At 32.6% G+C, this 115,343-nt stretch carries 105 protein-coding genes, 1 tRNA gene and 3 pseudogenes (2 of these 109 running past the window's edge); 58 read left to right on the top strand and 51 right to left on the bottom strand.

Annotated features, from left to right (window positions below):
- The 4 genes from V6624_RS02750 to V6624_RS02735 all read right to left on the bottom strand — a co-directional run.
- Nucleotides 1-891: the 5' portion of an aryl-sulfate sulfotransferase gene (locus V6624_RS02750; RefSeq protein ID WP_111286795.1), read on the bottom strand. Its footprint begins 516 nt before the window's first position; 891 of the gene's 1,407 nt are visible here — the first part of the coding sequence; it begins with the start codon at nucleotides 889-891; its stop codon lies off the left edge, out of view.
- A gap of 93 nt (nucleotides 892-984) precedes the next feature.
- On the bottom strand, nucleotides 985-2,496 hold the full coding sequence (locus tag V6624_RS02745; protein ID WP_111286794.1) for a RagB/SusD family nutrient uptake outer membrane protein: 1,512 nt from the start codon (nucleotides 2,494-2,496) through the stop codon (nucleotides 985-987).
- A gap of 36 nt (nucleotides 2,497-2,532) precedes the next feature.
- Nucleotides 2,533-5,616: a SusC/RagA family TonB-linked outer membrane protein gene (locus V6624_RS02740; protein WP_111286792.1), complete on the bottom strand. Its 3,084-nt coding sequence runs from the start codon at nucleotides 5,614-5,616 to the stop codon at nucleotides 2,533-2,535.
- An 18-nt stretch (nucleotides 5,617-5,634) separates the two neighbouring features.
- Complete coding sequence (locus V6624_RS02735; protein ID WP_338840788.1) at nucleotides 5,635-5,790, bottom strand: hypothetical protein; 156 nt, start codon at nucleotides 5,788-5,790, stop codon at nucleotides 5,635-5,637.
- A gap of 504 nt (nucleotides 5,791-6,294) precedes the next feature.
- Here V6624_RS02735 and V6624_RS02730 point away from each other — a divergent pair.
- Nucleotides 6,295-6,933 carry a sugar-binding protein gene (locus V6624_RS02730; protein ID WP_338840787.1) on the top strand — a complete coding sequence of 213 codons (639 nt, stop codon included), beginning with the start codon at nucleotides 6,295-6,297 and terminating at the stop codon, nucleotides 6,931-6,933.
- 182 nt (nucleotides 6,934-7,115) lie between these two features.
- Here the strand turns inward: V6624_RS02730 and V6624_RS02725 are convergent, their stop codons facing one another.
- Entirely contained in the window at nucleotides 7,116-8,156 is a 1,041-nt protein-coding gene (locus tag V6624_RS02725) for a LacI family DNA-binding transcriptional regulator (RefSeq protein WP_338840786.1), read from the bottom strand.
- Between the two features lie 231 nt (nucleotides 8,157-8,387).
- Between V6624_RS02725 and V6624_RS02720 the strand changes: the two genes are divergently transcribed.
- The 7 genes from V6624_RS02720 to yidC all read left to right on the top strand — a co-directional run bounded on the left by V6624_RS02720 (nucleotide 8,388) and on the right by yidC (nucleotide 18,285).
- Complete coding sequence (locus V6624_RS02720) at nucleotides 8,388-9,479, top strand: galactokinase family protein (RefSeq protein WP_338840784.1); 1,092 nt, start codon at nucleotides 8,388-8,390, stop codon at nucleotides 9,477-9,479.
- Nucleotides 9,480-9,485: 6 nt separating this feature from the next.
- A complete protein-coding gene (locus tag V6624_RS02715; protein ID WP_338840783.1) occupies nucleotides 9,486-10,367 on the top strand; it encodes a sugar phosphate nucleotidyltransferase in 882 nt (293 codons plus the stop codon).
- Nucleotides 10,368-10,532: 165 nt separating this feature from the next.
- Complete coding sequence (locus V6624_RS02710; protein ID WP_338840782.1) at nucleotides 10,533-11,912, top strand: sugar MFS transporter; 1,380 nt, start codon at nucleotides 10,533-10,535, stop codon at nucleotides 11,910-11,912.
- 24 nt (nucleotides 11,913-11,936) lie between these two features.
- On the top strand, nucleotides 11,937-13,865 hold the full coding sequence (gene nagB / locus V6624_RS02705) for a glucosamine-6-phosphate deaminase (protein ID WP_111286780.1): 1,929 nt from the start codon (nucleotides 11,937-11,939) through the stop codon (nucleotides 13,863-13,865).
- A 347-nt stretch (nucleotides 13,866-14,212) separates the two neighbouring features.
- Nucleotides 14,213-14,443: a DUF3820 family protein gene (locus V6624_RS02700; protein ID WP_111286778.1), complete on the top strand. Its 231-nt coding sequence runs from the start codon at nucleotides 14,213-14,215 to the stop codon at nucleotides 14,441-14,443.
- A 232-nt stretch (nucleotides 14,444-14,675) separates the two neighbouring features.
- Nucleotides 14,676-16,292, top strand: a complete 1,617-nt coding sequence (locus V6624_RS02695) for a CTP synthase (protein ID WP_338840781.1) — start codon at nucleotides 14,676-14,678, stop codon at nucleotides 16,290-16,292.
- Between the two features lie 79 nt (nucleotides 16,293-16,371).
- A complete protein-coding gene (gene yidC / locus V6624_RS02690; protein ID WP_338840780.1) occupies nucleotides 16,372-18,285 on the top strand; it encodes a membrane protein insertase YidC in 1,914 nt (637 codons plus the stop codon).
- Between the two features lie 72 nt (nucleotides 18,286-18,357).
- Here the strand turns inward: yidC and V6624_RS02685 are convergent, their stop codons facing one another.
- Entirely contained in the window at nucleotides 18,358-19,335 is a 978-nt protein-coding gene (locus V6624_RS02685; protein WP_338840779.1) for a fasciclin domain-containing protein, read from the bottom strand.
- Between the two features lie 296 nt (nucleotides 19,336-19,631).
- Here V6624_RS02685 and V6624_RS02680 point away from each other — a divergent pair, with 296 nt between their 5' ends.
- The gene (locus V6624_RS02680) at nucleotides 19,632-20,342 is read left to right on the top strand and encodes a hypothetical protein (RefSeq protein ID WP_338840778.1); all 711 of its coding nucleotides are present in this window, start codon (nucleotides 19,632-19,634) and stop codon (nucleotides 20,340-20,342) included.
- Between the two features lie 90 nt (nucleotides 20,343-20,432).
- Nucleotides 20,433-20,990 (top strand): DUF4956 domain-containing protein, encoded by a 558-nt coding sequence (locus tag V6624_RS02675; RefSeq protein WP_111286766.1) that lies wholly within the window; start codon nucleotides 20,433-20,435, stop codon nucleotides 20,988-20,990.
- On the opposite strand, the gene V6624_RS02670 is transcribed toward V6624_RS02675, so the two are convergent.
- A complete protein-coding gene (locus tag V6624_RS02670) occupies nucleotides 20,987-22,864 on the bottom strand; it encodes a PEP/pyruvate-binding domain-containing protein (protein ID WP_111286764.1) in 1,878 nt (625 codons plus the stop codon). The two genes, V6624_RS02675 and V6624_RS02670, sit on opposite strands and share 4 nt — an antisense overlap.
- Nucleotides 22,865-23,195: 331 nt before the next feature.
- Between V6624_RS02670 and mnmA the strand changes: the two genes are divergently transcribed.
- The 5 genes from mnmA (at nucleotide 23,196) to V6624_RS02645 (ending at nucleotide 30,070) form a co-directional block, all read left to right on the top strand.
- A complete protein-coding gene (gene mnmA, locus V6624_RS02665; protein ID WP_111286762.1) occupies nucleotides 23,196-24,383 on the top strand; it encodes a tRNA 2-thiouridine(34) synthase MnmA in 1,188 nt (395 codons plus the stop codon).
- Between the two features lie 41 nt (nucleotides 24,384-24,424).
- The gene (locus V6624_RS02660; protein ID WP_111286760.1) at nucleotides 24,425-26,032 is read left to right on the top strand and encodes a S8 family serine peptidase; all 1,608 of its coding nucleotides are present in this window, start codon (nucleotides 24,425-24,427) and stop codon (nucleotides 26,030-26,032) included.
- A 10-nt stretch (nucleotides 26,033-26,042) separates the two neighbouring features.
- Nucleotides 26,043-26,987 (top strand): NAD(P)H-dependent flavin oxidoreductase, encoded by a 945-nt coding sequence (locus tag V6624_RS02655; RefSeq protein ID WP_338840776.1) that lies wholly within the window; start codon nucleotides 26,043-26,045, stop codon nucleotides 26,985-26,987.
- A 19-nt stretch (nucleotides 26,988-27,006) separates the two neighbouring features.
- Nucleotides 27,007-27,417, top strand: a complete 411-nt coding sequence (locus V6624_RS02650) for a hypothetical protein (RefSeq protein ID WP_111286756.1) — start codon at nucleotides 27,007-27,009, stop codon at nucleotides 27,415-27,417.
- A 214-nt stretch (nucleotides 27,418-27,631) separates the two neighbouring features.
- Nucleotides 27,632-30,070: a T9SS type A sorting domain-containing protein gene (locus V6624_RS02645; protein WP_338840775.1), complete on the top strand. Its 2,439-nt coding sequence runs from the start codon at nucleotides 27,632-27,634 to the stop codon at nucleotides 30,068-30,070.
- Between the two features lie 70 nt (nucleotides 30,071-30,140).
- Here the strand turns inward: V6624_RS02645 and V6624_RS02640 are convergent, their stop codons facing one another.
- Complete coding sequence (locus V6624_RS02640) at nucleotides 30,141-30,575, bottom strand: DUF4268 domain-containing protein (protein WP_338840774.1); 435 nt, start codon at nucleotides 30,573-30,575, stop codon at nucleotides 30,141-30,143.
- 92 nt (nucleotides 30,576-30,667) lie between these two features.
- On the opposite strand from V6624_RS02640, the gene V6624_RS02635 reads away from it, so the two are divergent.
- Together V6624_RS02635 and V6624_RS02630 are read left to right on the top strand one after the other, a co-directional pair.
- Nucleotides 30,668-31,318, top strand: coding sequence for a CoA pyrophosphatase (locus V6624_RS02635; RefSeq protein ID WP_338840773.1), 651 nt, complete (start codon nucleotides 30,668-30,670; stop codon nucleotides 31,316-31,318).
- 126 nt (nucleotides 31,319-31,444) lie between these two features.
- Nucleotides 31,445-32,254 (top strand): lysophospholipid acyltransferase family protein, encoded by an 810-nt coding sequence (locus V6624_RS02630; RefSeq protein WP_338840772.1) that lies wholly within the window; start codon nucleotides 31,445-31,447, stop codon nucleotides 32,252-32,254.
- 205 nt (nucleotides 32,255-32,459) lie between these two features.
- On the opposite strand, the gene V6624_RS02625 is transcribed toward V6624_RS02630, so the two are convergent.
- Genes V6624_RS02625 through V6624_RS02615 form a run of 3 tightly spaced genes read right to left on the bottom strand, consistent with a single transcriptional unit; the run spans nucleotide 32,460 to nucleotide 34,698 of the window.
- Nucleotides 32,460-33,092, bottom strand: a complete 633-nt coding sequence (locus V6624_RS02625) for a hypothetical protein (protein ID WP_111286746.1) — start codon at nucleotides 33,090-33,092, stop codon at nucleotides 32,460-32,462.
- Between the two features lie 8 nt (nucleotides 33,093-33,100).
- Nucleotides 33,101-33,595 (bottom strand): RNA polymerase sigma factor, encoded by a 495-nt coding sequence (locus V6624_RS02620; RefSeq protein WP_008462500.1) that lies wholly within the window; start codon nucleotides 33,593-33,595, stop codon nucleotides 33,101-33,103.
- A 41-nt stretch (nucleotides 33,596-33,636) separates the two neighbouring features.
- Nucleotides 33,637-34,698 (bottom strand): DUF3810 domain-containing protein, encoded by a 1,062-nt coding sequence (locus V6624_RS02615; protein WP_338840770.1) that lies wholly within the window; start codon nucleotides 34,696-34,698, stop codon nucleotides 33,637-33,639.
- Nucleotides 34,699-34,905: 207 nt separating this feature from the next.
- Between V6624_RS02615 and V6624_RS02610 the strand changes: the two genes are divergently transcribed.
- Nucleotides 34,906-36,366, top strand: a complete 1,461-nt coding sequence (locus V6624_RS02610) for an aminoacyl-histidine dipeptidase (RefSeq protein WP_338840769.1) — start codon at nucleotides 34,906-34,908, stop codon at nucleotides 36,364-36,366.
- Between the two features lie 291 nt (nucleotides 36,367-36,657).
- On the opposite strand, the gene V6624_RS02605 is transcribed toward V6624_RS02610, so the two are convergent.
- From V6624_RS02605 to V6624_RS02595, 3 genes are all read right to left on the bottom strand, one after another.
- Nucleotides 36,658-37,440, bottom strand: a complete 783-nt coding sequence (locus V6624_RS02605) for a carboxypeptidase-like regulatory domain-containing protein (protein ID WP_111286742.1) — start codon at nucleotides 37,438-37,440, stop codon at nucleotides 36,658-36,660.
- Between the two features lie 207 nt (nucleotides 37,441-37,647).
- A complete protein-coding gene (locus V6624_RS02600; RefSeq protein WP_111286740.1) occupies nucleotides 37,648-39,573 on the bottom strand; it encodes a DEAD/DEAH box helicase in 1,926 nt (641 codons plus the stop codon).
- A gap of 203 nt (nucleotides 39,574-39,776) precedes the next feature.
- Complete coding sequence (locus V6624_RS02595) at nucleotides 39,777-40,355, bottom strand: non-canonical purine NTP diphosphatase (protein WP_338840768.1); 579 nt, start codon at nucleotides 40,353-40,355, stop codon at nucleotides 39,777-39,779.
- Nucleotides 40,356-40,431: 76 nt separating this feature from the next.
- Between V6624_RS02595 and V6624_RS02590 the strand changes: the two genes are divergently transcribed.
- Nucleotides 40,432-42,210, top strand: a complete 1,779-nt coding sequence (locus V6624_RS02590) for an ABC transporter ATP-binding protein (protein ID WP_111286736.1) — start codon at nucleotides 40,432-40,434, stop codon at nucleotides 42,208-42,210.
- On the opposite strand, the gene V6624_RS02585 is transcribed toward V6624_RS02590, so the two are convergent.
- Nucleotides 42,191-42,574: a DUF2809 domain-containing protein gene (locus V6624_RS02585; RefSeq protein ID WP_338840767.1), complete on the bottom strand. Its 384-nt coding sequence runs from the start codon at nucleotides 42,572-42,574 to the stop codon at nucleotides 42,191-42,193. The genes V6624_RS02590 and V6624_RS02585 overlap by 20 nt on opposite strands.
- Nucleotides 42,575-42,860: 286 nt before the next feature.
- On the opposite strand from V6624_RS02585, the gene V6624_RS02580 reads away from it, so the two are divergent.
- The 5 genes from V6624_RS02580 to V6624_RS02560 all read left to right on the top strand — a co-directional run bounded on the left by V6624_RS02580 (nucleotide 42,861) and on the right by V6624_RS02560 (nucleotide 46,830).
- Nucleotides 42,861-44,039 carry a glycoside hydrolase family 88 protein gene (locus V6624_RS02580; RefSeq protein ID WP_338840766.1) on the top strand — a complete coding sequence of 393 codons (1,179 nt, stop codon included), beginning with the start codon at nucleotides 42,861-42,863 and terminating at the stop codon, nucleotides 44,037-44,039.
- 88 nt (nucleotides 44,040-44,127) lie between these two features.
- Nucleotides 44,128-44,907: a hypothetical protein gene (locus V6624_RS02575; protein ID WP_338840765.1), complete on the top strand. Its 780-nt coding sequence runs from the start codon at nucleotides 44,128-44,130 to the stop codon at nucleotides 44,905-44,907.
- Nucleotides 44,907-45,629 (top strand): hypothetical protein, encoded by a 723-nt coding sequence (locus V6624_RS02570; protein ID WP_338840764.1) that lies wholly within the window; start codon nucleotides 44,907-44,909, stop codon nucleotides 45,627-45,629. Before V6624_RS02575 ends, V6624_RS02570 begins: the two co-directional genes overlap by 1 nt.
- A gap of 93 nt (nucleotides 45,630-45,722) precedes the next feature.
- The gene (locus V6624_RS02565; RefSeq protein WP_338840763.1) at nucleotides 45,723-46,130 is read left to right on the top strand and encodes a hypothetical protein; all 408 of its coding nucleotides are present in this window, start codon (nucleotides 45,723-45,725) and stop codon (nucleotides 46,128-46,130) included.
- Between the two features lie 268 nt (nucleotides 46,131-46,398).
- A complete protein-coding gene (locus tag V6624_RS02560; protein ID WP_338840762.1) occupies nucleotides 46,399-46,830 on the top strand; it encodes a hypothetical protein in 432 nt (143 codons plus the stop codon).
- A 51-nt stretch (nucleotides 46,831-46,881) separates the two neighbouring features.
- Here the strand turns inward: V6624_RS02560 and V6624_RS02555 are convergent, their stop codons facing one another.
- Nucleotides 46,882-48,396: an FMN-binding glutamate synthase family protein gene (locus tag V6624_RS02555; protein WP_338840761.1), complete on the bottom strand. Its 1,515-nt coding sequence runs from the start codon at nucleotides 48,394-48,396 to the stop codon at nucleotides 46,882-46,884.
- Nucleotides 48,397-48,431: 35 nt separating this feature from the next.
- Nucleotides 48,432-49,211 carry an NYN domain-containing protein gene (locus V6624_RS02550; protein ID WP_338840760.1) on the bottom strand — a complete coding sequence of 260 codons (780 nt, stop codon included), beginning with the start codon at nucleotides 49,209-49,211 and terminating at the stop codon, nucleotides 48,432-48,434.
- Between the two features lie 200 nt (nucleotides 49,212-49,411).
- Here V6624_RS02550 and V6624_RS02545 point away from each other — a divergent pair, with 200 nt between their 5' ends.
- The 5 genes from V6624_RS02545 (at nucleotide 49,412) to V6624_RS02525 (ending at nucleotide 55,001) form a co-directional block, all read left to right on the top strand.
- Nucleotides 49,412-49,861, top strand: a complete 450-nt coding sequence (locus V6624_RS02545; RefSeq protein WP_338840759.1) for an Rrf2 family transcriptional regulator — start codon at nucleotides 49,412-49,414, stop codon at nucleotides 49,859-49,861.
- A gap of 26 nt (nucleotides 49,862-49,887) precedes the next feature.
- Nucleotides 49,888-50,415, top strand: a complete 528-nt coding sequence (gene azu / locus V6624_RS02540) for an azurin (protein WP_338840758.1) — start codon at nucleotides 49,888-49,890, stop codon at nucleotides 50,413-50,415.
- A gap of 98 nt (nucleotides 50,416-50,513) precedes the next feature.
- Complete coding sequence (locus V6624_RS02535; protein WP_338840757.1) at nucleotides 50,514-52,748, top strand: nitric-oxide reductase large subunit; 2,235 nt, start codon at nucleotides 50,514-50,516, stop codon at nucleotides 52,746-52,748.
- Between the two features lie 27 nt (nucleotides 52,749-52,775).
- Nucleotides 52,776-53,507: an iron-sulfur cluster repair di-iron protein gene (gene ric / locus V6624_RS02530; protein ID WP_338840756.1), complete on the top strand. Its 732-nt coding sequence runs from the start codon at nucleotides 52,776-52,778 to the stop codon at nucleotides 53,505-53,507.
- A gap of 270 nt (nucleotides 53,508-53,777) precedes the next feature.
- Complete coding sequence (locus V6624_RS02525) at nucleotides 53,778-55,001, top strand: hypothetical protein (protein ID WP_338840754.1); 1,224 nt, start codon at nucleotides 53,778-53,780, stop codon at nucleotides 54,999-55,001.
- A 468-nt stretch (nucleotides 55,002-55,469) separates the two neighbouring features.
- Here V6624_RS02525 and V6624_RS02520 read toward each other — a convergent pair whose 3' ends face one another.
- Genes V6624_RS02520 through nirK form a run of 3 tightly spaced genes read right to left on the bottom strand, consistent with a single transcriptional unit; the run spans nucleotide 55,470 to nucleotide 58,327 of the window.
- Entirely contained in the window at nucleotides 55,470-56,066 is a 597-nt protein-coding gene (locus tag V6624_RS02520) for an SCO family protein (protein ID WP_111286710.1), read from the bottom strand.
- 16 nt (nucleotides 56,067-56,082) lie between these two features.
- Nucleotides 56,083-56,865 carry a formylglycine-generating enzyme family protein gene (locus tag V6624_RS02515; RefSeq protein ID WP_111286708.1) on the bottom strand — a complete coding sequence of 261 codons (783 nt, stop codon included), beginning with the start codon at nucleotides 56,863-56,865 and terminating at the stop codon, nucleotides 56,083-56,085.
- Nucleotides 56,866-56,881: 16 nt separating this feature from the next.
- Complete coding sequence (nirK, locus tag V6624_RS02510; RefSeq protein WP_111286706.1) at nucleotides 56,882-58,327, bottom strand: copper-containing nitrite reductase; 1,446 nt, start codon at nucleotides 58,325-58,327, stop codon at nucleotides 56,882-56,884.
- Nucleotides 58,328-58,559: 232 nt separating this feature from the next.
- On the opposite strand from nirK, the gene V6624_RS02505 reads away from it, so the two are divergent.
- Together V6624_RS02505 and V6624_RS02500 are read left to right on the top strand one after the other, a co-directional pair.
- Nucleotides 58,560-59,819 carry an aminotransferase class I/II-fold pyridoxal phosphate-dependent enzyme gene (locus tag V6624_RS02505; RefSeq protein WP_111286704.1) on the top strand — a complete coding sequence of 420 codons (1,260 nt, stop codon included), beginning with the start codon at nucleotides 58,560-58,562 and terminating at the stop codon, nucleotides 59,817-59,819.
- A 120-nt stretch (nucleotides 59,820-59,939) separates the two neighbouring features.
- Nucleotides 59,940-60,422, top strand: a complete 483-nt coding sequence (locus V6624_RS02500) for a hypothetical protein (protein ID WP_111286702.1) — start codon at nucleotides 59,940-59,942, stop codon at nucleotides 60,420-60,422.
- A 105-nt stretch (nucleotides 60,423-60,527) separates the two neighbouring features.
- Here the strand turns inward: V6624_RS02500 and V6624_RS02495 are convergent, their stop codons facing one another.
- On the bottom strand, nucleotides 60,528-61,646 hold the full coding sequence (locus tag V6624_RS02495) for a GTP cyclohydrolase (protein ID WP_111286700.1): 1,119 nt from the start codon (nucleotides 61,644-61,646) through the stop codon (nucleotides 60,528-60,530).
- Nucleotides 61,647-61,689: 43 nt separating this feature from the next.
- Nucleotides 61,690-62,658, bottom strand: coding sequence for a transporter (locus V6624_RS02490; RefSeq protein ID WP_111286698.1), 969 nt, complete (start codon nucleotides 62,656-62,658; stop codon nucleotides 61,690-61,692).
- 124 nt (nucleotides 62,659-62,782) lie between these two features.
- On the opposite strand from V6624_RS02490, the gene V6624_RS02485 reads away from it, so the two are divergent.
- From V6624_RS02485 to V6624_RS02465, 5 genes are all read left to right on the top strand, one after another.
- Complete coding sequence (locus tag V6624_RS02485) at nucleotides 62,783-63,076, top strand: DUF4834 family protein (protein WP_111286887.1); 294 nt, start codon at nucleotides 62,783-62,785, stop codon at nucleotides 63,074-63,076.
- Between the two features lie 49 nt (nucleotides 63,077-63,125).
- Nucleotides 63,126-65,564 (top strand): YfhO family protein, encoded by a 2,439-nt coding sequence (locus V6624_RS02480; protein WP_111286696.1) that lies wholly within the window; start codon nucleotides 63,126-63,128, stop codon nucleotides 65,562-65,564.
- A gap of 49 nt (nucleotides 65,565-65,613) precedes the next feature.
- Nucleotides 65,614-66,903, top strand: a complete 1,290-nt coding sequence (locus tag V6624_RS02475) for a glycosyltransferase family 4 protein (RefSeq protein WP_111286694.1) — start codon at nucleotides 65,614-65,616, stop codon at nucleotides 66,901-66,903.
- Between the two features lie 46 nt (nucleotides 66,904-66,949).
- Nucleotides 66,950-68,419, top strand: a complete 1,470-nt coding sequence (locus V6624_RS02470; RefSeq protein WP_111286692.1) for a polysaccharide biosynthesis C-terminal domain-containing protein — start codon at nucleotides 66,950-66,952, stop codon at nucleotides 68,417-68,419.
- Nucleotides 68,420-68,819: 400 nt separating this feature from the next.
- Nucleotides 68,820-69,119 (top strand): hypothetical protein, encoded by a 300-nt coding sequence (locus V6624_RS02465; protein ID WP_111286690.1) that lies wholly within the window; start codon nucleotides 68,820-68,822, stop codon nucleotides 69,117-69,119.
- An 85-nt stretch (nucleotides 69,120-69,204) separates the two neighbouring features.
- Here the strand turns inward: V6624_RS02465 and uvrA are convergent, their stop codons facing one another.
- A complete protein-coding gene (uvrA, locus tag V6624_RS02460; protein ID WP_111286688.1) occupies nucleotides 69,205-72,000 on the bottom strand; it encodes an excinuclease ABC subunit UvrA in 2,796 nt (931 codons plus the stop codon).
- A gap of 524 nt (nucleotides 72,001-72,524) precedes the next feature.
- Between uvrA and V6624_RS02455 the strand changes: the two genes are divergently transcribed.
- The 3 genes from V6624_RS02455 (at nucleotide 72,525) to V6624_RS02445 (ending at nucleotide 74,962) form a co-directional block, all read left to right on the top strand.
- Nucleotides 72,525-73,109: an RNA polymerase sigma factor gene (locus V6624_RS02455; RefSeq protein ID WP_111286686.1), complete on the top strand. Its 585-nt coding sequence runs from the start codon at nucleotides 72,525-72,527 to the stop codon at nucleotides 73,107-73,109.
- Between the two features lie 50 nt (nucleotides 73,110-73,159).
- Complete coding sequence (locus tag V6624_RS02450; RefSeq protein ID WP_204251680.1) at nucleotides 73,160-73,303, top strand: hypothetical protein; 144 nt, start codon at nucleotides 73,160-73,162, stop codon at nucleotides 73,301-73,303.
- A gap of 594 nt (nucleotides 73,304-73,897) precedes the next feature.
- Nucleotides 73,898-74,962 (top strand): tetratricopeptide repeat protein, encoded by a 1,065-nt coding sequence (locus tag V6624_RS02445; RefSeq protein ID WP_111286684.1) that lies wholly within the window; start codon nucleotides 73,898-73,900, stop codon nucleotides 74,960-74,962.
- A gap of 55 nt (nucleotides 74,963-75,017) precedes the next feature.
- Here the strand turns inward: V6624_RS02445 and V6624_RS02440 are convergent, their stop codons facing one another.
- A complete protein-coding gene (locus V6624_RS02440; RefSeq protein WP_111286682.1) occupies nucleotides 75,018-75,680 on the bottom strand; it encodes an endonuclease III domain-containing protein in 663 nt (220 codons plus the stop codon).
- 98 nt (nucleotides 75,681-75,778) lie between these two features.
- Here V6624_RS02440 and bcp point away from each other — a divergent pair, with 98 nt between their 5' ends.
- Nucleotides 75,779-76,231, top strand: a complete 453-nt coding sequence (gene bcp, locus V6624_RS02435; protein ID WP_111286680.1) for a thioredoxin-dependent thiol peroxidase — start codon at nucleotides 75,779-75,781, stop codon at nucleotides 76,229-76,231.
- Between the two features lie 107 nt (nucleotides 76,232-76,338).
- Here the strand turns inward: bcp and V6624_RS02430 are convergent, their stop codons facing one another.
- The gene (locus tag V6624_RS02430) at nucleotides 76,339-77,799 is read right to left on the bottom strand and encodes a TonB-dependent receptor (RefSeq protein ID WP_111286678.1); all 1,461 of its coding nucleotides are present in this window, start codon (nucleotides 77,797-77,799) and stop codon (nucleotides 76,339-76,341) included.
- Between the two features lie 90 nt (nucleotides 77,800-77,889).
- On the opposite strand from V6624_RS02430, the gene V6624_RS02425 reads away from it, so the two are divergent.
- The 3 genes from V6624_RS02425 to V6624_RS02415 are packed head-to-tail and all read left to right on the top strand — an operon-like array spanning nucleotide 77,890 to nucleotide 79,637.
- The gene (locus V6624_RS02425; RefSeq protein ID WP_338840752.1) at nucleotides 77,890-78,654 is read left to right on the top strand and encodes an MBL fold metallo-hydrolase; all 765 of its coding nucleotides are present in this window, start codon (nucleotides 77,890-77,892) and stop codon (nucleotides 78,652-78,654) included.
- 12 nt (nucleotides 78,655-78,666) lie between these two features.
- The gene (locus tag V6624_RS02420) at nucleotides 78,667-79,170 is read left to right on the top strand and encodes a hypothetical protein (RefSeq protein ID WP_111286674.1); all 504 of its coding nucleotides are present in this window, start codon (nucleotides 78,667-78,669) and stop codon (nucleotides 79,168-79,170) included.
- Nucleotides 79,171-79,214: 44 nt separating this feature from the next.
- Nucleotides 79,215-79,637 carry a hypothetical protein gene (locus V6624_RS02415; RefSeq protein ID WP_338840751.1) on the top strand — a complete coding sequence of 141 codons (423 nt, stop codon included), beginning with the start codon at nucleotides 79,215-79,217 and terminating at the stop codon, nucleotides 79,635-79,637.
- Nucleotides 79,638-79,726: 89 nt separating this feature from the next.
- Here V6624_RS02415 and V6624_RS02410 read toward each other — a convergent pair whose 3' ends face one another.
- The 6 genes from V6624_RS02410 to V6624_RS02385 all read right to left on the bottom strand — a co-directional run bounded on the left by V6624_RS02410 (nucleotide 79,727) and on the right by V6624_RS02385 (nucleotide 85,313).
- Entirely contained in the window at nucleotides 79,727-80,293 is a 567-nt protein-coding gene (locus V6624_RS02410; RefSeq protein ID WP_338840750.1) for a cysteine hydrolase family protein, read from the bottom strand.
- Between the two features lie 37 nt (nucleotides 80,294-80,330).
- Nucleotides 80,331-80,963 carry a hypothetical protein gene (locus V6624_RS02405; RefSeq protein WP_338840749.1) on the bottom strand — a complete coding sequence of 211 codons (633 nt, stop codon included), beginning with the start codon at nucleotides 80,961-80,963 and terminating at the stop codon, nucleotides 80,331-80,333.
- A 41-nt stretch (nucleotides 80,964-81,004) separates the two neighbouring features.
- Complete coding sequence (locus tag V6624_RS02400) at nucleotides 81,005-81,649, bottom strand: alpha/beta hydrolase (protein ID WP_338840748.1); 645 nt, start codon at nucleotides 81,647-81,649, stop codon at nucleotides 81,005-81,007.
- An 84-nt stretch (nucleotides 81,650-81,733) separates the two neighbouring features.
- The gene (locus V6624_RS02395) at nucleotides 81,734-82,060 is read right to left on the bottom strand and encodes a hypothetical protein (protein ID WP_111286666.1); all 327 of its coding nucleotides are present in this window, start codon (nucleotides 82,058-82,060) and stop codon (nucleotides 81,734-81,736) included.
- A 4-nt stretch (nucleotides 82,061-82,064) separates the two neighbouring features.
- A complete protein-coding gene (locus V6624_RS02390; RefSeq protein WP_338840747.1) occupies nucleotides 82,065-83,315 on the bottom strand; it encodes a dihydroorotase in 1,251 nt (416 codons plus the stop codon).
- A 69-nt stretch (nucleotides 83,316-83,384) separates the two neighbouring features.
- A complete protein-coding gene (locus V6624_RS02385) occupies nucleotides 83,385-85,313 on the bottom strand; it encodes a BatA and WFA domain-containing protein (RefSeq protein ID WP_338840746.1) in 1,929 nt (642 codons plus the stop codon).
- Nucleotides 85,314-85,583: 270 nt separating this feature from the next.
- On the opposite strand from V6624_RS02385, the gene V6624_RS02380 reads away from it, so the two are divergent.
- Complete coding sequence (locus V6624_RS02380) at nucleotides 85,584-86,696, top strand: lactonase family protein (RefSeq protein ID WP_338840745.1); 1,113 nt, start codon at nucleotides 85,584-85,586, stop codon at nucleotides 86,694-86,696.
- 139 nt (nucleotides 86,697-86,835) lie between these two features.
- On the opposite strand, the gene V6624_RS02375 is transcribed toward V6624_RS02380, so the two are convergent.
- From V6624_RS02375 to V6624_RS23685, 5 genes and pseudogenes are all read right to left on the bottom strand, one after another.
- A complete protein-coding gene (locus V6624_RS02375; protein ID WP_111286657.1) occupies nucleotides 86,836-88,182 on the bottom strand; it encodes a DEAD/DEAH box helicase in 1,347 nt (448 codons plus the stop codon).
- Between the two features lie 180 nt (nucleotides 88,183-88,362).
- Entirely contained in the window at nucleotides 88,363-89,127 is a 765-nt protein-coding gene (locus tag V6624_RS02370) for a TIGR02757 family protein (protein WP_338840743.1), read from the bottom strand.
- On the bottom strand, nucleotides 89,120-90,820 hold the full coding sequence (locus V6624_RS02365) for an LIC_10190 family membrane protein (protein ID WP_338840742.1): 1,701 nt from the start codon (nucleotides 90,818-90,820) through the stop codon (nucleotides 89,120-89,122). Before V6624_RS02365 ends, V6624_RS02370 begins: the two co-directional genes overlap by 8 nt.
- Nucleotides 90,820-91,269 (bottom strand): annotated as a pseudogene (locus V6624_RS23690) (ABC transporter ATP-binding protein); the annotation flags it as partial. The pseudogene V6624_RS23690 and the gene V6624_RS02365, both read right to left, overlap by 1 nt.
- A gap of 204 nt (nucleotides 91,270-91,473) precedes the next feature.
- A pseudogene (locus tag V6624_RS23685) lies at nucleotides 91,474-91,698 on the bottom strand (ATP-binding cassette domain-containing protein); the annotation flags it as partial.
- 368 nt (nucleotides 91,699-92,066) lie between these two features.
- On the opposite strand from V6624_RS23685, the gene V6624_RS02355 reads away from it, so the two are divergent.
- The 3 genes from V6624_RS02355 (at nucleotide 92,067) to V6624_RS02345 (ending at nucleotide 94,110) form a co-directional block, all read left to right on the top strand.
- On the top strand, nucleotides 92,067-92,630 hold the full coding sequence (locus V6624_RS02355; protein WP_111284984.1) for a Crp/Fnr family transcriptional regulator: 564 nt from the start codon (nucleotides 92,067-92,069) through the stop codon (nucleotides 92,628-92,630).
- Nucleotides 92,631-92,694: 64 nt separating this feature from the next.
- Nucleotides 92,695-93,468 carry an acyl-ACP--UDP-N-acetylglucosamine O-acyltransferase gene (lpxA, locus tag V6624_RS02350; protein ID WP_111284985.1) on the top strand — a complete coding sequence of 258 codons (774 nt, stop codon included), beginning with the start codon at nucleotides 92,695-92,697 and terminating at the stop codon, nucleotides 93,466-93,468.
- Nucleotides 93,469-93,516: 48 nt separating this feature from the next.
- The gene (locus V6624_RS02345) at nucleotides 93,517-94,110 is read left to right on the top strand and encodes a YdeI/OmpD-associated family protein (protein ID WP_111284986.1); all 594 of its coding nucleotides are present in this window, start codon (nucleotides 93,517-93,519) and stop codon (nucleotides 94,108-94,110) included.
- Nucleotides 94,111-94,170: 60 nt separating this feature from the next.
- Here the strand turns inward: V6624_RS02345 and V6624_RS02340 are convergent, their stop codons facing one another.
- A complete protein-coding gene (locus V6624_RS02340; RefSeq protein ID WP_239455601.1) occupies nucleotides 94,171-94,695 on the bottom strand; it encodes a DMT family transporter in 525 nt (174 codons plus the stop codon).
- Between the two features lie 74 nt (nucleotides 94,696-94,769).
- Nucleotides 94,770-95,060, bottom strand: coding sequence for a hypothetical protein (locus tag V6624_RS02335; protein ID WP_239455602.1), 291 nt, complete (start codon nucleotides 95,058-95,060; stop codon nucleotides 94,770-94,772).
- A 344-nt stretch (nucleotides 95,061-95,404) separates the two neighbouring features.
- Between V6624_RS02335 and V6624_RS02330 the strand changes: the two genes are divergently transcribed.
- The 3 genes from V6624_RS02330 (at nucleotide 95,405) to V6624_RS02320 (ending at nucleotide 97,563) form a co-directional block, all read left to right on the top strand.
- Nucleotides 95,405-96,499, top strand: a complete 1,095-nt coding sequence (locus V6624_RS02330; protein WP_338840738.1) for an acyltransferase — start codon at nucleotides 95,405-95,407, stop codon at nucleotides 96,497-96,499.
- Between the two features lie 161 nt (nucleotides 96,500-96,660).
- Nucleotides 96,661-97,080, top strand: coding sequence for a hypothetical protein (locus V6624_RS02325; RefSeq protein ID WP_338840737.1), 420 nt, complete (start codon nucleotides 96,661-96,663; stop codon nucleotides 97,078-97,080).
- 123 nt (nucleotides 97,081-97,203) lie between these two features.
- On the top strand, nucleotides 97,204-97,563 hold the full coding sequence (locus V6624_RS02320) for a MerR family transcriptional regulator (RefSeq protein ID WP_338840736.1): 360 nt from the start codon (nucleotides 97,204-97,206) through the stop codon (nucleotides 97,561-97,563).
- Between the two features lie 93 nt (nucleotides 97,564-97,656).
- Here V6624_RS02320 and V6624_RS02315 read toward each other — a convergent pair.
- The 5 genes and pseudogenes from V6624_RS02315 to V6624_RS02295 form a co-directional block, all read right to left on the bottom strand.
- A pseudogene (locus V6624_RS02315) lies at nucleotides 97,657-98,526 on the bottom strand (DUF4932 domain-containing protein); the annotation flags it as partial.
- Nucleotides 98,527-98,538: 12 nt separating this feature from the next.
- Entirely contained in the window at nucleotides 98,539-98,781 is a 243-nt protein-coding gene (locus tag V6624_RS02310) for a hypothetical protein (protein WP_338840734.1), read from the bottom strand.
- Nucleotides 98,782-99,124: 343 nt separating this feature from the next.
- Nucleotides 99,125-99,202, bottom strand: a tRNA-Val gene (locus tag V6624_RS02305).
- A gap of 160 nt (nucleotides 99,203-99,362) precedes the next feature.
- On the bottom strand, nucleotides 99,363-100,160 hold the full coding sequence (locus V6624_RS02300) for a hypothetical protein (RefSeq protein ID WP_338840733.1): 798 nt from the start codon (nucleotides 100,158-100,160) through the stop codon (nucleotides 99,363-99,365).
- Nucleotides 100,161-100,272: 112 nt separating this feature from the next.
- A complete protein-coding gene (locus V6624_RS02295) occupies nucleotides 100,273-101,499 on the bottom strand; it encodes a bifunctional folylpolyglutamate synthase/dihydrofolate synthase (RefSeq protein ID WP_111285170.1) in 1,227 nt (408 codons plus the stop codon).
- Nucleotides 101,500-101,629: 130 nt separating this feature from the next.
- On the opposite strand from V6624_RS02295, the gene V6624_RS02290 reads away from it, so the two are divergent.
- Together V6624_RS02290 and V6624_RS02285 are read left to right on the top strand one after the other, a co-directional pair.
- Nucleotides 101,630-102,325: a MotA/TolQ/ExbB proton channel family protein gene (locus tag V6624_RS02290; RefSeq protein WP_111284993.1), complete on the top strand. Its 696-nt coding sequence runs from the start codon at nucleotides 101,630-101,632 to the stop codon at nucleotides 102,323-102,325.
- Between the two features lie 3 nt (nucleotides 102,326-102,328).
- Nucleotides 102,329-102,724 (top strand): ExbD/TolR family protein, encoded by a 396-nt coding sequence (locus V6624_RS02285; protein WP_008464192.1) that lies wholly within the window; start codon nucleotides 102,329-102,331, stop codon nucleotides 102,722-102,724.
- 378 nt (nucleotides 102,725-103,102) lie between these two features.
- Here V6624_RS02285 and V6624_RS02280 read toward each other — a convergent pair whose 3' ends face one another.
- The 3 genes from V6624_RS02280 to V6624_RS02270 form a co-directional block, all read right to left on the bottom strand.
- Nucleotides 103,103-104,008 (bottom strand): energy transducer TonB, encoded by a 906-nt coding sequence (locus V6624_RS02280; protein ID WP_338840730.1) that lies wholly within the window; start codon nucleotides 104,006-104,008, stop codon nucleotides 103,103-103,105.
- A 527-nt stretch (nucleotides 104,009-104,535) separates the two neighbouring features.
- On the bottom strand, nucleotides 104,536-105,762 hold the full coding sequence (locus tag V6624_RS02275; RefSeq protein WP_338840729.1) for a Glu/Leu/Phe/Val dehydrogenase dimerization domain-containing protein: 1,227 nt from the start codon (nucleotides 105,760-105,762) through the stop codon (nucleotides 104,536-104,538).
- 142 nt (nucleotides 105,763-105,904) lie between these two features.
- Nucleotides 105,905-106,480 (bottom strand): chalcone isomerase family protein, encoded by a 576-nt coding sequence (locus V6624_RS02270; RefSeq protein ID WP_338840728.1) that lies wholly within the window; start codon nucleotides 106,478-106,480, stop codon nucleotides 105,905-105,907.
- Between the two features lie 495 nt (nucleotides 106,481-106,975).
- Between V6624_RS02270 and V6624_RS02265 the strand changes: the two genes are divergently transcribed.
- The 6 genes from V6624_RS02265 (at nucleotide 106,976) to V6624_RS02240 (ending at nucleotide 111,497) form a co-directional block, all read left to right on the top strand.
- The gene (locus V6624_RS02265) at nucleotides 106,976-108,118 is read left to right on the top strand and encodes an acyl-CoA dehydrogenase (protein ID WP_338840726.1); all 1,143 of its coding nucleotides are present in this window, start codon (nucleotides 106,976-106,978) and stop codon (nucleotides 108,116-108,118) included.
- A gap of 130 nt (nucleotides 108,119-108,248) precedes the next feature.
- A complete protein-coding gene (locus tag V6624_RS02260) occupies nucleotides 108,249-109,226 on the top strand; it encodes a M20/M25/M40 family metallo-hydrolase (protein ID WP_338840725.1) in 978 nt (325 codons plus the stop codon).
- A 35-nt stretch (nucleotides 109,227-109,261) separates the two neighbouring features.
- On the top strand, nucleotides 109,262-109,939 hold the full coding sequence (locus V6624_RS02255; RefSeq protein WP_338840723.1) for an SDR family NAD(P)-dependent oxidoreductase: 678 nt from the start codon (nucleotides 109,262-109,264) through the stop codon (nucleotides 109,937-109,939).
- A gap of 27 nt (nucleotides 109,940-109,966) precedes the next feature.
- Nucleotides 109,967-110,335, top strand: a complete 369-nt coding sequence (locus tag V6624_RS02250) for a four helix bundle protein (RefSeq protein WP_338840722.1) — start codon at nucleotides 109,967-109,969, stop codon at nucleotides 110,333-110,335.
- 12 nt (nucleotides 110,336-110,347) lie between these two features.
- Complete coding sequence (locus V6624_RS02245) at nucleotides 110,348-110,953, top strand: SprT-like domain-containing protein (RefSeq protein WP_338840721.1); 606 nt, start codon at nucleotides 110,348-110,350, stop codon at nucleotides 110,951-110,953.
- Between the two features lie 7 nt (nucleotides 110,954-110,960).
- The gene (locus tag V6624_RS02240) at nucleotides 110,961-111,497 is read left to right on the top strand and encodes a hypothetical protein (protein WP_338840719.1); all 537 of its coding nucleotides are present in this window, start codon (nucleotides 110,961-110,963) and stop codon (nucleotides 111,495-111,497) included.
- 64 nt (nucleotides 111,498-111,561) lie between these two features.
- Here the strand turns inward: V6624_RS02240 and V6624_RS02235 are convergent, their stop codons facing one another.
- The 5 genes from V6624_RS02235 to V6624_RS02215 form a co-directional block, all read right to left on the bottom strand.
- Nucleotides 111,562-112,326, bottom strand: coding sequence for an ABC transporter ATP-binding protein (locus tag V6624_RS02235; protein WP_177211981.1), 765 nt, complete (start codon nucleotides 112,324-112,326; stop codon nucleotides 111,562-111,564).
- On the bottom strand, nucleotides 112,326-113,072 hold the full coding sequence (locus tag V6624_RS02230; RefSeq protein ID WP_012022541.1) for an MlaE family ABC transporter permease: 747 nt from the start codon (nucleotides 113,070-113,072) through the stop codon (nucleotides 112,326-112,328). The genes V6624_RS02235 and V6624_RS02230 overlap by 1 nt, the downstream gene beginning before the upstream one ends.
- A 79-nt stretch (nucleotides 113,073-113,151) precedes the next feature.
- Nucleotides 113,152-114,000: a glycosyltransferase family 2 protein gene (locus V6624_RS02225; protein WP_338840717.1), complete on the bottom strand. Its 849-nt coding sequence runs from the start codon at nucleotides 113,998-114,000 to the stop codon at nucleotides 113,152-113,154.
- Between the two features lie 94 nt (nucleotides 114,001-114,094).
- Nucleotides 114,095-114,622, bottom strand: a complete 528-nt coding sequence (locus V6624_RS02220; RefSeq protein WP_111285004.1) for a methyltransferase — start codon at nucleotides 114,620-114,622, stop codon at nucleotides 114,095-114,097.
- Between the two features lie 131 nt (nucleotides 114,623-114,753).
- Nucleotides 114,754-115,343, bottom strand: the 3' portion of a protein-coding gene (locus V6624_RS02215; RefSeq protein ID WP_111285005.1) for a 3-oxoacyl-ACP synthase III family protein. The gene runs 469 nt beyond the window's last position; 590 of the gene's 1,059 nt are visible here — the last part of the coding sequence; the start codon falls outside the window, past its right edge; its stop codon occupies nucleotides 114,754-114,756.

The following is a 115,343-nucleotide window of genomic DNA, read 5'->3' as shown; positions in this document are numbered from 1 at the left end:
TTTCAGTAAATCTTTGTCTTTCAAAGGATCTAAGTCATCAAAAACACTCCATTTCCAAAGTTGTTTTCCTTTTTTATCTAAAATCAGAATCCCGTCTCCGTTGATTGTATCTTGTTTTTTCCCTCCAATAGAAGTCAAATCCATTATTTTTTGATCGACAGTTATGGTAACAATTTCGTTTGCCGATTTTTTTATGATTTCATGATGAATAACTTGTTTTAAATCGCCTTGCCCTTTTTTAATGTGCATTAAAGTATCGCCTTGAAGATTGATTTCTAGAATTTCACTTCCGTAGCTTGTTGGTTCGTCGTTTGTGCCTAAAATTGAAATAATAGTTTGTTCTTTTGTGAAATGAGGAACTTTAAATCCAGTTCCTTCAAGCGTATGATACCATCTTAGATTTCCTTTGTAATCCACAATATAAGCGGTTCCTGGAGTTTCTCTTTTGGCTAAAAGCATAAAACCTTTTTTGAAATTTGCGGGAAGCAATTCAGGTTTTGGGCAATTGGCTTTGAATTGTTTTTGAAGCCATTCTGGAAGTTTTCTTGATTTGAAAGTATAAATTTTACTTGGCTTTTTCTCGCCGTCCTGAACCGTAAACAATTGATAGCTATAACTAGTTTCTGGTGTAATATTGCAAAGAACCAATGAATGTTTAATTCCAGATTTTGAAATAGGAGTTGTGATTTTACTATTCGTTCCTTTTTTGTCCGACCAATATTCTGCGTATACCTGAGTTTGGTCATTCGTAGTAACATCGATTTGAATCTTCAATTCGTTGTTGCCATGAATCCCAATATTGATATTTGCGATACCTTGATTTTTAGAACAGCTTGCCATTGCTAGCAGGACTAAAATAAAACTTCCTTTTTGTATTAATTTTTTAATCATTTCAAAGGCTTCTTTTGTGAAACAGAAAGTACTTTATTCGTATTAAAACAAGAATAGACAGACATTTAACTGTCTATTCTTGATCTTGGATTTTTATTGTCTGTCGGCGTTGCTTAATTTCGGATTAAGGTTAACCTGACTCTGCGGATAAGTATAATATTTGTTTTGTGGCATTTTTACTAAAGCTGCCTCGCCAACTCTAAGATGATATGCATTTACTAAAACATCATATTTGTTCATTCTAATTAAATCTTGACGGCGTTTTCCTTCGTAGAAAAATTCCCAGCCTCTTTCCTGTAAAATAGCATCTCTCAAAGTTTCTTGAGTCTGACCTGCCAAAACCAATAATTTTGCGTGAGATCTCGCTTTTACTCTGTTAATAAGATCGATAGCTTCACTTGTTGGTCCGCTAATTTCGTTTAATGCCTCAGCTCTACTCAACAATACATCTGCATAACGAAGAATGTTTACACTATGACCATCATAATAGGTTGTTGTCTCGTCATCAGCGTATTTTTTAGTAGAAACGTCAGGCATATAAAATTCGCCTTCTGGCGGTTCAGCTCCTAATGATGGCGCTTGTTTGTGAAGTAAACCATCTGTTCCCATAAATTCTGGGAAGAAACATTGTTTTCTTTCATCTTCATCTCCAAAAGTATTATAGAAATCCCAGTTCACAGTATAATACTGCCATCTGTTTTGTACAACTGGATGATCGATTGGTCCAAAATGGTTTAATAACTCAGTTCCGTTTGTGTTAGCATCACTTAAGGAAGAAAAGATGTTTTCGTTGCACCATTTGTTGCTTTCTTTAAATAAGCCTAAATAAGAAGGATAAAGACTGTATTGGTTTAAATCCATTACTTGTTGTGTCAAAGTCACTACTTTTTGCCAGTCGTGGCTACGCATATAAAGTTTTGCCAGTAAAGTAAGAGCGGCACCTTTTGTTGCACGTCCTACATCGTTTGTGCCATAAATTTCGTTGCTTTCATAATTAACTGGCAATACATCAGCAGCTTCAGTCAATTCTTTGATAATGAAGGCATCGATTTCTTCAACAGAAGATGGCGGAGTTTGATCTAAATATCCAGGATTTCCTAAGTTCGCTTCGGTAATTAAAATAACAGGCCCCCAAGAATCGGTCAAATCCATATAAGCAGAACATCTTAAGAATTTAGCTTCAGCAATAAATTGCGCTTTTTCTGCAGCTGTAATTCCGCCCATTGGTGTAATGTTGAAAATTGCATTGTTTGCATTTGCGATCAATTTATACATTGCGTTCCAGTCTTCTGCAAGCAATCCGTTTGTAGAATTCCAAGTTCCTAAAGATAATTGTCCTGGATCTCCTCCGTATTGACAGTGTCCTAAATCGGTAGCAATATCTGTCAGAGCAAAGTGTCTTGTAGCCCAATACGAAAAGTTATCGCCTACAGATGGTCCTTTTAACCTACCATAAATAGAATTGATGGACGCAATAGCATCTGACTTTGTTTGATACCCATTGGTATTAGTCAAACTGCTATATACCGTAGGATCAAGATCTTGGTTACACGAAAATTGTGTCCCAGCGGTAAGTAAAAGTAATAAGATTGTATATTTTTTCATTTTACTAAATTTAATGTTATTAAAAAGCATTTTAGACTAGTGAATTGCTACTTTAATTCCAAGTATAAATGTTCTTGAAGCTGGGAACGAGTTAAAATCGATTCCTCCACCTAAATTGTTAGATGAATGCCCATTTACTTCAGGATCATTTCCAGAATAATTTGTAATCGTGAATAAATTTTGTCCGATAGCGTACAATCTGATACTGTCAATAAATTTTACAGTTTTTAAAGCACTTTCAGGAATAGAATATCCGATAGAAACATTTTTCAAACGTAAGTAAGAAGCTTCTTCAACAAATTTTGAATTCACATAACTGCCGTATTTGCTTTTGTAATATCCATCTCTAGGAATATCTGTGTTTTCGTTTGTTCCAGCAACCCAGCGGTTTAATGCGTCTGTACTAGTAGAAGATTCGCCAACCATTGCGGTCATATTGTAAACTGAATAATCAAAAGCGCCTTGGAAAAAGATATTCATATCAAAATTTCCATATCTAAAATCGTTATTGAAGCCAGCTAAATAATGCGGAATAGAATTTCCTAAATACGTTCTATCAGCAGCTGTAATAGTTCCATCGCCATCAACGTCTACATATTTTGGATCTCCAGGCACAGATAAAGGTTGAGGTGCATAAGTTTCTCCAGTTTTGATAACACCTGCATATTTATATCCGTATAAAACTCCCATTTCTCTTCCTGGTTCCAATCTTGTAAACTCTTGTCCAGAAACCGTTCCGCTTGGGTTAGAAGTATTTGTACTGATAATTTTTACGTTGTCTGCAAGAGAAACAACTTCTTGTTTATTGTAAGCAATGTTTAGTGAAGTTCTCCAAGAAAATTTATCAGATCTGAAATTTTCAGTACTGATTCCGAATTCAAGACCTTTATTATCAATAACTCCAGAGTTAACTCTTTGAGTGCCAAATCCCCACCATCCTCCAACAGGAACATTTAAAAGAGCATCAGAAGTTCTCTTTTTGTAAACATCAAAAGTGATAGAAAGTTTGTCATTAAATAAACCTAAATCAAAACCTAAATCAGTTTGAGCTGTTTCCTCCCATTTTAGATTTGGGTTAGATAAGTTTGCTGGCTCTGTACCTGCTACGAAATTGTCTGGAGAAATAGTAACACCCCAAGAAGTCAATCGGCTCATGTAAGAGTAGTCTCCAATTCCGTCATTTCCTGTAATACCGTAACTTGCTCTTAATTTAAGTTCAGAAATTGCTTTTACGTTTTGCATGAAAGATTCGTTAGAAATTTTCCAGGCAACAGCTCCAGAAGGGAAAATACCAAATCTGTTATTTGGACCAAAACGAGAAGAACCGTCCTTTCTTATGGTGAAAGTTGCTAAATATTTGTCATTGAAAGCATAATTTAACCTTCCAAAGTAAGATGTCAATTTAGTTTCTGTTTTTTCAGTTTCAGGTTTCAAATAAACAGAAGCACCTTGAAGATTGTAATAAGTCAATAAATCACTAGAAAAACCTGTACCAGCTGCTCTTACTCTTTCGTAAGTGTCTTTTTGGTTTGAAGTACCAATCATTGCTGTTACAGCATGTTGTTCAATATCAAATTTATAAGTCAAATATTGTTCTGTACTCCATCTGAAATATGTTTTATTTTCTTCAGAACCAGAACCTTTTAAAGCTGCTCCAGCCACTAATGTACTTGGAGTATATTTTCCTTGAATATTTTCCTGCCATTCTGCACCAGCACCAAAGTGGTAAGTTAAACCTTTAATAATTTGATAATCTAAAAACATACTACCATTTACCAAACGATTGATAGTGTGATCTGTAGGTTCAAGTAAAAGCGCTAAAGCATTATCTTTTCCTTGATATTTGTAATAAGAACCATCAGCATTGTAAATCGGAATAGTTGGAGGAGCTGTTTGAATAGAGAACATTGGAGATAAAATATTATCACCAAAATCACTGTTATTTCCTTCAGCAACAGCACCATAAACATTAGTTCCCATATTCAATCTTTCGTTGAATCTTTTTTCACCGCCCATTCTAACGCTATATCTTTCAAAATCAGTGTTTTCAATAGCACCAGTTTGTTTCAAATAGTTTCCAGAAAGGAAGAATTTAGAGTTTTGATCGCTTCCGCTAAAAGTAAGCGTTCTATTAAGAACTTCTCCCGGACGAGTTGCAGCTTCAAACCAATTTGTATTCGCAATTGGAAAACTTGAAGGGAAAACGGGCGGTCTTCCATTTTCAGCCGCAATTGCATTCTGAATATCAGCGTATTGTTGTCCAGTTACCAAAGAAGGCTCTTTAATAATGTTTTGAAAACCATCAGAAATCTCTGCTTCAACGTTCATTTTTCCAGATTTTCCTTTTTTAGTCGTGATCAAAATAACCCCATTTCCTCCGCGAGCACCATAAATTGCTGTAGAAGCGGCATCTTTCAAAATCTGAATGTTTTCAATATCATTCGGGCTAATAGAAGCTCCTGTACTTGTAATAAATCCGTCCACTACATATAATGGAGCATTCGAAGTATTAATCGAGTTTCCACCTCTAATTACCACAGACGGGTTAGTTCCTGGCGCATAACTGTTTTGTTGTACTTGAACTCCAGAAGCACGTCCTTGTAAAGCCTGGCCAACGTTTGCAACAGTTCCACCTAAGTTTAAATTGTCTTTACTAAGCGAACTCACAGAACCTGTAAGGTCTTTTTTCTTAGATTTTCCGTATCCAATTACAACTTCTTCTAATTTTTGTCCTGCTTCTTTCATGACAATTTTTAGATGAGTGCTTCCAATAGTTACTTCTTGATCTTCCATACCAATGTAAGTAATCACAAGTTTTGTAGCATTATCAGGAACTGTAATGGCAAAACTTCCATCTACATCAGTTTGTACACCTTTTGTAGAACCTTTAACCACGACATTGGCACCAGGAAGAGGTAAACCATTTTGATCTGTAACTGTACCTTTTACTGTTTTTTCAAAAAACAGCGCTGAATAGTTTTTATCTGAAATTTTTATAGAAGAAGCTGCAGAAGCTTGAAATGTGAAAACTAATAGCGAAAGAACTGTTAATCCGATTTCTTTGCGGGATAAATTGTTAATCCGAAAATCTCTTGGCTTTTTTTGGGTTAATAATTTCATACTTTAAATTGGTTTTGGTTAATGTTTAATTGTTTTTTTCTTGTTTGTAGGTTTTAGATTTCTTTTTTGATCTGGAAATTCATTTTGTCTTTTTAATTGTTTTTTGATTGAGTCGTTTTTTATACAAGATGAAGGCTTCATTTTTTGCTCTAAACACTGCTTATTTAGTTCCATTTTCTCCTTTTTTGAAGACTAAAAATCACCTAAAATTTTGCATAATTAACTTAGTTTTAAGATTAATCTCTGACGAAACTATAGATTATATTTTTATAAAACAAGAAAAAACACAAAAAATGTGCTCGAACACACAAATTTTATGTTCTCGAGCACATAAAATTGTGCGAAACGTTTTTTTAAGCTTAAAATGATGTGATATTTTTAAAATATTTTAGAAATAGAGGCGCTCTTAAAACTGAGTGTTTTTTGAATAATAAATGCTGATTTTGAAAAAACTTGTGAATTTCGCAAAGACCTGTCGAAAAACGTAAAAATTAAACAGTCTTTTCTTATGGCTTTATGAAGATGATTTTTGGTTTATTTTAAGAAATGTATCTTGTTTTTCTATTCAATTTTAAACTATCTTGGTCCTCTTAAAAAAGAACAGAAAGACAGAATCAATCTGAAGTAGTTTTGACTTTTTAAGAGAATAAAAATTAACAAAAAATTAGAACCTGAATTGTGAAAGAATATCAAGTAGTTTTAATCGACAGAAATCAAAAAAAAGAGATCGAAATTTTAGATCCATCTTTTTGGGTAAAAGCAAATTGTCTAACAGATTTCTGTTCGCCTTGGAAAAACGATTCGTTTTCAAAAATTGAATTTAGAGCACTTTGGGATTTGGATTATCTTTATTTTAATTTCCAAGTTTTTGATTCAGAGGTTTATATTGATCGAAAAGATGATTCTACAGATAGTATCTGTAATTCTGATAGAGTAGAGCTATTTTTTAGAAAAGATGAAAAACTAAGTCCGTATTATTGTTTGGAAATGGATGTGGACACACGTATTTTGGACTTTGAAGCTTATCCGAACTGGAATTTCGATTACAATTGGAAATGGCCAGAAAATCAAATGGAAATACAATCAGTAAAAGAGCCAAATTCGTTTACTGTTGCAGGAAGAATCAGTATCGCTTCATTAAAAGAATTTGATTTAATTCAAAATAACACCATTGAAACAGGTGTTTACAGAGCTAAATTTTCTCAAAATGAAAAAGGAGAATATCAGCCAACTTGGATTTCGTGGGTTAATCCCAATACTGCAGAACCGAATTTTCACATTGCTTCCTCTTTCGGGAAGTTTGTGTTGATGAAATAATTTGCCGCAAAGTCGCTAAGACGCAAAGTTTTTTTTAAGTAATTTGAATTGCCTCCTAAGTATAGAAGTTTGGCTAAAAGCTATTAAAAAGTAATGCTGCAAAAAAACTTTGCGCTTCTGCGACTTTGCGAGATTTAAACAAAAAAACTTTGCGTCTTAGTACCTTCGTGGCAAAAAAAACGCTAGCTGACATAAAAAGAAGCATTCTCTACGTTTATAATATCAATCGGCAGCAAAATAGTTTCAGGAATGTCTTTTCTAAATAAAAAGTGATCTGCTAAAGTGCTAACGCCCAAATAAGCCTGTCTTTTTTGATTTTGGTGAATTAAAAAATGAACCAATCCCTGATTTAAAAAGCTGACATTTTTTTCAATCAAATCATAACCAATAAGCGCAATCTTTTTGTCTTCAAAATTCGATAGGCTAGAAGCTATTTGATATGCTTTGGAAGTGGTAATGAAAATACCGCTCAAATCAGGATGTTCGTCGATAAATGCGGCGAACTTAGTTTCGATGTTAGAATATTTTAATTTAAGTGTGATTAAAGAGAAATCAGGAAGATTCTTTTCTTCAAAATAACTTCTGAAACCTCGCTCTTTTTCCTGCATGTGAACTGCATTTTTAAGACTTTCGTCAATATGGATAATTGCAATTTGGCCTTTTGGAAGAATTAAATTCATCAAACTTGCAGCCACACGGCCACTTTTATATAAATCCTGACCAACAAAACTTTTAATAGAAGAAGATTCAACCTGGTTATTAAAAGTATTTACCATAATTTCCAATTCGTCATATCGTTTAATGATTTCTACTGTTTCCTTATGAAAAAGCGGAGTCAGTAAAACAGCGTCAGGCGATTGAGCTATTATGGTTTCGTTGGTTTTTAAAAAAGATTTTGTGCTTTCTGGATTAAAATAATGTATTTCTATAACTACATTGTACGCTTTGAATTCTGTTATGGCATCTTGAATTCCGTTTACACAAGGAAGCCAGTAAGGATCAAATGCTGGATCTGGAAGTAAAACGCAAATGCGATAGACTTTTGTACTTTTTAAATTTCGAGCAATTAAGTTCGGTTCATAATCAATTACATTCAAAACTTCATTGATTTTTTCCAGTGCCGCAGGAGATACTTTTCCTCTATTATGCAAAACGCGATCTACAGTTCCTTTAGAAACTCCAGCCATCTGTGCTATATCCTTAATTGTGTACTTTTTATCCATATGAGCAAATATAAAAACTTTGAGCAAATAAACGTAAATTTTTTGTAAGAATTCAAAAATGTGCTCGAGAACATAAAATTAGTGTGTTCGAGCACATTTTTCTATTTTTTCTTGTTTTATAAAAATATAATCTATAGTTTCGTAAAATCAAAACCAAAAAACTAAAATAAAAAGATAACCTAATAATGTTGTAATTTATTGAATTGCAATATTTTAACACAATGTGTTTACGTGAAAAAAATTACCTCATTAGCTCCCGGCCGAACTTGTCTCTTTGGAGATCATCAGGATTATTTAGGGCTGCCCGTTATAGCCTGTGCGATAGATCGAAATATTAAATTGATAGCAAAAGAAAATCAGACCGAGACATTTGTTCTGAATATGATTGATATTAATGAAATCCGAATAATCGATATACACGACGCTTTCGAAAAATTAGAACCAAGAGATTATTTTGCATCCTCATTGCGCGTCTTGCGCAGATATGGCTGCAAGCCAACATCTGGTTATACCATTACAATTACTGGAGATATTCCGATTAATTCAGGAACGTCAAGTTCGTCGGCCTTATTGATGGCTTGGATTCGTTTCCTGATAGAAGCTTTTGGAATTGATCATGAAGTTACGCCTGAATTTATCTCCAAATTAGGTTATGAATCTGAAGTTTTAGAACATGGAGAACCAGGTGGGATGATGGATCATTTTAGTATTGGCGTTGGAAATATTGTTTACATCAATACTAAAAAACCGTTTTCTTTTAATATAGTAGGAACAGAATTAAAAGGTTTAATTACAGGGGTTTCTGGTGTTCCAAAGGAAACCATCGGGCTTCTTGGCGAATTAAAAGGAAATGCTTTGATGGCAATTGATCTAGTAAAGCAGAATCATCCGCAGTTTGATTTAAATGCGTCCGAAATTGAGGATTTGGATAAATATCGAAACTGTCTTCCAGATCGTTTGATTCCGTTTTTTGAAGCAGCAATCAGAAATTACCATTATACCAAAGAAGCATTAAAGGAATTCGAAAAACCAGTTTTAGATCTTAAAAAAATTGGCGCTTTAATGAATGGGCATCATGAAGTTTTACGCGATTTGCTAAAAATTACCGTTCCAAGAATTGATGCAATGGTAAGCGCGGCATTGAAAGCTGGTGCATACGGAGCAAAAATTGTTGGTTCTGGCGGCGGCGGAAGCATTGTTGTAATTGCAGATCCTAAAAATGAAGGCGCTGTAATTGAAGCGATTTTAAATGCTGGAGCTGAAGAAGCGTATGCTGTTAATGTAGATCCTGGAGTACGAATTATTGATAATACTGAAATTTAAAATAAAATGCACGACAATTTAGTAATTCTAGCCGGCGGAGCTTCTTCACGTATGAAAAAAGAAGCGGTTATAGATAATTTATCTCCAGAGGAAATTGCGCAGGCAAACGAAAGAAGTAAAGGTTTAATAGGTGTTGGTGCAAGCGGAAGGCCTCTTTTGGATTATCTTTTATGGAATGCCAAAAAAGCGGGTTATAAAAATATCTATATTATAATAGGAGAGCAAGGCGAACTTTTTAAAGAGTTTTATGGAAGTCAAATGAAAGATAATGATTTTCATGGACTTAATATTTCGTTTGCGATTCAATATGTTCCAGAAGGAAGAATAAAACCGTTTGGAACTGCAGATGCTTTGTTTCAGGCTGTAGAGCAATATCCAGAATTGAATACGCAGTTTTATTCGGTTTGTAATAGCGATAATTTATATTCGGCTGAAGCTTTGCGTGCATTGAGAGAAACCGAAAGCCCGAACGCATTTATAAGTTATGATCGTGATGCAATGGATTTTCCGCTAGAACGTATTTCGCGATTTGCAATTGCAAAATTAGATCAGAACAATCAGCTTTTAGATATATTAGAAAAACCTTCGTCAGCTATTTTGGAACAATATAAAGATGCAGAAGGAAAGATTCGAGTAAGTATGAATGCTTTTAAATTTAATGGCAATACCTTATATATACATCTTAAAAATTGCCCTGTGCATCCAGAGCGTGATGAAAAGGAACTTCCAACGGTACTTTTAAACTCCGTGAAGGAAAATCCGAATACTACTGTCGGAATTCCGTTTTCAGAGCACGTTCCAGACTTAACTGCCAAAGAAGATATTGCTGATGTAAAAACATATTTAGCAAAATATTACCCTGATTTAAACTGGAATAGCAAAAATTAACAAAACTTTCATATCTAAATTAGAAATTAAGGAAATTTAATGTACTACTTTTGTTTTGCAAAAAAAATGCAGATATTTGCATAAATTACGCATTGAGTAATAAAAGCGTTGATTCTAATTTAGATTTTGAAAGAATTAAATCTATAACTAATCAACCCAAAAATTATGACAAACATTCAAAGTACATTGCAATTAGAGAAAAAAAACACCGTTGTTCCAATGGTGATTTTAACTTTATTGTTTTTTATTCTAGGTTTTGTAACCTGGCTAAATGGGCCACTAATTCCGTTTTTTGAATTGGCTTGCGAATTGACTTCTTCTCAAGCGTATTTCGTGACTTTCGCATTTTATATTGCCTATTTTGTAATGGCAGTTCCTTCTTCTTATATCATTGAAAAAGTGGGTTATAAGAACGGAATTTCTTTAGGCTTACTTATTATTGCTGCAGGAGCTTTTATGTTTTATCCTGCGGCTTCAAGCAGAACGTTTCTTTTCTTTTTAGCTGCATTATTTGTAATGGGAACTGGTTTGGCGGTTTTACAAACGGCCTCAAATCCGTATGTTGTTGTAATCGGGCCAAGAGAAAGTGCAGCGGCGAGAATCAGTGTTTTAGGAATTGCAAATAAACTAGCAGGATTTGTAGCGCCAATTGTACTTACAGTTTTGGTTTTGTCTAATATGCAAGACTTTACAGCTGATAAAATTGCTTTGATGGACGAGGCTTCAAAAACAAATGCGCTAAATTCTCTTGCATTGCAATTGCAAAGACCGTATCTTTATATGGGATTGATTATTACGGTTTTAGCTTTATTAGTTAAATTTTCTCCTTTGCCAGAAATTGATTTGGATGAAGAAGGAAATGTATCGCATCTGAATATTTTCAAACAAATAAAAAACGCATTTAGATATCCGCAGCTGGTTTTAGGCGTAATCACTTTAATGCTGTATTTGTCTGCCGAAGTGCTTGCCGGAGACTCTATTGGAGGTTTCGGAAAACAGCTTGGAGTTTATGGAGATGAGGGGAATTTCTATCTAAAATTAACTTCGTTTACAATGTCTGCAATGGTTGTTGGATATATACTCGGAATCGTTTTAATCCCCAAATATGTTTCTCAAGTTGCAGCTCTAAAAGCTTCAGGATTATTAGGTTTAGTACTGGTTTTGACGATTGTTTTGATTTCGCCAAAAATTACAGTTGCATTGCCTGGAACTCCAAATATTCCTCTAGTTATATTATTAGTAGCACTTTTAGGACTGGCAAATGCATTATGCTGGCCGGCAATTTGGCCAATGGCTTTGCAGGATTTGGGCGGATATACGAAGATTGGAAGCGCTATTTTGATTATGGGGATTATCGGTGGAGCGGTTTTTCCTCTTTTCTACGGAATGATTGTAGAAAGCGTGAATTCGTCAATTGTTGCAAAAAATATGCAAGATGTTTCAAGAAGCGGTAATCAGGTAGCTTATTTGATATTATTGCCATCTTATGCGATGATTTTATTTTATGCTGTGAAAGGGCATAAATACAGGAAATGGAGTAGTTGAACAAAAATAAAAAATTAATATATCATGTTAAAAAGTAAAATCGACAAGGCAACGGGTTTCGAAAAACGATTCGAAAACATCAATACAGTTGTTTTTGAAAACTCAACTGATGCTTCAAAAGAAGTAGCGCAGGAAATTGCGGCTTTAATTCAGGAAAAACAAAAAGAAGGAAAGCCATGTATTTTAGGTTTGGCAACAGGTTCTTCTCCAAAAGGACTATATGCTGAATTAGTGCGTTTGCATAAAGAAGAAGGTTTGAGTTTTAAAAACGTAATCAGTTTTAACTTGGATGAATACTATCCAATGGAACCAAATTCAATCAATAGTTATGTTCGTTTCATGAAAGAACTTTTGTTTGATCATGTCGATATTTTACCTGAAAACGCTCACGTTCCAGACGGACTTTTAACAAAAGAACAAATTGCAGATTATTGCCATGAATATGAAGCTAAAATAGAAGCTTTGGGCGGAATCGATTTGCAGGTTCTAGGAATTGGAGGTAACGGACATATTGGTTTTAACGAATCAGGTTCGCTTCAAAACTCTAAAACTCGTTTGGTGGCATTAGACCATATTACGAGAGTTGCAGCAAGCAAAGATTTCTATGGTTTAAATAATACGCCAAGAACTGCTATTACGCTTGGTGTTAAAAAAATCATGGAAGCAAAAAGAGTAATCTTGTTAGCTTGGGGAGAAGGAAAAGCAAATATTGTAAAAAAATCTGTTGAAGATGAAGTTACAAACAGAGTTCCAGCTTCATTCTTGCAAGAGCACAACAATGCAGTTTTTATTTTAGATAAAGAAGCTTCTTCAAAATTAACGAGAATTAACAAGCCTTGGTTGGTTGAGAAAATTGTTTGGACAGACAAATTAACTCGTAAAGCAGTTTTAGGATTGGCATTAGATCTTAAAAAACCAATTTTAATGCTTACTGATGCTGATTATATCGAAAACGGTATGAGTGATTTGTTAGCAGATTCAGGTCCAGCTTACGATACTAACATTAAGATTTTTAACAAATTACAAAATACTATTACAGGTTGGCCAGGTGGAAAACCAAATTCAGATGATTCTAATCGTCCTGAAAGAGCTGAGCCAGCTAAAAAACGTGTATTGCTTTTCAGCCCGCACCCTGATGATGATATCATTAGTATGGGAGGAACTTTCATGCGTTTGCAAGAGCAAGGTCATGAAGTGCACGTTGCTTACCAAACTTCTGGAAATATTGCAGTTGCAGATGATGAAGCATTGCGTTTTGCAAGATTCGTAATTGATTACAATGAGAAATTCGGAATCAAAAGCGAAGAAGCAGATAATATCTACAAAAAAGCAGAAGCATTTTTACAGAACAAAAAGAACAGCGAAATTGATATTCCTGAAGTTCGTTACATTAAAGGTTTGATCAGAAAAGGAGAGGCGAGAGCTACAAGTTATTTTGTTGGTCTTCCAGATTCTCAGATTCACTTTATGGAATTGCCTTTCTATGAAACAGGAACAATCGAGAAAAAACCAATCGGGCCAGAAGATATTCAGTTGACGGTTGATTTAATCGAGAAAATTAAACCACACCAAATTTACGCAGCTGGAGATTTAGCAGATCCACACGGAACGCACAAAGTTTGTTTAGATGCAATTTTTGAAGCGGTAAAAGTTTTAAAACCAAAAGAATTCATGAACGACTGTTGGTTATGGTTATACCGTGGAGCTTGGCAAGAATGGGGAATTGACGAAGTTGAAATGGCAGTTCCAATGAGCCCAGACCAAGTTTTGGCAAAACGTCACGGAATCTTCAAACACCAATCTCAAAAAGATGGAGTTGTTTTTCAAGGAACAGATGCAAGAGAGTTCTGGCAGAGAGCAGAAGACAGAAACCGCGAAACAGCTGAATTGTACCACCAATTAGGTTTAGCAACTTATGCTGCAATGGAAGCTTTCGTGAGATGGCACTACTAAAGATTCTAAGTTGCTAAGGCTCTGAGATTCTAAGTTTTTTTTTAGGGTTTTAGAAAATTGGGAATAAGTCTTAAAATAATATTTTTGAAGCAGGAAGAGAGAATGAAAATATGTTCTTTTTTCTTGCTTCTTTTTTTGTTTAGGTTCTAAGTTGCTGAGTTGCTGAGATGCTAAGTTTTCCAGTCTTTACAATAGTCTTCGTTTTAAAACTGTAAACTGTGACTGAGACTGAAAACTATTTTTTAATCTGTGGCATAAGAAAAAATAAATAGTAGTTTTGCATGAAATGAAATAAGCAGAAAATCTACGAAGTCTTTCATCTTGCTTCTTTCTTCTGCAAGAAAACTATGGATCAAGATAAAAAACAACTCATAAAATTAGCGCACACCAAAATGCCTTTCGGGAAATATGAAGGGCGATATTTAATCGATCTTCCAGAATATTACGTGGTTTGGTATCATAATAAAGGTTTTCCAAAAGGAGAGCTTGGTCAGCAACTACAACTTATTTATGAATTGAAATTAAATGGTTTAGAGGAGCTGATTCGAAATATAAAGAAGCAATATCCTAAACCATAATACGTATTGTTAGATTTTTATAAAATTGGATAAAATTTTGTTTTTATTGTTTGAAAAAATGACAAAAGATAGATAAAGATTAATATAATGAGCGGTTTTCTTTTGATTTGAAAAAGTCAAAAATCTTGCAATCTAAAATTCTAAAAATCTAAGAAGTCTATTGTATAAATTGTCTAATTAAATTTGTACTTTTGCCAAGTTTTTTACACAACTACTTACAAACAACAACAGAATGAATCAAACAAAATATATTTTTGTTACAGGAGGTGTGACCTCTTCATTAGGAAAAGGAATTATCGCGGCATCTTTGGCAAAATTGTTACAAGGAAGAGGATACCGTACTACAATTCAGAAATTTGATCCATATATTAACGTAGATCCGGGGACACTAAACCCGTACGAGCACGGAGAATGTTATGTGACAGATGATGGAGCTGAAACTGACTTAGACTTAGGACACTACGAGCGTTTCTTGAACGTTCCTACTTCTCAGGCTAATAACGTTACTACAGGAAGAGTTTATCTTTCGGTTATTGAAAAAGAAAGAAGAGGAGAATTTTTAGGAAAAACGGTTCAAGTTGTTCCTCATATCACAAACGAAATCAAAGACAGAATGCAATTGCTAGGAAAATCTGGCGATTATGATATTGTAATTACTGAAATTGGTGGTACTGTTGGTGATATCGAATCTCTACCTTATATAGAATCTGTTCGTCAATTGGTTTGGGAGTTAGGTGAAAATAACGGAATCGTGATTCACTTAACGTTAGTTCCATTCTTGGCAGCTGCAGGTGAGTTGAAAACTAAGCCAACACAGCACTCTGTTAAAACTTTAATGGAGAGCGGAATTAAAGCAGATATTTTGGTTTGCAGAACGGAGCACGAATTGTCTCAGGAATTACGCCAAAAATTAGCTTTATTCTGTAATGTGAAAAAAGAAGCAGTTATTCAGTCAATTGATGCTTCTACTATATATGAAGTTCCAAATTTAATGCTTGAAGAAGGATTAGATGTTGTAGCTTTAAAGAAATTAGATTTACCTAAAAAAGCATCTCCAGATCTTAAAAACTGGAATACTTTCTTAAAAAGATTAAAAAGTCCAAAACAAACTGTAAATATTGGTTTGGTTGGGAAATATGTAGAAATGCAGGATTGTTACAAATCTATTTTAGAGGCGTTCATCCATGCGGGAGCTGCAAATGAAACTAAAGTAAACGTAATTTCTATTCACTCTGAGCATATTAATGCTGAGAATGTAGCAGAGAAATTAGGAACTCTTGACGGAGTTTTAGTTGCTCCAGGTTTTGGAGAAAGAGGTATTGAAGGAAAAATCGAAGCAGTTCGTTTTGTACGTGAAAACAATATTCCTTTCTTCGGAATTTGTTTAGGAATGCAAATGTCTGTTATCGAATATTCTAGAAATATTTTAGGTTACGCTGAAGCGAACTCTACGGAGATGAACGAGAAAACATCTCATCCAGTTGTGAGTTTAATGGAAGAGCAGAAAAACGTAACAGACAAAGGAGGGACAATGCGTTTAGGTGCTTGGAAATGTGATATTAAACCAGACACTTTAGCGTACAGAATTTACGGAGAAAAAACTATTTCGGAGCGTCACCGCCACCGTTATGAGTACAACAATAAATATGCTGATGAATTGCAAAAAGCTGGTTTAAAAGCTTCTGGAGTTAACCCTGATACAGGTTTAGTAGAAATCGTAGAGCTTGAAAACCACCCATTCTTCATTGGTGTACAATACCACCCAGAATACAAGAGTACAGTTGCAAATCCGCACCCAATCTTTGTAAACTTTGTGGCTGCTGCAGTAAATGCACATAAAAAACAGTAATTAATATTTTGAGAAACTTGTAACTTTTGAGACAAACTCATTACTAATAAGCTTCAATGAATAACTTTTTTAAATTATAATGGAAGAAAAAAAATTAGACCTCAATTCAATCATTGGTTTTGTATTGATATTCGGAATTTTGATTTGGATTATGTACCAAAATCAGCCTTCTGAAAAAGAAATCGCTGCTGAAAAAGCCAAGAAAGAATTAGTTGCTAAACAAGAAGCACAAGCAAAAGCAGATAAAACTAAAACTGCGTCATTACCAGCTGCAGCTGTAACTCCTGGAGATACAGTTCAATTGGCTCAATTGCAAAAAACTTTAGGAGGATTTGCTTATTCTGCAACACTTCCTTCTGCAAAAGAAGCTTTTACTACAATCGAAAATGAAAAATTAAGATTGAAGATTGCTAATAAAGGTGGTTATATTGTTGAAGCTACTTTAAAAGAATTCGAAAGATTAAAAAAAGGTTCTGGTCAATTAGTTGAGTTAATCAAAAACAACAACTCAAATTTAAATTTACAGCTTGTTACTACAGACAATAGAACATTAAATTCTAAAGATTTGTATTTCGAACCAACATTAGAAAAAATTGGTGCAGATCAAGTTTTATCTATGCGTTTGAAAGCTGGAGCTAACGAATTTCTAGAATATAAATATATCCTTAAGCCAAACGATTATTTAGTTGGTTTTGATATCCGTTCTCAAGGTTTGAACAGAGTTTTAAATTCTGCAAAACCAGTTGATTTGCAATGGGATTTAAAAACATACAGAAACGAAAAAAGCGTTGCGTATGAAAACCGTTATGCACAAATTGATTACAAATACGAAGAATCAAAATACAATAACGTAAGTTCACACGGACAAGGAAAAGAAGATACTCCAGCAAAAGTTAGTTATGTTGCGTTTAAACAGCATTTCTTTACTACAATTTTATCTACAGAAAAACCTTTTGAAACTTCAAAATTACAATCTGACGATTTAGTTAAAGACGAAAAAATTGATACTGTTTTCACTAAACAGTTTAGAGCTAATTTGCCTTTAGCGTTTTCAAATGGAGAGATCGATTACAAAATGAATTTGTATATGGGTCCTGCAGATTACAAAACATTAAAAGCTTACGATAAAAACTTCGAAAAGATTATTCCGCTTGGATGGGGAATCTTCGGATGGATCAACAAATGGATCTTCATTCCGTTATTCGGATTCTTAAGTTCAACAATCGGATTGTCATTAGGAATTGCGATTATCATTTTTACGATTATCATCAAATTGGCAATGTCGCCAATTACATATAAATCATTCTTGTCTCAGGCTAAAATGAAAGTTTTAAGACCTGATATTGCTGAGTTGGGAGAAAAATTCAAAAAAGACCCAATGAAAAAACAGCAGGAAACAATGAAACTGTACAACAAAGCAGGTGTAAACCCAATGGCAGGATGTATTCCAGCATTGATTCAGTTGCCATTTATGTACGCATCGTTCCAGTTTTTCCCTGCGGCATTTGAATTAAGACAAAAAAGCTTCCTTTGGGCAGACGATTTATCTTCTTTTGACTCGGTGGTAAAATTACCGTTCAATATTCCAATGTATGGAGATCATATCAGTTTATTCCCGATCTTGGCAGCAATTGCAATTTTCTTTTACATGAAAATGACTTCAGGAGATCAGCAAATGGCAGCGCCTCAGCAAGAAGGTATGCCAGATATGGCAAAAATGATGAAAATCATGATTTATGTTTCGCCATTAATGATGTTAATTTTCTTCAATAACTACGGTTCTGGTTTGAGTTTGTATAACTTTATTTCAAACTTAATTACAATCGGAATTATGTTTGTAATCAAAAATTATATTGTGGACAGTGAAAAAATTCACGCTCAAATTCAAGAGAACAAACAAAGAGAGCCTAAAAAGCCAAGTAAGTTCCAGCAACGTCTTCAAGATGTAATGGAACAACAAGAAGCGGCAAAAGCTCAGAATAAAAAGAAATAATTCTATATAAATAAAACAAAAAACCGTCTCGTTTTTTTAACGAGACGGTTTTTTATTTACAATTAGTTTTATTTAAAATTTAGGTAATAAAACCTTGTCGATAACATGGATTATACCGTTTGAACATTGAACATCTGTTGCGATAATATTACTCACTCGATTATTGGTGTCAGTAATTTTTGCGCCTCCAGTAAGGCCAATTGTGAAACTTTGACTCGCAAAAGTATTAACTACCTGTCCGTTTGTTAAAGAAGTCGATTGCACATTCGCACCAGCAACCACATGATATTTCAGGGTAGTTTCTAAAACATTAGCAGGAATCGCAGAAAGACCAGAAAATCCAGTTTCGGTTAAGAAGCTTGTAAATGCAGTATTTGTAGGTGCAAAAACTGTAAAAGGTGAACTTGCAGTTCCAGATAATATTCCAACAAAACCAGATGCAGAATTATAGCTCAATGCTGTTACAAGTGTTGTAAAATTTTTGTTAGCCACAGCATGGTTAACAATAGTAGGTAATCCTATTACACCATCAACCAAATGAATAACCCCATTTGAAGCTTCAATATCTGCAGTTGTTACTGTTGCGCCACCGTTGGCTTTTCCACCATTAATATCAACTCCTGTGTTTTTTTCAAGATACATACTTATGGTGTTTGAAGCTGAAGCATTTCCTTTTGCCATAGTTTTTACATATCCTGTAGTAATATCGCTAGATTTTACTTTTGTGTTTAAAACATGGTTGAGTAATATTTCTTTTAAAGCGGCAACGGGAACTGCGTCCAGATTAGCATAACCGTTTGCAGAAAGGAAAGCGCTAAAAGCTTTATTATTTGGCGCAAATACTGTATATGAGCCAGAAGAGTTCAATGTAGCAGCTAGATCTGCTTTTTCTAAAGCAGCAACTAAACTACTAAGATCGGGATTTGCTTTCGCGATAGATAGAATCGTTTGTGCGGTCTGTTGCGAATCATTGTCATCATTATTACACGAAATACTGACGAAAGCAATTATTGCTAAAAAAGCAATTAATTTAATTTTAAATGTTTTCATAATATAGTTTTTAGTTTGTTAGGCTAAATTATGAGTTTTTGTTTAACTTTTTTTACATAATATTAAACAAAAGTTATGTTTATTACATGTTCTGCTTATCTGTTTGTTGTTTTTATGATATTGATTTTTAGTTATTTATGATATTTTTACTCTGGTTTTATTATTTGTGGTTGTAAATTTCGTTTAACAAAATTTTAAATAGTATTTAAGACTTTAAAAATCGGTAAAAAAGTAAAATTGGTTATACTTTTGCAATAATAAAACACGCTTTTTAATGTTATAAAGAAAAACAGTTTATGAAAAAAATTTGGATTTTGTTTCTAATCAGTACAGCAGCTTTTTCTCAAGAAGCCAATAGAGTTGATGCTAGCGGTAAAAAAGACGGACTTTGGAAAGGAACTTATGCTGAATCTAAACGTCCTCGTTATGAAGGAACTTTTGATCACGGAAAAGAAACTGGTATTTTTAAATTTTTTGATGATACAAAAAAAGGGGACATTATAGCTACAAGAGATTTTAGTGCTAATGATGGAAGTTCGTACACTGTCTTTTTTGATCAAAATAAAAATAAAGTAAGCGAAGGAAAAGAGATAGGAAAAGCTCGCGAAGGAGAATGGAAATATTACCATAAAGCTTCTAAAGTTTTGATGACGGTTGAGAATTACAAAAACGGAAAATTAGAAGGTTTAAGAACTATTTATTATCCAAATGCACAAGTTGCAGAAGAGATGACTTATAAAAATGGTTTGAAAGAAGGGCCATATAAAAAAATAGGACAAGACGGAACGCTTTTAGAAGAATCATTTTTCAAAAATAACGAATACAACGGAGAGGCTGTTTTTTATGATTCAGACAAATCTGTTGCTTCCAAAGGTAAATTTGTAAATGGTAAAAAAGCAGGAATCTGGCAGTTTTATCAAAAAGGAAAATTACTAAAAGAAGTTAATATGAGTGATCCTAAAAACACTAATAAAGCTTCAGAAAAAGGTCCAGCACAGAAAAAGTAGTAGTCTAAAAAGTTCAGAATTCGTTCATTAAAAAATAAAATAGGTAAAGAATAAATTGTTTACTTTTGAGTAACCAATTTATTCTAACCAATGGATTTAAATGAACTTTTAGGACGATTTTTACTGTTGTTTTGCTCAATTTTAGTTCTGTATTTTTTTTCCAACAGAAAAGATAACGCAACCATAAATCCGTTGATGGTAATTGTTGGGCTTTGTACTTTTTCTCTTTGTTATCTTTTTACCAAAATTGAAATTGGAGTCGGAATTGGTTTTGGGCTTTTTGCTATTTTTTCAATACTTCGATTTAGAACACAGTCTTTTACGGTAAATGCGATAATCTTTCTTTTTGCGACAATTACATTGTCAATTCTCGATATTATGTATCCGTTTGAAAAGATTGAATTACTGCTGTTCTTTCAAATTATTATTATCGGATTTTATATTGTCGCTTCCATTATTGTCAACAAAAAAGCTTCAAAATACCTGAATTCTGTAGATGTAAAAATTCCGCTTGACGATAATTTCTCTTTAAATTCAGAAGCAATTCGAAAATCAATTCAAGAGAAAATTAAGATTGAAGATTTCGATTTTAGAATTGTACTAATTAATACATCAAGCAACGAAATAGATTTGTTGGTATTCTATTAATCGTTAAAAGGACGAACTTGTTTGATGTATAAATCTCTCTTTTCGCCCACAATTTTAAATTCAATATCTACAGGATGAAATTGGTTTTTACGCCAATATCGATACATTTTGGTTTCGATCTTTTTACTAACGGTATAAAGATTACTCATTTCTTTTCGGCTCAATAAAGGCTCGTTATTATTCAAATTCGAGTTGGAAGTATAATCAATATCAAAATCGGTGTCGTCTTTTCCGTCGTTGAAATGATACGCAACAAACTGTTCGCAGATTTCGCCTTTTTCAGGTTTTACAACCGAGTTTTCACCTTTTTGAACATTTACTGTAATTCCAGGAAAGTTTTCTCTAAATATATTTTTTGTAATGATAACACCATTTGCTAATTCGTCAGGAAAAGAGCGATGAACGAGAACGCCCATTGCAATATTTTGCTGATCAATTCCAAAAAGTTCTCTTTCGTTATATGAAGCTTCATTCCAGACACTTGCCCAAACTTGTTTGATTGCTTTTTCGAAAGTTTTGATACTGTCTCCTAAAATTCCAGTTTTAGAATCATACAATCCAGCGCCATTAAAATCATCCAGATCTTCTGCGTTTGTTGAGGAACGAAATCGGAAGTTTTTGAATTTTGCATTTTTAAAAGTTTCGTTGAGTTTAGCTATTAAAGTTGGATCAACATTTTCTTTTTTAATAGCGTCTCTGATTTTTTTCAATTGTTTATTAATCCAAACTGTTGAATCTTTGTGCGGATAGGCTAAAAGTTCTGCAATTAAAGGAGAGATGGAAGCTTTTTGAATATGTTGCGTATAAAAATAAAACGGAATTGCATGCGCATCTTCTGGAGTTTTAAATGGAATTTCTTTTGAAATCGCAATCAAATACGCCATATTTTGTGCTTTCGAACCAATATAATTTATGCCTTTTTTAGGAATTTCTGATAAACTGACTAATTCAGTTACTGAATTGTCAATTGTTAGTTTTTTCTTCTTTCCAACTGTTTTTACTGGGATTTTTTTAGTTGTTTCTTTAATAAAAAAAGTATCGACTTCTATTTTTAATTCTACTTTTTTAGAAAGCAGCCTTTTAATATTGTTGTCTTTTTCAATATTGGTATACGCCATAATCGGAATCTTTCTGTTTTTTCCTAAAAGAACCAAATGGCTTAAAGGAGTTTGAAGTTCATTTACAATAATTCCTCGAACATTTGGAAGAATATCCGGCGTTCCATCCAAAATAATAATTTCATCAGAATTAGGTTTTGTAGTTTCTAAATCTTTGATTTTGTATTGCTTTAAAATTCCAATATTACTGCCACGGACAACTTCTTGATATTTTAATTCACCGAAAATATAATCTGATTTTATACAAGGAATCATAAATTTCTGCTGTTGAAACCATTCCATCATTTCAGGATTATTCAAATAGAATTTTAGCTTTTCACCAATAAAAGTGGAATTTTTGACAAAATTGAAAAATCTCTCAATTAATTGAATTGGCATATGATCTGAAGCAGCCAATTCAAAAATCCATTTTTCAGTTCCTTTAATATGATTTAGATTCCCAAGAAGAAAATCTCTGTTTTTTTCTGTGTTGCTATAATTTTCATTATTAAAAACTTCAAGATCTTGGCTATAGCCTAAATAATTGGTTACAAAATCGTAATGAAGTAAAATAACACTGCTGTTGAAATAATACATTTTCTGTTTTCGAAGATCGTAAATCACTTTAACCGATTCGATATTTGAGAATTTATCAGACAAAGGTTTGCCTCGAAATGCTTTGTAAGCTTCATAATTAGGTAATGAAGCAGTAAATCGCTGCGCACTTAAAGAGGTTAAAACGAACAGGAAAAATAAGCTGTAAATGTATTTTTTCATCCTTTGAAAATTGATGATTAAATGTACTTAAAAAAAGAACTCATTGAGTGAAATTGTTTTTGTCAATTTTACCTCGTCCAATTAATTTTAAATCTTTGTAAATCTGCTTTAATCTGTATAAATCTGCGTGAAAATATCGATAAAAATAGTATTTCACGCAGATTTTAAAGAATTTTAGCAGATCAAACTTGATTTTTATTCTATTTCGCCCAACGAGTAAAAACAGAATAAGTTTTATCTACTGCGGGATTACTTAAAGTAATGAAAACCATGGTGAAATTTTCTATTATTTGGTGTACCTTTGCAACCTTAAAAAATTAAACATTTCAAAATGAAACGAGTAGTTGTTGGACTTTCAGGTGGAGTAGATTCTAGTGTTGCGGCTTATTTATTGCAGCAGCAAGGATACGAAGTTATTGGCCTTTTTATGAAGAACTGGCACGATGATTCGGTTACTATTTCGAACGAATGTCCTTGGCTGGAAGACAGTAACGATGCTTTGCTTGTTGCTGAAAAGCTTGGAATCCCGTTTCAAACTGTTGATTTAAGCGAAGAATACAAAGAAAAAATCGTTGATTATATGTTCAACGAATACGAAAAAGGAAGAACTCCAAATCCTGACGTGCTTTGTAACCGTGAAATCAAATTTGATGTGTTTATGAAAATCGCTTTAAGTCTTGGAGCAGATTATGTTGCAACAGGACATTATTGTCAAAAAAGCGAAATTGAAGTTGACGGAAAACCTGTTTATCAATTAATTGCAGGAGCAGACAACAATAAAGACCAATCTTATTTCTTATGTCAATTGTCGCAAGAACAATTGTCTAAAGCTTTGTTTCCAATTGGAGCTTTAACTAAACCAGAAGTGCGCGAAATTGCCGCTGAAATGGAATTAGTTACGGCAGAAAAGAAAGATTCTCAAGGTTTATGTTTTATTGGGAAAGTACGTCTTCCAGAATTTTTACAGCAAAAACTACAGCCTAAAGAAGGTAAAATTGTTCAAGTTGATAAAAATGATCCAATTTATACTGTAGAAAAACCAGCTGGAATTTCTTTAGAAGAAGAATTAAAATTTGAATCTAGGAAATTAGAATATCTTCCAACAATGGGAAAAGTAGTTGGAAAACATCAAGGAGCTCATTATTTTACAGTTGGACAAAGAAAAGGATTAAATGTAGGAGGAACTACAGATCCTTTATTTGTAATTGCGACTGATGTTGAAACCAATACTATCTATACAGGTTTATCGAGCCAGCATCCTGGACTGTTTAAAAAAGCGCTTTTCGTTGGAAATTCTGAAGTTCATTGGGTTAGAGAAGATATGACTTTGAAATCGGGGGAAAAAATGGAAGTAATGGCTAGAATTCGTTATCGTCAGCCTCTTCAAAAAGCAACTTTGTATCAATTTGAAGACGGAATGTATGTGGAATTTGAAGAGCCACAGTCTGCTATTACAGAAGGACAATTTGTTGCTTGGTATTTAGAAAATGAATTAGTTGGTTCGGGAGTAATTTCTTAGCTTTATACCTTATTTGGGAGAAATTCCTTAAAAGGTATAATATGAAATATAACTTTACTTTTCTTTTAATACTTCTTTCGTTTTCGGTATTTGCGCAGGAAGATGCATGGGTTTATTTTAGTGGAAAACCTAATGTACAGGCTTTTTATGATAATCCGTTAACTGAACTTTCGCAAAGAGCTTTAGATCGAAGAACAAATCAAAATATACCTTTAGAGGTTACAGATGCCCCTTTAGAAGCTTCATACGTAAGTCAAGTTACAGCAAGCACAGGAATTACAGTATTGGCGCAGTCGAAATGGCTGAATGCGCTTCATATTCAGGGAGAACAAGCTGATATTAACGCTTTAAAATTACTGTCTTTTGTTTCTAAAATAGAGTTTGCCAATAAAGCTTTAAATACTACTGCGAAAAGAGTTTCTGAAACTTCAACAAATCAAAATAAAGACAAGCTAAAAGCAGCGGTCGATTATTCTTATGGCAATTCTGCTAGCCAAATTCAGATGTTGAATGGACAAATTTTGCATCAGCAGAATTATACGGGAGAAGGAAAAATCATAGCAGTTTTAGATGCGGGATTTCCAGGAGTAAATACAGCACAGCCTTTTGAAAATCTTAGAAATAGCAACAAAATCTTAGGAGGTTACGATTTTACTACTAGAAATAGTGATTTCTACACAGGAGATGATCACGGAACCAAAGTGCTCTCAACAATGGGCGGTTACAAAGAAAATGCATTAGTAGGAACTGCACCAAATGCCTCATATTATCTTTTTATTACAGAAATTGATGCGTTTGAAACTCCAGTAGAAGAATCTCTTTGGGTGGAAGCTGCTGAGAAAGCAGATGCTTTGGGAGTGGATATTATTACAACTTCTTTAGGATATTTTGGAGAACGCGATACTCCTGAGTATAATCATACCTACAGTGATATGAACGGAACTACGACCTTTATTTCTCGTGGTGCAGAAATTGCTTTCAGCAAAGGAATATTAGTTTTAGCTTCTGCAGGAAATGAAGGAAGTCAACCTGAAAAGCACATTGGCGCTCCGGCAGATGCTGTTTCAGTTTTAGCAATAGGTTCTGTTATGGCAAATGAAGTAAAATCAAGTTTCAGCTCTATTGGTCCAAGTTATGATGGCAGAATAAAACCAGATGTTATGGCGCAAGGAACGGCTTCTGTAGTTTCTGATCCAAATGGTGTTATAGGAACTGCAAACGGAACTTCATTTTCATGTCCGATCATGGCAGGAATGGCGGCTTCATTATGGCAAGCTTTTCCGTCAAAAACAAACAAAGAAATTAGGCAGATGATTTTGGCTTCTGCAGATCGATATACAAATCCAGATAATAATTACGGATACGGAATTCCAAATTTTGGAGCTACCTTAAGTGTTGACAGTTTTATAGCTGAAGCGTCTTTTTCGGTATATCCAAATCCGACAAAAAATGAAGTTTCTTTCTCTTTTTTAACTGAAAATAATACGGCATCAGTAATTATTTATTCAGTGTTAGGGCAGAAATTAATTGAAGGGAAAATTACCAATTCAAATCCAGCTCTTTCTTTGCAATCACTTCAAAGCGGACTTTATTTTTATAGTTTTGATGCTGATAATCTGCATAAAACTGGAAAGATCATCAAACAATAATTTCTTTTTAATGAATAAAATCACAAAACTTTTCAATATAAAATATCCAATCGTTCAAGGAGGAATGATTTGGAACAGCGGTTATAAATTGGCGTCAGCAGTTAGTAATGCTGGAGGTTTAGGACTTATTGGAGCAGGATCGATGTATCCAGAAATTTTAAGAGAACACATTCAGAAATGTAAAAAAGCAACTGATAAGCCTTTTGGAGTCAACATTCCGATGTTATATCCAAACATTGAAGAAATTATGAATATTGTGGTTGAGGAAGGTGTGAAAATTGTTTTTACTTCTGCTGGAAATCCGAAAACTTGGACTTCTTTTTTGAAGGAAAAAGGAATTACAGTGGTTCACGTTGTGAGTAGCAGTGTTTTTGCTTTAAAAGCACAAGAGGCTGGGGTAGATGCAGTTGTAGCTGAAGGTTTTGAAGCAGGCGGACATAATGGTCGCGAAGAAACTACAACGTTGACTTTGATTCCGATGGTGAAAGAAAAAATCCAGATTCCGTTAATTGCGGCTGGAGGAATTGCAACAGGAAGAGGAATGCTTGCTGCGATGATTTTAGGAGCAGATGGCGTTCAGGTTGGAAGTCGTTTTGCAGCATCAATAGAATCTTCTGCACACAATAACTTTAAAGATACAATAGTTAATACTAAAGAAGGAGGCACACAATTGACTTTGAAAGAATTGGCGCCTGTTCGTTTGGTGAAAAATAAATTTTATCAAGATGTTCAGGACTTGTACAAAAAATGTCCGTCAAAAGAAGAATTGGTGCAGCTTTTAGGGAGAGCTAGAGCTAAAAAAGGAATGTTTGAAGGAGATTTGGATGAGGGAGAATTAGAGATTGGTCAGGTTTCAGGATTAATTCATGATATTTTGCCAGTTGAAGAAATTATTCAACAAATGGTTACCGAATTTGAAGTTGCGTCCAAAGAAAAGATTACATTTGAGTTTTAATTACTGCACGAAATATTTTATGAATTCTTTACGCACCTATATAATATTGCTTTTTTTAGCATTTGGACTTCAACAAGCTCAAAGTCAGTCTTATCATTTTAAGACTTCTGGTTTTAGCGTTTTAGAGAAAAATCAAAAAGGAAAATGGGGCGAATGGTCAAATCTTGATTTGGTAAATCTTTCGGTTGTTTTAGATACAGATAAACACAGGATTGTAGTTTATTCTCAGGAAATTCAGCTTTATAGTATTTTGGATTATATTGAAAGAGAAGAAAATGACACCGATATTGTGTATTCTTTTATGTGTAAAGACAATGACGGCCGAGAGTGTAAACTATCTATTATTACACGTAAAAAGCAAGATTATCGTAAACAGCTTTATATTAATTACGACGATCATATTATTGTTTATAATATCATTACGGTTTAATATCTTCCTAAAAATATCAAATCTGCACTGAATAAAATCAGGAAAAATAATTCAAATTATTCTTAATAATTTATTTTCATTCGTACGTACTAAGTATCTGGGTAATTGCTATATTTGATTCGTTAAATTAGTTCTAAGTGTTTTTTAATCAAACGCCAATAAAACGGTTTAACCTTACTAAAAATCAAAAAAAATCAATTTACCATTCTTGCTTATGAAGAAACTTTACACGTTGTTATTATTTACTTTTTTCGGACTTTTTGCCTCTTATGCGCAAACTATAGACGAAACTTTTGTTCAGCCAGTTGCTTATAAAGCAGCAAAAATTACTGTGATAAAAGAACTTTCTGATGGTAAAATCTTATTAGGAGGAAAAATAGATTTTTATAAAAATGAAAAGGTAAGCAATCTTATTAGATTGAATGCCGACTACTCACTCGATCAAACTTTTGTTTTTAATGGAGACTTAAACTCAGAAATTAAAGATGTAAAAGTTCAAAGTAACGGAAATTTAGTAGTGTTAACAACTAAGGATAATCTTGGTTTTGCTGATTTTTTTAAACTTTACCAATTAGATCCTAATGGTACAATTTTAAAAGAAGTTAGTACTATTTTTAATGCTACTTCAATAGCTCTTCAAGCAGATGATAAGATTTTGGTTACTGGAGGAGCAATAGGATACTATGATTTTACAAGCTGTTATTTGAATCGTTTTAATAGTGATTTTACTCTTGACGAAACATTTAATAATGACTTAGCATTTAATGGATCAACAAATACTGTTGCAGTTTCTGGTAATGATATTTATGTTGGAGGTTCGTTTAGTGACATTGGTGGAGTTTCGAAGAACAGTCTTGTAAAGTTGGACTCAAGTGGAAATATTGACAATACATTTGATGTTAGTGATAATATAAATGGAAGAGTATTTTCTTTAACGCTTCAAGATGATGGTAAATTACTAATTGGAGGAAATTTTTACAGAATACTGGGCGGTGAGCCTAGCTATAATATGTGTAGGTTAAATACTGACGGAACAGTTGATAATACTTTTACTAGCACTTATTCTAACTTTTATGTATCTACAGTTGCAGTAAAAGACTCAGATATATATTTATCATGGTATGAACCTGCACAGTCTACGAGTTTTTTAGTGAAACTTAATTCGGACGGATCAGCTAATCAGGATTTTGCGCCTGTTAAATTGAATGAATTTGGATACCAGTCCTTTGCAATGGGAATTGTAGATAATAAAATAATTTATAGCAACTCAGGAAATGTTGGTAATAAATTTGGATTATCAGTAAGCGATTTAAATGGTGGCCCACTTGATTCTTCAGAATTAAAAGCAAGCCAATACGGAAGTTTTGAAAAGGGCGAGTACTTTAATGGAAAATTAGTTGTTAAAGGTGATTTTGTCAAAATTAATGATGTTGAAACTTTTGGAATTGGATTATTGAATGAAAATGGTTCAGTTGATGAGTCTTTTGTATTTCCAAACTATCTTGGAGATATCAAGCAATTTCAGGTTATTGATAACGAAACCATCTTTGTGAGCACAAAAAGCAAATTGCTAAAATTAAATAATCAAGGAGTAATTTTAAAAGATTTTGTATATAAAGACGTTACTGCATTGCTTGGAGTTGAAAAATTTAAAGTTCTAGATAATGGCAAAATTCTAATTACTGATCAATGGAGTTTAGTTCTTTTAAGTGCAGAAGGTGTTCAAGAAAGGAATTATGCTTTGCAATCTGAAAATTATTACTGGTTTACAGGACTTACTTTTGAACTACAGGCTGATAAAATTATTGTTGGCGCAATGTATAATGATTTTAGTGCGACACCATATTCGTATAAAATTTTAAGATTTGATATGGATGGTTCACTTGATGAAACATTTACTTTGAATGGTTCAGGTCCAGATACTTCAGTTGGAAAAATAAAAGTATTGGATACAGGGGAAATTATTCTTGCAGGAGTTTTTTTAAATTTTAATGGAATATCAGTTCCTAATCAAATTGTCAAGCTGTCAAAAGATGGCGAAATGGATCTTCAATTTAATGAAAATCAAAAAGAATCACTAATAGGAAATTCTAGTTATCATGATTACAAAAAAATAGAAGTAGTAGATTCTGTAATTTACATTACCGAGGGCAATGCTAATGTAACAGCGATTAATCTTGACGGAACTTTTGTAAAAGAGTTTGAAATGCCAGTTCAAATGGATCAAATAAGTGATATTGTTGCTCTAGAAGATGCTGCGCCTTCTAATACAGGAAAATTTAAAGCAAATGAAGATCACTATATTTTTGCGATAGGTTCATCAAAAAATACTGCCAATGGTGCATCATCATTTGTTGTAAAAGTAAATGTTGGTAAGTCAACACTATCTACTAAGCCAACACCAGATGTATTGAAATCAAATGTTCAAATTTATCCTGTGCCTGTAAGGAATACAGCCTATTTATCTTTTTCGAACACTGTTTCTCCAAACAAAGTAGTAATTTATGCAATGAATGGTTCGGAAATATATTCTGCTAAAATAGAAAACGCCGAAAGTGCCGAAATTAATTTGTCAAATTATAAATCAGGAACTTATATTGTAAAACTGTTTTCTGATACGGGAGTTGTAACCAAAAAGATTGTCAAAAACTAACTCAAAATAAATTTAATGAAAAGGCCCGAAAATTAGTTGTTTTCGGGCCTTTTTTACTTTTTGAAATAAATTATTCGATGTCTTTAATAAACTCGTCATATTCTAAGTAGAACATTTCTAGAGCATGCATATTTTCGTTGAAAAAATCAAAAATGGCATCCCAATTATTTCTATTGCTAAAACCAACGCCAAGTTTTTCAACCCAAATTCTACTGATGGTTTTGCCGCTTTCGAGAGTGTAATTTTTTTCAAAAACTAAATCTTTGATAAATTCTTCTTCAAGAATACTTTTCAAAGCTTCCAGTTTTTCGAAATAAGCATTACGTTTTTCATCGCTTCTTTGTTCGATATCAATTAAAACCTGTGCTTTTTTATTATCTACATAAAATTTAAAAGAGAAATCTTTGATTTTTGTGTCGTAAAGCACCCATTTTCGAGGATATTTTTCGGCAAAAGCGACCCAAAATTCCCTTTTAATTCTTTGTGATTCTTCCCTGCTGTACATTTTTTTAGGCTTTAATTTTAGAAAACTTGCGGTACTGCGTTTTCTGGAGTATATTTATGTTTTATTTGAAAGTACAAAAATAAGCTTTGATTATGAATTTTCAAGACTTTTTGAAATATGTTCCCAATATAATTCCAGTTGAATTACCCGCGGTAAACGCACACTTAAAAATGGCTCCAAAAGAGCGCATAGAGGGATTAAAAAATCTTGATATTGAATCATTAAATGCTAGAATGGCAGGAGTAATGATGCTTTTTTATCCTAAACAGGAAAAAACGCATCTGGTTTTGATTGTTAGAAATGCTTATGATGGTGTTCATTCAGCTCAAATTGCATTTCCGGGCGGAAAGTTTGAAAAAGAAGATTTAAATTTTGAAACAACAGCACTTAGAGAAACACAAGAAGAAGTTGGAATTACAAGTGATAAGATTGAAGTAATCAAGCATTTTTCACCTATGTATATTCCGCCAAGCAACTTTTTGGTTCATCCATTTTTAGGAATTGCCAAAGAAGAATTAGCATTTTATCCCGATATTAGGGAGGTTGCGGCAATTATTGAGTTGCCATTGTCCGTTTTTTTAAATGACGAAATAATTATCGAAGCCAGATTATCAACTTCTTACGGAGCAAATATTTTGGTTCCGGCCTTTAATATTCAGAATCATGTAGTCTGGGGAGCCACAGCAATGATTTTGAGCGAATTGAGAGATGTGTTGAAAGCAACTTTCTCAAAAGAACTTTAAAAAACTATATTTAACAATTTGATATTCATTTTCATAGAGTATAATTGGAGAAATTGTTTTATAGTGTTGCTAAAAGAATAAATTTTGTATGTTTGCGACCTAACAAAAAAATAAGATAAAATAGTTATGGGATTGTTTAAACGAAATCCTTTTGGGCATATATTATTCATCAAGAAATGGTTGATCCGAGTTCTGGGTGCCATGACTCATAGAAGATATAGAGGTTTTAATGAATTACAGATTGAAGGATCTGAAATTATTAAAACGCTTCCTGATAATAATGTTTTATTTATATCCAATCACCAAACTTATTTTGCAGACGTTGTAGCGATGTTTCATGTCTTTAACGCAAGTTTATCAGGACGTCAAGATACTATTAAGAACATTGGCTATTTATGGCAGCCGAAAATGAATATTTATTATGTTGCTGCAAAAGAAACAATGCAAGCAGGATTATTACCAAGAATTCTGGCCTACGTTGGAGCAATTACGGTTGAGAGAACTTGGCGTGCAAAAGGTGTCGATGTTACAGAAAAACGTGAAGTAAACCCAAATGATACAGAAAATATCAGAATAGCACTTGAAGATGGTTGGGTTATTACATTTCCGCAAGGGACAACAAAATCATTTAAGCCCGTTCGTAAAGGAACTGCACATATTATTAAACAGCACAAACCAATTGTAATTCCAATTGTAATTGATGGTTTCCGTCGTTCGTTTGATAAAAAAGGACTTCGAATGAAGAAAAAAGGAATTTTACAATCTTTCATCATCAAAGAACCTCTTGATATTGATTATGAAAACGACACGATCGAAGAAATCGTAGAAAAAGTAGAATACGCTATCGAACAACATCCATCATTCTTAAAAGTTATTCCTGCCGAAGAAATAAAAGCACAAGAAGAACTTAATAGATTGAGACAGTGGGAATACTAGAAATTTTAGATTTCAGATTTTAGATTTTAGATTTTTTTGATTCAACTTGTCAGGCTGAGCGAAGTCGAAGCCTAACTTTGCGCCCTTCTCCCGAAGCCTCGGGATCGCTCAGGGTGACAGATTGACTTTGTATCAATTTTTTTGTTTCAAGTTTCTGGTTTAAAAAAACTTAGAACCTTAGCATCTCAGAACCTTAGCAACTTTTTCAGAAATCTATCTTCTTCAATTCTTTATAATTTGCATATAATCTGCGTAAAAGTGTTCCATAAATAATTCTGTAGAAACACCAGAACAATCCGAAGAAGCCTAGAATTACAAGAAACAATATCCCGATTGTAACGAACATTGCTTTTCCGTTCATGGCTAATTTTTCTCTAAGAAATTCCATGTCTGGATTGTAAACAAAAGCAATAAAAAAGCTTAAAATAGCTGTTATTACAATCATTCCTAGATTATACCAAACATAATATTGAACTGTTTTACGAGTCTTTAAAATAGCACTCATCAATGATTTTGTGGCTATTGTGGTCGAAATTGTTTTGTAGTTTTTATAGAAAATGTAAACAAAAATCAGTACTACAACATAATTGAAATAAGTTAGGAATTCTAATGCCATTACAATTTCAGGATGATTTATTTTGCGCAAAACATCATCCGTATTGATAAATAAGTTTGAAAAAGTCCAAAACGAAATTTCCAAAATACTGATAATCAAAATCCATTTTACAATTGAAGATGATTTTTTATGAATCATCTTATAGATTTCAGTTTCAGAAATTTGTTGAAAAGAACCTGCGTTCTTTTGCCAGTCTTTTTTTAGTAAATCCAGTTCTTTCATAATAATTTTTAAGGATTTAGTATTTTTTTAAGTTTCCCCTTAATTCTGTTCATTTTCACGCGCGCATTCACTTCGCTGATTCCTAAGGTTTCAGCTATTTCTTGATAATCTTTGTCTTCTAAATACATAAAAACTAATGCCTTTTCGATGTCATTGAGCTGGTAAACTGCTTTATACATCAATTTAATCTGTTCTTCCTCTTCGTAATTGTAGTCAACATCTTTTACAAAATGCTGATGATTTTCATAATCTACGGTCGAAATAGTTCTTTTGGTTTTTCGGTATAAGGTAATTGCCGTGTTTAAGGCCACACGATAGGTCCAAGTCGAAAATTTACTGTCACCTCTAAATTTTGGATAAGCTTTCCAGAGCTGAATGGTGATTTCCTGAAACAGATCTTTATGAGCATCTTCGCCAGCAGTATATAATCTACAAATCTTGTGGATTATATTCTGATTTGCCTGCAGCTGCGCAACAAATGACTGTTCTAGATTTTCGCTCATAATGTATTAGTAGTTATGAAATCATTTTTGTTACAGTTAAATTATAATTTTCTCGTTTTATAATAATTAATAGTCAAATCTAAAAATTTACTGTAACTGTCCATACCGTCTTTTTGATTGTTTGATTTTAAGAAATTATCGTAAAGAAAATAAAATCCTTCATCTAGAAAAGTATCATACTTTTTATGAAAATCCTGACTTTCCTGATAGTTTTTTAAAATTCCAGGATGAACTGATTTTTTTAATTGATTAAAAATTTTCTCATTTTTAAACTTCCAGATTCCGAGACAATAATTTAAAGTAAAACTATAACCAGCATATTGAAAATAAGGATTGTCGTTTTTTAGAGAAGCAAGAACTCCAATAAAATTACATTCACTTTCGCTAGCAAAACCAATCTGATGTGCCATTTCGTGTGCTGTAGTTTGTGGGAAATTGTACATTGGAAGCAAATCATTAATTTGAGCTTCATTTGTAAACGGATTTAAATAGCCTCCAAATCCCATATAAGATAATGGTGTGCTAAATAAAGATTTTTTAACGCTTAAAATTTCATATTTAAAGTAAGGATGTTCTTGTGCTAAATTGTCGTAGCCCTTCAAAATCATTCCAAAAGATTCCTCCTGAGAATAAGGGAAAACAACTTTTGAAGTATCATTTTTAGTTATAGCAAACTGAATTTCATTTGTTTTTGAAATTATTCTTTTTGTAAAAGCATAAAAATCGGCATCTGAATATTCTCTTTTAATTTCCATTTTTTCAAATAGAGGTTTGCGATAATAATTGAAAGCCCAAAGCAGATGAAAGAAAAAGTAAAACACGGAGACTTTACTCAATATTTTTAGAACGTGATCTTTCCAATCTATTTTCCATGTTTTTCTGATGTTCCAAAACCAACTGATGATGGCTAAAATTAGAAAAGCATAAATGCAATCGCCAAGCGAAAAAGGAATTTTTCCTAAACCTATTCTTAAAAAATGAGAAATTCTAAGGAAGATATTATTACTGTAAAAACCTTCGACATAATCAGGAAAATATCTGAGGATTCTTAAAAAGATAATCTGAACTAAAAGGAATAATGGAAGTATATATTTTTGTTTCACAGTAAAAAATTTGGATACGTAAATATAATTACAATTTTGAGTGATCAAAAAAAGTTTGCCACGAATTGCCCGAATTTTCACTAATTACAAACTTAATCCATTTTAGAGCCATTATAATTTGTACTAATTGGTGAAATTCGTGGCTAAAAAAGCAATTAAACTTTGTAACTTTGAAGCTCTTAATTGTTAAACATCAAACAAAATATAATGAGTCAAGAAGTAAGAAATCTGGAGCCAAAAGCACTTTGGAATAAATTCGCAGATTTAAATGCCGTTCCTCGTCCGTCAAAAAAAGAAGAGCGTGTAATTGAGTTTATGAAAAACTTTGGAAACAGCTTAGGTTTAGAAACTTTTGAAGATGAAATCAGAAACGTAATCATCAGAAAACCGGCAACTCCTGGAATGGAAAATCGTAAACCAATCGTAATGCAAGGGCATTTAGATATGGTGCATCAAAAAAATGCAGATACTGTCTTTGATTTTGATACACAAGGAATCGATATGTATGTAGATGGTGACTGGGTTCGCGCGCGCGGCACAACACTTGGCGCTGATAATGGGTTAGGGGTGGCTACTATTATGGCTATTCTAGAAAGTAAAGATATTCCGCATCCTGCAATCGAAGCTTTATTTACAATTGATGAAGAAACAGGAATGACTGGTGCTTTAAACCTAAAAGGCGGTATTTTACAAGGTCAGATTTTATTGAATTTGGATACTGAAGAAGATGATGAAATTGATATTGGATGTGCTGGTGGAATTGATGTAACGGCTACAAGAACATACCATGAAGAAGAAGTTCCAGAAGGATCTGTTGGATATACGATTACAGTAAAAGGCTTAAACGGAGGGCATTCAGGAATGAATATCCATAAAGGTTTAGGAAATGCCAATAAAATCATGAACCGTTTATTGTTTGATGCATTTGAAAACTTTGGTTTACAGATTGTAGAAATCAACGGTGGAAGTCTTAGAAATGCAATTCCGAGAGAAAGTGTTGCTAAAGTGATTATTTCTCAAATGTTTGATGAAGCTTATGTGTATGATATGCAGGAAATTATTTCTGACATAAAAGCAGAGTACAAAACAACTGAACCAAACTTGTCTATTGAAATTGTAAAAGGCGATTTACCTGAAAAAGTAATGGATTTAGGAGTTCAAGAAGGAATTATCAGAGCAATTTATGCAGCTCAAAATGGAGTTTACAAAATGAGCGCTGATATGGCTGATTTGGTTGAAACTTCAAATAATATCGCTCGTGTGGTTATAAAAGATGGAGAAATTCTGGTTGGTTGTTTAACACGTTCTTCTGTTGAATCTTCAAAATTTGATTTGGCAAATTCTTTACGTTCAGCTTTTGAATTGGTTGGATGTGAAGTAGAGCTTTCAGGTTCTTATCCTGGATGGACTCCAAACGTAAATTCTGAAATTTTAGAAGTTTTAAAAGAGATCTACGAAAAACAAAATGGAGAACAGCCTAAAGTTGTAGCTTGCCACGCTGGTTTAGAATGTGGAATCTTAGGAACAAATTACCCAGATATGGATATGATTTCTTTTGGACCAACAATTCACGGAGCACACTCTCCAGACGAAAGAGCAAGTATTTCATCTGCACAGAAATATTGGAAATTTGTATTAGAAATTCTTTCTAATATACCAGTTAAATAGTTTTAGTATTCAGTCGCAGTCTCGGTAATCAGTTTAAATGAACTGTAAACTGAGACTGTAAACTGAGACTAAAATTAATCCCTCTTAGGAGCATTTTTCTTTTCTCTCTTTTCTTCTTTCTTTTCTTTAGCCGTTTTTAACGGTTCTTTTTTTGCTGTTTTTTTAGCGTCTTGACCTTTTGCCATAATTTTTGATTTTGTTATAAATGTAGGGCTTTTAAAATCCGAAACGTCAAAAAAAATCCCCAATTTTTAAAATTGAGGATTTAGATGTTTTTATTTGTATTAAGTTTTAATTACGTTTTAATACTTTATATTGTTCATAACAAGCACTTATTGCGTCCATTATCTGTAGATCATTAGCAGTCTGGATAAAAGAATCAGAATAGTTACAGCGATGCATAATTTCAGGAATTTCGTCTTTGCTGATTCCTAACAATACTGCAACCGTTTCACGATCGTATTTTGATTCTAAAAGTGTTCGAACAGTATCGTCCTTTTTCATTTCCTTCAGTTTCTTGAGTTCTTTACCATTTTTTCCGAAGAAATTATAGAGCATATCGGCGGGGTTAAAAATCGAACCGAGGACTTTTCCAAAAGCATTTGGCGCATATTCTCCAGCTTCATAACCTTGCGTAAGACCTGAAATGCTATAACGGTAGTTTTCTTTAGTTGGAATTAATTTAGAATCAATTTCAAGATATCCTGTCAGAGAAAAAGGAGCAATAACAACTTCTTCCAAAGCAATTGCTTTTTCAGTAAGCTGAATTCTTGTTACTTTATTTTTAATCCAGTCATTTGTAACTCTGATTCTTAGCGATTGAAATCCTAGAATAGAAAAATGAAGCGTATCGTTGACTTGTACGTCAATTTCAAAATACCCTTTTTCGTCAGATTTTGCACCACGGACTTTATTGGTGTTAATGATGTTTACGCCTGCAAGAGGTTGTTTGCTGTCATCGTTGATAACGTAACCTGAAACTCTTTGTGGAACTGTTGGCTGTGTATCTTGCGTATCTTGCGCAAATCCAAAGTTAGCGAGAAGTGTAAAAAAGAAAACTGCGAAATATTTCATATCCTGATTTAAAGCTCTAAAAGTAGTAAATCGGGATTAAATATTTCGCTGTCTATGAATTTAATTATAAGAAAATTAACAAAGGCTGCAGTATTGCTTTTTTGAATTGCAAAACTCATTTAAAGAGAATGAATTCTCGTATAAAAAAAATCCCAAGTTCCAGGTATGTTTGGAATTTGGGATTTTGTATTTTAAGAAATTGAATTATTAATCTCTTCTAGATCTTCTTGGTCTTGAGCTATCGCCGAAGTTTTCTGAACGTCTTGGAGCTCTGTCTGAACCTCCATTTTCGTTTCTTGGAGCAGAATTTCTAAAACCACCTTCTCTTCTTGGAGCAGAATTTCTGTCGCTTCTGAAACCTCCGTCACGAGATCCGCCTTCGCGTGAACCTCCGTCTCTAGAAGAATTTCTGTCACTTCTAAATCCGCCTTCACGTCTTGGAGCAAAGTTTCCATCTCTTCTGTTAGAATCACGTCTTCCTCCACCACGGTTGTTGTGATCACGTCTTCCTCCACCATCATTTTTAGAAATCTCAACATTGATACGACGACCTTCTAGTTGAACATTGTTTAAAACGTCCATTACTTTATCTGTAAACTGTGGGTCAGTGTTAAAGAAAGAGAAACCTTCTTTTACATCAACTTTAAAGATATCATCACGACCTAAGTCTAATGTTTCTTTTAAGTAATCTTTTAATGACATCCAGTCAAAGTTGTCTCTAGAACCAATGTTTACGAAATAACGAACTGCTCCATTATTATTGAATTCTCTTGGCTCAGAATCACCTCTTTCACGTCTTTCTCCAGAAGATTGAGTAGAAATATCTCTGTTCTTTTTGTAGTAAGCGATGAAACGGTTAAATTCTACTGAAACCATTTTCTTAATCAATTCTTCTTTAGATAAATCTTCAAGAACATTGTTGATTGCTGGTAAATAGTTGTCAATTTCGTGATCAACTTCAGTATCTTTAATTTTGTTGGCTAAGTGCAATAACTGAATTTCGCAGATTTCGATTCCAGATGGAATAGATTTTTCTTCGAATTTTTGTTTGATGATTCTCTCGATAGAAGAAATTTTACGTAACTCACTTTTTGTAACGATTACAATAGAAGTGCCTAATTTTCCAGCTCTACCAGTACGACCAGAACGGTGGTTGTACGTTTCAATTTCGTCAGGTAATTGATAGTTTACAACGTGAGTTACGTTATCAACGTCAATACCACGTGCAGCAACGTCAGTAGCAACAAGCATCTGAATTTGTCTTCCACGGAATGATTTCATTACACCATCACGTTGCGCTTGAGATAAATCTCCGTGTAACGCAGCGGCGCTATATCCATCTTCAATTAACTTCTCAGCAATAGCTTGCGTGTCTCTTTTTGTACGACAGAAAACTACTGAGAAAATGTCTGGATTAGCATCAGCTAAACGTTTTAAAGCTTCGTAACGGTCACGAGCATTAACTAAATAAAATTCGTGAGAAACTGTAGAAGAACCTGAATTTTTAGTTCCTACAGTAATTTCTAATGGTTCGCTCATGAATTGTTTTGCAATTCTAGCAACCTCTTGCGGCATAGTCGCAGAGAACAACCATGTGCTTTTTTCGTCTGGAGTATCTGATAAAATAGATACGATATCCTCATAGAATCCCATGTTTAACATTTCGTCAGCCTCATCAAGAACACAGTAATCTATGTTTTTAATGTTAACTAAACCTCTGTTAATCATGTCTTGCATTCTTCCTGGAGTTGCCACAATAATTTGTGCACCTCTCTTTATTTCTCTTGCTTGTTCTGTTATACTAGCTCCTCCGTAAACTGCTACCACATTAATACCTTTTTCGTATTTAGAGTAGTTTTTAAGTTCGTTAGTAATCTGTAAACATAACTCGCGTGTTGGCGATAAAACTAATGCTTGTGTATTTCTGTTGTCGGCATCAATTTTTTGAATTAGCGGAAAACCGAAAGCTGCCGTTTTCCCTGTCCCTGTTTGAGCCAACGCAACCATATCCGTGTCTTTTTCCAATAATAGGGGAATCGCCTTTTCCTGTACCTCTGACGGATTTTCAAATCCTAGATCTAAAATCGCCTTCAGTAACGATTCATTCAATCCTAATTGTTCAAATTTATTCATATGTGTTTTAAAATAGGGTGCAAAATTACTGCTAATTATTCAGATAAACTAATGCAATTTTAAGAATTATGTATTTGTTATGATTTGATTATCAAAAAGTTACGTTTTTGTTGAAATAAATTTTCACGTTAAATGAAGAAATATGCGAAAAAACACGTCGTAAAATGTAAAATTTAGCTACTAAAATGTTGTATTTTAAACAATTATTTTGTGGTGCTCAGAAAATCAATTAGTTGGTGAACTGCTTTTCCACGGTGACCTATAGTATTTTTGGTCTCTAAAGACAATTCGGCAAAGGTTTTGTCAAAGTTTTCAGGTTTGAAAATTGGGTCGTATCCAAAACCATTTGTACCAGTTTTGGTTAATGTTATTTCTCCTTTGGCGATTCCGGTAAATAAATATTGTTTTCCGTTTAGGTTTAGAGTTATAACGGTTTTGAACTGAGCGCTTCTATTTTCTTCGTTTTTTAATGCTTCCAATAATTTATTCATGTTATCATCCGCATTTTTCTGTTCGCCGGCGTAACGTGCAGAATAAACTCCAGGTTCACCATTTAAAGCATTTACTTCTAAACCTGTATCATCTGCAAAACAGTCATAACCATATTTTTCGGTTACATAATCTGCTTTTAAAATCGCATTTCCTTCAATGGTGTTTGCAGTTTCTGGAATATCTTCTAAACAATTAATGTCTTCTAAACTTAATATTTTAATGCTTTCTGGAAGCATGCTTTGAATTTCTGCAATTTTATTTTTGTTGTTTGAAGCGAAAACGAGTTTCATAGACTTATATGTTTAAATGATTTTCAACACAAATTTAGAATTCTTATATTTGATATCTTAGCTAAAATTCAAATAAATGCAATTATCAGTACTTTATAAAAAAATCCTGCCTTTTGTAAAGCCGTACAGAAAAATGGTAATTGCAACTTTACTGTTAACCTTTTTGGGTTCGTTTGCGGCACAGGTAAATGCTGTGATTTTAAAATATACTGTCGATACTATAAATAATTTGATGGTTGCGCATGAACCTTTATCTAAAGGATTCCATTTACTCGGAATTATTAGTATTGTCTTATTAACTAAAGAATTGGTTAATTCCGTAGTTCAATTTGGACAGAAATTCTATGGTGAAAAACTTCGTATTTTCATTACACGTGACATTTCTCAAACCATAGTAGAAAAAATTCTAAGCTATCGAATGGAATTTTATACTTCGGATGAAAATGAAAGCGGAAAACTTCAAACTAGAATTGATGCCGGAATTAGCAGTTTAACCCGTTTGGTTCAAAACTTCTTTATTGATATCCTGCCTTTGTTTGCTAACGCTTTTGTGGCTTTAGTAATTATGTTTTACGCCAATGTTTATGTGGGTTTGGTAAGTTTATGTATTATTCCGATTTATTTTTACATCAGTCAATTGCAAGCAACGAGATTGAGCGGATTCCGACGAAGAATGCGCAAGTATCGCGAAACTAAAAATAATGGAATCATCAGTTTAATTGAATCGATAACGGTAATTAAATCTTTTGTACGCGAATCGACAGAAGCCGATCGACATGAAAAGATTCAGTTTGAAATGACCGAAAATCAGCTGCAAACCAGAAAAACCAGTTTTATTTTTGAAAGCATTAAAAGTTTTGTAGAGCAGATTGGAGTAGTAATTATCATTATTCTGACTGCTTATTTCGTTTTGAATAATCAAATGACGATTGGTGCAATTATGTTTCATATTATGCTATTTAATAATGTTTCGTCGCCAATTAGACAATTACACCGAATTTATGACGAAGTAAATGATGCACTAATTTATTCGGAAGGATTCTTTGATATTTTAGAAGCAGAGCATGAAACAGAAACCAGCGGTAATTATATCCCAGAAAAAATTCTTGGATTAATAGAAGTGAAAAATGTAGATTTTGTATATCCAAACGGAACACAAGCGCTTTATGATATTAATTTTACAGTAAAACCAAATGAAACCACAGCTTTGGTTGGATTAAGCGGTGCTGGAAAAAGTACCATTATTAATTTGCTGGATAAATTCTACTTGCCTTCCTCTGGTCAGATATTTTTGGATGGAGTTGACTTGGTTGAATACAATACCGATTTTCTGCGTAAAAATATTGGTTTGGTGCTTCAGAAAAATCACATTTTTAAAGGCACAATTTTAGAGAATATTTTATATGGAAAACCAGAAGCTTCAAAAGATGAAGTTATAGAAGCCGCAAAGCAAGCCTATATTCACGAGCAGGTTATTCAATTGCCAAAAGGTTATGATTCTGATGCACATTTGCTTTCGGGCGGTCAGCAGCAGCGTATTGCAATTGCTAGATTGTTTCTCAAAAATCCGCCAATCATTTTCCTTGATGAACCAACGGCAAGTTTGGATGCTATAGCAACAGAACAAATTAAAAAGTCTTTAGATGCCATCAAAAAAGATCGAACCGTAATTATCATATCCCACAGTATTTCTCAGATTATAGACGCTTCTAATATTATCGTTTTAGAAAAGGGAAGATGTGTCGAAAAAGGAACTCATGACGAATTATATGATAATAAAGGAACGTATCATCAAATATTCATGGCAATGGCAAACAGCTTAAATATCGAAAAAATTACACAGACTTTTGATTGATATAATTCAAAGTTATTTTCTCAATACAAAAAGCGACAATAATTCCAAAAGTGTAAGCCAGAATATCTTCCCAAAGAAATCCTTGTCCTAAAACATATTTTCCAAAAAGTGTTTTTCTAAGCTCGATCATCCATTCTCCCTGATAAAGCTGAAGAAATTCAATTCCATAACAAATCAATACAGAAAGTAATGCAATTGTGAAAGCATTTTTAAATGGAAGAAATATTCGAGCTAGAAAATAAATCATAACAGCATATAGAAAATCGCCAATCCATAAAGGAATAAATGAGATTTTTCTAGAAAGGATTCCGAGAAAAATAATGCTTAGAAAGATTAAGAAATAGGTAATTCTAGTTTTGTTCAAGTTGAGATTGGGTTTTGGTTAAGGCAAATTTAGAGTAATTTTTTTAAAGAAATTACGAGATGTTTTGTTATTCCGAGGAACGAGGAATCACACGAGAAATTCCACAAAGTAATTCGCCAATCTTTGTCGATCTGCGAGTGCGATTCCTCGTTCCTCGGAATGACAAACTAAATCTTATGCCTTAAAATAGTACATCAATAATCCACTTTTAGGTAACAAAAAATACAAAACCCAATTAGATTTGTTTTATTTCCTAAATTTATCGATTAAACAAACTATCGACCACATGAATGCAAAAATTTTCACCCTGATTGCCACATTGTTTATTCTAGGAAATCAAGGTTATTCTCAAAAAGACAAAACATTTAATATTAAGAAGCAATTGGATTATTGCGCAGAACAAGCTTCGAAAACCTTAAAGGTAATTCCGAACGACGGAACGTCTCCACGAACAGTTCCAAACGGAAGCAAAGAATGGAAATTTGTTGACTACAAAGATTGGACAAGCGGATTTTGGCCTGGAGAATTATGGTTTTTGTATGAAGCTACAAAAGATAAAAAATGGGAAAAAGAAGCTGATAAATTTACTCGTTTTCTAACACCTTTATCGGTTACTAAAGCCGCAGACCATGATTTAGGATTTCAGGTTTTCAATAGTTTCGGAAACGGATATCGATTAACCAAAAACAAAGAGTATAAAGAAATCATTCTCAAAACTGCAGATACGCTTGCAACACTTTTTAATTCAAAAGTGGGAACAATCCAATCTTGGCCTCACAATAAAATGGGCGGTCATAATACTATCATTGATAATATGATGAATTTGGAGCTTTTGTTTTGGGCGTCAAAAAACGGAGGGAACAAAAAACTATATGATATTGCTGTAAAACATGCCGAAACTACAATGGCAAATCATTTCAGACCAGATAATACTTCTTATCATGTTATCATTTACGATTTCGAAACTGGAAAAAAAATAAAAGGAAGAACAGCGCAAGGATATAGCGACGATAGTATGTGGGCACGCGGTCAGGCATGGGCGATTTATGGTTTTACAATGACGTATAGAGAAACAAAAGACGTTAAGTTTTTAGATTTTGCTCATAAATTAGCACGTGTTTATTTAGATAAATTAACCACAGAAGATTTAGTTCCGTATTGGGATTTTAATGCACCGAATATTCCGAACGAACCTCGAGATGCTTCTGCAGCAGCAATTGTTTCTTCGGCACTTTTAGAATTAAGTTCGTACACAAAAGACAAGAATTTAAAAGCTGAATATTTGACAAAAGCTAAAAAGATGATTGTGTCACTTTCAGATCATTATCAAAGTCATGATGTTAATTCAGCGTTTTTATTGCATTCAACAGGACATAAACCTGCAGGAAGTGAGATCGATTGTTCTATAAATTACGCAGATTATTATTATTTAGAAGCGCTTTTAAGACTTCAGAAAATAAAATAGCTTATAGATCTAAAAACATTTGCGAAAGCGGTAATATTAGCTATTTTTGCAGTAAAATATTTACAATTACCAACCAAAAAAATAAGCTATGATTAAAAAAATTACCCAAATCTTAATTGTTTCAACCCTTTTGTTGTCTTTTTCAGGCTGTAGAGATACTAAACAAAAGATTCAAGCATTTGTAAACTCTTACAACAAATCTGCAGCTAATTTTAGTAATGACATCATTACCTCTACTGAAGCAAAGGCATTTCTTGATCAAAAAAGGATAGAGATTACTATGGAAACTATAATAGAATCAACTGCTGATAATAAATCTATGTATTCACAGCTGTTTCCAAATTTTCTTAAAGAAATGTTTTCGACAGATAGAGAAATAAAAGGTCTAATTGAAGATGGTGTTGTTATTAAAGTTGATTTTCTTGCTAACGATAACACGTCAATTGCTGAATTCGAAATAGACAAGAAAGAACTTGAAGCGCTTATCAAAAAGAATGCAGGTAAACCAGCAGTTTCGCTAGAATCAGTAACGCCTAATGGAGGTTCTGAACTTGGAGAGATGTTAGTTATGATGAATAGAAATATGCCATTAAAAAATAGTGATGGTAGCAAGATTTTAAAAATTTATCACAATGATAAAAACCAGCTCGTTTATCAGGTAGAGATGCCAGAAGATATAATTGAAATACTAAAAGATAATACGGCTAATTCTTTAGTTAAAGAAAGTATTTTAAGACAAGGTCAGATTCAGAAAGTAGCTTCTATGATACAGCGCTATGGTATTAAAGATATTAAATATGAATATTTCGATGCTAAAGGTAAAATGATTAATAGTTTAGTTTTAACAGAAAAAGATCTTAAACTATAATGAGCAGCGAATCAACAAGCTGGAGAACAGTTCTTAGCGTCATTTTTATTATCGTAAGCTTAATTAGAATTGTCTCTACCTGTTCAAATAGCAATAGGAGTAGTAATAGTTTGGTTAACAGTGATCTGAAACCTTATGTTATAACTCAAGAGAAGGCTGAAGAATTAATGAAAGAAAGAGAAGTTAATAATCAAGTTGCACAGTTTGAAAAGAATAGACGTTCAAACAATTTGTTTTATAAAAGTTATGGGGCCTTGGATAGTCTTTCTATTATGGAACAAGATGATTACGGATTTAGCAAACTTAAAAAAGATACTATAGTTTTTATTGATATAAAGACACAGTTAAATGTACCGAAAGAATATTATTTGCAAAACAATCATGATGATTCGTTGCGAATGGCAATTAAATCTCCTCGAAATCTGACTATTTTTATTCATGATTTTGAAACCAAAGAAAGTATAGAAAATGGCTTTAAAGGTTTAAAGAAGTATAGTAGTCTTAAGAAATTTAAAGTTGAAAATACTATAGGTATGACAAAGACTATTTCTTATCAGATTTCTAAAGAAAATACAACTTTCAATGGATACGCATTGGTCTTTCAAAGTAAAGAAAAAGATTATCAGACATTTTTTGAATTTGAAAGCAGTACACTTTCTAAAGATCTTATAAAAACTAAAGCTTTAGACTTTTTACTTCAAAATATGAAGCAGAAAAAATAAAGATTTATAGAAAGTATAAATCTTTCTTAATTGAAATTGGTAAAGAATATCAAATATAATGACTAAATTGTATCTAGTTTAAAAACTAAAGTTATGATAAAAAGAATTAGCCAAATTTTGTTTGTTATCGCTATTGCGGTACTATTGGTAAGCTGTAAAAACACCAAACAAAAACTCCAAGAGTATGTTGTTACATATAACAAATCGATTGCACCGAGTTTTAGAGCCGATAATGTAACACTTACTACTGCAAGAGGTTATATTAACGATGATAAAATTGAACTGAGATTTGAAACCAATTTAGAACAAAACGAAGCTCATAAATCGGCGGCTGTAATTTCTTTTCCTAAATTGATAAAATTGATGATTGATAAAGATCAAATTCCAAGACAATTAATTGAAGAAGGAGTTCAATTTGATGTTTATTTTCTGGCAAATGATAATACAGTTTTGGATAAAGAAGTGCTGACTGGCGAATCTCTAAAAGATTTTTTGAAATAATAGATTGAGTTTTTTTTGAAAAACAAATCATTTTAATTCTTACATATTAGAAGTCTCTTTATAATTTATTTAAAGAGACTTTTTTGTATTTATGACTAAAAATTAAGTGTAAAAGAAAGGTTTTTATTCTTACAAATGTTTGCCTTTTTGAGAGTATAATTGGTTTGTATTCAAAGAATTATATATGCGTTTTCTGTAATTGAATGTTGTTTTTTTGTTGTTAATTAGTTATGTTTGAGTTAAAAATAACTATTAAAACCAAAAATTTATGAAAAAAATTACCCAAATCGCATTTGCGCTTGCTTTTGCATTATTTTTAATTAGCTGTAAAAATACCAAGCAGAAAATTCAGGAACATGTAAGTAATTACAATAATTCATCTTCGATAAAAGGGAATGGTATTACTAGTACAACTGCAAAAGCTTTTCTAAACGATAATAGGATTGAAATTAGAATCGAAACCAATTTAGAAGAAAATGATGCAAATAAATTAGCTTACAAAGAATCTTTTCCTGCTTTATTGAAAGATATGATAAAGAATGATCAAATTTCTCCATCTCTTATCGCAGAAGGAGTAAAGTTTGATGTTTATTTCTTGGCTTATAATAATGTTATTTTAGCACAGCAATTAGTTGATCAGGAAGAATTAGCGGTTTTAGAAGGAACCTCTGAACCAAACAAGGAAACAGCAAAATTATAATTGAAATATGAATTTTAAATGAAAAGCCTCTTCTTGTGAAGAGGCTTTTTTTTATGAGAATTGAGTAACGTTTTTCAGATTATCAGGGAAATACTGTTCAGATAAATTAGAAAATTCATCACCACGCATGAAAATATTGATATCTACATCAGCAAAACTGCTTTTTCCTGCAGCTGCTAAAAGTTCATTTGCAGCATGAAGCGTATTCTTATGAAAGTGATATACGCGTTCTGATTTATCAGTAACAACCAAACCTTTCATCAGCATTTTGTTTTGAGTGGCAACTCCAGTTGGACATTCATTATTATGGCATCTTAAAGCCTGAATACAGCCTAAAGAAAACATAAATCCTCTCGCACTGTTACACATATCAGCACCCAATGCAATAGCATGTAAAATAGAATAGCCAGAAATAATTTTCCCGCTTCCAATGATTCGCATTTTATCACGAATTCCTAAACGCACCAAAGTTTTATTTACAAAAATTAATGCAGGTTCAAAAGGCATTCCAACTCCATCTGCAAATTCAAGAGGAGCAGCGCCAGTTCCTCCTTCAGCACCATCAACGGTAATGAAATCTGGATAGATATCTTCATTGATCATTTCTTGACAGATGGCTTCAAACTCAGCAGTATTTCCAATACACAATTTAAAACCGATTGGTTTTCCGTTAGATAAATCGCGTAATTGTTTTATAAAATGAATTAATCCTTTAGCATCAGAAAAAGCGTGATGTCCAGGAGGAGAAAGAATCATAGTGTGCGGAACAACGCCTCTAATTTTAGCAATTTGTTCAGTGTTTTTCTTAGCAGGAAGAACACCTCCGTGACCAGGTTTTGCTCCTTGAGAAAGCTTAATTTCGATCATTTTTACATTTGGAAGATTGGCTTTTTCCTTGAAGTTTTCTGGACTGAAATTGCCTTCTGCATCACGGCATCCAAAATATCCAGTTCCAATTTGCCAAGTAATATCTCCGCCTCCAGCAAGGTGAAATTCTGTTAATCCGCCTTCTCCTGTATTTTGGTAGAAATTTCCTTTTTTAGCACCAATATTAATGGCACGAACTGCATGTTCACTTAGAGAACCAAAACTCATAGCAGAAACATTGAATAAAGAAGCCGAATAAGGCTGTTTACAATCTTTTCCGCCTACTAAGACGCGAGGCAATTCTTCGTTGACTTTTGCTGGAAAAATAGAATGTTTGATTCCTTCGTAATTTTCTGTATTTAAATTTAATTGCGTTCCAAAAGGCGTGCTCGAATCAATATTTTTTGCTCTTTGATATACTAATGAACGCTGGTTTCTAGAAAAAGGTTTTCCGTCTGTAGATCTTTCGATAAAATATTGCTGGATCTCTGGTGCAATCATTTCAAACAGATATCTGAAATAACCCAAAACAGGGAAGTTTCGTAAAATAGCGTGTTTTTCTTGTAGGGCATTGTAGATTCCAACAATTAATAATATAGGTAGAATAATAATTAATAAAAATCCGCGCTCGGTGTAATAATAAATTGCGGCAACAAGTACAAACAATAAGAATCCGTAAATAAAGAATTTTTTTCTCATGTTTTAAAAAATTAAATAGGTAATAAATGCGATAATTAGTTGAATCTTAAACGTACATAAACGTGTTTGATTCCTTTTTTGTCTGACTCTCTCTCGTCGATTTCCAAAATATCTGTTAATGATTTAAGCATTGGCGTCAGCTTAGAAAAACCATAATTTCGGGGGTCAAATTCAGGTTTTTTCTTAACAATCAGATTTCCGACATCTCCAAGAAATGCCCAGCCATCATCATCTTCAATATCTTCGATGGTCGCTTCAATCAGTTCAATAGTCTGTTTGTCAATTTTATGAAGTGCTTTTTCGGTCGGTTTTTCAATTGGCTTTTTGGTATCTGCAGTCGCTGTTTTAGGTTTTTTCTTTTGAATTGCTCCATCCAAAACCTCAATGTAAATAAATCGGTCGCATGCCACAATAAAAGAACTAGGCGTTTTCTTTTCACCAATTCCAATTACTTTCATGCCAGATTCGCGAAGCCTGATTGCTAGACGCGTAAAATCACTATCGCTGGAAACGATACAAAATCCGTCCAGTTTTCCAGAATAAAGCAAATCCATTGCATCAATGATCAAAGCAGAATCTGAGGAGTTTTTTCCAACCGTATAGCTGTATTGCTGAATAGGAGTAATGGCATGTTCTAATAAAACGCCTTTCCAGCCATTTGCATTTGGCTTTGTCCAATCGGCATAAATCCTTTTCGTCGTTGGTGTTCCTAATTTTGCAATTTCTTCCATCATACCTTTTACATTGCTGTATGGCACATTGTCTGCATCAATAAGGACTGCCAGTTTTAAATCTTTTGAATTGCTTAAAGGCATTATTTTAATATTAAAAATTAAATACTATCAAAGTTAAAATTAAAATTGGTTTTTATAAGAATCGAATGATGAATAAGTGATTTTATGGGTACTAATTAGTTTCATTATAAATAATATATGGCGTTTCAAAAATTAATTAAAGATAAATTTGTCTTTTATATAAAACCTCCATATCTTTGTTGAGAATTAATAAGGAATGTATGTTTTCAAAAGCGTGTGAATACGGAATTAGAGCGTCAATATTTATTGCAACCAAATCTTCTAAAGGAATTAGAGTTGGAATAAAAGATGTAGCAAAAGAGATCGATTCTCCAGAACCATTTACAGCCAAGATTATGCAGATTTTGACAAAAAACGGAATCATTCATTCTGCAAAAGGAGTAGGAGGCGGTTTTGAAGTTTCGCCAGAGGCATCGAAATCCATAAAATTAATTCAGATTGTTGACGCTATTGATGGAAATAAAATATACAGCGGTTGCGGAATTGGGTTAAAAGAATGTTCAGAAGAGCATCCATGTCCAGTTCATCATGAGTTTAAAAAAATACGCGGTCTTCTTTTAGAAATGCTGACAAAAACGACTTTAGAACAATTGGCCACAGACGTAAAATCAGGCGATTTCTTCCTAAAGACATTAAACATAAACGAATAATAATATTTTAATAAATTATCTTAAAAATGAATACAAAAACCAAAATTTCGATACTGATCCTTATGGGATTTTTAGCAGTTACTTCTTGCGGTAAAAAAGAAACAGTTCCTGCTGATCAAACAGAAACAACTGAGCCGTCTACAGAAGGAGAAGCTGCGCCAGTAACGCCAGCTGCTGAAGAAAATGTATTAGTTATTGAAGGAAATGATCAAATGCAATTTAATGTAAATGAATTGAAAGCTGTTGCGGGAAAACCAATCAAATTGACTTTGAAACACGTTGGAAAAATTCCAAAAGAAGCAATGGGACACAATTTAGTGATTTTACAAGAAGGAACAGATCAAGCTGCTTTTGCTTTAAAAGCTAATGATGCCAAAGCAACAGATTATATTCCAGAATCTGAAAAAGCTTCAGTGATTGCTCACACTAAATTAATTGGTGGTGGAGAAGAAGATACAATCGAGTTTACAATTGATAAAAAAGGATCTTATCCATTTATTTGTTCTTTCCCTGGCCACGTGGCTATGATGAAAGGTGTATTAATTGTTGAGTAAATAATATAAACTCCAAATGCTGAAAATAGGTTTGGAGTTTTTTTTAAAACCAATAAAAGATAAAATTGTCTTTTATTTATAAATTTCCCCCAAGAGAAATGAAAAGAGAAAAAAAATTATGGATAGTATTTGCATTGGTAATGAGTATTTCATTTGCCGTGCTTGGTTATTATGGATATGAAATTTATCAGCAGGCACCGCCGGTTCCGAAAGAGATTATTTCAGATTCAGGAAAAATTGTTTTTAGCGAAAGCGAAATTAAAGACGGACAAAATATCTGGCAAAGTATAGGAGGCCAGGAAGTGGGATCTATCTGGGGACACGGCGCCTATGTGGCCCCAGACTGGACCGCAGATTGGCTGCATAGAGAAGCCATTTTTATACTTGATATTTATGCTCAAAAAGATTTTAATAAAAATTATGAGGAATTGGATGCTGAAAAACAATCGGCTTTAAAAATTCGTCTTCAGAAAGATTTAAGAACCAATCGTTATAATTCAGACACAGGTATTTTGACTATTTCTGAAAACCGTTTAGAAGCGATTGAGCATTTAAGCGAATATTATAAAGGTCTTTTTACGAATGATCCGAAATTCGATAAATTGAGAGAAGAATATGCGATTCCAAAAAACGCTATAAAAGATACTGAGAGAATGCATAAAATGAATGCCTTTTTCTTCTGGGCAACTTGGGCAACAGTTACCAATCGTCCTGATAATACTATTTCTTATACGCACAACTGGCCGTCAGATGAATTGGTTGGAAATACCGCCACAACAGAACTTTTAGCTTGGTCTGGAGTAAGTATTATTTTATTGATTTTAAGTGTGGGAATCTTAGTTTTCTATCACGCAAAATCGGGTGAAGAAGAAGAATTTCCGCTTCCAAAAGAAGATCCGCTTATTAAGCAAGGCAAAACTAAATCTATGGGATTGGTGACCAAATATTTCTGGATTGTAAGTTTGTTAATGGTTCTACAAATGGTTTTCGGAATTATCACAGCGCACTACGGAGTGGAAGGAAATGGTTTGTATGGAATCCCGATAGATAAAATCCTGCCTTATGCCGTAACACGTACATGGCATACACAATTGGCTATTTTCTGGATTGCAACAGCTTGGCTAGCAACAGGATTATATATTGCGCCTGCAGTTTCAGGTAAAGATCCTAAATTTCAATGTTTTGGAATTAACTTCTTATTTGTCGCTTTACTAATTATTGTTTTAGGTTCAATGGCTGGACAATGGTTTGGCGTAATGCAGAAACTGAATTTAGTTCAGAATTTCTGGTTCGGACATCAAGGTTACGAATATGTTGATTTAGGTCGTTTCTGGCAGATTTTCCTTTTAGTTGGATTGTTTTTGTGGTTGGCATTAATGATTCGCCCGTTGATTCCAGTTTTAAAGAAAAAAACAGAAGAGAAAAACCTAATCATTTTGTTCTTAGTTTCTTGTACTGCAATTGCCATGTTTTACGGAGCAGGATTAATGTGGGGAAGACAAACCAATTTAGCCATTGCAGAATATTGGAGATGGTGGGTTGTTCATCTTTGGGTTGAAGGTTTCTTCGAAGTATTTGCAACAGTTGTAATTGCATTCTTATTTGTTCGTTTAGGATTATTAAAAACAAAAACCGCAACGCTAAATGTTCTTTTTGCAACCATTATTTTCATGTCTGGAGGTATTTTAGGAACATTCCACCACTTGTATTTTTCTGGGACACCAACTGCAATTATGGCTTTAGGTGCAACATTTAGTGCTTTAGAAGTAGTTCCGTTGACTTTAATTGGATTTGAAGCGTATCAAAACTATAAAATCTCAAAATCAACGCAATGGATCGCCGATTATAAATGGCCCATTTATTTCATGATTTCTGTGGCCTTTTGGAATTTCCTTGGAGCCGGAATCTTCGGATTCATTATTAATCCGCCAATTGCCTTGTATTATGTTCAGGGATTAAATACAACGCCTTTGCATGGACATACAGCTTTATTTGGAGTTTATGGAATGTTGGGAATCGGTTTGGTATTATTTGTATTGAGAAGTTTGTACCGAAATGTAAGTTGGAATAACAGACTGCTAAAAATCACTTTCTGGTCTTTAAATATTGGTTTATTTCTAATGGCAATTCTAAGCTTATTACCAATTGGAGTTTGGCAGGCAATTGAAAGTATCAATCACGGAATGTGGTACGCACGTTCTTCAGAATTAATGCAGCAACCAGAAATGATTACTTTAAAATGGCTTCGTGCCATTGGAGATTCAATTTTCGGAATCGGGTTTATCACAATGGCTTGGTTTGTATTTGAACTGACATTAAAAAACAAAAAATAAAATACACAAAATATAAAATAGAGTAACATGGAAAATTTAAAAAACAAAACAATAGGATCGTTTGTAGCTGAAGATTTTAGAACAGCGGCAGTTTTCTCTAAATATAGAATTGATTTTTGCTGCAAAGGAAACAGAACAGTTACTGAAGTTTGCGAAAAACAAAACATAGATGCAGATGCTTTATTAGAAAATGTATTGCAAGTTGTGCAATCAGAAAATAGCGGAAGTATTGATTTCAATTCATGGCCTTTAGATTTATTGGCAGATTATATAGAGAAAACACATCATCGTTATGTAGAAGAAAAAACAAACGTTTTGCTTCCGTTTTTAGATAAATTATGCAAAGTTCACGGCGCAAATCATCCTGAATTATTCAAGATTAATGAATTATTTATTGGCTGTGCAGGTGAATTATCTCAGCACATGAAAAAAGAAGAATTGGTTTTATTTCCTTTTGTAAAACGAATGATAAAAACCAAAGAATCTGACGGGATTTTATCTCAACCATCATTCGGAACAGTTTCAAATCCAATTGCGATGATGATGCACGAACACGACAATGAAGGAGAGCGTTTTAGAGCAATTGCCGAATTGACAAACAATTACACTCCGCCAGCGGATGCTTGTACGACTTACAGAGTGACTTTTGCGATGCTGAAAGAATTTGAAGAAGATCTGCACAAACACATTCATTTGGAAAATAATATCTTGTTTCCAAAAGCAGTTGTTTTAGAAAAAGACTTTGTTGAAGTAGAATAAAGGTTAATTTTAATAGTTCGAAAAGCACCGATAAAATATCTAAACATGATAATTATCGGTGTTTTCTATTTCAAGAAATGTTATTTTTAATGGATTGGGTTTTGCTACACCGTTTGTCATTTCGAGGAACGAGAAATCACACTCGGAAATCGACAAAGATTGAGAAATACTTTGCGGAATTTCTAGTGTGATCCTTCCTTCGTCAGGATGACAAGATTGTGTATGAAATATAAAATCTATGTTTCTATGTGTTTAAAAAATATTTCTAAAATGAATTCTCAAAAAAGTTGGATACTTTCCTGTTTTTTTAATTTTCTGATTGCCTGCGTTTTCGGATTATTAATGCGGTTTATGTATCTCTTTCCTTTAGATTTTTTTAATTATAGCTTTCTGCTTCATGCGCATTCGCATGTTGCGATGTTAGGCTGGGTTTATTTGATCGTTTATGTTTTGGTTGTTCATTTTTTTATTCCGAAAGAAAAAAGCCAGAAACCCATTTACAACCGCTTATTTTGGCTGACAGAATTTTCAGTAATCGGAATGATGATTGCATTTCCTATTCAAGGTTATGCTTTGTTTTCGATTGTTTTTTCAACACTGCATATTTTGTTGAGCTATGTTTTTTGCCGTTTGGTTTGGAAAGATTGTGTCAAAGATAAATCGCCATCACAAAGACTTTTGTTGGTTTCGATTCTGTTTATGATTTTATCGACTTTCGGAGTTTGGTGTCTTGGACCAGCCGTAAGCATGCTAGGAAAACAAAGTGCTTTTTATCAAATTGCCATTCAGTTTTTTCTTCATTTTCAATTTAATGGATGGTTTATATTGGCAATTTTGGCTTTGTTTTTAAAACAATTTCAAAATAAAATTGATGAGGTAAAGTTTAAGAAGTTTTACTTTCTAATGATTGTTTCTACGCTATTAACGGTTTGTTTTCCAGTTCGCTGGTTTATCGAAAATGATAGTTTGAGTTATATCAATGGTTTGGGAGTTTTAATGCAATTGGGAGCTTTTATTTATTTCTATAAAATGCTAAAACCACAAATTATTGATTTCAAAAGCAGATTAAATAAAACTACTAAAATGGTTTACGGTTTGGCTTTATGTTCTTTGTTTTTGAAAGTTGGAATTCAATTGCTGACTCTTTTTCCCAATCTAGCAGAAGTTTCACATCAAATTCGAAATTTTGTAATTGGTTTTATTCATTTAACGACTTTGGGAATCATAACTGGATTTTTGTTTGGAATTCTGCTTCAGAATAAAATGCTTTATACCAATTCTAAAACATTAAAAATAGGAGTGAAGTGTTTTATTTTAGGATATGTTTTGACAGAAGTTTTGTTGTTTCTTCAAGGTTGGTTCTTCTTTTTTGGAGAAGGAAGTATTACAGGATATTTTCAAAGTATTTTGATTTTCAGCATTCTTTTGGTTTTGGGGTTGGTTTTAATGATGAGTTCGATAATTAGGCGAAATTTATATTGTCATATCAAATAAGTCCCAGCGGGACGGCATATTTATAGCAGAGGGATGACATATTGTAAAGCTTAGGATTATAAAGCTTCGGAGAAGCGACATATTTATAGAAAACGTTTGGCGAAGATAAAAAGCTCCAGCGGAGCGACATATTTATAGAATCATATTTGTTAACCTGATAAATATTTCGCTCCGCTGGAGCTCTCTATGTAGATGATTCAGATTTTTCTATAAATATTTCGCTTCTCCGAAGCGATACGAGTTCTAGAAAATAAGTCCCAGCGGGACGACATATTTATAAAAAACGTTTGGCGAAGATAAAAAGCTCCAGCGGAGCAAAATATTTATAGAATCATATTGGGAATTTGCTAACCTGATAAATATTTCGCTTTTCCGAAGCTTAACTTAGCTTTTTATGTAAATAAAAAACAAGAGTCAATTTATTTCTAAACTTACTCTTGTTTCTTACTAATTAACCTATTTAAATATCTATATCTTTCCAGCTTCAAGATTTATTATTTCGATTGTTTTTTCATTATTTACGCCTAAACCTTCCTGCTGAAAAACCAATTCTCCTTCAGGATTAAAAACGCTGATAATATTTGAATGCGAAAAATCTATTGGAGAGATTTTTTTATAATTGACAGCCAAAACTGCTGCAAATTCGCGAGTGTTTTCTTCAGTTGAACGAAGGAAAATCCAAGGATCTTGATTCATTTTGTTTTCAATAGCGAATGATTTTAGTCTTTCTGGAGTATCTGTATTTGGATCTATACTTACCAAAATCAATTTTACATGCTGTTTTGTTTGTTTCTCCAATTTTGATTCAATATCACGCATATCGGCAACTAATCTCGGACAAGCCGATTTGCAGCTGGTATAAATCATTACCATTACCAAAACATTTCCTCTCAGACTTTTCAATTCAATGTCTTTACCATCTTGTGTTGTCCATTTTGAAGGAAGATTGTAAATCGATAAATCACTGATTTCCTTTTTTGTTTCTGCTATAGCTTCTTTTTTATCTGCTTCTTTACAGCTGTAAAATGAGAATAGGAGAAGAAAAGCGATTGCTATTTTTTTCATTGTAAACTAATTTAAATTAGATTTTTGGTTTTGTGGTGCTGGCGCATCTAAAGCCAAGATTTCGTGTTGAATATTGCGCTTTCAAGCTTCCTCTGAACGCGTAACGCATAAAAGCGGCATAATCCATTAAATCGGATGCATTTACAGATCCGCTTCCGCAGAAAAGATTTTTGTCGGTACTTTTATCTTTTCTAGATTCTCCAGATAAAAAGATGCTGTTGAAATCAGAAGTCCATTCCCAAACCAAACCATGCATATCGTAAACTCCCCAATAATTTTTGAAAGTTTTTCCAATTTCATTTTCATACGTTCTCGATTTCTCATACCAAGACAAAATGTATTCGTTGAATTCTTTTTTGGTTCTGGCGTCAATCTTTTTAGTATCTGCCATTGCTACGTATTCCCATTCATCCATTGTAGCTAAACGTTTTCCTTCGCATTCACAGTATTTTTTTGCGGCAAACCAAGAAACACTTGTCACAGGCGAATTTGGTTTTGCATTTCCAAAATCAAAATCAGTTGACCAATACGACAAATAGCTTTTATCAGCAAAAATGCCTTTAATTTTTGACTTTTGGTAAGAAGGATTTTTTTTGACGAAATCTAAGAATTCACGGTTTGTAACAGGGTAAATGTCTATATAAAAGGATTTTACTTCGACAGGTTTTTTAGAAACGACTCCATAAAGAGGGACAAAAGATCCCTCTTTAATGAAAGCCATTTCTGTTTCCTGTGCCTTCATGACACTAGTAAACACAGGGAAAAAGACAATTAAAAGAATGAAAATGTATTTTTTCATGCCGTTGGTTTTGCTGTTATCTTAGCGCTTTTACCATTTCTGGCGTAATTTCTGTTTTATTATTTCCCCAACTGCTATAAATGTAAGTCAGCACATTTGCGATTTCATCATCAGATAAATTCTGAGCTGGCATTACGTTGTTGTATTTTTTACCGTTAACTGTAACTTCTCCCGTTAAACCATGTAGAATCGTTTTAATAGCACGTTTAGAATCAGCATTCAGATAATCTGATTTTGCTAAAGGAGGGAAAGTATTTGGGATTCCTTGTCCTTCAGATTGGTGGCAAGCGAAACAAGTTGTTCCGAAAATTTCTTTACCAATTTTAACTTTTTCTTCAACAGTACGTTTTGGAACTGCTGCTTTTGCAGTTGAGGTTCCAGGCATTTTTTGAATTGTTCCACCTTCAGGCAAATAAATACCTTCTTGAATAGTTCCAGAATAGATGTTTTTGTTTTCTTTTCCTTCCACTTTTAGCATTCCCAGAGCACCTTTGTTGAAAGCTCTAAAAATAGAGTGATCAACTAAAATGAAAGTTCCCGGAGTTTCAACTTTAAAATCTACAATTGCAGCGCCACCAGCAGGAATTAAAGTCGTTTGAACATTTTTGTTTATTGTACTTCCGCCTTCAACATGCACATTGTCAAATATTTCTCCGATAACGTGGAAAGAAGAAACCAAATTTGGTCCACCATTTCCAACAAACAAACGAACGGTTTCACCAACTTTAGCAGTCAATTCATTTCCATTTGTTAATGATCCCACTTTTCCGTTAAATACTACATAATCAGGAGTTTCTTTTACCGCTTTATTCATGTCAAACGGCTGAAGACCTTTTGCACCATATTCACCTTGAGTGTAAAAATCGCCTTGCATAACGTAGTATTCTTTATCAACAGGAGGAAGTCCGCCTTCAGGTTCAACCAAAATCAATCCGTACATACCATTTGCAATGTGCATTCCCACAGGAGCTGTTGCACAGTGATATACATACAATCCAGGATTTAGAACTTTAAAACTGAAAACTTTTTCGTGTCCAGGAGCTACAAGAGAAGAAGTTGCTCCACCACCTGGACCAGTTACAGCGTGTAAATCGATATTATGCGGTAATTTGTTGTCAGGATGGTTTTTTAAGTGAAATTCAACTTCATCGCCAACTCGCGTTCTAATAAAACTTCCCGGAACAGAACCGCCAAATGTCCAATAAGTATATTTTACACCGTCAGTCATTGTACCTTCTTGTTCCTTAATTTCCATGTTTAATTTAAGTTTCATGGCGGTTCTGCTGCCAACAGGTTTAGGAACGTGAGGTGGTGATGTGAGTTCGGCATCCATTTCGCCCTCAGTCATAATATCTGCGTAATTTTTAGCTTCATCTTTTTTGCAACTGCCTAAAAGAAGAATCATAAAAAATGAACATATCAGTACGTTCATTTTAATCCAAATTTTGTTATTTCTTTCCATAATTACTTGGTTTTGTTTTCGTTTAAATATGGATCAAAATTAAAGGACTATTTTGTCTTTTATTATGATAAAAATCATGTTTGCTGATAATTCCGAATAATTGTTTAAGGTAAAACTTACAGAATAAAATCAGATGATTATTTTTAAATAAAAATAATTGAGGCTCTTCATTTTAAATTAATAATGATTATTTTTGCTCGCTGATTAAGTAAAAAAAATTACTACATATATTATGGTAAAAGATTTATTCGAAAGAATTCAGGACAATAAAGGACCTTTAGGAAAGTGGGCTTCTCAAGCAGAGGGTTACTATGTTTTCCCAAAGTTAGAAGGAGAGTTGGGTCCTAGAATGACTTTTCACGGAAAAAATATTTTAAACTGGAGTTTAAATGATTATTTAGGTTTAGCAAATCATCCAGAAGTTCGTCAGGCAGATACAGATGCAGCAATTCAGTTTGGTGCAGCATATCCAATGGGAGCTCGTATGATGTCTGGGCACACAACGTATCATGAACAATTAGAAAATGAATTAGCTGAATTCGTAATGAAAGAATCTGCTTATTTATTGAATTTTGGTTACCAAGGAATGGTGTCTATTATTGATGCTTTGGTTACTAAAAATGACATTATTGTTTATGACGTAGATTCGCATGCTTGTATCATTGATGGTGTTCGTTTACACATGGGTAAACGTTTCACATACAAACACAATGATCTTGAAAGTATGGAGAAAAACTTGCAACGTGCTACTAAAATGGCAGAAGAAACAGGTGGAGGTATTTTATTTATTACTGAAGGTGTTTTCGGAATGCGCGGACAGCAAGGAAAATTAAAAGAAATTGCTGAGTTAAAGAAAAAATACAATTTCAGATTATTGGTAGATGATGCTCACGGTTTTGGTACTTTAGGTAAAACTGGTGCTGGCGCAGGTGAGGAGCAAGGAGTTCAAGATCAAATTGATGTTTACTTCTCTACTTTTGCAAAATCTATGGCTAATATCGGAGCTTTCGTAGCGGCTGATAAAACAGTTATCGATTATTTGAAATATAACTTACGTTCTCAAATGTTTGCTAAAGCATTACCAATGATTCAAACAATTGGTTCATTAAAACGTTTAGAATTGTTACGTAAATCTTCTGCAATTAAAGATAAACTTTGGGAAAATGTGAATGCATTACAAAGTGGTCTTAAAGAAAAAGGATTTAATATTGGAGATACAAATACTTGTATTACACCAGTTTACTTAGAAGGAAGTATTCCAGAAGCAATGGTTATGGTTAACGATTTAAGAGAAAACTACGGTATTTTCCTTTCTATCGTTGTATATCCAGTTATTCCAAAAGGAATTATTTTGTTAAGAATGATCCCGACAGCTTCTCATACATTAGCAGATATCGAAGAGACTTTAACAGCTTTCGAGGCAATTCGTGAGAAATTGATTAACGGAACTTATAAAGAAATTGCTGAACGTACAACTGTTGACGTTTCGTAAATTCATAAAAAAATAGATTTCCTTAAGTGGGAATTATGTAAAAAAATCCATTTGTTCTACGAATGGATTTTTTTTATTTAAGCTAACTTTATGTCATAATCACAAAATAAAAACAGCATTATGAAAAAAGTATTAACTATAACAACTCTTGTTTTAACAGTTCTTGTTTCATGTAAAAAAGAAACTAAAACAGAGCCAATTCAAATAACGCCAAGTCCACCAAAAGAAGCCGAAATTGTAGAGCCTGCAGGCGATCAATGTTATGCTTGGAGATCAGACGGAAGCGTGATCGAAATGAGTTTTAATGTTAATTCTCATCAGGAAGTAAACGGAAAACTAAGTTATAATTTGGTTGGAAAAGATAAAAACGAAGGAACTTTAATAGGAAATATGAAAGGCGACACTTTAATTGCCGATTATACTTTTAATTCAGAAGGAGTTTCGTCTGTAAGAGAAGTTGTTTTTCTGCAAAAAGATGGAACTTTTGTTGAAGGATATGGCGATGTAGTAACTGCCAATGATAAAGTTTCTTTTAAAGATAAATCAAAACTAAAATTTGATCAAAAAAATACTTTGACTAAAGTTGATTGCAAAGTAGAGTAAATGATGTGTTTATGAAGTGAAAAATCCATTCGTTTGGGGGCGAATGGATTTTTTTATTGTTAATTTTCTAAAACTAAAAACTGAGACTGCGACTGAAAACTAAAATTAAAGATTCTTCAAATAAGTCTTTCTCTGACAGTGAATAACTGGATCAAAGTTTTTCCAAAGTAAATGAATAGCATTGTTTTCTAATAATTCAGGAGTTCTAATGCAAGTTTGGATTCCTTTAGCAGAAAACGTTTTGTAATATTCGTCAAAAATAATAGCCGTAACACCTTTATTTTGGTATTCAGGATGAACTCCGATAAGGTAAAAAACAACATCTTTACTGTGTTTTCTAGCTTTTAATAGTTGCAGAAAACCAAACGGAAATAATTTCCCTCTTATTTTTTGCAAAGCTTCAACAAAACTTGGCATTACAATACTGAAAGCAACCAAATTATCGTCTTTATCAACTACAAATTTGATGTATTCTGGATTGATGAAACTGATATATTTCTTTTTAAAATACTCTTTTTGCACATCAGAAATGGCTACAAATGAAGCTAGTTTTTCATAAGATTCATTAAACAAATCAAACATTTTGTCTACGTGAGGCATAATATCTTTTGTTTTGGTAAAATTAAGAGCTTTTAGTCCGTAACGTTTCTTGATTAATTCTTGTGCCTTTTGAAAGAATTCTGGTTTAACATTAGAAAAAGGAAATATGCTTTCTATATATTGTTTTTCAACTTGAAAGCCTAATTCCTCAAAATGTCTTACATAATATTCATGATTATACCATGTAATCATGGTTCCAACTTGATCAAAACCTTCGGTAAGAACTCCAACTTTATCTAAATTTGAAAATCCCATTGGACCTTCAGCATGTTCTAAATTATGTTTCCTTCCTAATTCATAAACTTTTTCAAGCAAAGCTTTTGTGACTTCAATATCATCAATTACATCAAACCATCCGAAACGTACTTTTCTCTTGTGCTGGTTATTAACTTCAGACCAATTGATAATAGCAGTAATACGTCCCACAATTTTATTATCTCTGTAAGCCAGATAAAAGTAAGCCTCGGCATTATCAAACGCTGGATTTTTAGTTTTATCAAAAGATTCCAATTCATCTGAAATAATAGGAGGAACCCAATACGGATTATCTTTATACAATGAAAAAGGAAATTTTATGTATTCGGTTAATTCTTTCTTGCTTTTGGCTTCTTTAATTGTAATCATTAAGGTGGTATTGAGTCCTTTTTAAAGGTTTGTTATTTTTACTTTATTCGTATTTTGCTTTACGTTTTCTTTCTTTTTCCTGATAATCTATTTGTTTTTCATTGTCTGGATTCTTTTTGGCTCTGTCTGCGGCTTTGTTTACTTCTACCTTTTCTTTGTACCATCCGTCATATCGCCATGAAACTCCAACGCCACCATATAAAATAGATGGTGTGTTTTTGAAATTAGTACTTATAGAAGCATCAACCTGCATATTTGAAGAAAGCAGAAAAGCAGCTCCTGTACGAAGAATAGAATCACTATAAAAGTCGCTTTTATATCCTTGATTTTCAATAAAACCAGACCATCTGTCATTAAATCCGTGCGTCAAAGTTAATACATATCCATAACTTGGATAGTCTGTGCCAATATAATCTGCAATAATATTAGTTACAAAAACCCAAGATCCTCCGCCTAATAGGTTTTGTGTAATCAATGAAATTTTAGGCGAAATAGCGCCATCTGGAGAAAAATAATAAGGATTATCGGCACCAACAAAATTAGCTCCTGCAAAAACAGAAACAGCTGGAATCAATTCGCGCCATTGAAAATTACGATTGGCTTTGTAGCTATAAATATTAGCTTCTCTTTTATAATTTTTATAAGGATCGTAAATAAGATATTTAGCACCTAAAACAGTCTGTCTGAAATTATTCTTTTTATAACTAGTGTAAGAAGTATCAAAATTTTCCATTTGATATTGAATATCAGCAATAAATTCTAATTTCTCAAGAAACGCACCATATCTAATAGTAAGATCTGTACCAAATCCGCTGGCGTCATAATCTAATAAATCGTGTTTTTCTTTAATGCCGTAAACACCTAATTCGGCTTGAATCACTGATTTTCCAACAGCATAAGCTGACATGGTTTCACCTGGACGATTTGAATTAATGACATCAGTATATTGCGCAAAAAACAGTTGTGGAATAAAAAAAAGTACCGGGGCAAGTAAGTTTTTAATTTTGAACATATAATTTTTTTTGGATTAAAATATAATAACGCATTTCAAATGTACATATTTTATTATTTATTTAAGATTCATATTTTATTTTTAAACAACGGATTTATTAATTTTGGAAAAAAATTATAGAGTTATGCAAGAAGCATCATTTTCAGGTTTGAGATTTATTATTGGGCTTATCGCCTTTTATTATATCATGAAATTTTTAGCTCGAATCTTTTTGCCAGTATTGGTAAAAAAGGCAGTTGAAAATGCGAGTGAAAATTTTCAAAGACAGCAACAACAATACGGTCAGTACAATCAAGGCAATAATTGGCAGAATAACAATACTAATAAAGACGAAATAATTATTAATACTGCTAATGCTAAAAACCCGCGCGAAACCAAAAAAGTCGGGGAGTATGTTGATTACGAAGAAATAGATTAGATTTGTGTCCTGAAAATTTAGGATTCATTTTAACCCAAACCAGCCAAAATTGAAAATAGTAAATAAGTTCTATCCGCATGCCCTTGTTGTACTGGGCTTTATCTTAGTATCATTAATTTATTTTTATCCAGTTCTACAAGGAAAGCAAATTTTCCAGTCAGATATTGCTCAATATACCGGAATGGCAAAAGAGCAAAATGACTTTAGAGCTGTTGAAAATGCTGAACCTTATTGGACAAATTCAGCTTTTGGTGGTATGCCAACATATCAGCTTGGAGCAAATTATCCGAACGATTTTATTGGTAAAGTTGATGATGTACTGCGTTTTCTTCCGCGTCCTGCAGATTACTTGTTTTTATATTTCCTTGGTTTTTATGGTTTATTATTGGTCTTAAAAACTGATCCGTTGAAAGCTTTTATCGGAGCTATAGCATTTGGTTTTTCAACTTACATGATTATTATTTTAGGAGTTGGTCATAATGCCAAAGCGCACGCTATTGCTTATATGCCTTTGGTAATTGCAGGATTTATACTCGTCTTTCAGAAAAAATATATTTGGGGAGGTTTGCTCACCATGTTTGCTGTGGCACTTGAAATTAGTGCTAATCATTTCCAAATGACCTATTATTTATTGATATTCTTATTGATACTTTCAGGTTATTTTGCTTTTAATTTTATCAAAGAAAAGGACTTTAAAGGACTTTTAATTTCTTGTGGAGTTTTACTTGTTGCTGGAATTTTTGCTTTAGGAGCTAATGCTGGAAATTTAATGGCAACAAATGAATATGCCAAATATAGTATTAGAGATAAAAGTGAGTTGACTTTTAATCCAGACGGATCAAAAAATGAAACCACAGCTTCTATGACAACCGACTATATTACAGAATATAGTTACGGTATCGCAGAAAGTTTAAATTTAATTGCTCCAAGAATTTTTGGAGGTTCAAGCCATGAAAATGTTGGTACAGACAGCCGTATGTATGCATTTATGGTTGAACAAGGAGTTCCTACATCTCAAGCTCAGGATTTTGTTTCGGGAATGCCAACGTATTGGGGAGATCAGCCAATCGTTTCTGCGCCAGCTTATATTGGAGCAGTAGTTTTCTTTTTAGCAGTTTTAGCACTATTTATAGACGAAAGAAAAATCAAATATGTTTTCCTTACAGGAGCACTTTTTACTTTAGTGCTTTCTTGGGGTAAAAACTTCTCTTTGTTGACGAACTTTTTTATTGAATATGTTCCGTTGTATGATAAATTTAGAGCGGTATCTTCAATTCAAGTTATTTTAGAATTATGTTTCCCTGTTTTAGCTGTTATGGGATTACAGTCATTCTTTAAGGCTAAAGACGAGCCTAAATTACAGCAGAAAGCTTTAGTTCAGACTGGAGTTTTTGGTTTGGGAGTTCTTGTTATTTTATTAATAGCAAAAAGTTTCTTCCATTTTACAGGAACAAGTGATCAATATTTCTTAGAAAGCTACGGACCAGGCTTCGTTGATGCTTTAAAAGAAGATAGAATGACTATGTATTATGCAGATTTATTAAGATCTGGATTTTTAATAGTTGTTACTTTTGTGGTGTTGTGGATGTTTATTAAAAACAGATTATCTCAGACAACAACTTTAGTTATAGTTGGAATTGTAATGATTTTTGACTTATTCTTTGTGGATAAAAAATATGTTTCGGCTAAAGATTTTGTGAGTCCAGTTCAAATTGCGGCGCCATTTCAAGAAACACCTGCAGACAGTCAGATTTTAAAAGACACATCGGTTTACCGTGTATTTGATCTTCAGGGACAATTGCAAGGAAGATCTTCTTATTTCCATAAAACTATTGGTGGATATAGTGCTGTAAGACCAAGAAGAATGCAGCAATTGTACGATTATCAAATTGCTAAAAATAATCTTGAAGTGCTTAATATGCTTAATGTTAAGTATGTAATTCAAGTAGATAAAGAAGGAAATCAAATTCCTGCTGTTAATCCAGATGCTAACGGAAATGCTTGGTTTGTGGGTGCAGTAAAACTGGTAAATAAACCAGATGATGTAATGAAAGCGTTGAATACTTTAGATACTAAAAAAGTAGCGGTTTTCAATGTTCACGAGCATGAAAGTAAATTCCAAAACGCGAGATTAAAGAAAGCTTTTGATACAACAGGAACGATTAAGGTTGTTACTTATAAGCCAAATTATATCAAATACAAATCAGAAAATAACGGAGAAGGTTTAGCTGTTTTCTCTGAAATGTATTATAAAAATGGCTGGAACGCTTATATAGACGGTAAATTAACAGATCATTTCCCAGTTGATTATGTTCTAAGAGCAATGGAAGTTCCTGCTGGAAAACACACTATTGAATTTAAATTTGAGCCTCAGATTATCAAAACTGGAGGGACAATTACTTTAATAAGTTCAATTGGAATGCTGTTGCTTTTAGCTGGAGGAATTTATTTTGAAAGTAGAAATTCTAGTAAGAAAAATGAAGTCTAGAATTTCAAAATTCTAAATTCGCACTTTAAAAATAGTAAACTCATTTTCCTTGGAACAAAAAAAACTTTTAATAATTACCTATTATTTCCCACCTGCGGGAGGGCCTGGTGTACAGCGTTGGCTGAAATTTGTAAAATATTTGCCAGAATTTGATGTACAGCCAATAGTTTACGTTCCAGAAAATCCGACTTATCCAATTGTTGATGAAGGATTGGTAAGTGAAATATCAGATAAAGTAATTGTTTTAAAGAATAAAATTTGGGAGCCTTACCAATTGGCTTCCATTTTTTCGAAAAATAAAACCAAGAAAATCAGTTCGGGAATTTTTCCGCAAAAGAAAAAACAGACCTTTTTAGATAAAACATTCCTTTGGGTTCGAGGAAATCTTTTTATTCCAGATGCACGCGTTTTTTGGGTAAAACCATCCGTTTCTTATTTAGAAAAATACATTCAAGAAAATAATATTGATACGATTGTAACTTCTGGACCGCCACATAGTTTGCACTTAATTGGTTTAGAATTACAGCAAAAATTAAAAGTGAAATGGTTTGCCGATTTCCGTGATCCTTGGACAACAATCGGATATCATAAAGCGCTTAGATTATCTTCTTATGCAGAAAAAAAGCATAAAAATTTAGAACACAAAGTGCTTAATTCGGCAGATGAAATCATTGTAACAAGTAAAACCACTAAAACTGAATTTGAAGCGATTACCAATAAGCCAATTACAGTAATTACAAATGGTTACGATGTTGAAACTGTTGAAAAACAGACTTTAGACACGAAATTTACTTTAGCTCATATTGGTTCTTTCTTATCAGATAGAAACCCGCCATTTTTATGGGAGGTTTTGGTTGAATTACTGAAGGAAGTTCCAGAATTTAAATCTCATTTGGAAATTAAATTAATTGGAGCGGTAAGTCAGGAAGTTTTAGATGCAATAGAAGAAAATCAACTGAAAGAATACTTAAATTTAGTGGGTTACGTTTCTCATAAAGAAGCTGTTGCGCATCAGAGAAAATCTCAAGTTTTACTTTTAATAGAGATTAATTCTGAAGATACGAAAAGTATTATTCCAGGAAAATTGTTCGAATACATGGTTTCAAACCGCCCAATTGTTGCAATTGGACCTCAAGGTTCTGACTTTGCAGATATTGTAACAGAGACTAATACCGGAGTATTTTTTGATTATTCTGAAAAAGCGAAATTAAAAAGTGTACTTTTGGACTTTTTTAATCAGTTTTTGGAAGGGAAACTGCAATCGCATGGAATTGGCTTACAGCAATATTCTCGAAAAAATCTAACGAAGCAATTAGCACAGCTGATTAGGAAATCATAGATTGTAAAAAATCTAAAATCTAAAATCTAAATTCAGAAATCCAAACATGGGTATTGTCTTAAATCAGTCTTTTAAAAACACTATAATTACATACATTGGTTTTGGTATCGGAGCCATTAATACATTATACCTTTATCCTGTTTTTCTTGGGGCAACATATTATGCTTTAACGAATTATATTACTTCTGCAGCAAATGTAATTATGCCTTTGTTTGCAATTGGAATGCAAAATACACTTGTAAAATTTTATTCGCAATATAAAACAGAAGAAGAAAGAGAGCAGTTCCTGTCTTTTACAGCTTTATTTCCTGTTATAATGTGTATTCCGTTAGGTCTTATCGGAATCTTTTTTTATGATGATATAACCGATTTTGTTTCTAAAGAAAATCCTGTCGTTCGTGAATTTATGCTTCTTATTCCGTTTATAGGGATTTGTATGGCATATTTTGAAATTTTCTATGCGTGGGCAAGAGTGCATATGCATTCCGTTTTTGGAAACTTTATTAAAGAAGTTGGTTTAAGATTACTTTCAACTTTTGCCTTAATCGGATTGTATTTTAACTGGATAAGTTTGGTTGAGTTTGTTTATGTAACGGCGGCTATTTATTTCTTGGCTTTTATTGTAACAATGTTTTATGCTTTTTATATTAAGAAGCCTAATTTTCAGATAACTATACCTGAAAATGTAAAAAGTGTAATGGAATATACTTTTTATATTATTTTGTCAGGTAGTGTTGCCAATTTGCTTTTAGACGGTGACAAATTGATTTTGAATCAGTACATGAAAATTGAAAATATTGCGTATTATTCTGTTGCAACTTATATCGCTTTAGTAATTTCAGTTCCAAGTCGCGCTATGCACCAAATTGTGTATCCAATTACGGCGAGATTAATGCATGAAAACAAACATGACGAATTAAATCGGCTTTATAAAAAAACGTCTATCAATCTTCAGATTGTGGGAGGATTTGTAATGCTTTGTATTTTTGTAAATATTGATCAATTGTACGAGTTGGTTCCAAAGGAATATAGCGGAGGAATTCCAGTAGTATTTATGATTGGTCTTTCAAAGTATTTCGATTTGATTTTAGGAAATAATAATGCGATTATTTTCAATACTAAATATTACCGAATGGTATTGTATTTAGGATTAATGCTGGTTGTTTTAACGGTAATTTTGAATATCATTTTTATCCCTATTTTAGGAATTTTTGGTTCTGCGTTTGCAACTCTTCTTTCTATTACTTTATATAGTTTGGCTAAATTGCTTTTTGTGGTTAAAAAACTAGATTTATATCCATTCACAAAGCAAACCATTCATTCAATGGTTCTTACTTTTGCATTGTTTTTAGTGTTTTATTTCTGGGAATTTCCATTTTTCCAATTAATAAGCATTGCTTTAAAATCGGTTTTAGTAACTATTTTGTATCTGTATTTGAATTATAAATTCAGAATATCTCCAGATATTAATAATGTTATTGATTCTATTTTCAAGAAACTAGGATTTAAAATTTAATCTAATTTTTGAAGAAAGCTGATATTTCTAGCTAAAATATTCTTTAATTTTTATTAAGCAATCTCTTTTTTGCCTTGGATTTTTAATTGCTAGAAGCAAATGAAATTCTTTGGCGAGAAAATATTCCTGTTAAATTATTAGCCGTAACTTCCTTTGCTATGGTTAAGTAATTGAAAATAAGTGATTAAATAATCAATTTTAACAGGTGAATATTTTGTAATTAATTTTATAAAAATTAACTTTATCATGAAAGTTTAGAACTACTTTGAAGAAATTGTAGAATTATTTCTAACAAAATGGATAAATGTAGGTGTTTTTTTATTTTTTTGGATGAAGTAATTTTGCAAGAAATTGCGGAATAAGAAAAGTGTATTGGATTAATTGTAGATTTAAATTAATTATGAAAGACAATCATCTCAGCCAGGAACAAAGCATGCAAGTATTTTCGAACATGATTTCAAACAAAGTTCATAACGGATTTACTTTAGAAGAAAGAAATGATGAATTGCTTTTCGCGGTCTTATCTAAAGGTGGAAAAGTGGTTAATCACAGTTTAAATTTCATGATTTTTTGTTTAACTCTGGGTTTGTGGTCATTTGCTTGGCTCTATCTTACCTTTGAAGCATCAAAACAGAAAAAGATTTTAGTAGCTATAGACGAAGATGGTCTTCCTTTTGAAGAAAAATGTCTTGTAGCTTAAACATTAAAAAAGAAATAAAATAAAAGCCATAAATACAAACTAATCAATTGTATTTATGGCTTAACTATTTTAAAAGGAAGATATATTATAATTTGTCTTTCAAATAAACTCCTGTTACAGATTCTTTTACTTTAACAATATCTTCAGGAGTTCCTGAAGCAAGTAAATGACCTCCGTTTTCACCACCTTCTGGACCTAAATCTAGAATCCAGTCAGCACATTTTATTAAATCAAGATTATGTTCGATTACAATTATCGAATGTCCTTTTTCGATCAAAGCATCAAATGAAGCTAAAAGCTTTTTAATGTCATGAAAATGCAAACCAGTTGTTGGTTCGTCAAAAACAAATAAAGCTTTGTCTTTGGTTGCTCCTTTTACCAAGAAAGAAGCCAATTTAATACGTTGTGCTTCTCCGCCAGAAAGCGTAGAAGAAGATTGGCCTAATTGCACATATCCTAAACCAACATCTTGTAAAGGCTGCAATTTTTGAGTGATTTTTGATTGTTTGTTTTTTTCGAAAAAAGCAATAGCATCATCGATTGTCATCGTCAAAATGTCATTGATGTTCTGATTGTCAAAAGTCACTTCTAAAATCTCTTTTTTGAATCGTTTTCCTCCGCAAGTTTCACAAGGTAAAGAAACATCGGCCATGAAAACCATTTCGACATTTATAGAGCCTTCTCCTTTACAAGTTTCGCATCGTCCTCCGTCAACATTAAAAGAAAAATGTTTAGCCTGATAACCTCTTATTTTCGATAATTTTTCCTTGGCATACAAATCACGAATATCATCATACGCTTTAATATAAGTTACTGGATTTGATCGAGAACTTCTACCAATCGGGTTTTGATCTACATATTCAATATGCTTAATCTGCGAAAAAGAACCGCTAATTTCACTAAACTGTCCCGCTTTTTCAGCTGCACTTTCTAGTTTCTTCTGCATTGCCGGAAACAAGATTTTCTTAATCAAAGTACTTTTTCCACTTCCAGAAACTCCTGTAACAACGGTTAAAACATCAAGAGGAAAAGTAACATTAATGTTTTTTAAGTTGTTTTCGCGCGCGCCAATAATATCGATATGATTTTTGAATTTTCTTCGTCTCTTAGGAACAGAAATTTCTAGATCGCCGTTTAGATATTTAGCCGTAAGCGAATCCGATTTTAAAATTTCGTCATAAGTGCCTTGCGCTACCAATTTTCCTCCAAAAGTCCCTGCTTCAGGACCAATATCGATAATCATATCGGCTGCTTTCATAATATCTTCGTCGTGTTCTACTACAATTACAGTATTTCCAAGATCTCGAAGAGAAAGCAATACTTTGATCAATCTTTCTGAATCTTTTGGATGCAGACCAATACTTGGCTCATCTAAAATATACATCGATCCAACTAAACTGCTTCCAAGAGATGTAGCAAGATTAATTCGCTGTGATTCTCCACCAGAAAGAGTGGCTGAATTTCTATTTAAAGTAAGATAATCCAAACCAACTTCGGTTAAAAAAGATAAACGATTATTGATTTCGACCATTAAACGCTTTGCGATCTGCTGTTCGTAAACATTTAACTCGATGTTTTTGAAGAAAGTAACCAAATGTTTAATTGGTAAATCAACTAAATCAGAAACTGTTTTTCCGTTGATTTTCACATAAGAAGCTTCTTCACGCAAGCGTTTGCCTTTACAAACATGACATTTTGTTTTACCACGATAACGCGACAGCATTACACGATTTTGAATCTTATAATTTTTTTCTTCTAGTTCTTTGAAGAAGTCATTTAGTCCTTGAAAATACTGATTCCCAGTCCAAATTAAATCTTTCTGTTCATCTGTTAATTGAAAATACGGTTTGTGAATTGGGAAATCAAATTTGTAGGCATGTTTTACCAATTCATCTTTATACCAGCTCATACTTTCGCCACGCCACGGATAAATAGCACTTTCAAAAATAGATAATGAAGTATTTGGAACAACTAGATCAGCATCGATGCCAATTATATTTCCATAACCTTCACAAACTGGGCAAGCTCCATAAGGATTATTAAAGCTAAATAAATGAACATTTGGTTCTAGGAAAGTAATGTCGTCCAATTCAAATTTATTCGAATAAGAAAATCTTTTTTCTCCATTTAATTCCTGCAAATAACAAATTCCTTTTCCTTCAAAAAAAGCAGTCTGGACAGCATCTGCTAGACGGTTATAAAATTCCTCTTCCTCTTTAACAACAATACGGTCAATAATTAATAAGACATCTTTATTGTCAAATTTATGTAAATCTGAAGCAGAAAACTCGTCTAAACGAACCATTTCATTATCGACCAAAATACGGGCAAAACCTTGCTGTAAAAGTATTTTTAGTTTGTCTTCTAATTGTCTTCCTTCTTCAAGATGAATAGGAGAAAGAAGCAACCATCGGCTATCCAGCGGAAGACTTTTAACATCGGCAATAACATCTGTAACTGTATTTTTTTTGACTTCTTGTCCAGAAATAGGAGAGTAGGTGCGTCCGATTCTGGCAAATAAAAGTTTGATATAATCGTAAATTTCAGTTGAAGTCCCAACTGTCGAACGTGCGTTTGTTGTGTTTACCTTTTGCTCAATCGCAATTGCCGGAGCAATACCTTTAATATATTCTACTTTTGGTTTATCTAAACGCCCTAAAAACTGACGTGCATAAGATGATAAACTTTCTACATAACGTCTTTGTCCTTCGGCATATAATGTGTCAAAAGCCAAACTCGATTTACCTGATCCTGAAAGACCTGTAATGACAACCAGTTTGTTTCTCGGAATGACTACATCTACATTTTTTAAATTATGTACCTGCGCTCCTTTAATTATTATATTTGATTTTGGGTCTATTTTAGAAAGATCAATTTGCATAAAAAACTCAATTTTTACAAAAGTAATCAATTTTGAATTGGATTTAGTTAAGGATTTAGTTCCAAATTTTAACTATTTTATCATAATTAGAGCGAATTATGACTTCTTTTTGGATTGAAAAAAACGATTGATTTTTGATGCAATATTTGAATTTAAACAAGCTGGTTTAAAAAATATTCGAAAGAGTCCAATTTAATCAGGAAAAAATTGTAATTTAAATCTATAATTTAACTCAAAATATAATTTTACCTGATTAAATGTAAGGTATTTATGTCTGTTTTTTAACAGTTGTGATTCCTTTTTATTTTGGAGATTTTTAGCCTTTTGTACGTAAAATTTATGTTTATTGTACATTAATAAAAGTTTTTCTAATAATAATTAATGATTTTATTTGGATTATAAAATTAAAATTTGTTAAATTTGGACACAATATTAACATAACTCAAAAGATACGCCTATACAGAAAAACTACTTTTTAGAAAATTACTCCAAATTTTAATACAGAAACTAAAAAAGTAGTTATTATGGCTGATCTGCATACTCCAGACGCTCTATTAGTAAAAAAATATGTTGACGGCAGTGAAGCTGCTCTGGCAACATTAATAAAAAGGCATGAATCTAAGATATATGGTTTCATATATTCGAAGATTGCTGATAGAGATATTTCAAATGATATTTTTCAAGATACATTTATTAAAGTAATCAAAACTTTAAAAAGTAATTCTTATAACGAAGAAGGTAAATTCCTGCCTTGGGTAATGCGTATTTCTCACAACTTAATTGTGGATCATTTTCGTAAAACCAAAAAAATGCCAATGTACAGAGAAACAGAAGAGTTCTCTATTTTCTCTGTAATGTCAGATGACTCATTGACAATTGAAGGCAAAATGATTGTAGACCAGGTAGAAATTGATTTAAAAAAGTTGATCCACGAGCTTCCTGAAGATCAAAAAGAAGTATTGGTAATGCGTATGTATCAAGATATGAGTTTCAAAGAAATCTCAGAAGTGACAGGCGTTAGCATCAATACAGCATTGGGAAGAATGCGTTATGCGCTAATGAATTTGAGAAAAATAATTGATAAACATCAAATTATTTTAACCAACTAATACTATTTTGATAATAAGCCCGTTATACTATTATAAAACATTTTGATAGTATGGGGAAAATTTACTCAAAAAAAGCATTAGCTTCTAAAAATCTTAAGCCTAATAAAGAAGTCGTTTCTTTTATTTTAAATTATTCAAAAGCCTTAACAGTAGTTAAGATTGATGATAAAAATTTTGAGATTATAGCTAACTAAACAGCCCACTGCTCCTGTCGGATGTTTATTAAAATAAAACCAAATGGTCGTTTTGGTTGAAAAGCTCACTACTTGTATTATTCAGGTAGTGAGTTTTTTTTAGGTTGTAAAAATATTCTTTCTGTTAATTTCCTCCTTTTATAATTCTTATCTATTTTTTGGTTCCTATTTTTTATAAGTTTTTTATACCAATTTTCTTTAGTTTTGTTAAAATTTAATATTTTGATTCGATTTTATATGTTTATTTAGTTTTTAATTCTATTTTAGTTAAAAACTAATCTTTTATTCATTAAAAAAGCTTTTATGGAGTATTTTTCGTATTAGAATATTTATTTGAGTAAATAATTAAGAACACTAATAAATTAGAAATTAAATATTTAACCCAAAAACCCGATCATTTATGAAGAAAAACTACACTACTTTATTTTGTTAGGTTTTAATGTTCATTTGATTTTTGAGTAACTAATATTTTTACCAGAAAGTATTTTACTCATCCAATAGTGACGAAAATAATCTTTTAACCAGTTGATTATTTCTTACTATGCCTTTGAATAACTAAGAAAATCATTTAATCCACCAAAACTTAACCGCAAAATGAAAGAGAAAATTAAAATGCTATCATGCTTTTTGTTGATAGCTGTGGGTGCATTTGCCCAAAAAGACAATATTAAGGAAGCGCAGTCTTTGTTTGATAAAGGAAATAGCCAGGAAGCTTTGGCTGTTTTGACTAAAACAGAATATCTTATTCTTAACGCAACTGATGAAGATAAATCTGATTACTACTTTTTAAAAGGAAATGTTTTAAAAGATTTAGCTGGAAAAAATATTGATGCAGCTAATAATTTTACATTGGCTTCACAATCTTATCAAGATGTATTTCTATATGAGAATGAATCAGGTAAATTTAAATGGACTGTCAAAGCAAACATGGCTTTAAAAGATATGAAAGCCAATCTTGTAAATGGAGCTATGGCAGATTTTAAAGCAGAAAAGTATAAAGAAAGCGCTGAGAAAAGCTATAAAGTATATTTGTTTGATAAAAAAGACACCATCAACTTGTATAATGCAGCTTCTTCATCTATTAATGCAAAAGATTTTAATTCAGCAGTTACTTATTATGAACTTTTGAAAAAGATTAATTTCTCTGGAAAAGGTGTTTTGTATTATGCAGTCAATAAAAAAACAAAAGAAGAAGATGTTTTTATTTCTCCAAAAGCAAGAGAATCTGCAATTGCACAAGGTCTTTATGAAAAACCAAGAACAGAATCTGTTGCTTCTAAGAAAATTGAAGTAAATAATAATTTGGCTTATGCCTATTTAGAAAAGAAAGATTATCCTAAAGCAGAATCAATTTACAATTATGTTCTAGAATTAGATCCAAATTATGTTGATGCTTATATCAATTTAGCTTATTTGAAATTACAAATGAAGAAAGATTTAGCTGATGAAATTTCCTCTTTAGGAACTACTCCAGCCGAAATGCAAAAGTATGATAAGCTTAATGCAAGAAAAGACGATATCACGCGAAGTGCAATTCCGTATCTGAAAAAAGTACTTACGCTTGAACCAAAAAATCAAGATGCAACAAAAACATTATTAGGAGTTTATCGATCACTTGATATGACTGCAGAATATAACGCTTTGAAGGCAGGAATGTAATTTTAAGTTACAAAGTTTCAGAGATACAAGGGCACAAAGGTTTTTCTTTTGTGCCTTATTTTTTTGCTGCAGTTTTTTCCATCTCTTCAATAAGTGATTTTTTTCCAACAGTTTTGGTGATAATATCTTTTTCTAAATTCCATCCTCTTGCAGGCGAATATTCTCGGCCGTACCAAATAATCTGCAAATGCAAGTCATTCCATAAATCCCTTGGAAATAATCTTTTAGCATCTTTTTCAGTTTGCGCAACATTTTTTCCATTAGATAAATTCCATCTGTGCATTAATCTGTGAATATGAGTATCTACTGGAAATGCCGGAACACCAAAAGCCTGTGACATTACAACACTAGCTGTTTTGTGGCCAACGGCAGGTAGAGCTTCAAGAGCTTCAAAACTCTGCGGAACTTCTCCATTATGTTTTTCTATTAAAATCTCTGATAAACCATGAATTCCTTTGGATTTCATTGGAGACAAACCACACGGACGTATAATTTCTTTGATTTCCTCAATCGACATTTTAACCATATCATACGGATTGTCAGCTTTTGCAAATAACAAAGGTGTAATTTGGTTCACACGTACATCTGTACATTGAGCGGATAGTAAAACAGCAATTAAAAGTGTGTAAGGATCTTTGTGGTCAAGCGGAACAGGTATAGTAGGGTAGAGTTCTTTTAATTTATCGATAACAAATTGTACGCGAGCTTCTTTATTCATTTTGGTGATTTTAATGTCTGTAAAAATAAAGAATTATTAGTTATAAGTTATCTTTGCTAAATCTAAAAATCTAAAATCAATAATCTAAAATAAAAGATATGACAACATTAAAAGCAGGGGATAAAGCGCCAAATTTTTCAGGAATAGATCAAGACGGAAAAACACATAAACTAGCAGATTACGCTGGAAAAAAATTGGTAGTTTTCTTTTATCCAAAAGCAAGTACGCCGGGTTGTACGGCTGAGGCTTGTGATTTGAGAGATAATTTTCACCGTTTCCAAGCTAATAATTATGAGCTTCTTGGGGTAAGTGCCGACAGTCAAAAAGCGCAAGTAAAATTCAAAGAAAAATACGAATTGCCTTTTCCATTATTAGCCGATGAAGACAAATCGGTTATTAATGCATTTGGAGTTTGGGGACCAAAGAAATTCATGGGAAGAGAATACGACGGAATTAATAGAATTACTTTCGTAATCGACGAAAAAGGAATCATAGTAGAAGTTATAGAAAAAGTAAAAACAAAAGAACACGCTTCGCAGATTTTGAAATAGTTTTCAGTCCCAGTTTTCAGTTTTCAGCCTGACGACTGCAAAAAAAACTGAGACTGAAAACTGAGACTGAACACTAATAAAAAAGTCCCAATAAAGGGACTTTTTTATTATGTATTCTGTTCTAATTCTTTCTGTGGATGATATCCAAAAAGATGATGTTCCTTTATAATTTCAGGAATTCCAGGAGGAAGCATCGGTTCCCATCCAGTTTTGCCTTGATTGATCATTTTTAAGATTTCTCTAGAGAAAACATCCAAGATATTCGGATCGTAATCTTCAATATCTACCACTTTTCCGTTGAATTTGAAGAATTTGTATAATTCTTTCATTCTTGGATGAACTTTTAAGTTGTTCGAATTCATTAATGCACCGTCTTCATCTAACATTGGATATAAGAAAACTTTCATGTCACGATAGAATAATTTTCCGAAAGCCTCCAAGATTCCACCACTTAAATGACGGTAGTATTTCTCATCAAAAATATCAACAAGGTTATTTACACCCATTGCTAATCCCATACGAGCTTTGGTATAATTAGCAAAATACTCTACTACTTTATAGTATTCTTGGAAATTCGAAATCATAACCGTTTGACCAAGAGAACAAAGTAATTCAGCTCTATCCATGAAGTCTCTTTCGTCAATTTCACCGTCAGAACGAAGATTCGAAAGTGTAATTTCAAAAATTACAAGAGTATTATTTTTTTCAACCTTATTTTCTTTGAGAAACATTTCCAAAGATTTCTCGTACATGTCCATATTTACTTTAGTAACAGGACGGAAACTTCCTCTTAAAGCCAAAAGGTTTTTTTTGTATAAAATGGCAGCTGGCAGAATGTTTTTTCCTTCTGGATTAAACATAACGGCATCAGTCATTCCGTTTTTAACCAATTGCAAACTCATCAAACGATTATCGACGTCGGCAAAACGAGGTCCAGAAAAGTTGATGGTATCGATTTCTAATTGGTCTTTATCTAAGTGATCGTATAAATAACGAAGTAATCGTTTTGGATCATTGTATTTGTAAAAAGCACCGTAAATTAAGTTAACTCCTAAAATACCAAGTGTTTCTTGTTGTAGTCTTGCGTCAGTTTCTTTAAAACGAATGTGAAGAATAATTTCGTTATAAGCCTCGTCTGGTTCAATTTGGTATCGAATTCCAACCCATCCGTGACCTTTAAATTGTTTAGCAAAATCTATCGTCGCAACAGTGTTAGCATAACTAAAGAAAAGTTTTGTTGGGTGTTTTTCTCTGCTTAAACGCTCTTCAATGATCTGGCTTTCATGGGTAAGCATCTTTTTTAAACGCTCTTCGGTAACATATCTTCCGTCAGTTTCAGCGCCATAAACGGCATCACTAAAATCTTTATCGTAAGCAGACATCGCTTTTGCAATAGTTCCAGAAGAACCTCCGGATCTAAAAAAATGCCTAACAGTCTCTTGTCCAGCGCCAATTTCAGCAAACGTTCCGTAAATATTCTCGTTTAAATTAATGCGTAATGCTTTGTCTTTTATAGAAGGAATCTGTTCGATGACCTTGTCACCTTTGAGTTTTATTTCTGTACCCATTTTATTTTAAATAGATTTGTTACAAAGTTAGTAAATTAGGGTTCTAATGAAAGAGAAATAATCCTATTTTTGTAAAAAAATTAAGTTCAATTGAAGGTCTATTTTTTAGGTACTGGTACTTCTCAAGGCATTCCGATTATCGGAATCGATCATCCCGTTTGTAAAAGCACTGATGCTAAGGATAAAAGGCTCCGCGTATCCATTTGGATTACGTGGGAGGAGCATTCATTTGTAATCGATTGCGGTCCCGATTTTAGGCAGCAAATGCTTTCTTGCGGATGTAGAAAATTAGATGCAATTCTTTTTACGCACGAACATGCAGATCATACTGCTGGATTAGACGATATACGTCCGTTTAATTTTAGACAAGGAGAAATTCCAATTTATGGACATAAGCGCGTTTTAGACAACTTAAGACGCCGTTTTGATTATGTTTTTGAGACTGTAAATAAATATCCTGGAGCTCCGAGTGTAAAAACAATCGAAGTGCATAACAATGCGCCTTTTGCTGTTGGAGACAAAATGGCAATACCGATAAATGCAATGCATGGCGATTTGCAGGTTTTTGGTTATCGAATTGATGATTTTGCTTATTTAACTGATGTAAAAACGATCGAACAATCTGAAGTAGACAAACTGAAAGGTTTGAAAGTTTTGGTTGTAAATGCTTTGCGCGTTGAACCTCACGATACACATTTTAATTTACAGGAAGCACTTGACTTTATCAATTTGGTAAAGCCAGAGAGAGCTTATTTAACCCATATCAGCCACGTTTTAGGTTTTCATGAAGAAGTGCAGAAACAACTTCCCGAAAATGTTTTCTTGGCTTACGACAATTTAGAAATTACAATTTAATTATACCACACAATGAAAAAATCCTTAATGCTTTATCTTTTTATTCTTGCCATTTTAATGAATGTGTTTACTTACGCATTTTATAGCGGAGAAGTAAAATTTGCACAGAATAGATACGATAAAACGACTAAGAAACTAAGAGACAGTATTAATCTAGTGAAAACGCAATTAGCAGAAGCTGACTATTTTTCTTTGGAGCATAACGAAAATGCACAAAATTATTTTGATAATAGTGCTTCTGGCGGAAAAGTGATTTTGTACGAAAAACTGATTCCAGTTGTAACTGAAAAGCTGTTAGATTTCAATGCAAACCCAAAAGGGAATCCTTATACAGGACAAGATCAAATTGGGCCAAACAAATTTATCATCAATAAGGTAAAAATCTTAAACCATAGATGGATTATTGCAGATTATAGCAATGGAGAATTATGGGGAGAAGTCTTGTTAAAATACTTTGTTGATAACGACGATAATATTACCTTTGAAGTAAATCAAACTTGGTTATATCAAAAATAGGATTTTAATCCTATTTTTTTTTGACCTTTAAATTAAATAGGATTATGAAAAAGATGTTTTTGTTTTTGATTGTTGCAAGCACGTTTTCTTGCGCTAAAAAGGTTTCTCAGGAAAATGTAACTCCAAAAGAACCGCAGGAAAAAAGATTAGTTGGAGGAGATTCTGATGCAAACGGCTGTAAAGCTTCTGCTGGCTACACTTGGTCGACACTTAAAAAAGAATGTATTCGAATTTTTGAAAATAGTACAAAACTGAACCATGCTGAAGATGGAAAAACATATTCTACGGTTTCCTATGTAATTTTTGACGGAAACAAAGCAGAACTTTTCTTAGATACTCAAAAAGAGTCTATCCTTTTAGAAAGAAAATCTGAAGGAGATTCTTGGGTTAACGGTGATTGGCAGTTAATTCCTTGGAAAGGATATGTTTTGAAAAAAGGAGAGAAGATTCTTTATACAGGGGAATAAAGTTTGCAGTCGCAGTCTCAGTTTTCAGTCAGAACTTTATCAAAGTTTTTTTACAATTCAAGACTGAAAACTGTGACTGCGACTGAATACTAAACAATCTCTTTAATAAACTCAGAAGTTACTACTTGAGCAAATTCATCATTTAAGCTTGCTAATGCGGTTTGATGAATTAATTCAGCAGGGAATTCTTCTCCGTTTATGCCTTTTTTATTGAAAGTCGCAGTTGCATCAGAAACTAAATATACGGTATAACCAAAATTACCTGCCATTCTCGTTGTGGTAGAAACGCAATGATCTGTAGTCAAACCCACAATTACAAGATTCGTGATTTTTGCATCATCAATCAGTTCTTTTAGGTTTGTTCCTATAAAAGCACTATTGACATTCTTTTTAATTATTTTTTCTCCTTCAAGAGGTTTTACAATATCTTGAAATTCATTTCCTGGACTCGTTTCGTTTAATATCGAATTTGGATTTGAAGAGCAATGCTGTACGTGAAAAATAGGCAGTTTTTTGCTTCTCCAAATTTCCAGAAGTTCCCCAGCTTTTTCTTCTGCAGTTATATTATTGCGATCTCCGCCCCAATAAGCAACATCATGAAAACCTTTTTGGATATCAATTAAAATTAAAGCTGGATTATTAAGTTTTATATTCATTTTTCAAGTGTTTTTTGTTGAATATGCTATCTTTTTATTATAATTTAGCTATGTAGTCATCGAAGAATTTATCTCTTTGTGAAACAATTCCTAGATATTTGTGATAACGCAATCCTGAAGTTTCTGCTTGAGCATTTTCATTTGCCAACTCGGCGTATTCTTTTGCGATTTCTTTTTTTGAATTATAGTAATTGAGAATTGCTAGAATTGAAAATACTTTATACTTGTCAATCGGAAATAATAAATCGGATATGGTTTCTTCTAATAACTTTTCAACACTTAAATATTCATGGGATAATTGATTTTTTATGATCAATTCAGAATAAATTAAATAAGAATCTGTTTTTACATTTGGATAAACTTTTTCAAAATCGATTGATTTTTTATAATATTCAATTGCTTTTTCTGTAGTGTTTTCAAGTAAAAAAATATCTCCTAAAGTATTATAAACAGAACTTTTATTAAAGTTATCATTTGGATATTCATCAAGAATTTTTTCAAGTAATTCTTTAGCGACATTTAAAAGTTTAGGTTCTTTAGTTTCAACTAATTCTATTGCCTGAATTTTTAAATATTGTGCTCTTCCATCTTTTCTTGCACGAGAAAGTTTGGCGAAGAAATGTTCTTCATCTTCTTTTGTCCAACTCTTTTTTCTATACCAATCTATCATGCTGATTTTTTTAACTGAAAACTGAGACTGCGACTGAAAACTTACAAAGCCAGCCAATTCTTAAAATCAAAGAAATTCTGAGGTGCAACTCCATGTCCAACAGGATATTCTTTGTAAACAATAGGAATATCTAATTTCTCTAAAATTGCTGGAGTTTTTCTTGCCCACTCAATCGGAATGACTTGATCTACAGTTCCGTGTGAGGCGAAGAATTTTAAGTTTTTGAAATTATTATTTTCAAAACCTTCTTTAATAATTTCTTCATTGAAATAACCGCTCATGGCAACTACTCGCTGAATTTTTTCTGGATAAGAAAGTGCCGTAGCATAACTTAAAATAGATCCTTGACTAAATCCGATTAAAGTCACATTATTAGCATCAATTGGGTAATTAGCAACCAACTCGTCAATGAAATTAGCAATTACATCACGAGAAGATTTTGCTTGTTCATTATCTGAAAATTTATTTTGATCGGCATCGAAATTAATCGCGTACCAAGCGTAAGCACCATATTGTAAATCGTAAGGTGCTCTAGCAGAAATGATGTAATAATTGTCTGGTAGCTCTGAAGCAAAAGAGAATAAATCGGCTTCGTTGCTGCCGTATCCGTGCAATAAAAGCAATAATGGGTTTTTATCTAAAATTACTTTTGGTTCTTGTATTTTATATTCTAAAGATAGATTCATTTTTTTTAATTGTAAATTGTAAGTTGTGAATTGTGAATTTTCCAACTTTGGAATTGTGAATTTTTTAATTGAATTTTGAAAAACTTATCCAATTTTCTTGAACCATTTTTGAAACAATTCCCCAACTAAAGGAATCGGTCTCATTTGTCCTTGAATAGCATTAAAAATTCCAAAAGTCCATAGAATTGAAATACAGATCCACATTGGGAAAGTGATAAAAAAACTATCGAAATTACTTATGATTGCTCCTAAAGAAATAAAAGTTAAAGACAAACCTAAAGCTTGACGTATATGAAAAGAAGCAAAACTGTTTTTGTTTTCAGAATTCATGCTCATGGCGATCAAAACACCAATGATTAGAATGTAACTCGTGATAGCGATTGGTTTTCCTTCTTCGACTGAATTATTCATTGTATTATTTTGTAACTAGTTGATTTTGATTTAAAATTCCGTAAACAGAACCTTTAAGTTCAGTTCCTAAAAAAGCAGAATTTTTAGATTTTGAAAGAATATTTTCTTTCGTAAAAGTTGATTTTCCTTCTGTTGTAAACAAAGTGATATTAGCTTTTGAGCCTTCTTCAATTGTGTTATTTTCTAAACCAAAAACGTTTCTCGCAGCAGTTAATTTCGCTACAATTGTTTCTACAGGTAAAACCGTTAATAAAGCCCCGAAAGCGCTTTCTAAACCAATAGTTCCGTTTTTTGCTGTATCAAATTCCATTTTTTTGAATTCAATATCAATCGGATTATGGTCTGAAGTAATCAAATCGATAGTTCCGTCAGCAACTCCGTTAAGCAAAGCTTGTCTGTCAACTTCCGTACGCAATGGTGGTGTCACTTTAAAACGAGTATCAAATCCGTCCAGTTTTTCATCCGTTAAAACCAAATGATGTACAGATGCACTGCAAGTTACTTGTAAACCTTTAGCTTTGGCTTCTCTAATTAATTCAACCGATTTTGCTGTAGAAATAGTCGGAATATGAAGTCTTCCGCCAGTATATTCTAATAAAAATAAGTTTCTTGAAATCTGCAATTCTTCCGCTAGATTCGGAATTCCTTTTAAACCTAATCTTGTAGAAACAATTCCTTCATTGGCAACACCATTTCCTTTAATGTTCGGATCTTGCGAATATGCAATTACCAATCCGTCGAAATCTTGAACATATTGTAAAGCAATTTTCAGGATATTAGCATTGTCAATACTTTTGTTGTAATCTCCAAAAGCAATTGCTCCAGAATTTTTCATATCAAAAAGTTCTGCCATATCTTTTCCTTCGCTGGCTTTAGTTAAAGCACCGATTGGGAAAATTTCTGTTGCAAAACCATTTGCTTTGTTTTTTACAAAATTTACCTGAGATTGATTGTCAATAATTGGTAAAGAATTTGGCTGTAATCCAATTGCTGTGAATCCGCTTTTTGCAGCAACATTTAGACCGTTTGCGATAGTTTCTCTGTCTTCGTAACCTGGTTCTCCAAGAGAAACACTGCTGTCAAACCAGCCTTGAGAAACATGAAGATTGTCAAATCGTACCACTTCAGCGTCATCGTTTGGAAGAGAAACGCCTATTTTTTCTATTACACCATCTGCAATTAAAAGATCAACAGTCTTGTTGTGAAACGGACTTTTTGAGTCGATAATTTTGGCGCTTTTGATGATTAGTTTCATATGTAGATATTTTTTTGTCGTAAAATGATTTTTGTAAAAAGTAAAATGCCTTTAAAACAAATGCAAATGCTATTTCACAAATTTTATAATTGCCATTTCTAATGCTAAAAATAACAGTGCAAAGATAACAAACCATTTCCAAATTTGGCTGTCAGTTCGCTCAGTTTGTAGTGTATTAAAAATGGTCGAAATGGTATCGGCAGTTTTGAAATCAGAAACTACATTCGTGTTTACTTGACTCAAATCACTTTCGGTTCTTTTGTAATTAAAACTGATATTTTCTACCCATTCTTTTTTGTCAAAAACACTATAATTTCCAGCGGTTTCAGGAAAATCATTGAAAGTTAATTTGACTTTATTGTTTAAAATCTGCTGAATCGGGATAAAAGAATCTTCTGTTCCTTTTACTTCCAAAATGGCATCTTTAGTCAATAAAACATCAACAAAATAAGGCTGATTGTTTCCTATTGTTAAAGCATTTACGCCAGTTTTCTGATTGTTCTGCGCAATTTTATAAAATAATGGAACAATTAAAGGCGATTGCTGAAAATTTGAATTTGCACTATTTATTGGCGCTGTAAAAACCGTTATTCCAGAAACTTGATTTTGGACAGAAGTCACAAAAGCAGTTTGGTCTTCAAATGAAAGCACAGCTGGATATGAACTCGAAACAGCAAATGAACTGCTTACTTTTGGGTATTGGAAATTTGTTATTTTGTTTTCAAAAACGCCTGAAAATAAAGGATGATCGAAATTAATTTTAGTGATTAATTTGCTGTTGGTTTCTAAATTTCCGAATTGAATTTTTCCAAAATTGCCTAATAATGCATTTAAGCTCGAAAGAGAAGTTTTCTCAGATGGAATGACAACCAAATTTCCGCCTTTAGAAACAAAAGCTTTTAAAGTCGTCTGCAATGCCTGCGGAATGTCAATTAATTCGTTTAGAATAATCGTATTTTGTTTTTCTAAACTATTATAATCTAAAGCGCTGATTGGGTAATTGTTATAATTGAATTCTGCAGAGGTATAAATTCTCGATAAGAAATTACTTTTTTCAGGTTCGCCAATGCTGATAACGTTTGTTTTTTTGTTTTTAGAAATACTGAAAAACAATTTGTTATCATAACTTAAACCGTTGTCTTCAATTGCCACATAACCATGAAAAGCTTCTTTTGGAATGGTAAAATTGATTTTCTTTTTCTTCGTGTCAAAATTGATAATTGTTTTGGCAATCAGTTTATTTTGATTGTATAAAGCTGTAGAAATAGGTTTGAAGTCTTCGCCATAAGCAGACAAATTAATGCCAATTTCGTAGAAGTTTTCTAAAGTCTGATTAATGTAAACGCTGTCAATGGAAACATTGTTTTTCTGTTCTGCTTCTGGAACGATGAAATATGGTTTTTCATCAAAATCTATAGTAGCAATATCTTTTTCTTTTAAACCAACGGCATCTGTAATAATAACAATATCTTTTTTATAAGCCGATTTATGAGCTTTAATTTTAGCTGTAATTGCTGCAAGATCAAAAGAAGTTGCGCTGTATTTTAGATTTTGTAAAGCACTTTTAGATGATTTTATATCGGTATTCCAGAAATTTTCGGTGTTTGTTAAAAGTGAAAACTGAGTGTTTTCTGGAGTATTTTCAAGTAATTCCTGAACAGCTCTTTTTAATAATTCGCCTTTTTTGCCTTTTGCCTGCATACTGAACGAATTGTCCAGAACAATATACATCTCGTTTGAAGCGTTTTTACTGTCACTGGCTTCAAAAAAAGGTTGTGCAAACGCGATAATTGCACAAGTAAGCAATAATAAACGTGTGGCTAATAAAAGTCTTTTTTTGATTTTAGAACTTTTACGGGTCTGAATAGCAAGTTCTTTTAAGAATCGAACATTGGTAAAATAAGAAGTTTTAAATCGTCTTAATTGAAATAAGTGAACCAAAATTGGAACGATCAATAAAAACAGAAAGTATAGAATTTCGGGATGTTTAAAATGCATTCTGGCTTCGATTTACTTCACTACGTTTTGTTTTTCGCGAAGATGCTGGTCAAAAATACGAATTAAAAATTTATTAAACCATATATGTTCATGTAAGAGATTATAAGAAAAGTACAAAGTCGAAAGTCGAAAGTGCAAAGTCGAACTTACTATAACTTATATGGTTTTAAAAAATATCAAAATAGGCAACTTTTGTAAATTCTTTGTGATAAAGAATTTATTTTGAACAGATATTATTGCTTATTTTAGCTAATTCAAAAAAAACAAACTATGAAAAAAATATATCTAGTGTTATTTTCAGCTTTATCATTAACCACAGCTAAAGCTCAAAATAAATTCAATTTATTGGTTGGAACTTACACCAATACTTGCCAAAGCAACGGAATCTATGTTTATGAATTTGACGTTACAAATGGTGAATATAAATTGAAAAATTCTTCTGAAAATGTTGTGAGTCCAAGTTATTTATCGGTTTCTGCTGATAATAAGTTTATTTATGCAGTAAACGAAAACGGAACACAAAGTACTGTAAGTGCATTTTCGTACGATTCAGGTTCTGGCAAAGTGAGTTTTTTGAATAAAAATGATGCTTTAGGAGCAGATCCTTGCCATTTGATTAATGATGATAAAAATGTAATCGTTGCGAATTATTCTGGTGGAAACCTTGTAGTTTTTAAGAAAAACACTGATGGAAGCATTACAGAAGTTCAGCAATTGATTCAGCATGAAGGAAAAGGACCAAATGCGGCTCGTCAGGAAAAAGCGCACGTGCACATGGTTGCTTTTTCACCAGATAAAAAGTTTGTGCTTTCGAACGATTTAGGTTTAGATAAAGTTTTTATTTATAAATATAATCCAGCTTCGAAAAGCGAAATTCTAACTTTAAAAGGAAGTGTAGACGTAAAACCAGGAAGTGGGCCAAGGCATTTAACTTTTAGCAAAGATGGGAAATTTGTTTATTTAGTTCAGGAATTAGATGGAACTTTGACGACTTTAAGCTGGGATAAAACAGGAAGTTTAAAAGTAGTTGCTGAAACAAGTATTTTGCCAAAAGATTTTAAAGGAGGAACAGGAGCAGCGGCAATCAAACTTTCTCCTGACGGAAACTTTTTATATGTTTCTGACCGTGTTGATGCTAATGCTATTTCAGTTTACAAAATTCTTAAAACAGGAGCTTTAGAATTAGTAGAACAGCAAAGCACATTAGGAAAAGGTCCAAGAGATTTTGCTATTGATCCAACAGGAAATTACCTTTTAGTAGGGCATCAATATACTAATGATATAGTTATTTTTAAAAGAGATATCGCAACAGGAAAAATTACAGATACTGGAAGAAGAATACAGTTGTGTTCACCAGTAGGATTGGTTTTTACGAAAATTTAGAAAAGTTGCTAAGGTTCTAAGATGCTAAGCTTCTAAGATTAAAAAGGGCAAAGATTCAAAGAATCTTTGCCCTTTTTTAGTATTATATAAAAACCTTAGAACCTTAGCAACTTAGTAGCTTAGCATCTAAAAAAAAATGCTATTTTTTTTTCTTCTTCTCATTTCTTGTCTTCAACATATTTCTGTTGACAGAACCGTGAGTTTTCTTTTTTGTTTTTGAAGGACCTCCAAGATTTACTTTTTGGTTCTTTTTAGATTTTTCGTGAAAAGCACCGTCACCTTCTAGTTTTGGTTTTTTCATTAAAAACTTTCTCGGTAATTTATCTTTTTCAGCTTCAATAAGCTTTTCTGAGATTTCAACTTCTTCAGGGAAATCAGCTATTTTTAGCTCTTGATCCATTAAAAGTTCTGTTTCAATTTTGAATTCTTCTTCTCTTGGAGTAACAAAACTAATTGCAGTTCCCGTTGCGTCTGCACGACCTGTACGACCAATTCTGTGCATATACAATTCTGGCTCTTCTGGAAGTTCAAAGTTAATTACGTGTGTGATATTAGAAATATCCAAACCTCTCGCCATAACGTCGGTTGTAATTAAGCCACGAAGATTTCCTTCTTGGAATTCAGCCATCGTACTCAAACGGTAATTCTGAGATTTATTCGAGTGAATTACACCAAATTGTCCTTCAAAAAGCTCATCAATACGATTGAAAAGCATATCTGAAATCTTTTTATTGTTTACGAAAACCAAAATACGACTCATACTTTCATCGTTTTCTAGTAAATGTTTTAAAAGATTTACTTTGGTATTAAAATTCGGAACATTATAAGTAAGCTGTGTGATTTTTTCAAGCGGAGTTCCTGATGGCGCCAATGTCACTTCTTCAGGAAAATCGAAATAATCATTTAATAAATCATCAACTTCATCTGTCATCGTTGCTGAGAAAAGAATGTTTTGACGTTTGGTTTTCATCATTGCAAAAAGCGAAGTCAGCTGTGGTCTGAAACCTAAATTCAGCATTTCGTCAAACTCGTCAATAACTAGTTTTTGAGTTTCATCAAAACGAACAACTGCGTCAAGCGCTAAATCCATTGTACGTCCAGGCGTACCAACTAAAATGTCAACACCTTCATAAACGGCTTTTTTCTGTGTATTGATGTTTACACCTCCGTAAATACCTAAAGTTTTAACCGACATATATGTAGTCAGTTTTTCTACTTCTTCAACCACCTGAACAACTAATTCACGAGTTGGAACTAGAATTACAATCTTTGGAGTATTGGTATGAGTGAATTTATAAAGCTTTAAAAGAGGCAGTAAATAAGCAAATGTTTTACCGGTTCCAGTTTGTGCAATTCCCATCATATCACGTCCAGACATGATTACAGAAAAAGATTTTTCTTGAATAGGAGTAGGCGTAACAAATCCCAATTCGTCAACTGCTTTTTGTAATGATTTTGGAAGATTGAATTTTTCGAAAGTGCTCATTTGCTTTAAATTTTGTGCAAATGTACGTTAAATTCATGGTTTTTTGTTGAATTTGTAATTTTTGATGTCGTATTGCCACTTTGAATGTCACTCTGAGCGAAGTTGAAGAGCGTAACGATTGGAGCGTGGGCTTCGACTTCGCTCAGCCTGACAATCGTATAATTTTAGATTTTAAACAATTTAAAAACCTTCAAAAACTCCCAATCCAAACAAAGCAAAATCATATTTTACAGGATCTTGAGCGTCCATTTCGCGAAGTTTTTTGTCTAATTCTGCTAATGCTTTTGCATCGTTTTGTTTTCGTTCTAAAATACCAAGTTTACGGGCAACATTTCCTGAATGCACATCAAGCGGGCAAGATAAAACAGATGGAGAAATACTTTTCCAGATTCCTAAATCGACTCCTTTTGCGTCTTGGCGCACCATCCAGCGCAAGTACATGTTGATTCTCTTTGCTGCCGAATTGTTTAATGGATCTGAAATGTGTTTTTGAGTTCGAGCTAAATGATCTGTTTCAAAAAATATCTTTTTGAATTCACTGATACTTTTCTGCAAGCTATCTTTTTCCTGATTTTTGGCAAAAACAGCTTCAAGTCCGTTGTGGTTTTTGTAGATGTTATTTAAACCTTTTATGAAACCAGCAAAATCGTGTCCGTTGAAAGTTCTGTGGACAAAAGTTTCCAGTTTTGCTAAGTCTTCGTCAGAATGCGACATAACGAAATCGTAAGGCGTGTTACCCATTAATTCCATCATTTTATGCGAATTCTTAATGATCATTTTACGGTTTCCCCAAGCAATTGAAGCGCTTAGAAAACCAGCGATTTCAATATCTTCTTTTTGGGTAAAAAGATGCGGAATCTGTACAGGATCACTTTCTATAAAATCCTGATTGTTATATTGAATGACTTTTTCGTCTAGAAATTCTTTGAGTTCTGATTTATTCATTTATTGAGATTTTTTTCGCGTAAAATCCGTCTTTTAATTCATGAGTACGCATTTGAGGAATGTACTGAAAGTATTTTTCAAAAGTATCAATTTGTTTTTTATTGACACAAGGTAAATCTCCATTACCACTTGCCCATAAAAAATCATTTTTTTGAGGAGAATTATACTTTAAATTTCCTAATTGTATAATTTCAAAAGAGGTATTGTTTTTTGAATTTTGGAACGGAAAAACAATATTGTTAGAAGAAAATGTACTTATTTCCATCAACGATTTATGATTTGCAAATTTACTTAGATTAAAAGGAAAAAATAAAATAATTGCAATTGGGATTTGCGAGAGCACTAATAAGGCATTGATTGTTTTTTTGTTCTGTATCAAACAGATCAAACAAAAGGGAGAGAAAAATAAAACGAAATGAATGAAAAAACGATATTGCGGAGAGGTTATTAAAAGTAAACATATTTGTAATATCATATTGACATACAGTAGCCAAAGCGCTTTTTCATTTTTAAATTTATAAATAAAAAAGGGTAAGACTAAAATAAAAAATACGCTGAGTTTATTAAATAATCCATTCAGTTTTGGCAACGTAATCCATCTTACAAATAAATCCCAAACCGACATTGAATTATATTGTTCAGCTGTAATAAAATAGCCGTAATATTTTAGGTTGTCGTAATAAAAGGTCTGAATTGTACTCGGGATAGCATAATCTGTTGCAAATGCTGTGAATATTTTAGATGGAAAAAGAGGCGATCCGCAGATAATTAGATTTTTAATGAAAAAAAGTACAATTACTAATGTGCTTAATAAAATAGGTTTTAGAAGTTTTCCTGATAATGATTTGAAATTAAAGGCTAATAGAACTAAAGGAAAAATAGCGAATGTTATCGTTGTGTTTTTGATATAAAGCAAAAAAAGAACTAAAACCAAAAGCAAATCAAATGTCTCTGAAGTTATTTGTTTGAAGTTATCTAAAAAATAAAAGAAGAAAATAAACGAGAAAATGTAAACAGGAATATCTGGAGAAGGTGCGCTTATAAATTGAAAAAAGAAAATATTAAATAAAGGAAGCAATCCAATTAACAGATAATTTTTGTTGCCATTTTTGCTGTATTCATTTAGTTTCTGAATGGCAAATATATTTCCTAACAACAGACAAAAACCGCTTAAATCATTAAAACTTTTGTATAAAAAGGAAAAATTAAAAACACTTTGCGTAATGTGCCAGCCGCTCGTTTGTCCGTAAAATAAATGAAGATTTGCAAGTCCTTTTACAAAGCCATATTCGTTAAGCCATTTTATGGTTTGGATATAATAGGATTCGTTATCAATTACAAAAGGAATTGAAGCACATTGTAAAATAATAAGAACCGAAACAATACTTAAAATGATTTTTAGGCTTTTTTGCAATTGCTGTAATTCTGATAAAAATGACTTGTAGAGATCAATAATCGAATTGCGAAATTTCAGCAATGAAAAAATATTCAGAAGTATTAAAACGATATGAAATTCGATATTAATTCTTCCGAAAATTGCCCAAATACTTACCAGTATAGTTGTTGAGAATAAGCCAAGTATAGATGTAATTACAAAATTTTTATTGCTGAGCTTCATTGTTTTATCGAAACCAACACCTAAATTAATGGTTGTGAATAAAATATAAATCCAGCTAATTGTAATTAAAAGCATTAATAAAGAATTTGCCCGTCAGACATTACCAATTTTCTATCGGCCATATTAGCTAATTCTTCGTTGTGTGTTACAATGACAAAAGTCTGTCCAAACTCATCTCGAAGCTGAAAAAACAATTGATGAAGATTTTCGGCAGAATGCGTATCTAAATTTCCAGAAGGTTCATCGGCAAAAATGACATCAGGTTTATTGATCAAAGCTCTTGCAACCGCAACACGCTGTTGTTCTCCGCCCGAAAGTTCGCTTGGTTTATGATTGATTCTGTGTGAAAGTCCTAAATAATTAAGGAGTTTTACAGCTTCTTTTTCTGTTTCAGATGGTTTTTTACCTGCAATGTGCGCCGGAATACAAACATTTTCTAAAGCTGTAAACTCAGGTAAAAGCTGATGAAACTGAAATATAAAACCTAAATTTAAGTTTCTAAAATCGGATAATATTTTGTCTTGTTTGCTTTTCTTTTTAAAATAACGATTGTAATAAACCGCCAATAAAAAAATAGGCATACATAATATTCCCCATGTGGCATAACCAAAAATATCGTTCTCTATTTTGCTTCTAAAAAACAATAAAAAAACGGTTAATAGAATGATATAAAAAGAACCTAAACCAGTAATAATTTTAAATGTCTTTTCTTGTTTTGAATTGTCATTTTTGATGTCTTGAAGTTCCAGAACATTTTTACCATTAATCGTCAAAGATGACTCAGGATTATGGTCTGGTTTATCTAAAGTTCCTAAAATCTGTAACAAAGTCGTTTTTCCAGCACCCGAAGCACCAACGATAGAAACAATTTCGCCTTTTTTGATATGTAAATCGACTCCTTTTAAAACTTCAAGTTTGTCGTAGAATTTATGTATATTTTTTGCGTGTATCATGTAATGAAACTGTTTTTACAAAGAAACGAAGATTATGATCAAAATCAAATTCTAAAAAATTAAATTCCAATATGTAAAATTCCAAAAAGGAGCGAAGCGACTTTTAGAAAATCTAAAATCTAAAATCTAAAATCTAAAATCTAAAATCTGGATTGTAAACAATCTTCTGGAATCTTAAAGGATTTTCCTTGGGAAAACCTCTTAAAAAAAATGTCTTTTTTATTGTGATATAGAAGCTGTAATTTTAATAATTTGGCTTTAAAATGCGAAAAAAAAAGGCTTTGAGTAAGTGTTTTCATTTGTAGGTTATATTGCTTTATAATTTTCGAATTAAAACTTTAAATTTGAAATTATAATATAGAAAATAAATGGAAGAACTAATTCAAGTCATTAATGGTTTTCAGGAATTAGATTCTGAGACAGAACTTGCACTGAAAAAATATTTTGTAGAAGAAACTTTTAAAAAGAATGATTTTATTATTAAAGGTGGTAAAATCTGTGATAAGATCTATTTTATAAAATATGGTGCGGTAAGAAGATTTTGTATTGAAGATGGTATAGAAGTTACAAAGTGGATTTATACCGATAATCAGTTTATAACTTCGATGAGTAGTTTTTTTGAACAAAAGCCATCATTTGAGAATTTTCAAACTTGTGAAGAAACAGTTGTTTATTCGTTGTCTTATTTAGATGAACAGGCTTTGCTAGAATATCCCTTATTTGTGAAGTTTCATATTAAACAGCTTCGATATTATCTTTCCAAAATAAACGAATTCAATCATTTATTTCGTTTAATGACTGCTGAGAAAAAATATTTATTTCTGTTAGAGTCATTTCCTCAAATTATTAAAAAAGCTAAATTGAAACACATTGCATCATTGATCGGCGTGAGCCAAGAAACATTAAGCAGGATTCGGGCATCAATTATTTGATATTGCATCAAAAAAAATGATTTAAACTTTTTCAATTTTTGTGTTTATTTTAAAATACTAAAAATTGAAAAATACTTTCATTCATAAACAAGCTGTAATTGGGACCAATGTCAATATTGGAAACTGCGTTACTATAGAAGACGACGTAATAATTGGTAAAAACACTCAAATTGGGAATAACGTTTCAATTTTAAGAGGAACAAGAATCGGTGAAAATTGTCAGATACATTCTAATGCCGTTTTAGGTGGAATTCCACAAGATTTAAAATACAAAGGAGAATATACTTTTTTGGAAATAGGACATAACAATATAATCAGGGAATTTGTTACGATAAATAAGGGAACTATTTCCAAAGGCACAACTAGTATCGGAAATTCTAATTTGATTATGTCTAATGCACATATTGGTCATGATTGCGCTATTGGAAATAATTGTATAATTGGTTTTAGTGTTGGAATGGCAGGAGAAGTAACTGTTGAAGATTGGTCTAATATTAGCGGATTAACAGCCATTCATCAGTTTTCATCGATTGGTGAAAATACTATGATTAGTGGTTTAAGTCGGGTTGTAAAAGATATTCCTCCTTACATCATGGTTGCGCATGAACCTTTACGTTTTGCTGGGATAAATACAGTAGGATTAAAAAGGCGTGAATTTGACTCTTGTAAAATCGATGAACTAAAAGCTATTTATAAAATTATATTTCAAGAAAAAAGAAATACAAAGTTTGCGTTAGAATTAGTTAAAAGCGAATTTGAGCAGACTTTGGAAAGAGATAAAATCTTAAATTTTATTTGTAACTCAAAAAGAGGAATTCTTAAAGGGATTGAATTTTAATTAAACGATTTATTATCTTTAGTAAACTATTTTTTAATAAAATTGGATATGACAGAAGATAGTGCTAATTCTAAAGTGGATTTTTATTTTGAGAAAGCAGAAAAATGGAAATCGGAACTTGAACAAATGAGAACTATTGTTTTAGATTGCCATTTATCAGAAGAATTAAAATGGGGATGTCCATGTTACACTTTTGATAATGCAAATATTGTTTTGATTCATTCATTTAAGGAATATTGTGCTTTTTTGTTTTTCAAAGGAGCTTTAATGAAAGATCCAGATAATATATTAATTCAGCAATCAGAGAATGTACAAGCGGCTCGTCAAGTTAGATTTACGAATACTCAAGATATTTTGGCCAAGAAAGAAATTTTGAAAAAGTATATTTTTGAAGCGGCTGAAATTGAAAAGTCAGGGCAAAAAGTAGAACTGAAAAAAGTTTCTGAATTTGAAATTGCCGAAGAACTTCAGAATAAATTTGATACGGATTCTGATTTTAAAAAAGCTTTTTATACTTTAACTCCTGGAAGACAACGTGCATATTTACTTCATTTTTCTCAGCCTAAACAATCTAAAACAAGAGAGGCGAGAGTAGAAAAAAATATTCCGCGAATTTTAGATGGAAAGGGATTGAATGATTAAAAAATATCGATAAAAAGAAAAACTCCTTTTGTACAAAGGAGTTTTTTTTGTTTTATACTTTTAAGAGGTTTGTGGCTCTACCGTATTTTTCTTTCGAATAGAAATAATAGATTGCAGTAAAACGGAAGTCATTACCAAGCTTATTCCGATATAAAATGAGAAATTGACTGATTGTCCTTCGTTAAAAAATAAAAAAGCTAATATTATAGAATAAATGGGCTCTAGGTTGAAAGTTAGATTTATAGTGAAAGCAGGAATTTTTTTAAGTGATTCCGCAAACATAACATAAAGCGCAACGGTGCAACATGACGCTAAGATCAATAAATAGAAAGTATCTGTTAAGCTTGGAATGAAAGTTTGGTCTGGAAAATTGTAAAAATAAAATGGCAGTGCAAATCCTAAAACTAAAGTTCCGCCAAGCATCTGATAAAAATTAATTAATTTACTGTCATAAAATTGTACGAGTCTTTCATTGTAAATAGTGTACAAAGCAGCAAATGCAGAAGAAATTACTCCAAGTAAAATTCCAAGCTGATACGAAGAATCAAAATGGAAAATTAAACTTATCCCTAATAAAGTTAGCATACTTAATAAAACCTGAACTAGATTGAATCTTTTTTTATTGAGAATAGGCTCGAAAAAAGCTGTGAAAAAACTAGTCAGACAATAACAGACAACGCAATAGATATGTTAGAATATTTAATGCTGGCATAAAAGAAAACCCAATGAATGGTAATCAAGATTCCAGCTTTAGAAATTTTTACCGCTTCAGAAAATGACTTTAGCATTTTAAGATTGTAAATTTTTAAAATGAAAAAGAGAATAATAGAAGCAAATAATACTCTATACCAAACTAAAGTAATTTCGTTAAGAGAAATAAGTTTTCCGAAAACGCCAGTAAAACCAGCAAGTAAAACTGCAGAATGCAGTATCAAATAAGATTTTTTCATAAGAAGTTGTCTATCCTTTTTTGGGAGGATATTTTTTGAATATTAATAATGTGATTGAGGTAAAGACACAACAAATCGGACTGAAGATTCAGTCAAGTGTCAATACTAAAGAAGCATTATTAATTTATGGAGGAGGAAGACAACCTTTAAAACTCATGATAAAATTTGATTTTCGGTAAAATTAAGAAAAAAGCATTGCGTGAAAAAGTGCAAAAAGTTATTTAAATGTGAAACTTCAAACAATTTAACAACTGAATTGAATAAATCTGATTTTGATTTGAATATTAATTTGTAGAACTTGCAACGATACCGAATCACCTAATTTATAAGTTTATTACAATCTAATGAGTGCAAGCCAGTCAACTATAGCAGTTCTTGAAACAAAACAGCATTTTGAAATTTTAGACGGATTAAGAGGCATCGCCGCTTTTGCAGTTGTCGTGTTTCATTTTATGGAATGGATTTTTACTGATCCAAGCAAGAATTTTATCGGACACGGATTTTTAGCTGTCGATTTTTTCTTTTGTCTTTCAGGTTTCGTAATTGGATATGCTTATGATGATCGAATTGCAAAAATGGGGCTTCGTAATTTTTTTATTGCTAGAATTATCAGACTTCATCCGTTAGTTATTGCAGGTTCAATACTTGGTTTATTGGCTTTTTTATTTGATCCTTTTGGTGGTCATTTAGAATTGTACAGCACAGGAAAAATTATTTTGACATTTATCTGTTCAATTTTTCTTATTCCGTTTCCAGTTATTGCTGACCGCGGATTTAATTTGTTTAGTTTTAATGCACCGGCTTGGTCGCTTTTTTGGGAATATATAGCCAATATCGTTTATGCATTTGTTCTTTATAGAATTGGAAGAAGTTTTTTATTGCTATTAACGATATTATCTGCAGTGGCTATTTGTTATGTAGGATATAATTCTGGTAATTTAATTGGAGGTTGGAGCGGTCCGACTTTCTGGGATGGATGTGCTAGAATTTCCTATTCTTTTTTGGCGGGATTGCTTATTTATCGATCAAATTGGGTAATTAAAAATAAACTTGGTTTTGGTGGATTAACCTTTTTATTGCTGTTAGCTTTTATTATGCCGTTTTCAGAATGGAATTGGATTTCAGAACCGTTAGTTGTGTTGCTTTATTTTCCATTATTAATTTCTTTTGGAGCTGGAGCTATCTTAAAACCTGGATTGAAAAAAGCTTGTGTTTTTTCAGGAAAAATATCCTATCCATTATACATGACGCATTATGCCGTTTTATGGATGTTTGGAAATTATTATACTAATTTTAAATCAGATACAACACAATTGACTTTAATTGTAATAACTTCAGTTGCTTTGTTGGTCGGATTCGCTTATTTAGTAATGGTTGTTTATGATATTCCGTTAAGGAATTATTTAAATGCTAAAAGAAAAGAAAAACTAACGAAATAAAATCTTTAGTCTAAATCATAATAAAAAACTCCATTAGAAGTAATGGAGTTTTTTATTGTTTTTTGTTTTGAGTTATAATCTTCTAATGAGTATTTAATCAGAAATTAGCTTAACTTGATCTCGCTTTTCCATTTATTAAAACTATTAAAACCAAATAAACTATGAAATTTCCAATAATTACAACTTTACTGCTATTACTCGGCACAGTTAATACATATTCGCAAAAACTAAATTGCCAAGATTTTCGAACGGGTAAATTTGAATTAATAGATGAAATAAATCAGCAGAAATATATTTATGAGCGATTCGAAAATTTTCAAACTGAAGAAACATTCGATATGAAAACCGGAAAAGTTTTTGAGGAAAAAGGTTACTATATTTTAACATGGATAAATGACTGCGAATATAATTTAAAGTTAGATACTACTAAAACGAAGGGAGATGATATTGCTTTAGCTGTAAATGCTAGAGGCGGCGTTAATTCTAGAATAGTATTTGTTGATGGTAGTTGTGCTGTCATTGCTGTAACAATTGCAGACGAGAAAATTGAAACTGCCTATGGAATGTGTAAAATTGACTAGTGTTTCTGAAATATTGTTTTTGTCTCATTTCTTGTGTTTTAAGAACAAAAAAATAGTATATTTGAAACTGGAAAGTATAGACTGTACTCTATGCTTTATTGTTTTCTTCTAAAAAATAGAATTATGCTTGTAAACGAATTGTCGAAAAAAACAGGATTGTCAATCCATACTATTAGATATTATGAGAATTTAGGAATGATTAAGGGATTGACTGATGAAAAAGTGACATCTAATAATTATAAACATTACGATAGTAATACTATTGAACGTTTAGAAATAATAATAGAAGCAAGGGAAGTTGGCTTTACTTTAGCAGAAATAAAAAAAATATTAATCAGCTGGTTTGAAAGTACTGATTCGAAACCAGAAACGCTTGAGCTTTTTCAAGCCAAGATAAAAGAGATTGACGATAAAATGAGATATTTTAAAAAGACCAAGAGTCTTCTCGAAAAAGTATGTGAAAAAATAAAAAGTAATGATTGATAATGAATTGTCAATCAATTAGGTTTGAAATTTGACTATAAAAAAACTCCATTAGAAATAATGGAGTTTTTTTATGGAAATGTTTTGTAATTTTTATTGCAAACTACACCATTTGATTAGTTCTGGATATATTAGATCGATTTTCTTTTTTTTGTTTCTAAGATTTTTAAGCTTTTCATTGAATTCTTTCATTTTTATGAATCCTCTTTCAATCATTACGCCATTTACTTCATTGTTGATTTCTTGAAGTAGTTTTGTGTCGCCTTTGTAAATTTCTTCAGCATATAAAATAAAAACGCCGTAAGTCATGTATTCATTGAATACTTTATAGCCGTCTGGATAATATTCTGTTCCATATGTTTTTGTATTAACCCATTTTTCACGGTCTTTCAAAGCGGTATTAATTTCCGATTTAAATTTCACACTCGGTTTTTCTACATAATTGTGATCAATTTCTGTAAACATGCTTCTTGTGTTAAAAGCTTCGTTGTTTTTTTCAGATCGATCTTTTTCTTTTTGAATCGTTGGTAAAACCATTTCGATAAGATGAAAATTATTGTTTTCGTAGCCTCCAGTATAATTAAGACCATTTATTAATGCAGAAGTATATACAATGTAACTGTTAATCTTTGTGTCAAAATTCTTTTCTAGCCAATTCCATTGTTTCTGAAGATTTGAATACTGTTTGTAATCTGAAATGATTTTGTCATAAAAAGGTTTTTCAGATTTGTAGAATTCATTGAAATTTGATTTTTTAGCAAAAGCTTCAATTTCTTTTTTGTAAGTCGTAATTGGATTTACGTCAATTTTTACGTTTGCAACCCTATTTGCTGGTAAAATATAATTACTGTTTGGTGTTAAAACCTCATTTTTTAAAAAGTAAGTCTGCGCGTTTCCTGTAAAGAAGATATAATTTAGCGGGTTTTTAACTAAAAGAGAATCCATTTTTTTAATAATTGGTTCATCTTTATAAGGTTAAAAATGCGTAAGAACACGCTGATAATAATCTCCTCTTTGTTCAAACATATCATCGTTTTCTAATCCAAAATCGGTAATTGCCAACATGATCGTAAGAAGTTCTTTTACTTCATTAACTTCAACTGTCGATTTTCCTTGATTCTCTTTTTTGAATTCTTCGGAAAAATTTACTTTTTCTGATTGTGCAAATCCTGCAAATGATAATATTAAAGCGAAGGCGGATAAAATTTTTGTTTTCATAGAATTAATTAATTTCAATTTGAATTACTTTGGCTTAATAATAATTTTTTGGAAGTGTAAATTTCTTGCAAAAATACATCGAATGCAAATTTGATTTATTCTGTTTTTTTATAAATTCGATTTGGAATTCTGTTTCTCAGGTTTAAATTTAGGCAAAGATTTGTCATCCTGAGGCACGAAGGATCACACTAGAAATTCCGTAAAGTATATCGCCAATCTTTGTCGATATTCGAGTGTGATTTCTCGTTCCTCGAAATGACAAGATTGTGTTGAGTTAAATTTAAAAGGAAGTTTGAGAAAGTATTAAACAAAAAAAAACTCCTTAATTTCTTAAGGAGTTTCTTGGTGGGCGATGAGGGGTTCGAACCCCCGACCCCCTCGGTGTAAACGAGGTGCTCTGAACCAGCTGAGCTAATCGCCCTATTTTGCTAGGTTGCTAGCATTTCGTGATTGCGAGTGCAAATATACGCTAGTTTTTGAGTTCTGCAAAGAAAATAGAATAAAAATTTAAAATTTTTCAAAAGTATTTTCTATAAGGCTGAGGGATAAAATGTTATGAAAGTATATTTTTTAATCATTTTTTACTTTGAAAGCGACGGAATGTTCCTGTAGATATTATCGCTGTGTTTTCCGGTGAAAGATTTGTCCAATTCATCAAAAAAAGCGTTCGAATCTTTTTCATTTGGCCAGGTCGATTTAATCAGTTCGTCTATTTTTTCGTTGGATTTTTCCATATCGGCTAATGAGTCATAGAAAAACGCTTCCATAAAATCGGTACTATTAGAACCCCAAGAATGACGGAACGGATAATATGCTTTTATATAAGGATCGTTAAAAGTGATTTTTTCATTAAATTCTTTCGCGTTTTTTCCGTTTCCTTTCATGCTAAGTTCAGATTTTCGGATGTAAACGATCATTGGTTTCTTTGTTTGATCTTTGTATGCTTTTTCGCCAATTGAATTTAAACTCTGATAAATCTCATCTGAATGTATTGGAGTGTAATAAGAGTTGTATTTATCGAAGAAAGCTTTTCTGGCTTTTTCATCTGGCCAAGCTTTTTTAATTAAATCTTCATTAATGGCATCTGCTTTTTCTATATCCTCCCAATTTTTATAAACACTCACGGCAACTACTTCCGTATTGTCATTCGTGTAATAATGAGTAAGTAATTCCGAACCAATAATAAGATCATTTTTACTAATAACTTTGTCAAAGTATTCCTGTTCTGTAGCCTTCCAGTCTTTTGCTTTTCCATCTAAACTGCGATGCAGAGTAGTCATCGTGATAAAAACTGGTTTCTCTTTTTCCTGTGCGTAACCTGCAACGCACACTAGAGCCATCCATAGGAAAAGCCCTAGAAGTGTACTTCTTGTTTTCATGATTTAAATTTATTTTTGGGTTTTTAATAAATAAATTTAAATCATTAAAAATCAAATAGTTATATGTTTGTAGGCGATTTTATCCTTATTTAGGATGTGAAATTTAATTCTCTTAATTTAAAGGCAGTTCAGCCACTACAAAAGTGCTTCCGCCAACATAAATAAAATCATTTTTTGCAGCCTTTTTCTTTGCTTCCGCGAAAGCGATTTCAACAGAACTGTATTGGTCACCAATCAAGTCATATTTTTTTGCTTCGTTTTGAAGAATTTCGGTGCTTAAACCTCTTGAAGAATCTGGTCTGCAGAAATAGTATTTTGCTTCTTTAGGGAATAATGGCAAAATAGAATCTAGATCTTTATCATTAACAACACCCAAAACAATATGAAGGTTTTCAAATTTTTCGTTTTTCAGCTGATTCATTACAACCGATAATCCGTGTTTATTGTGAGCAGTGTCGCAAATGATTTTCGGGTTTTCTCCCAATTGCTGCCATCTTCCTTGTAAACCAGTATTTTTTACAACATTTAATAAACCTTCTTTTAGCTGTTCTGTCGAAATCTTAAAATCGGTTTCATTGTTTAAAATCGAAATCGTCTGCTGAACCGTTTTTTTATTATGAAACTGATAATCTCCAATTAAATCAGACAAATAAATCTGATCAATCAAATCGGAAGCAAAAGAAATTGGTGCATTGTTTTCTTCGGCTTTAGCCAAAAATACAGGTTTAGTTTCATCATTATATTCGCCAATAACAACTGGAATATTTGGTTTTATGATTCCCGCTTTTTCGCCTGCAATTGCTTCGAGAGTATTTCCTAAAAATTGTGTATGGTCCAAACCAATATTGGTAATTACCGAAACCAAAGGCGTAATAATATTTGTTGCGTCCAATCTTCCACCCAAACCAACTTCGATAATAGCAATATCAACTTTTTCTGCAGCAAAATAATCAAATGCCAAACCAACCGACATTTCGAAGAAACTCATATCATTAGCTTCAAAAAAATCTTTGTGTTTTGCAATGAATTCAATGACAAAAGCTTCAGAGATTTCTTTACCGTTGATTTTAATTCTTTCTCTAAAATCTTTTAAATGTGGAGAAGTGTACAAACCAACTTTATAACCCGCTTCTTGTAAAACAGACGAAAGCATATGCGAGGTCGAACCTTTTCCGTTTGTTCCAGCAACGTGAATACATTTGAGCTCGTTTTGCGGATTATCAAGATGAGCTGCCAATATTCTAATATTAGTTAAATCTTCTTTATACGCCGAAGCACCTTGCAATTGGTACATTGGAAGTTGATTAAACATCCAATTGGTAGTCTCTTGATAGTTCATTTGTTTAGATAAAATGGTTGTTGATTGAAATAAATTTCGATTTTTGTAGTTTAATATTACAGCGAAAATTATCTTTATTGCAAATTTCAAATATTTTTTAGAATTAATTATTAAAAACCAGAATTAATATATGTTTAGTTTTATTCAGTTACAAACAGATACAATCGCAAATGCTTCAAATGTAGTGATAGAGAAGGTTGCAACACCCCAAAATGAAATTTCAATGTTTGGGTTTATCATGAAAGGGGGAGTTTTTTTAATTCCAATCGCGATTTTATTGTTTTATACGATTTACCTAATTTTTGAACGTTATATGTACATTAACCGTGCGTCTAAAATTGACAGCCGATTAATGCAAGACATTGGTGAGAAATTGCATTCTGGAAATATTGAATTGGCAAGAACTATTGTGGAAAGAAATAATACTGCAGCTGGAAATATTTTGAAAGAAGGTGTTTTGGTAATTGGAAGACCAATTGCAGAAATTGAATCCAACATGGATCGTGCTGCCGATATCGAGATTGGCGAAATGGAAAGACATTTAGGTCATCTTGGACTTATCGCAGGTATCGCGCCAACGCTTGGTTTTATTGGAACAATTTCTGGAGTTATCAAAATTTTCTACAGCATTTCGGTTACCGAAAATATTAGTATCGGAAATATATCTGGAGGTTTGTACGAGAAAATGATCAGTTCTGGTTCTGGATTAATTGTGGGAATTATTGCTTATAGTGCTTACCACTTATTGAACGGAAAGATTGATAATTTTGCTTTAAAAATTCAGAAACAGATTTTAGAATTTGTCAATATAATTCAAAGAGCATAAGCCATGTCTATTAAAAGAAAAAGAAGATTTCACGCCGAAGTAGCGACTTCATCTTTGAGCGATATCATGTTTTTCCTGCTGTTGTTTTTCTTAATTATCTCAACACTGGCAAATCCGAATGTGATTAAGATGACTTTGCCAAAAGCTAAAGCGAACGAAAAAACCAATAAACAATTAATTAGTTTATCGGTTACAGAAGATAAAAAGTTCTATATCGACAAACAAGAAGTCGATTTTGAAAATCTAGAAACGAGTTTAATGTCAAAAATAGGAACAGATAAAGAACAAACTGTCGTAGTTCGAATTCCGTTTAACTTACAAGTTCAAGACTTAGTAGATGTTTTACAGATAGGAGTGAAGAATAATTTGAAATTTGTAATTGCAACTAGTCCGAAGTAAAAATAATTATTAGGGCGTGACCACAATAAAAAGATGGGCCAATCAGCATAACATAACGTTGATTCGCCCATTTTTTTATTGCGGCCGTCCCGATAGCTATCGGGAGCGCTACTTCGGTAGCTTGCTCCTATCCCTCACGCGAACAGAACCTAATTTTACGCAATAATTTGTCATCCTGAGCGAAGTCGAAGTACACGCTAAGAAGCTCGACAAAGATTGATGATTCTCTTTGAGGAATTACATGTGTGTCCTTCGACTTCGCTCAGGATGACAAGCTAATCGTTAATTAAAATAAAAGCAACAAAAAAGGCTTTCAGATATTTCTGAAAGCCTTTTTTATAATAGCAGATTCGTGAAAATCCGTGAAATTCGTGTTTTTTAATTCAAGTTAAAATTATAAATAATTCTTCCAACTTGTTTTGGCGCAGCATTATCATCAGCAGACCATTTTGTATTTAATGCAGCAATTTTGGCTTGTTCTAATAAGCAACTTGCTTTGTTTGTTGTTCCTTTTATTCCGGCAGTTGCACTAACGGTTTTTCCAGTTTGATCAACTGTAACTTCAACCACAACAGTTCCTTCTTCGTTACAAGTGTATTTTGGAGCAGGTTTCGATAATGCCTTTCTTCCGTTTAGAGAATATCCAGTTCCACCGCCAGAACCACCACCAGTTCCTGCTCCGTAACCGCTTCCAGTTCCAATGCCATTTCCAGTTCCGTTACCGCCTCCAGTTCCTCCGCCAGAACCACCACTTCCGTAATAACCGTTAGAGTTTAGACTTCCGTTTGCTTTTCCTTTATTTCCGGCTGCTTTATCATCTCCGTCTCCGCCTTTGTTCGAACCTTTCATAATGCTGGCTAAAGCATCATTTGTTGAGTTAGAAACTTTTGGTTTTTCTGGTACTGGTTTTTGTATTGGTTTTTCAACAGGCACAGGTTTCTTCGGTTTCTCTTTGGTCGGAATAACAACATCATTATCGGCAGTTGTATTTTCCTGACTAATTATCGCTTCTTCTTCTGGAGTTGCTTTTGCGGGCGCTTGTTTTACATTGTTTTTTACATCCAAAACTTCGCTTTTATAATTGGCTCCAGAACCTAAATCGCTGTCTCCAAAATTTATGGTTACGCCGCCGCCACCTCCGCCGCCATCAGCAAGAGCTACATTGTTTTCTGGATTATAAGGAGGCCAGAAACGGATAAAAAACAGTAATAGAATTATTACTGCATATATAGCTGTTGTGAATAGCAATGATTTCTTTTGATCTGAAGAAATTGAGGAACTCATTTAGATTCTAAATTTTGAAATGTATTATTTTAAAAACGTTTAAAAGTAGTAAAAATTGTTTAGAATGAAAGAGAGAATTTAACCGCAAAGGGTGCTAAGGTTTTTTAAAAAATTATAACGCAAAGCACGCTAAGATTTACGCAAAGAAACGCAAAGTTTTATTTGTCTTAACTTTGAGTAAACCTCCGATTGAAGTTCGCAAAGCTAGATGTACACAAAGCTTTGCGAACTTAATATTTAGATATTGCTTGCGCTTCAAATTAAAATGCCTTAGCGTACTTTGCGTTAAAAACTGCTAGCTATTTAACCGCAAAGCACACAAAGGTTATGCAAGGTTCGCAAAGCGGTTTTATTAAAATCTCGCAAAGTCGCGGAGACGCAAAGAAACTTAAAAAGAAAAACTTTGCGACTTCGCGACTTTGCGAGAAATAAACTAGCGCTCTTTGCGTAAACCTTTGCGAGTCTTGCGGTTAAAAAAAAACGAGCTAAATGATTTAGCCCGTTTTAAAAGTGAAATATAAAACTAATTACACTAATTGTTTCAATGCAATTTCAAAAGCAGTTGCACTAATATTTGTTTTTGACGTACTCAAAGCATGAGCTTTAACAATCGCATTTTTAATTGTATCTGAAGTATCATTAAAAATAGCCTCGTCTGTCATTTGAACTTTTTTCTCCATGAAATAAGCAAAAACTCTTGCCATTCCACAGTTTGAAATAAAATCTGGAATCAAACTTACTTTGCTGTCAACTTCTTCCATAATAGAACCGAAGAAAATTTCTTTGTCAGCAAAAGGAACATTCGCGCCACAAGAGATTACTTCCAATCCGTTTGCGATTAAGCTGTCTATTTGTGTTTGAGTTACTAATCTTGAAGCGGCGCAAGGTGTGAAAATCTCAGCACCAATAGTCCAGATTTTAGAATTGATTTCCTCAAACGGAATCATATTGTCGGCAACTAATTTATTTCCATCTTTATTTAAAAACAAAGTTCTGATTTCTTCAAAAGAAAAACCTTCTTCTTTAATTAATCCACCATCACGGTCAATGATTCCGATAACTTTTGCGCCCATTTCAGCTAAATAGAAAGCAGCGGCAGAACCTACGTTTCCGAAACCTTGCACAATTGCTTTTTTACCTTTAATATCTCCGCCATAAGTTGCGTAGAAATGACGAACTGCTTCTGCTACACCATATCCAGTAATCATATCGGCAACAGTATATTTTCTAGTTACGTCTGGTGAGAATTTTGGGTTTTCGATAACCTTAATTACACCTTGACGCAATTGCCCAATTCTATTGATTTTGTCAGCTTCTGTTGGTTTAAAATGTCCATTGAAAACTCCTTCTTGCGGATGCCAAACACCACATTCTTCTGTCATTGGGATTACTTCGTGAATTTCATCAACATTTAAATCTCCTCCAGTTCCATAGTAGCTTTTCAATAACGGAGAAACCGCTTTGTACCAACGCTGTAAAACACCTTTTTTGCGAGGATCGTTTGGATCAAAATTTATTCCAGATTTAGCTCCGCCAATAGCAGGGCCTGAAACAGAGAATTTAACTTCCATTGTTTTAGCTAGAGATAAAACTTCGTTCATGTCTAAGCCTTTTCTCATTCTTGTTCCTCCACCCGCAGCTCCTCCACGAAGTGAATTAATAACAGTCCACCCTTCGGCTTCTGTTTCTGAATCTTTCCAATTGAAAACAATTTCAGGTGCTTTGTTTTCAAATTGTTGTAATAAATCTTTCATTTTGTTGTGATATGTTTATTTTGCGTAAATGTATAAAATAGAATAATGCGAATAATGTATTTCGCATCAAATTTATAAAACAAAAAAGAAAAGCCAAAAACTATTAGGTTTTCGGCTTTTTGAATATTTAAAAAATTAAGATTTATTGTCCTAATAAGTGTTTTTTCAAAGTTTCGTCAACTGGTTTATCAGAAAGCCAGATTCCGAATAATGCTTTTTTGAAATCGAATCCAGGGATTTTTCCTTTCAGCACTTCATTTTTACTTACGTAAACATTTTGATCTAATGGATTGTAAGCTAAAACGAAAACATCTTTTTCTGTAATGGCATCACTTAAAAAGCTTTTTAACTGCTCGATTCTTGGACGCAATTGTTCCAGATTTGCTCCCGCAGATTTTTCAAAACCTGTGTTCATCGCTTTTGTCAGTTTGTTTGAAGAAACCATAGAAGAAGTAATTTCAATTCTAACAGCCATTTCAGTATCGCTATCAATAATGAATTGCGGATCCTGAGTTAATTGAGATAAATACAATGCCTGCACATAAACTTCCAACCACATTTTAGATCTTCCGCCTGCTCCGTTTAATTGTAATGGTTTACCTTGAAATTCAATTTTTCTAGGTACACTTACTCCATTTACTTCAATTTGAGTTTGAGCAGAAACAGTCGAAAATTGTAAGCTTAAAAGGACTGTTAGTAAAAGTAAAATCTTTTTCATATTCTATCAAATTTTTATTTTTAGGGCAAAAATAATAGTAATTTATTAATATTTGGTTCATTTTTAGAATGTTTTTTTTTCTGTAAAATTTACATTTAATTTTTCTATTACATTAAAAATCAAATTAGTAAGAGTAAGTTTACGTACTTTTACTGAATTTAAGAATTGTTTAGTTTTTTGCTTTTTGTGAAGCCTCAATTTTTTAATAAAAAGTAAAAATTTAGGCATAATCTTAATCTTAAATTTTAGAAATTTTGTTACCAAATTAATGCTCTTTTGAAAAAAAAGCTAAATAATAACGAAAACGTTATCGTAATCTTTGCTGATCTATTAATTTTATATGCATGCATTGTAGTTTTCACATTTAAAAAGTATCTTTGGAAGCCTTTGCATTAAAAAATAAGGCATCGAAAAATCACAAAAAAACATAAAAAATCATCAACTAAAGAAATCTGTTTGAAATCTGGTTGAGAAAAACATTTAAAGTAAACTACTATGGATTTTAATCTTACCGAAGAACATTTAATGATTCAGCAGGCAGCAAGAGATTTTGCTCAAAATGAATTATTGCCGGGAGTTATTGAACGTGACGAAAAACAAATTTTTCCAACTGAGCAAATCAAGAAGATGGGTGAGCTTGGATTTATGGGAATGATGGTTGATCCTAAATACGGAGGAAGCGGTCTTGACGCTATTTCTTATGTTATTGCAATGGAAGAAATTTCTAAAGTAGATGCTTCTGCTTCTGTTGTAATGTCTGTAAACAATTCATTGGTTTGCTGGGGATTGCAAGAGTATGGAACTGAAGAGCAAAAACAAAAATATTTGCCAGGTTTAGCGTCTGGAGAAATTCACGGAGCTTTTTGCTTAAGTGAGCCTGAAGCAGGAAGTGATGCAACTTCTCAAAAAACAACTGCAGTTGATATGGGAGATCACTATTTGGTAAATGGAACTAAAAACTGGATTACAAACGGAAATACAGCATCTGTATATTTAGTAATTGCACAAACGCATCCAGAATTAAAGCATAAAGGAATCAATGCTTTGATTATGACTAAAGATATGCCAGGTTTCTCAGTTGGTCCGAAAGAACAAAAAATGGGAATCCGCGGTTCAGATACACATTCTTTAATGTTTACGGATGTTAAAGTTCCAAAAGAAAACAGAATCGGTGAAGATGGTTTCGGATTTAAATTTGCTATGAAAACTTTGGCAGGAGGACGTATCGGAATTGCTTCTCAAGCTTTAGGAATTGCATCTGGAGCTTATGAATTGGCTCTGAAATATTCGAAAGAGCGTAAAGCTTTTGGAACTGAAATTTGCAATCACCAAGCAATTGCTTTTAAATTGGCTGACATGGCTGTTAATATTGAAGCAGCACGTCATTTGTGTATGAAAGCAGCTTGGGATAAAGACAATCATAAAAACTACGACGTGAGTGGTGCAATGGCAAAATTATTTGCTTCGCAGGTTGCAATGGATACTTCGGTTGAAGCAGTTCAAATTCACGGAGGAAACGGATATGTAAAAGAGTACCATGTTGAGCGTTTAATGCGTGATGCAAAAATCACTCAGATTTACGAAGGAACTTCTGAAATTCAGAAAATCGTAATTTCTAGAGCAGTTATTGCTGGATAAATAATCTTTACAATATATTTAAACCCTTTCGACTTTTTGTTGAAAGGGTTTTTTTATGAATATTGTATTACTTTTCATAAGTTTATAGTCTAATTAATTTTATTTTCAATCATCATCAAAAAAGAAAACCATGAAAAAATTATACTTTCTGCTTCCTTTAATTTTCTTAGCATGTAAATCGGGAACTTCTACAACAAAGGATAATGAAACAAAAGAAACTTCTAAGCCAATAGAAGTAAGCTATAAAGTAAAGGAATCTGAAATTTCAGATTTTCTAAAATATCTTTCTTCAGATGAATTGGAAGGCAGAGAAACAGGAACAAAAGGAATTGAAAAAGCAGCAGTTTTCTTGGAGGACTTTTTAAAGAAAAATAAAATCAAACCTTATTTTAAAACTTACAGAGATACGTTGACCAATTTTGAATCTCCAGCTTTTAATATTGTTGGCGTTATTGAAGGAACAGATCCTCAATTAAAAAAAGAGTTTGTTGTTTTGAGTGCGCATTACGATCATATTGGTTTAGAGAAAAAAGAACAAGCTGATAAAATAAATAATGGTGCTAATGACGATGCTTCGGGCGTAACTTCTGTCGCAGCAATGGCAAAATATTTTAGCGAAACCAAAGCAAACAAAAGAAGTATTTTGATTGTCTTTTTTGCGGGAGAAGAAAAAGGATTATTAGGATCTAAAAGTTTAGTTGAGAAATTAAAAAAGCAAAACTTTAACCTTTACACACAATTAAATATCGAAATGATTGGCGTGCCAATGAAACGAGATTATTTGGCTTACATTACAGGCTTTGATAAATCGAACATGGCACAAAAAATAAACGAATATACAGGAAAAAACACTATCGGATTTTTGCCAAAAGAAGCCGAATATCAGTTGTTTTATCGTTCTGATAATTATTCGTTCTTTCAAGCTTTTGGCAAACCATGTCAGTCTCTAAGTACTTTTGATTTCGAAAACTTTGATTTCTATCACCATGTTTCAGATGAATTTAAATTAATGGACATTCCTCATATTACTAGATTCACACAAGAGTTATTGCCAGCGGTGACAAAAATTGCAGTTTCGCCTACGCAAGAAATAACCATGAATAAATAAGAGGCTTTTTTACAGCATTTGATTATTTTTGCCTAATGAAAAATATTATCGTTACAGGAACAAGCAGAGGAATTGGTTATGAATTGGCCTTGAAATTTGCTGAAGCAGGTCATCAGGTTTTGGCCATTTCCAGAAAAATCCCGCAAGCACTTTTAGAACATCAAAATATAACTTGTCTATCTGTTGATTTGGCAGATGAAACTGCTTTAGATCAAGTTGAAAATTTTCTTTCTTCGACATGGAAAAAAGTAGATGCAGTAGTTCATAATGCTGGTGCTTTGCTTTTAAAACCTTTTGAGCAAACTACACAAGCAGATTTTGAAAGCATTTATAAAGTGAATGTTTTTGCTGTTGCGAATCTAACTCGTATTTGTATTCCGTATTTAGAAAAAGGAAGTCACGTAGTTACGATTAGTTCGATTGGTGGAGTTCGCGGAAGTTTGAAATTCGCAGGATTAGCTGCTTATAGTTCGAGCAAAGGTGCTGTAATTACTTTGACTGAATTACTAGCCGAAGAATATAAAGAAAAAGGAATTTCATTTAATGTTTTGGCTTTGGGTTCTGTTCAAACAGAAATGCTTAATGAAGCTTTTCCTGGATATCAAGCGCCGATTTCAGCAGAAGGAATGGCAACTTATATTTATGATTTTACATTAAACGGAAATAAGTATTTTAACGGAAAAGTTCTGGAAGTTTCTTCAACCAATCCTTAATTAATTATGAATTATGAGTTTTGAATTATGAGTGAGAGCATTGTGAAAACTAAAAGTTTTGAGTTAGCTGTTCGTGGAGTTAATTTTTACAAATGGTTAGTTACGGAAAGGAAGGAGTTTGTAATGAGTAAACAATTTTTGCGTTCTATTACTTCTGTTGGTGCGAATGTTCGTGAAGCTGTTAATGCGCAAAGCAAACCCGATTTTATTCATAAATTATCAATTTCTCAAAAAGAATGTGATGAATCAATGTATTGGCTGGAAATATTAATTGCAACGAATTATATTTCAAAAGCTGAATTTGAATCAATGCACAAGCAATGCGAAGAAGTGCTAAAAATCATAAAAAGTATAATTTTAACGACAAAGAAAAAACTCATAACTCAAAACTCATAATTCATAATTAAATTGAGCGAAACTTTAGCTAAATATATTCCAGAACATGCGGTAAAACCTGTTTTCGATTTGATAGTGGCCAATCAGGTGCACTTGAAGATTGTAAACGAACGTCAGACGCGTCATGGTGATTATAGACGCGGACCAAGTGGTAAGCATGAAATTACGGTCAATGCAAGTTTAAATAAATACAGGTTTTTAATTACGCTGATTCACGAAATTGCGCATTTAGTAGCTTTTGAAAAATTTGGAAGAAATATAAAACCACATGGAAATGAATGGAAGTATACTTTTCAGCGTTTAATGGTTCCGTTTATTCGGCCAGAAATATTTCCAGGACAGATTTTACCTTTGCTAGCAAGACATTTCAAGAATCCTTCTGCAAGCAGTGATACAGATACTACTTTGTCTTTGGCTTTAAAGCAATACGATAAAGAAAATGATAAAAATTACGTTTTCGAAATTCCTTATGGAAGTATTTTTAGAATTAAGAATGGTAAGGTCTTTAAAAAAATAGCTGTTAGAACAAAGCGTTTTGAGTGTTTAGAAATCAGCTCTGGGAAAACTTATCTTTTTAATCCGAATGCTGAGGTTGAGCTTCTGCCAATAAAAAACTAGATGAATAATGAATAAAATAATACTGAACGACAATTTCGAATTTAAGCAAAAAGCAATACTCTTAGTTCCAACATTTTTTTTCTTATATTTTTCATGTGTAGGTTTGCAGACATTTCTTAATCATAAGATAGAAGAGTTAAATGTTAGCTTCTTCATTATGTTATTTGTTTTTTCAATTATTGGGATATCCTTATTGGCTTTGACATTTTCTAAAGTTGGGTTTAAAGTTCAAGACAATGAGCTTTATAGGATATTGTCTTTTTTAGATCTCAATTTTTATTCAAAAAAAATCAATCCAAGAGACAAAAAAATATTCTCTATTTTATACAAAAAAGCATTTCAGCGAAATGACTACTTAAGTGCAGGAGGAGCAGATGTGAGTTATAATTTTGCAGTTCAAGATTTTGTTTTATTAAGCGAAAATCATTTGGAAAAGGAATCACTAATTAAACTGAATTCACAGAAGCACTCAGAAGAACTAAAATTATTTTTAGAGGAATTTGGTAAATTAAAGTTCGAGATTTATTCACCTAATTTTCAATAAAAAAATCCCAAATTCCAATAAGCAACTTGGAATTTGGGATTTTTAATATTTTGGGTTTTAAAGTCTATAGTCCTTTCAAATATGCTTCACGTACTTTCTTAAATAGGTTTGATGAATAAACGAATTTAACTATTGCTTCATTATCGGTTTTAAAGATTTCTTCTTTAGTTCCCTGCCAAGCTTTTAAGCCTTTCTTTAGAAAAACAATATTTTCACCGATTTCCATCACGGAGTTCATATCGTGCGTGTTGATTACGGTTGTAATATTATATTCTTTTGTAATTTCCTGAATCAGGTTATCAATCAAAGTCGAAGTATTTGGATCTAATCCAGAGTTTGGTTCATCACAAAACAAATATTTCGGATTGTTTACAATAGCTCGTGCAATTGCCACACGCTTTTGCATACCTCCAGAAATCTCAGAAGGTAATTTTTTGTGAGCGTCAACAAGATTTACTCTTTCTAAAACAAAGTCAACTCGTTCTTTGATTTGGGCTTTGCTATTATTGGTAAACATTTTTAGAGGGAAAGCCACGTTTTCTTCAACAGTCATCGAGTCAAACAGTGCAGAACCTTGAAATACCATTCCGATTTCGGTTCTTAATTCACGTTTTTCATCTTTGTCTAAATCAGAATAAACTCTTCCGTCAAACTCAATTGTTCCTGAGTCAGGTGTATGAATTCCTAATAACGTTTTTAATAAAACTGTTTTTCCAGATCCACTTTGTCCAATGATCAAGTTGGTTTTTCCAGTTTCAAATACCGTCGAAACGCCTTTTAAAACTTTGCTGTCGCCAAATGATTTCTCTATATTTTTTACTTCTATCATTATCCTAATAATAATTGAGTTAATATATAATTTAGAAGGATAATAGTGACAGATGTCCATACAAATGATGTTGTACTTGCTTTACCAACTTCTAACGCACCACCTTTCATATAATAACCATGAAACGATGGAATTGTTGCCAATAACATCGCAAATATTAAAGTCTTGATAAATGCATAAGTAATATGAAACGGTATGAAATCTTTTTGAGCTCCCATAATAAAATCTGCTCCAGTTGAAAATCCTCCGTAAGCACAAGCAAGCCATCCTCCAAAAATTCCTAAAAACATACTAATTCCGATTACGAAAGGATACATTAATAGCGCTATGATTTTTGGAAAAACTAGATAGTTTACGGAGTTAACTCCCATAACTTCTAGAGCATCAATCTGCTCTGTAACACGCATTGTTCCGATACTTGAAGTGATGTAAGATCCCATTTTTCCAGCCATAATTACCGAAATAAAAGTAGGAGCAAACTCCAAAACTACAGATTGACGTGTAGCAAAACCAATTAAATATTTAGGAATTAAGGGATTTGTTAAATTTAATGCTGTTTGGATGGCAACAACTCCTCCAATAAAGAAAGATATAAAGCAAACAATTCCAAGTGAATCAATAATCAAATCATCAATCTCTTTGAAAATTAAATTTTTCATAACAGGCCATTTGGTCTGTTTATTGAAAATTTCTTTCAGCATTAAAAAATATTTCCCGATTTGGGATAAATAACGAATTAGCATCATAATTTTTAAATATTGGCTAAGGTAAAAAGAAGTTATGAGTTATGAGTTATGAGTTCAGTTTTTTCGAGTGTTTTACTACTCAAATTAACTTTTTTTTCATTTTCTGTAAACGATAATTTCTAATAAACTTAGCTTGTTCCGGAGTTACTAATAAAGGAGTTTTGGCGCTTTTTGCTTTCATAAATCCTTTAATGTAATCTAAAAATAGAAATGGTTTTTTCTTCATCATTGCCAATTTTGCAGAAGCAATTGCAGTGATCCAAAAACCATAACCTAAAGTATAAAAAGCCTCGCCTTGTTTGTAGCGAGCTGTTTTGTTGTAGTTTGCACCTGTCGGCTTTAAATGTTTTACATGTAAAGATTCGTCAGTGATAATTTTCCAATCGTAATATTTACAAAGTAATTCATCAACAGTGTCCCAACCCATTGCTGGGCGTAAACCGCCAATTTGCTGATAGGTTTCTTTTCGATACGCTTTTAAAGCTCCTCGAATATGATCTTTATCGGTAAGATTTTCTAAAACCCATTCGCCATTTTTATCGATGTAACAGAATCCGCCAGCCATTCCAACTTTTGAATCTGATTCGAAATGTTTGATAATGGTTTCGAAATAATTTGGTGGAAAAATTAAGTCACCGTCGATTTTTACAATAATATCGTAATCAGAATCTAAAGTCTCAAAACCTTTTTGAAAAGCTTGAATCACTTTACTTCCAGGCATATGAATAGCATCTGAAGTTTTGTTGACAACAGAAATATACGGATTTTCTTTTGCGAAGCTTAATACAACTTCTTCCGTTTTATCAGTTGAATTGTCGTTCACAACGACCACTTTTGAAGGCAAAACAGTCTGAGAAACCAAAGATTGTAAAGTCAAGCCAATGAGATCTTGTTCGTTATGCGCGGGGATGACGATGTAATATTTCATTTTAAGAATTTTAGTCCCGAAGCCTCGGGATTAGATTTTAGATTTTAGATTCTGTGAAAGTCATCTAAAAATCAAAAATCGTTAATCAGCAATCTTAGTTCTTGACTTTTTCAGCCACAACAATATAATATCTTGGAGTGAAATATCTTAATAATGGTCTGATTCCAAGTTTTTTTACCGGATGTGTAAATTGCAGACGATCTGTGATTTTCCATCCTGTTTTTTCTAAAAGCCAGTCCAACTGCCAATCTTCAAATTCGTGATAATGTCTGTCCCACATATCAGTTTTAGATCGATATGCTGGTGAAAACCATAAACGTAACGGAATTGAAATTAACAATTTGTCACATTTTACGTTTTGTAAAATTGTGTATGGATTTAGCAAATGTTCGAAAATTTCAAATGCAGTAAAAACAGTATATTCTTCTGTTTGTAAAGCTGTATGATCGTTATCTAAATCTTCACCTGTTGTGTTTTTTACAGTATAACCATTTTCTTCCATTATTTTAGAAAACGGATTTGGAACTCCAAAATCAAAAATGGTTTCAGATGTTTTAACGTGTTTTTGTAAAAATTCTAAGGTAAGTTTGAATCTTTTATTCGGAAATGTTTTTTCGTACATTTTATAGTTTTTAACAACAAGGCGCAAATATACTAAAAAGTCCGCACTATAAGATGCGGACTTTTTTTAGTTTTCAGTCTCAGTCACAGTTTACAGTCTGCTAAACTGAATACTGTGATTGCAAACTGCGACTAATATCTATAAACAAAAGCATTAATGTTCATTCCTGCTCCGACAGAAGCAAAAATAAGAACATCGCCTTTGTTGATTTCGTGACCTTCAACTTTTTTCTGAAGAATCAAATCGTATAAAGTTGGAACGGTTGCAACACTGCTGTTTCCTAAATCATGAATACTCATTGGCATAATAGCTGCAGGCGCAGTTTTGTCGTATAATTTATAGAAACGTTCGATAATAGCCTCGTCCATTTTTTCATTTGCTTGATGAATCAGGATTTTTTTCACATCGTCGATAGCAATTCCGCTTTGATCTAAACAGCTTTTCATTGCTAATGGAACGTTGCTTAAAGCAAATTCGTAAATTTTACGACCGTACATTTTGATATATTTAATATCTGGATCTAAATCTGGATTGTATGATTTTCCGAAGAAAAGATAATTTGCTTCATCATTAGCATAAGTGGCACTTTCATAAGATAATAATCCAGATTCATCTGTAGAAGCTTCTAAAATTGAAACTCCAGCTCCGTCAGAATAAATCATTGAATCGCGATCGTGATCATCAACAACTCTAGATAAAGTTTCAGCTCCAATTACCATTA

The organism is Flavobacterium ginsenosidimutans (assembly GCF_037478105.1).
Classification (GTDB): domain Bacteria; phylum Bacteroidota; class Bacteroidia; order Flavobacteriales; family Flavobacteriaceae; genus Flavobacterium; species Flavobacterium ginsenosidimutans.
Note: the sequence above shows the minus strand (reverse complement) of the source record. Positions and strands in the feature narration are given on the sequence as shown.

Coding starts and splice junctions, on each gene's coding strand:
- V6624_RS02745 (WP_111286794.1), bottom strand. CDS start 2,496: ATGAAAAAATATACAATCTTATTACTTTTACTTACCGCTGGGACACAA.
- V6624_RS02740 (WP_111286792.1), bottom strand. CDS start 5,616: ATGAAATTATTAACCCAAAAAAAGCCAAGAGATTTTCGGATTAACAAT.
- V6624_RS02735 (WP_338840788.1), bottom strand. CDS start 5,790: ATGGAACTAAATAAGCAGTGTTTAGAGCAAAAAATGAAGCCTTCATCT.
- V6624_RS02725 (WP_338840786.1), bottom strand. CDS start 8,156: ATGGATAAAAAGTACACAATTAAGGATATAGCACAGATGGCTGGAGTT.
- V6624_RS02715 (WP_338840783.1), top strand. CDS start 9,486: ATGCACGACAATTTAGTAATTCTAGCCGGCGGAGCTTCTTCACGTATG.
- V6624_RS02710 (WP_338840782.1), top strand. CDS start 10,533: ATGACAAACATTCAAAGTACATTGCAATTAGAGAAAAAAAACACCGTT.
- nagB (WP_111286780.1), top strand. CDS start 11,937: ATGTTAAAAAGTAAAATCGACAAGGCAACGGGTTTCGAAAAACGATTC.
- V6624_RS02700 (WP_111286778.1), top strand. CDS start 14,213: ATGGATCAAGATAAAAAACAACTCATAAAATTAGCGCACACCAAAATG.
- V6624_RS02695 (WP_338840781.1), top strand. CDS start 14,676: ATGAATCAAACAAAATATATTTTTGTTACAGGAGGTGTGACCTCTTCA.
- yidC (WP_338840780.1), top strand. CDS start 16,372: ATGGAAGAAAAAAAATTAGACCTCAATTCAATCATTGGTTTTGTATTG.
- V6624_RS02685 (WP_338840779.1), bottom strand. CDS start 19,335: ATGAAAACATTTAAAATTAAATTAATTGCTTTTTTAGCAATAATTGCT.
- V6624_RS02680 (WP_338840778.1), top strand. CDS start 19,632: ATGAAAAAAATTTGGATTTTGTTTCTAATCAGTACAGCAGCTTTTTCT.
- V6624_RS02675 (WP_111286766.1), top strand. CDS start 20,433: ATGGATTTAAATGAACTTTTAGGACGATTTTTACTGTTGTTTTGCTCA.
- V6624_RS02670 (WP_111286764.1), bottom strand. CDS start 22,864: ATGAAAAAATACATTTACAGCTTATTTTTCCTGTTCGTTTTAACCTCT.
- mnmA (WP_111286762.1), top strand. CDS start 23,196: ATGAAACGAGTAGTTGTTGGACTTTCAGGTGGAGTAGATTCTAGTGTT.
- V6624_RS02660 (WP_111286760.1), top strand. CDS start 24,425: ATGAAATATAACTTTACTTTTCTTTTAATACTTCTTTCGTTTTCGGTA.
- V6624_RS02655 (WP_338840776.1), top strand. CDS start 26,043: ATGAATAAAATCACAAAACTTTTCAATATAAAATATCCAATCGTTCAA.
- V6624_RS02650 (WP_111286756.1), top strand. CDS start 27,007: ATGAATTCTTTACGCACCTATATAATATTGCTTTTTTTAGCATTTGGA.
- V6624_RS02645 (WP_338840775.1), top strand. CDS start 27,632: ATGAAGAAACTTTACACGTTGTTATTATTTACTTTTTTCGGACTTTTT.
- V6624_RS02640 (WP_338840774.1), bottom strand. CDS start 30,575: ATGTACAGCAGGGAAGAATCACAAAGAATTAAAAGGGAATTTTGGGTC.
- V6624_RS02635 (WP_338840773.1), top strand. CDS start 30,668: ATGAATTTTCAAGACTTTTTGAAATATGTTCCCAATATAATTCCAGTT.
- V6624_RS02630 (WP_338840772.1), top strand. CDS start 31,445: ATGGGATTGTTTAAACGAAATCCTTTTGGGCATATATTATTCATCAAG.
- V6624_RS02625 (WP_111286746.1), bottom strand. CDS start 33,092: ATGAAAGAACTGGATTTACTAAAAAAAGACTGGCAAAAGAACGCAGGT.
- V6624_RS02620 (WP_008462500.1), bottom strand. CDS start 33,595: ATGAGCGAAAATCTAGAACAGTCATTTGTTGCGCAGCTGCAGGCAAAT.
- V6624_RS02610 (WP_338840769.1), top strand. CDS start 34,906: ATGAGTCAAGAAGTAAGAAATCTGGAGCCAAAAGCACTTTGGAATAAA.
- V6624_RS02605 (WP_111286742.1), bottom strand. CDS start 37,440: ATGAAATATTTCGCAGTTTTCTTTTTTACACTTCTCGCTAACTTTGGA.
- V6624_RS02600 (WP_111286740.1), bottom strand. CDS start 39,573: ATGAATAAATTTGAACAATTAGGATTGAATGAATCGTTACTGAAGGCG.
- V6624_RS02595 (WP_338840768.1), bottom strand. CDS start 40,355: ATGAAACTCGTTTTCGCTTCAAACAACAAAAATAAAATTGCAGAAATT.
- V6624_RS02590 (WP_111286736.1), top strand. CDS start 40,432: ATGCAATTATCAGTACTTTATAAAAAAATCCTGCCTTTTGTAAAGCCG.
- V6624_RS02580 (WP_338840766.1), top strand. CDS start 42,861: ATGAATGCAAAAATTTTCACCCTGATTGCCACATTGTTTATTCTAGGA.
- V6624_RS02575 (WP_338840765.1), top strand. CDS start 44,128: ATGATTAAAAAAATTACCCAAATCTTAATTGTTTCAACCCTTTTGTTG.
- V6624_RS02570 (WP_338840764.1), top strand. CDS start 44,907: ATGAGCAGCGAATCAACAAGCTGGAGAACAGTTCTTAGCGTCATTTTT.
- V6624_RS02565 (WP_338840763.1), top strand. CDS start 45,723: ATGATAAAAAGAATTAGCCAAATTTTGTTTGTTATCGCTATTGCGGTA.
- V6624_RS02560 (WP_338840762.1), top strand. CDS start 46,399: ATGAAAAAAATTACCCAAATCGCATTTGCGCTTGCTTTTGCATTATTT.
- V6624_RS02555 (WP_338840761.1), bottom strand. CDS start 48,396: ATGAGAAAAAAATTCTTTATTTACGGATTCTTATTGTTTGTACTTGTT.
- V6624_RS02550 (WP_338840760.1), bottom strand. CDS start 49,211: ATGCCTTTAAGCAATTCAAAAGATTTAAAACTGGCAGTCCTTATTGAT.
- V6624_RS02545 (WP_338840759.1), top strand. CDS start 49,412: ATGTTTTCAAAAGCGTGTGAATACGGAATTAGAGCGTCAATATTTATT.
- azu (WP_338840758.1), top strand. CDS start 49,888: ATGAATACAAAAACCAAAATTTCGATACTGATCCTTATGGGATTTTTA.
- V6624_RS02535 (WP_338840757.1), top strand. CDS start 50,514: ATGAAAAGAGAAAAAAAATTATGGATAGTATTTGCATTGGTAATGAGT.
- ric (WP_338840756.1), top strand. CDS start 52,776: ATGGAAAATTTAAAAAACAAAACAATAGGATCGTTTGTAGCTGAAGAT.
- V6624_RS02525 (WP_338840754.1), top strand. CDS start 53,778: ATGAATTCTCAAAAAAGTTGGATACTTTCCTGTTTTTTTAATTTTCTG.
- V6624_RS02520 (WP_111286710.1), bottom strand. CDS start 56,066: ATGAAAAAAATAGCAATCGCTTTTCTTCTCCTATTCTCATTTTACAGC.
- V6624_RS02515 (WP_111286708.1), bottom strand. CDS start 56,865: ATGAAAAAATACATTTTCATTCTTTTAATTGTCTTTTTCCCTGTGTTT.
- nirK (WP_111286706.1), bottom strand. CDS start 58,327: ATGGAAAGAAATAACAAAATTTGGATTAAAATGAACGTACTGATATGT.
- V6624_RS02505 (WP_111286704.1), top strand. CDS start 58,560: ATGGTAAAAGATTTATTCGAAAGAATTCAGGACAATAAAGGACCTTTA.
- V6624_RS02500 (WP_111286702.1), top strand. CDS start 59,940: ATGAAAAAAGTATTAACTATAACAACTCTTGTTTTAACAGTTCTTGTT.
- V6624_RS02495 (WP_111286700.1), bottom strand. CDS start 61,646: ATGATTACAATTAAAGAAGCCAAAAGCAAGAAAGAATTAACCGAATAC.
- V6624_RS02490 (WP_111286698.1), bottom strand. CDS start 62,658: ATGTTCAAAATTAAAAACTTACTTGCCCCGGTACTTTTTTTTATTCCA.
- V6624_RS02485 (WP_111286887.1), top strand. CDS start 62,783: ATGCAAGAAGCATCATTTTCAGGTTTGAGATTTATTATTGGGCTTATC.
- V6624_RS02470 (WP_111286692.1), top strand. CDS start 66,950: ATGGGTATTGTCTTAAATCAGTCTTTTAAAAACACTATAATTACATAC.
- V6624_RS02465 (WP_111286690.1), top strand. CDS start 68,820: ATGAAAGACAATCATCTCAGCCAGGAACAAAGCATGCAAGTATTTTCG.
- uvrA (WP_111286688.1), bottom strand. CDS start 72,000: ATGCAAATTGATCTTTCTAAAATAGACCCAAAATCAAATATAATAATT.
- V6624_RS02455 (WP_111286686.1), top strand. CDS start 72,525: ATGGCTGATCTGCATACTCCAGACGCTCTATTAGTAAAAAAATATGTT.
- V6624_RS02450 (WP_204251680.1), top strand. CDS start 73,160: ATGGGGAAAATTTACTCAAAAAAAGCATTAGCTTCTAAAAATCTTAAG.
- V6624_RS02445 (WP_111286684.1), top strand. CDS start 73,898: ATGAAAGAGAAAATTAAAATGCTATCATGCTTTTTGTTGATAGCTGTG.
- V6624_RS02440 (WP_111286682.1), bottom strand. CDS start 75,680: ATGAATAAAGAAGCTCGCGTACAATTTGTTATCGATAAATTAAAAGAA.
- bcp (WP_111286680.1), top strand. CDS start 75,779: ATGACAACATTAAAAGCAGGGGATAAAGCGCCAAATTTTTCAGGAATA.
- V6624_RS02430 (WP_111286678.1), bottom strand. CDS start 77,799: ATGGGTACAGAAATAAAACTCAAAGGTGACAAGGTCATCGAACAGATT.
- V6624_RS02420 (WP_111286674.1), top strand. CDS start 78,667: ATGAAAAAATCCTTAATGCTTTATCTTTTTATTCTTGCCATTTTAATG.
- V6624_RS02415 (WP_338840751.1), top strand. CDS start 79,215: ATGAAAAAGATGTTTTTGTTTTTGATTGTTGCAAGCACGTTTTCTTGC.
- V6624_RS02410 (WP_338840750.1), bottom strand. CDS start 80,293: ATGAATATAAAACTTAATAATCCAGCTTTAATTTTAATTGATATCCAA.
- V6624_RS02405 (WP_338840749.1), bottom strand. CDS start 80,963: ATGATAGATTGGTATAGAAAAAAGAGTTGGACAAAAGAAGATGAAGAA.
- V6624_RS02400 (WP_338840748.1), bottom strand. CDS start 81,649: ATGAATCTATCTTTAGAATATAAAATACAAGAACCAAAAGTAATTTTA.
- V6624_RS02395 (WP_111286666.1), bottom strand. CDS start 82,060: ATGAATAATTCAGTCGAAGAAGGAAAACCAATCGCTATCACGAGTTAC.
- V6624_RS02390 (WP_338840747.1), bottom strand. CDS start 83,315: ATGAAACTAATCATCAAAAGCGCCAAAATTATCGACTCAAAAAGTCCG.
- V6624_RS02385 (WP_338840746.1), bottom strand. CDS start 85,313: ATGCATTTTAAACATCCCGAAATTCTATACTTTCTGTTTTTATTGATC.
- V6624_RS02380 (WP_338840745.1), top strand. CDS start 85,584: ATGAAAAAAATATATCTAGTGTTATTTTCAGCTTTATCATTAACCACA.
- V6624_RS02375 (WP_111286657.1), bottom strand. CDS start 88,182: ATGAGCACTTTCGAAAAATTCAATCTTCCAAAATCATTACAAAAAGCA.
- V6624_RS02370 (WP_338840743.1), bottom strand. CDS start 89,127: ATGAATAAATCAGAACTCAAAGAATTTCTAGACGAAAAAGTCATTCAA.
- V6624_RS02365 (WP_338840742.1), bottom strand. CDS start 90,820: ATGCTTTTAATTACAATTAGCTGGATTTATATTTTATTCACAACCATT.
- V6624_RS02355 (WP_111284984.1), top strand. CDS start 92,067: ATGGAAGAACTAATTCAAGTCATTAATGGTTTTCAGGAATTAGATTCT.
- V6624_RS02345 (WP_111284986.1), top strand. CDS start 93,517: ATGACAGAAGATAGTGCTAATTCTAAAGTGGATTTTTATTTTGAGAAA.
- V6624_RS02340 (WP_239455601.1), bottom strand. CDS start 94,695: ATGCTAACTTTATTAGGGATAAGTTTAATTTTCCATTTTGATTCTTCG.
- V6624_RS02335 (WP_239455602.1), bottom strand. CDS start 95,060: ATGAAAAAATCTTATTTGATACTGCATTCTGCAGTTTTACTTGCTGGT.
- V6624_RS02330 (WP_338840738.1), top strand. CDS start 95,405: ATGAGTGCAAGCCAGTCAACTATAGCAGTTCTTGAAACAAAACAGCAT.
- V6624_RS02325 (WP_338840737.1), top strand. CDS start 96,661: ATGAAATTTCCAATAATTACAACTTTACTGCTATTACTCGGCACAGTT.
- V6624_RS02320 (WP_338840736.1), top strand. CDS start 97,204: ATGCTTGTAAACGAATTGTCGAAAAAAACAGGATTGTCAATCCATACT.
- V6624_RS02310 (WP_338840734.1), bottom strand. CDS start 98,781: ATGAAAACAAAAATTTTATCCGCCTTCGCTTTAATATTATCATTTGCA.
- V6624_RS02300 (WP_338840733.1), bottom strand. CDS start 100,160: ATGAAAACAAGAAGTACACTTCTAGGGCTTTTCCTATGGATGGCTCTA.
- V6624_RS02295 (WP_111285170.1), bottom strand. CDS start 101,499: ATGAACTATCAAGAGACTACCAATTGGATGTTTAATCAACTTCCAATG.
- V6624_RS02290 (WP_111284993.1), top strand. CDS start 101,630: ATGTTTAGTTTTATTCAGTTACAAACAGATACAATCGCAAATGCTTCA.
- V6624_RS02285 (WP_008464192.1), top strand. CDS start 102,329: ATGTCTATTAAAAGAAAAAGAAGATTTCACGCCGAAGTAGCGACTTCA.
- V6624_RS02280 (WP_338840730.1), bottom strand. CDS start 104,008: ATGAGTTCCTCAATTTCTTCAGATCAAAAGAAATCATTGCTATTCACA.
- V6624_RS02275 (WP_338840729.1), bottom strand. CDS start 105,762: ATGAAAGATTTATTACAACAATTTGAAAACAAAGCACCTGAAATTGTT.
- V6624_RS02270 (WP_338840728.1), bottom strand. CDS start 106,480: ATGAAAAAGATTTTACTTTTACTAACAGTCCTTTTAAGCTTACAATTT.
- V6624_RS02265 (WP_338840726.1), top strand. CDS start 106,976: ATGGATTTTAATCTTACCGAAGAACATTTAATGATTCAGCAGGCAGCA.
- V6624_RS02260 (WP_338840725.1), top strand. CDS start 108,249: ATGAAAAAATTATACTTTCTGCTTCCTTTAATTTTCTTAGCATGTAAA.
- V6624_RS02255 (WP_338840723.1), top strand. CDS start 109,262: ATGAAAAATATTATCGTTACAGGAACAAGCAGAGGAATTGGTTATGAA.
- V6624_RS02250 (WP_338840722.1), top strand. CDS start 109,967: ATGAGTGAGAGCATTGTGAAAACTAAAAGTTTTGAGTTAGCTGTTCGT.
- V6624_RS02240 (WP_338840719.1), top strand. CDS start 110,961: ATGAATAAAATAATACTGAACGACAATTTCGAATTTAAGCAAAAAGCA.
- V6624_RS02235 (WP_177211981.1), bottom strand. CDS start 112,326: ATGATAGAAGTAAAAAATATAGAGAAATCATTTGGCGACAGCAAAGTT.
- V6624_RS02230 (WP_012022541.1), bottom strand. CDS start 113,072: ATGATGCTAATTCGTTATTTATCCCAAATCGGGAAATATTTTTTAATG.
- V6624_RS02225 (WP_338840717.1), bottom strand. CDS start 114,000: ATGAAATATTACATCGTCATCCCCGCGCATAACGAACAAGATCTCATT.
- V6624_RS02220 (WP_111285004.1), bottom strand. CDS start 114,622: ATGTACGAAAAAACATTTCCGAATAAAAGATTCAAACTTACCTTAGAA.